At 60.7% G+C, this 91,574-nt stretch carries 69 protein-coding genes; 30 read left to right on the top strand and 39 right to left on the bottom strand.

The window, feature by feature from the left end; genetic code table 11:
* On the top strand, nucleotides 1-161 hold a 161-nt coding region (locus VHX65_01055), incomplete at its 5' end, for an IS4 family transposase (protein HEX3997121.1).
* A gap of 384 nt (nucleotides 162-545) precedes the next feature.
* Here VHX65_01055 and VHX65_01050 read toward each other — a convergent pair.
* The 6 genes from VHX65_01050 to VHX65_01025 all read right to left on the bottom strand — a co-directional run bounded on the left by VHX65_01050 (nucleotide 546) and on the right by VHX65_01025 (nucleotide 8,731).
* Nucleotides 546-4,517: an FtsK/SpoIIIE domain-containing protein gene (locus VHX65_01050; GenBank protein HEX3997120.1), complete on the bottom strand. Its 3,972-nt coding sequence runs from the start codon at nucleotides 4,515-4,517 to the stop codon at nucleotides 546-548.
* 237 nt (nucleotides 4,518-4,754) lie between these two features.
* Complete coding sequence (locus VHX65_01045; protein ID HEX3997119.1) at nucleotides 4,755-4,976, bottom strand: hypothetical protein; 222 nt, start codon at nucleotides 4,974-4,976, stop codon at nucleotides 4,755-4,757.
* Nucleotides 4,973-5,728, bottom strand: coding sequence for a hypothetical protein (locus VHX65_01040; GenBank protein ID HEX3997118.1), 756 nt, complete (start codon nucleotides 5,726-5,728; stop codon nucleotides 4,973-4,975). The genes VHX65_01045 and VHX65_01040 overlap by 4 nt, the downstream gene beginning before the upstream one ends.
* Before the next feature lie 4 nt (nucleotides 5,729-5,732).
* A complete protein-coding gene (locus VHX65_01035; protein HEX3997117.1) occupies nucleotides 5,733-6,005 on the bottom strand; it encodes a WXG100 family type VII secretion target in 273 nt (90 codons plus the stop codon).
* 223 nt (nucleotides 6,006-6,228) lie between these two features.
* Entirely contained in the window at nucleotides 6,229-6,780 is a 552-nt protein-coding gene (locus VHX65_01030; protein ID HEX3997116.1) for a hypothetical protein, read from the bottom strand.
* Between the two features lie 406 nt (nucleotides 6,781-7,186).
* Nucleotides 7,187-8,731, bottom strand: coding sequence for a hypothetical protein (locus tag VHX65_01025; GenBank protein ID HEX3997115.1), 1,545 nt, complete (start codon nucleotides 8,729-8,731; stop codon nucleotides 7,187-7,189).
* A 379-nt stretch (nucleotides 8,732-9,110) separates the two neighbouring features.
* Here VHX65_01025 and VHX65_01020 point away from each other — a divergent pair, with 379 nt between their 5' ends.
* Both VHX65_01020 and ilvA read left to right on the top strand, forming a co-directional pair.
* Nucleotides 9,111-10,133 (top strand): fatty acid desaturase, encoded by a 1,023-nt coding sequence (locus tag VHX65_01020; GenBank protein HEX3997114.1) that lies wholly within the window; start codon nucleotides 9,111-9,113, stop codon nucleotides 10,131-10,133.
* Nucleotides 10,134-10,247: 114 nt separating this feature from the next.
* The gene (ilvA, locus tag VHX65_01015) at nucleotides 10,248-11,462 is read left to right on the top strand and encodes a threonine ammonia-lyase (GenBank protein HEX3997113.1); all 1,215 of its coding nucleotides are present in this window, start codon (nucleotides 10,248-10,250) and stop codon (nucleotides 11,460-11,462) included.
* Here the strand turns inward: ilvA and VHX65_01010 are convergent.
* From VHX65_01010 to VHX65_00980, 7 genes are all read right to left on the bottom strand, one after another.
* Nucleotides 11,457-12,188 carry an endonuclease/exonuclease/phosphatase family protein gene (locus VHX65_01010; GenBank protein ID HEX3997112.1) on the bottom strand — a complete coding sequence of 244 codons (732 nt, stop codon included), beginning with the start codon at nucleotides 12,186-12,188 and terminating at the stop codon, nucleotides 11,457-11,459. The two genes, ilvA and VHX65_01010, sit on opposite strands and share 6 nt — an antisense overlap.
* A gap of 93 nt (nucleotides 12,189-12,281) precedes the next feature.
* Nucleotides 12,282-13,310: a sugar phosphate isomerase/epimerase family protein gene (locus tag VHX65_01005; GenBank protein HEX3997111.1), complete on the bottom strand. Its 1,029-nt coding sequence runs from the start codon at nucleotides 13,308-13,310 to the stop codon at nucleotides 12,282-12,284.
* A gap of 136 nt (nucleotides 13,311-13,446) precedes the next feature.
* Entirely contained in the window at nucleotides 13,447-13,959 is a 513-nt protein-coding gene (locus VHX65_01000; protein ID HEX3997110.1) for a hypothetical protein, read from the bottom strand.
* A 168-nt stretch (nucleotides 13,960-14,127) separates the two neighbouring features.
* Nucleotides 14,128-15,876, bottom strand: coding sequence for a response regulator (locus VHX65_00995; protein ID HEX3997109.1), 1,749 nt, complete (start codon nucleotides 15,874-15,876; stop codon nucleotides 14,128-14,130).
* A gap of 3 nt (nucleotides 15,877-15,879) precedes the next feature.
* Entirely contained in the window at nucleotides 15,880-21,792 is a 5,913-nt protein-coding gene (locus VHX65_00990) for a HAMP domain-containing protein (protein ID HEX3997108.1), read from the bottom strand.
* A 246-nt stretch (nucleotides 21,793-22,038) separates the two neighbouring features.
* Nucleotides 22,039-22,413, bottom strand: a complete 375-nt coding sequence (locus tag VHX65_00985; protein ID HEX3997107.1) for a response regulator — start codon at nucleotides 22,411-22,413, stop codon at nucleotides 22,039-22,041.
* A gap of 273 nt (nucleotides 22,414-22,686) precedes the next feature.
* Nucleotides 22,687-23,868: a hypothetical protein gene (locus VHX65_00980; GenBank protein HEX3997106.1), complete on the bottom strand. Its 1,182-nt coding sequence runs from the start codon at nucleotides 23,866-23,868 to the stop codon at nucleotides 22,687-22,689.
* Nucleotides 23,869-24,416: 548 nt separating this feature from the next.
* On the opposite strand from VHX65_00980, the gene VHX65_00975 reads away from it, so the two are divergent.
* From VHX65_00975 to VHX65_00965, 3 genes are all read left to right on the top strand, one after another.
* A complete protein-coding gene (locus tag VHX65_00975) occupies nucleotides 24,417-24,983 on the top strand; it encodes a PRC-barrel domain-containing protein (GenBank protein ID HEX3997105.1) in 567 nt (188 codons plus the stop codon).
* A gap of 385 nt (nucleotides 24,984-25,368) precedes the next feature.
* Nucleotides 25,369-26,031, top strand: a complete 663-nt coding sequence (locus VHX65_00970) for a hypothetical protein (GenBank protein ID HEX3997104.1) — start codon at nucleotides 25,369-25,371, stop codon at nucleotides 26,029-26,031.
* Nucleotides 26,032-26,160: 129 nt separating this feature from the next.
* The gene (locus tag VHX65_00965; protein HEX3997103.1) at nucleotides 26,161-26,541 is read left to right on the top strand and encodes an Hpt domain-containing protein; all 381 of its coding nucleotides are present in this window, start codon (nucleotides 26,161-26,163) and stop codon (nucleotides 26,539-26,541) included.
* Nucleotides 26,542-26,649: 108 nt separating this feature from the next.
* Here VHX65_00965 and VHX65_00960 read toward each other — a convergent pair whose 3' ends face one another.
* Nucleotides 26,650-27,978: a PP2C family serine/threonine-protein phosphatase gene (locus VHX65_00960; GenBank protein HEX3997102.1), complete on the bottom strand. Its 1,329-nt coding sequence runs from the start codon at nucleotides 27,976-27,978 to the stop codon at nucleotides 26,650-26,652.
* Between the two features lie 339 nt (nucleotides 27,979-28,317).
* On the opposite strand from VHX65_00960, the gene VHX65_00955 reads away from it, so the two are divergent.
* Nucleotides 28,318-29,088 carry a PEGA domain-containing protein gene (locus VHX65_00955; protein HEX3997101.1) on the top strand — a complete coding sequence of 257 codons (771 nt, stop codon included), beginning with the start codon at nucleotides 28,318-28,320 and terminating at the stop codon, nucleotides 29,086-29,088.
* Nucleotides 29,089-29,112: 24 nt separating this feature from the next.
* Here VHX65_00955 and VHX65_00950 read toward each other — a convergent pair whose 3' ends face one another.
* The 3 genes from VHX65_00950 to VHX65_00940 form a co-directional block, all read right to left on the bottom strand.
* The gene (locus VHX65_00950) at nucleotides 29,113-29,853 is read right to left on the bottom strand and encodes a carbonic anhydrase (protein ID HEX3997100.1); all 741 of its coding nucleotides are present in this window, start codon (nucleotides 29,851-29,853) and stop codon (nucleotides 29,113-29,115) included.
* 988 nt (nucleotides 29,854-30,841) lie between these two features.
* A complete protein-coding gene (locus tag VHX65_00945) occupies nucleotides 30,842-32,410 on the bottom strand; it encodes a DnaA/Hda family protein (protein HEX3997099.1) in 1,569 nt (522 codons plus the stop codon).
* Between the two features lie 688 nt (nucleotides 32,411-33,098).
* Nucleotides 33,099-34,400, bottom strand: a complete 1,302-nt coding sequence (locus tag VHX65_00940; protein HEX3997098.1) for a hypothetical protein — start codon at nucleotides 34,398-34,400, stop codon at nucleotides 33,099-33,101.
* A 21-nt stretch (nucleotides 34,401-34,421) separates the two neighbouring features.
* Here VHX65_00940 and VHX65_00935 point away from each other — a divergent pair, with 21 nt between their 5' ends.
* From VHX65_00935 to VHX65_00915, 5 genes are all read left to right on the top strand, one after another.
* Nucleotides 34,422-34,796: a hypothetical protein gene (locus VHX65_00935; protein HEX3997097.1), complete on the top strand. Its 375-nt coding sequence runs from the start codon at nucleotides 34,422-34,424 to the stop codon at nucleotides 34,794-34,796.
* Between the two features lie 622 nt (nucleotides 34,797-35,418).
* Nucleotides 35,419-36,582 carry a hypothetical protein gene (locus tag VHX65_00930; protein ID HEX3997096.1) on the top strand — a complete coding sequence of 388 codons (1,164 nt, stop codon included), beginning with the start codon at nucleotides 35,419-35,421 and terminating at the stop codon, nucleotides 36,580-36,582.
* Nucleotides 36,583-36,611: 29 nt separating this feature from the next.
* Nucleotides 36,612-37,880, top strand: coding sequence for a hypothetical protein (locus VHX65_00925; protein ID HEX3997095.1), 1,269 nt, complete (start codon nucleotides 36,612-36,614; stop codon nucleotides 37,878-37,880).
* A gap of 127 nt (nucleotides 37,881-38,007) precedes the next feature.
* Nucleotides 38,008-38,691, top strand: coding sequence for a metal-dependent hydrolase (locus VHX65_00920; GenBank protein ID HEX3997094.1), 684 nt, complete (start codon nucleotides 38,008-38,010; stop codon nucleotides 38,689-38,691).
* 299 nt (nucleotides 38,692-38,990) lie between these two features.
* Nucleotides 38,991-40,169, top strand: coding sequence for a GNAT family N-acetyltransferase (locus VHX65_00915; protein ID HEX3997093.1), 1,179 nt, complete (start codon nucleotides 38,991-38,993; stop codon nucleotides 40,167-40,169).
* Nucleotides 40,170-40,275: 106 nt separating this feature from the next.
* Here the strand turns inward: VHX65_00915 and VHX65_00910 are convergent, their stop codons facing one another.
* On the bottom strand, nucleotides 40,276-41,043 hold the full coding sequence (locus VHX65_00910; GenBank protein HEX3997092.1) for an alpha/beta hydrolase-fold protein: 768 nt from the start codon (nucleotides 41,041-41,043) through the stop codon (nucleotides 40,276-40,278).
* A 177-nt stretch (nucleotides 41,044-41,220) separates the two neighbouring features.
* Here VHX65_00910 and hpt point away from each other — a divergent pair, with 177 nt between their 5' ends.
* The 5 genes from hpt (at nucleotide 41,221) to glgC (ending at nucleotide 47,774) form a co-directional block, all read left to right on the top strand.
* Nucleotides 41,221-41,739, top strand: coding sequence for a hypoxanthine phosphoribosyltransferase (hpt, locus tag VHX65_00905; protein HEX3997091.1), 519 nt, complete (start codon nucleotides 41,221-41,223; stop codon nucleotides 41,737-41,739).
* A complete protein-coding gene (locus tag VHX65_00900) occupies nucleotides 41,736-42,962 on the top strand; it encodes a glycosyltransferase family 4 protein (GenBank protein ID HEX3997090.1) in 1,227 nt (408 codons plus the stop codon). The genes hpt and VHX65_00900 overlap by 4 nt, the downstream gene beginning before the upstream one ends.
* On the top strand, nucleotides 42,959-44,074 hold the full coding sequence (locus tag VHX65_00895) for a glycosyltransferase (protein HEX3997089.1): 1,116 nt from the start codon (nucleotides 42,959-42,961) through the stop codon (nucleotides 44,072-44,074). The genes VHX65_00900 and VHX65_00895 overlap by 4 nt, the downstream gene beginning before the upstream one ends.
* 109 nt (nucleotides 44,075-44,183) lie before the next feature.
* Complete coding sequence (asnB, locus tag VHX65_00890) at nucleotides 44,184-46,202, top strand: asparagine synthase (glutamine-hydrolyzing) (protein ID HEX3997088.1); 2,019 nt, start codon at nucleotides 44,184-44,186, stop codon at nucleotides 46,200-46,202.
* Between the two features lie 282 nt (nucleotides 46,203-46,484).
* On the top strand, nucleotides 46,485-47,774 hold the full coding sequence (gene glgC, locus VHX65_00885; protein ID HEX3997087.1) for a glucose-1-phosphate adenylyltransferase: 1,290 nt from the start codon (nucleotides 46,485-46,487) through the stop codon (nucleotides 47,772-47,774).
* A 143-nt stretch (nucleotides 47,775-47,917) separates the two neighbouring features.
* Here the strand turns inward: glgC and VHX65_00880 are convergent, their stop codons facing one another.
* Nucleotides 47,918-48,349: a PilZ domain-containing protein gene (locus VHX65_00880; protein ID HEX3997086.1), complete on the bottom strand. Its 432-nt coding sequence runs from the start codon at nucleotides 48,347-48,349 to the stop codon at nucleotides 47,918-47,920.
* Between the two features lie 412 nt (nucleotides 48,350-48,761).
* Between VHX65_00880 and VHX65_00875 the strand changes: the two genes are divergently transcribed.
* On the top strand, nucleotides 48,762-50,300 hold the full coding sequence (locus VHX65_00875) for a diguanylate cyclase (GenBank protein HEX3997085.1): 1,539 nt from the start codon (nucleotides 48,762-48,764) through the stop codon (nucleotides 50,298-50,300).
* A 33-nt stretch (nucleotides 50,301-50,333) separates the two neighbouring features.
* Nucleotides 50,334-51,302 (top strand): GNAT family N-acetyltransferase, encoded by a 969-nt coding sequence (locus VHX65_00870; GenBank protein HEX3997084.1) that lies wholly within the window; start codon nucleotides 50,334-50,336, stop codon nucleotides 51,300-51,302.
* Nucleotides 51,303-51,319: 17 nt separating this feature from the next.
* Here VHX65_00870 and VHX65_00865 read toward each other — a convergent pair whose 3' ends face one another.
* On the bottom strand, nucleotides 51,320-52,063 hold the full coding sequence (locus VHX65_00865; GenBank protein ID HEX3997083.1) for a hypothetical protein: 744 nt from the start codon (nucleotides 52,061-52,063) through the stop codon (nucleotides 51,320-51,322).
* 266 nt (nucleotides 52,064-52,329) lie between these two features.
* Here VHX65_00865 and VHX65_00860 point away from each other — a divergent pair, with 266 nt between their 5' ends.
* From VHX65_00860 to VHX65_00840, 5 genes are all read left to right on the top strand, one after another.
* A complete protein-coding gene (locus VHX65_00860) occupies nucleotides 52,330-52,938 on the top strand; it encodes a methylated-DNA--[protein]-cysteine S-methyltransferase (GenBank protein ID HEX3997082.1) in 609 nt (202 codons plus the stop codon).
* 242 nt (nucleotides 52,939-53,180) lie between these two features.
* The gene (locus VHX65_00855; protein HEX3997081.1) at nucleotides 53,181-53,381 is read left to right on the top strand and encodes a hypothetical protein; all 201 of its coding nucleotides are present in this window, start codon (nucleotides 53,181-53,183) and stop codon (nucleotides 53,379-53,381) included.
* A gap of 302 nt (nucleotides 53,382-53,683) precedes the next feature.
* Nucleotides 53,684-55,327 (top strand): diguanylate cyclase, encoded by a 1,644-nt coding sequence (locus VHX65_00850; GenBank protein ID HEX3997080.1) that lies wholly within the window; start codon nucleotides 53,684-53,686, stop codon nucleotides 55,325-55,327.
* 252 nt (nucleotides 55,328-55,579) lie between these two features.
* Nucleotides 55,580-56,281 carry a PEP-CTERM sorting domain-containing protein gene (locus tag VHX65_00845; protein ID HEX3997079.1) on the top strand — a complete coding sequence of 234 codons (702 nt, stop codon included), beginning with the start codon at nucleotides 55,580-55,582 and terminating at the stop codon, nucleotides 56,279-56,281.
* Nucleotides 56,282-56,359: 78 nt separating this feature from the next.
* Nucleotides 56,360-56,518, top strand: coding sequence for a hypothetical protein (locus VHX65_00840; protein ID HEX3997078.1), 159 nt, complete (start codon nucleotides 56,360-56,362; stop codon nucleotides 56,516-56,518).
* 71 nt (nucleotides 56,519-56,589) lie between these two features.
* Here the strand turns inward: VHX65_00840 and VHX65_00835 are convergent, their stop codons facing one another.
* Nucleotides 56,590-58,176, bottom strand: a complete 1,587-nt coding sequence (locus tag VHX65_00835; protein HEX3997077.1) for an efflux RND transporter periplasmic adaptor subunit — start codon at nucleotides 58,174-58,176, stop codon at nucleotides 56,590-56,592.
* A gap of 123 nt (nucleotides 58,177-58,299) precedes the next feature.
* Between VHX65_00835 and VHX65_00830 the strand changes: the two genes are divergently transcribed.
* The gene (locus VHX65_00830; protein ID HEX3997076.1) at nucleotides 58,300-58,752 is read left to right on the top strand and encodes a universal stress protein; all 453 of its coding nucleotides are present in this window, start codon (nucleotides 58,300-58,302) and stop codon (nucleotides 58,750-58,752) included.
* A gap of 43 nt (nucleotides 58,753-58,795) precedes the next feature.
* Here VHX65_00830 and VHX65_00825 read toward each other — a convergent pair whose 3' ends face one another.
* Both VHX65_00825 and VHX65_00820 read right to left on the bottom strand, forming a co-directional pair.
* The gene (locus VHX65_00825) at nucleotides 58,796-62,083 is read right to left on the bottom strand and encodes an efflux RND transporter permease subunit (protein ID HEX3997075.1); all 3,288 of its coding nucleotides are present in this window, start codon (nucleotides 62,081-62,083) and stop codon (nucleotides 58,796-58,798) included.
* Nucleotides 62,084-62,182: 99 nt separating this feature from the next.
* On the bottom strand, nucleotides 62,183-62,746 hold the full coding sequence (locus VHX65_00820; GenBank protein ID HEX3997074.1) for a response regulator: 564 nt from the start codon (nucleotides 62,744-62,746) through the stop codon (nucleotides 62,183-62,185).
* Between the two features lie 349 nt (nucleotides 62,747-63,095).
* Between VHX65_00820 and VHX65_00815 the strand changes: the two genes are divergently transcribed.
* On the top strand, nucleotides 63,096-63,221 hold the full coding sequence (locus VHX65_00815; GenBank protein HEX3997073.1) for a hypothetical protein: 126 nt from the start codon (nucleotides 63,096-63,098) through the stop codon (nucleotides 63,219-63,221).
* On the opposite strand, the gene VHX65_00810 is transcribed toward VHX65_00815, so the two are convergent.
* The 5 genes from VHX65_00810 to VHX65_00790 all read right to left on the bottom strand — a co-directional run bounded on the left by VHX65_00810 (nucleotide 63,218) and on the right by VHX65_00790 (nucleotide 69,355).
* Nucleotides 63,218-64,633 carry a sigma-54 dependent transcriptional regulator gene (locus VHX65_00810; GenBank protein ID HEX3997072.1) on the bottom strand — a complete coding sequence of 472 codons (1,416 nt, stop codon included), beginning with the start codon at nucleotides 64,631-64,633 and terminating at the stop codon, nucleotides 63,218-63,220. The genes VHX65_00815 and VHX65_00810 overlap by 4 nt on opposite strands.
* Nucleotides 64,611-66,122 (bottom strand): ATP-binding protein, encoded by a 1,512-nt coding sequence (locus VHX65_00805; GenBank protein ID HEX3997071.1) that lies wholly within the window; start codon nucleotides 66,120-66,122, stop codon nucleotides 64,611-64,613. Before VHX65_00805 ends, VHX65_00810 begins: the two co-directional genes overlap by 23 nt.
* A 310-nt stretch (nucleotides 66,123-66,432) precedes the next feature.
* Entirely contained in the window at nucleotides 66,433-67,095 is a 663-nt protein-coding gene (locus VHX65_00800; protein ID HEX3997070.1) for a hypothetical protein, read from the bottom strand.
* A 37-nt stretch (nucleotides 67,096-67,132) separates the two neighbouring features.
* Complete coding sequence (locus VHX65_00795) at nucleotides 67,133-68,902, bottom strand: porin (GenBank protein ID HEX3997069.1); 1,770 nt, start codon at nucleotides 68,900-68,902, stop codon at nucleotides 67,133-67,135.
* 147 nt (nucleotides 68,903-69,049) lie between these two features.
* Complete coding sequence (locus VHX65_00790; protein ID HEX3997068.1) at nucleotides 69,050-69,355, bottom strand: hypothetical protein; 306 nt, start codon at nucleotides 69,353-69,355, stop codon at nucleotides 69,050-69,052.
* Between the two features lie 97 nt (nucleotides 69,356-69,452).
* Between VHX65_00790 and VHX65_00785 the strand changes: the two genes are divergently transcribed.
* Nucleotides 69,453-71,048 carry a porin gene (locus VHX65_00785; GenBank protein ID HEX3997067.1) on the top strand — a complete coding sequence of 532 codons (1,596 nt, stop codon included), beginning with the start codon at nucleotides 69,453-69,455 and terminating at the stop codon, nucleotides 71,046-71,048.
* Between the two features lie 131 nt (nucleotides 71,049-71,179).
* On the opposite strand, the gene VHX65_00780 is transcribed toward VHX65_00785, so the two are convergent.
* Nucleotides 71,180-72,499: a PQQ-binding-like beta-propeller repeat protein gene (locus VHX65_00780; GenBank protein HEX3997066.1), complete on the bottom strand. Its 1,320-nt coding sequence runs from the start codon at nucleotides 72,497-72,499 to the stop codon at nucleotides 71,180-71,182.
* Nucleotides 72,500-72,813: 314 nt separating this feature from the next.
* Between VHX65_00780 and VHX65_00775 the strand changes: the two genes are divergently transcribed.
* A complete protein-coding gene (locus VHX65_00775) occupies nucleotides 72,814-73,197 on the top strand; it encodes a DUF983 domain-containing protein (protein ID HEX3997065.1) in 384 nt (127 codons plus the stop codon).
* 73 nt (nucleotides 73,198-73,270) lie between these two features.
* Here VHX65_00775 and VHX65_00770 read toward each other — a convergent pair whose 3' ends face one another.
* The 8 genes from VHX65_00770 to VHX65_00735 all read right to left on the bottom strand — a co-directional run bounded on the left by VHX65_00770 (nucleotide 73,271) and on the right by VHX65_00735 (nucleotide 82,485).
* The gene (locus VHX65_00770) at nucleotides 73,271-73,573 is read right to left on the bottom strand and encodes a hypothetical protein (protein HEX3997064.1); all 303 of its coding nucleotides are present in this window, start codon (nucleotides 73,571-73,573) and stop codon (nucleotides 73,271-73,273) included.
* A gap of 97 nt (nucleotides 73,574-73,670) precedes the next feature.
* Entirely contained in the window at nucleotides 73,671-74,384 is a 714-nt protein-coding gene (locus VHX65_00765; protein HEX3997063.1) for a hypothetical protein, read from the bottom strand.
* A 74-nt stretch (nucleotides 74,385-74,458) separates the two neighbouring features.
* On the bottom strand, nucleotides 74,459-75,334 hold the full coding sequence (locus VHX65_00760; protein HEX3997062.1) for a hypothetical protein: 876 nt from the start codon (nucleotides 75,332-75,334) through the stop codon (nucleotides 74,459-74,461).
* 16 nt (nucleotides 75,335-75,350) lie between these two features.
* Nucleotides 75,351-77,312 carry a C2 family cysteine protease gene (locus VHX65_00755; protein HEX3997061.1) on the bottom strand — a complete coding sequence of 654 codons (1,962 nt, stop codon included), beginning with the start codon at nucleotides 77,310-77,312 and terminating at the stop codon, nucleotides 75,351-75,353.
* Between the two features lie 321 nt (nucleotides 77,313-77,633).
* Entirely contained in the window at nucleotides 77,634-78,104 is a 471-nt protein-coding gene (locus tag VHX65_00750) for a DUF488 domain-containing protein (protein HEX3997060.1), read from the bottom strand.
* A 72-nt stretch (nucleotides 78,105-78,176) separates the two neighbouring features.
* Nucleotides 78,177-79,724 (bottom strand): 2-isopropylmalate synthase, encoded by a 1,548-nt coding sequence (locus tag VHX65_00745; protein HEX3997059.1) that lies wholly within the window; start codon nucleotides 79,722-79,724, stop codon nucleotides 78,177-78,179.
* A gap of 475 nt (nucleotides 79,725-80,199) precedes the next feature.
* Complete coding sequence (locus VHX65_00740; GenBank protein HEX3997058.1) at nucleotides 80,200-81,411, bottom strand: serpin family protein; 1,212 nt, start codon at nucleotides 81,409-81,411, stop codon at nucleotides 80,200-80,202.
* A 369-nt stretch (nucleotides 81,412-81,780) separates the two neighbouring features.
* Nucleotides 81,781-82,485: a hypothetical protein gene (locus tag VHX65_00735; GenBank protein HEX3997057.1), complete on the bottom strand. Its 705-nt coding sequence runs from the start codon at nucleotides 82,483-82,485 to the stop codon at nucleotides 81,781-81,783.
* Nucleotides 82,486-82,827: 342 nt separating this feature from the next.
* Between VHX65_00735 and VHX65_00730 the strand changes: the two genes are divergently transcribed.
* Complete coding sequence (locus VHX65_00730; GenBank protein ID HEX3997056.1) at nucleotides 82,828-84,246, top strand: PQQ-binding-like beta-propeller repeat protein; 1,419 nt, start codon at nucleotides 82,828-82,830, stop codon at nucleotides 84,244-84,246.
* A 257-nt stretch (nucleotides 84,247-84,503) separates the two neighbouring features.
* On the opposite strand, the gene VHX65_00725 is transcribed toward VHX65_00730, so the two are convergent.
* Nucleotides 84,504-85,253, bottom strand: a complete 750-nt coding sequence (locus tag VHX65_00725; GenBank protein HEX3997055.1) for an amino acid ABC transporter ATP-binding protein — start codon at nucleotides 85,251-85,253, stop codon at nucleotides 84,504-84,506.
* A 151-nt stretch (nucleotides 85,254-85,404) separates the two neighbouring features.
* Complete coding sequence (locus VHX65_00720) at nucleotides 85,405-86,967, bottom strand: ABC transporter substrate-binding protein/permease (GenBank protein ID HEX3997054.1); 1,563 nt, start codon at nucleotides 86,965-86,967, stop codon at nucleotides 85,405-85,407.
* Nucleotides 86,968-87,480: 513 nt separating this feature from the next.
* Between VHX65_00720 and VHX65_00715 the strand changes: the two genes are divergently transcribed.
* Nucleotides 87,481-91,574 (top strand): MG2 domain-containing protein (locus VHX65_00715; GenBank protein HEX3997053.1); only part of this gene is annotated, 4,094 nt, incomplete at its 3' end.

Raw genomic sequence — 91,574 nt, 5'->3', positions numbered from 1 at the left:
TTTCGCACTGCCAGGCGCTGTTGAAACGGATCGCCGAATGCAACGTCGGCGATCGTCCCGGCCGCATCGAGCCGCGCGAACTCAAACGACGTCGCCACGGCTACAAGCTCATGCAAGAGCCTCGCGAAAAGCTTCGCGCGCATCTCGCGCGACGCAACTAGCGATTGACAAATCGGTTACAATGCCGACAGTGCCATTCGTGTCAGGAACCGAATTAAGAATCGGTTCCTGACACCTTTTCCGCCTTTTTTCCGCCTTCTTTTCCGCGGCCTGGAATTTGTGCTCGTCTATCAGATTAAACCGTCGCCGAATCGGCTTGTTCCGAGAGGAGCGAAGAGCAAATGCTTGGTTAGTGGTTAGTTGTTAGTGGTTCGGACGCAAGCGTCCGCCACGCCTCCGCTGCCAATCACTGACCACTAGCCACGATCGCTTCCGTTCCGCGAGGCGAGGCCATAACATTGGACGCGCCGAGCGGCTAACGCCGGCATCGGGAAGCCCCGTGAAACGGGGCTAGGAATGACAACGCGTACACCTACCCAACTCCCTCACGACGCCAATTTGTCTGTCGGCGCGGCGGCGCGGCGGGATTGGAGCTGGGCGATTGTGAAGGCGATAAACTCGGGCGTGGGCCAGGCGTAGGGGCGGAATTTTTCCAGGCGGCCTTCTTCTTCGTTGTAGAAATACGCCAGGTTCGCGCCCAGCTTGCTTGCCGCTGGGCTGTCGATCAGGTTGCTCGAATCGGCGTTGCTCATCTGGAACAGCACCCGCAGATCGAATTCGCGGATGCCTTGCCGATCGACGGCCCGGTTCAGGTTATTCAGCGTGTCGCACCAGACGATCGTGTGGATGCCGACCGCGGGGCCTTCGCGCAAGATGTCGCAGAATTGCGCGCCCACGCTCGGCGGCCGTGGCTCGCCGCTGAACGAATGGCTCATGAAGTCGTCTTCGCGCCGCAAATCGCGGAATCGGGCCAGATCGTAGACGAACAAAAACAGCGCGGGAGCATCGTGCTTTTCCGACGTCTGGCGGCGCTGCAATTCCTCGGCAATCTCGGCGATGATCCCGTCCAACTCGCGCCGCCCACCGGCGCGGGCCCCATGGGGCAGCATGCCGGCCAGATTCGCCAGCGACCCCGACACGGTGCGCTCGGCCCGGCTGGCTTCGACGACATAGAACCTCGCGCTTGCAGAGGCGGGATGGCCGTTGGAATTTTCCGCGCCCGCCGGCGACAGTTGGGCCGCCAAGCTCAGCAAAGACGTGGCCATGATGCCGAGCGCCGCTTCATCGCGCTGGCCGATCAGCAGAAGATTGCAGCCATTTTGCGGTCGAAAGGGGGCGGCAGTCGGATCTTTGATCGCGATCGCTTCGCCAAGCCACGCTTGCGGGCCACCGGCGGGTGGTTCGCTCCAATTCGGCGCGTGGAGCAGTTCTTGCAAGCGCGGATTGCGGCTCACCACGGCCGGCACATTCCCCTCGAACACGATCTGCCAATTCCGCCAGCGCTCGGTTTGCCGATCGGCCACGGCGCGGATGCGCTTCAGATAATCTTCGCGCTTCTGGTCCGAGAGCCACACGACCTGGAACGGGTTGTTGCCTTCCATGCGGCCGTTGGCGTCGTTGTAGATCGCTTCGCCGGGGCGATTGAGCAGCCGGGCGGCCGAGTTTTCCTCGCTGAGAATCAAGTGCGCGTCGGTCTCGCTGCATTGCAGGGCGATGCGCACGGCCATTTGGCCGAGCGTGCTGCGCGCGAGGCTATAGGCTCCGCCGAGCGTTTGCGAACCCAAGAGCACATGGATCCCGAACGCACGGCCTTGCCGCACGAGCCGATCCATCAGCAGGCCCGAGTCTTGCGCGATCTTGTCGTCTTCGACGAACAGTTCGTGGAATTCGTCGATGATCAGCAGCACGCGCGGCATGGTCATGTCGGGCTTGGCTTTGCGGAAGCCGTTCAAATCCTGCACGCCCAGGGCCCGATACAAATCGCCGCGGCGCTTCAACTCGGCATCCAGCTTTTGCAACACGCTCAGCCCGAACTCGCGCTCGCTTTCGATCGCAATCACGCGGGCATGCGGCAGCTCTTGCGTGGCGTAGGTCTTGAACTCCACGCCTTTTTTGAAGTCGATCAGGTACAGTTCGATCTCGGCCGGGCTGAACGTGAGGGCGAGATTCGTGATCAATGCATGCAAGAGGGTCGATTTGCCCGAGCCCGTTTTGCCGGCCACGAGCACGTGTTGCGACGTGCCTTGGCCGAGCCGTAGATGTTGCAGCTTGGTGGCGCCGGCCCGGCCGAGCGGAACGTCGATTCCCTTGGCCGTGCTGCCGCTCCACCAGGCGTCTTCCTTGGGAGCGATGTATTCGAACGGCACCTCGACGCGCCGCGAGTCCTTGGCATTTTCGCCGACGAGCTGCACGATTTGCGTGAAGCGTTCGTCGGGCGGCGGCTGCTCGACCGCGAGCGGGAATTTCTCGAACTCGGGATCTTTCCAAACGAATTTGTCCCCCTGCCAAAGCAGATTCGTCGCGTGCCGCTGAATGTCTTTGATGTCGAACTTCATCGGCAGCGCTTGCGCCGAGTCGTAGGTCATCAGCACATGCACGCCGCAGCGGGCCCCGTGCGTCGCAATGCTCGCCAACCGCGCGGCCGCGGCCTCGGTGAAGCTGTTCGGGAAATCGGCCACGACAAGGATGCGAAACGCCTCGGCCACTTCGCCGGCGAATTCGTTGTAGTCGACGATCGTTTCGAAATCGTTCCGCAAATATTTCTGAATGACGATCTCCATCTGCTCGGTGAGATCGACAAGCCGGGCTTCGATGTCGGGCCGCTCGGTCCAGATGCGATTGGTGACCAAGATGTCGTCGAAATCGGCCAGATGCATGAACCCGGCGAAATTTTCACCGCGACCCACCGGATCGACGATCGTAAACCGCACCTTTCCCGGCGGCACGGTGGCCAGCAGCCGCAGCATTTCCGATTGCAATACTTGCACGCCGCGGGTCCGCCCTTCGCCGGTCGTTTCGATCAGCATCGAAGCGGTGCGCGGAAACGGCAGCAGGGCCGGCAAATGCAACACGTCGGGTCCGATGCCGTTCAGCCGCGGATCGGCCGACATGCCGCCGGGCACTTCGTCGAGCCGCACGTCGTATTGGCCGAATCGAAGCGTCGGGGGCGGGCTCGTCGGCGGTCGCCACGTTTTCCACGCCGGATCGTGCCACTCGGGAAACAGTTCGCGGCAACGCTCGTTCATCGCGTCGATCGAGCCGTAGATGCAGGCCATGCCATCGCGCCACGCGGCGGCCATCGCGTTCCAATCAGCTTCGTGCCGCGAGCGGGTTTCTTCCACCCGCCGCTCGTGCTCCGCTTGCGAGGTGATCTGGTCTTGCTCGAATTGCCGGCGCACCTGCGCGATCAGATCGGGATGTTTGGCGTGCGCTTCGGCGAGCAAACGATCGCGGCGCTCGACCAATTCTTTTTCGATGCGCTCGTAGTCGATATCGGTCTCGGTCAGGCGCCCATCGCGATCGGCGATGACTTGCGTCATGGTGGTGAAATGGCGTTCGGTGGCCTCGCGGATTTCGCGCTTGTGGCGTTCGGCCATTTTGGCCCGCTGGCTGTCGTAATACGCTTTGGCGTCGACGCGGCAGCGCTGCTGATAGCGCTCGGCGTCGGCCAGCGCTTGCCGCAGCGCGGTGCAAAGCGCGGTGGAATGGCTGCGAGCGCGTTGATAAAGGGTCAACAGCGTGCCCACGCCGCCCGCGACGGCCAAGGCCGCGCCGATTCCGAGCCAGCGCCAGATCGTGTCCGACGAAATTCCATGCACCAACACGGCCGACGTGACCATTGCCACCAGCAGAATGGCGACGCTTAAAATCTGCGGCCGAACGCCGATGAAAAACCGCGGCGCGATTTGGGCCCGCAAATCGTTCAAGCGGTTTTGCGCCGTTACGACGCACTCGGGCAACAGTGCGAACGGATCGCCGCCGGGATCGGTCGTGTCGGGCAGGGCCGTGTCGCGCCAGGCCACGCCCATGCGGCAAAGCTCGAGCCACTGCCACACCTGATCGACGATGGCGACCATCGCATCGCCGTGCGAATTCACTTTCGCTTCGACGCGATAAAACTGCTCCAGCAGCCCGGGGTGCGAGGCTTCGAACACCGTCGTGGCTTGCCACGTATCGAGTTCTTGTTGCTTGGTGGCGGCCTTTTCGGCAGCTTCGAAGTCGTCGAGGGCCTGTCGGCGGCGCGATTCGTGTTCGGCAGCCGCGGCGGCGTGAGCCGATTCGTAATCGGATTTCGGGCCGTCGACGGCTCGCTCGTATTGCTGCTGCGTGGAGCGGCCGTCGGCCTTGAAGCGATCGGCGATTTGCTGGCGGGTGCGGCGAAAATCTTCTTCGGCCGCCTTATTGCGGGCCACGAATTCCGCCTGCACGCGCACTTCGGCAGCCTGCCGCTCGGCGGCGAGCCGATAGAGTTCGGCGATCAGCGTGCGCTCGACTTCGGACGACAACGGTTGGGTCATACCAGCCGGCCTAAGGGCCTCATGGCGAGGCGAATGAATTCTTCTGTTCCGTTTCCCAAACGCCGAATCAACTGCCCTGCACTTGCCATAAGGCGGCGGAGCCGCAACCAAAGTAGCCGGCACACTCCGTGTGCCGTCTGCGCCGTTCTGTGCGTTTCGCGCCGCGTTGCGCCGACGGCACACGGAGTGTGCCTACTACGTTAGGAGCGCTTCGCCGCTCCTCGCAACGCCACGTACTCAACTACATTCGCGCTGCGCTCGGTCCAGCGTCTCGGCCAAACGGCTGACCGCGTCGAACGTCATTCGTACGAGCGGTTCCAGTTCGACGAGGTGCTCCTCTTCGAATCGACGCGCAGCGATGTCGCGCCACTGTTCCTGTGTTTCGGTCCAATGCAACCGCAAATCTTTCATCGCCCCCGCCAATTTGGCCGCTCCCGATACCAGATCGCCGACGATCATGGGCGCGCCTCCGTGTCCCCGGCGGCCGGTTCGGCCGAGGGGCGAGGGGCGAGGGACGAGGGGCGAGGAAGAGCAGCCGCGTCGCCGGAGTCGGCCACCGTCGCAGCCGATGAATGGCCGTTCGGTTGCGACTCCAGCTCGGCGGCGGCAGGCGGTTGCTCGGGCTCGTCAAGCGGTTGCGCCATGCTCGCGGAATCGTTGGCGTCGTCGGGCTGATTCAACGCGCCGGGCCGAACCATCGCCGATTCGCTCATCGGCCGCGGCGCGGTGGTGTGTACATAGCGATCGAGCGTGTCGAGAATTCGCTTCAGCGTGAGCATCGATTTGGGGATATCGCCTTCCAGGGCCGCATTGAATTGCACGATCCGGCCGGCGTATTCGTTGAGTTCGTGCTGCATAGCCCGAGTCCAACGGCGGACGGCTTCGGCCTTTTGCTCGGCGTTTTTCAAGCGCTCCTGGGCCCGCTGCAGGTTCTTGCGTTCGTCGACGCACGAGGGCGTGTAGTTATCCATGCTTTTGAAGCTGATGCAGCGGTGCAAATCGTCTTTGGCCCGATTGACGGCGTCGCCGGCACGGCGGATCTCGTGTTTCCAATGTTCGGCCCGATCGATGCGCACCCAATCGACGGCGCGGCGAATCTCGAGATCGATCATCACCAGGGCCTGCTTCGACTCTTCGATGTAGTTGGCCAGCGCGACTTGAAACGCTTCGATGGCCGCGACCGAACCGACTTGGGCGCCTTGAGTCGACATCGGTTCACCGCTGTTGGAGATATTCTTCGGCGCGTTCGGCTTTGCGCACCAGATACGGCACGTACATCGTCGTCGATTCGGCGAAGCGGCGGAGCACTTGCATCTGCTGCTCGAAATCCTCCGAAAACTTTTTATGCTCCTGATCGCGCCATGTGCCGCCGAGGGCGGCCAATTGGCGCTGGATCATTGACATTTGATTGAGCAGTTCGCCGGAGAATTGTTTGAGCTGTTGAGCAAAGCGGCGCACTTCGCCTGGATCGACAATTGCTTGAGGCATGAGGAGAACTCGATTGGAAAAGGATCGCTCGACTTCCCGCGGCCCGCAGTTCGCCGAAGGGTTGGCGAGTTGCCACGCGTGTTGGCGGCGCTTCCTGGCGAACGCTTCCGGCTGGTGTGGCTGATTCGTCGCAAGCGACGGGCTAGGCAAGCTTTATCATAACCGAAGCGAGGGGCTGCGGCGAGTAGCGGCGGCAGGCGCTAGAGCACCCGAGCATTTGCCGCTACAGCATAATTGGCCCGCGGGGGGCTTCGCCGTTTTCGTCGCGGCGTTCCCATTGGCGGCGGACTTCGCCGAGGCCGTACACGCACAGCTCGAAGTCGTGGCTCAAACGTTCTAGCAGAGCGTTTTCTTTTTTCGCGTCATTATCGCGGGCCGGAAGCGTGCTGGCGATGTAATAGGCCCGTTTGCCATGCTCGCAATAGTCCAAGAAGAAATCTTTTTGCGGGCCGCGTTGCAAATGCGATAGGGCCTCTGGATAGACGCCCGACCAGAAGAGCGTGAAATCGCCGATATGGCGATGAACTTGCCGCTTGGCCTCGCCGACTCGGGCGTCGGCTTCCACCAGCATATCGGCCACGGCATCGAGCCTCCGCCCCGATGGATTGCGCACGGCGAAGATCGTGTCGGTTCGGAAGAAACGGGCAAGCAGTTGGCCCAGATATTCCACCAGCGGTGGGTCGGCAACGCCCAAACGCGTTTGGAAGGCATACTCGGTCAGGCCGGAAAAGAAATGCCGCAATTCCTCGCTAGAAACGGGTTTGACTGGATGCATGGCGACCGAAGCCCTTTTTTGGGGCAGGGGAAAATCGGTGGCCGGCAAGGGTAGCGACTTTTGCTCAGCCGCTCCAGATCAAGCCGGCCAATTTCAATAATAGCCGGCAGATTTCGCCAGTCAACGCAGACCGCCCCGGCCGCCAATCGTGAGGCGTGGCCGCTGAGTGAACCAAGAGCGAGAGGGCCGCAGCACCGCCCCCTCGATGATGGAGTCGCGGGCTAAGACCCAGCCGAAAAATAACGTCACAGTGCGGCGGAGCCGCAACCAAAGTAGGAGGCATTCTCCGAATGCCGTTGGCGCTGGGAAACGCAATCCAATTCAAAAAGAGTTGGAAGGCTGGACGACCGTGGCGGCCCGACTTACGTGGTGGACGGCAAAACGAGTGTGTGCCTATTGGGTCCGATCAATCCGGAACGAAACTTTCCTCGATCGTCGCCTCGCGCACTTGCTTCGTGCTGAATTCGTACGTTCGGATCTTGATCTGGACGCCCCGGATGGGAACCGGATAGGGGGGCGAAGTAAGGCGCTCGTTCGGGCTATCGACGCCGCCGGAAGCGCCAGAACCGATACTATCCATGCCATCGAACGCTTGGTTCGACGAGATTGGAGTTCCCGAGTTTGCCGCATTGTAGAGCCAAGCCTCGTAGCCGGCCGGCCATGTGTCGTAAGTTGCCGAACCTTGCATCGGAAACTGCGTCTGCGAATTCATTTGGACCGGCGTGCCGGACGGGGCCAGATACGATTTCTGCCCCGCGCCGTAATAGCCCAATGCAAAATAAGGCGCAGACACGCCCGACGGATTCGTATACGCGGTCGTCGGCAGCCCGGCGCCCCAATTCAAGTCTACATACGCGCCATACACGCCATTGCCGATCTTCGTGCCGCTGCCGTAACCGGGATCGCTTGGCACCAGCGGATTGCCATTGGCATCCTGCAACACCTGGGCCCAGGGGTCCCACACTTTCACGTCAAAGCTCAATACGTTTGTCAGCACGACGTCTTCGCCATAGCGCAGGTTTGGATCGGTCGCGGGCGTCGAGGGGAACGGCTGCACTTGGCTAATCACGACCGGGAAGGGCGAACTCCCCGACCCAAACGAGCTGTTGCCCCACAGGTTACTGTTGCTGCACGACGGAGGGTAGAAATGTGCAAACCGATTTTCTCGATACGACAGATCGGCCAAGGAATTCAGCACCATGTTCATGCTCTGCCAGCCGGCGCCAACCGTAGTGCCATCGGGATGGGCAGAAATGTCGGAGAGCGGCACCCAAGCGCTTGGAGCGACATTGGTGTCGTAATAATTACCCGCAGTGATGACGGCCGGACTGCCGGTGGCGACGGTCGTTCCGATCCCCGGCAGCACCAACAACTGTCGGCGATAGAGCGTATAGGTCGGCGGAACTGTCGGAGTGAAGCCGGTCGATGGCGGCGTCAGCGAAGTTGGTTGCAGGAACCACGCCACTTCGGCCACTTGCGATTCGATGTTGATCGCTTGGTTCGACGTGGTAACGGCTCGACCGGTGAACGGAGCGCCGCTACTGCGCGTGGTAAAGAACAGGCCGTCCTTCGTGTAGCCGGTGAGGGTTGCTCCGTTGGTTGTCGAGGAGGTCGTCGGCGAGACGTTTTTGTCCCAACTGGTCGACGGCCCCTTGACGAGCTCGAAATAACCGCTGGCGTCTTCCGCGCGGTTCCAGCTTCGCATATCGACGGTGGCGCCGCGAATATCAGTGCGCAAGCGGTTGAGAACCGATCGAAGGCGATCGTTGGCTTCGATGTTGGATCGGCCGTTGGTGATCTGGCCCCCGACGGTGCCGAATAGCTGCACGGTCGCACCCATTACGATCAGGCTGATCACCGTGGCGGCGAGAAGCTCGACGACCGTCAGACCGCGGCGCGATCGCGCGCGCGGCGAGCGGCGAAAGCGGAATGGAAAAAGGAGCGCGGGCATGAGATGCCTTTCCGTCGGGGGAAACCCCAGTTATGCCCCGACCGCTCGATTCGTCGTTTTGGCCCGCGTCGAGTTGCGGCGGTCGTTTAGGTATCATTGCACAGCGCGGAATCGCGGTTGTCAAGTGAGGCGGGGCTGCATAAGGCCGGCCGACGCTAGGTTCGCCAAGTTCGCTTTTTGGCTGGTGGAAGCGGTCCGGCTGCACGATCAGCCACCTTTTACAAGGATTTTACTCGGCGTATGCGCATGGATGACATTCGCTTGTCGAGAAATCGCTAGAATTTCGACGACTAAAGAAAGGTCCGGCCCGCGAATTCGGTTTGCCGTAGCGCATCCAATCGCCGGACAAATTTTTCGATTCATCAGGACAGAGAACCCCATGGCCACCCACGTCAGCGATCTCGATACGATTCCGTCTCCTCGTTCTCCATTAGCGGCATCTCCGGCATTACTCACCCGGAGCGAAGGGGCCCATTGCAGCGTTACGGAAGAAACCTCCGCTTCGGCCGCAGCCGCTTCCACCACGTCTGTCGTGGCCGGCGATTCCGACAACGATAGCCCTTGGGCCAACGGTCTCGACTGGACCGTCGTGACCTGGATGGCCTTGGTGCATATTATGGCGCTCGGCGCTCCGCTGTTTTTCACCTGGAAGGCACTGGCGTTGGCGGCGGTGTTGAGTTGGGCTTGCGGCGGCCTGGGCATTTGCCTCTGCTTCCACCGCCTGTTGACTCATGGCAGCTTTCAAACGTATCGACCGCTGAAATGGTTGCTAGCGCTGATCGGCACATTCTCTGGCGAAGGCTCGGCGCTCACCTGGGTGGCCAACCACCGCAAGCATCATGCCTTTAGCGACAAGCCCGGCGATCCGCATTCGCCGCACGACGGACCGTGGTGGAGCCATATGCTTTGGTTCACGCCCTATTTCGGGCAGGATTGGCAAAAGAACCTAACGGCCAAATATTGCCCCGATCTGCTGAAAGACCCAGTGCTGCGAGTCTTGCACATGTTTTTTCTGCCGCTGCAGATCGGCCTCGGCCTTGCCTTGTTCGCGGTCGGCTATTTGGGATGGGATGCATACACGGCTTGGTCGTTCGTATTTTGGGGCGTGTTTGTGCGAATGGTGTACGTATGGCATGTCACTTGGTTTGTCAATTCGGCGTCGCACATGTGGGGTTATCGCAACTACGAGACCAGCGACGACAGCCGAAATCTGTGGTGGGTCGGCCTCCTGGCCTTTGGCGAAGGGTGGCACAATAACCATCACGCATTCCAGCGGATGGCCAAGCACGGACATCGCTGGTGGGAAATCGACGTCACTTACTGGGCGATCTGTGCCATGGAAAAGATCGGGCTAGTCTGGAACGTCGTCCACAAAGTGCCGGCTTACCAAAAGCCCGAGTAGTGCGAGCGGTGCCGGCGCACGGTGTGTAGGTCAGGCTTTCCAGCCTGACATGCGTTGGACGTGCCGGAGCACCAAACAGCGGCAGTCAGGCTAGAAAGCCTGGCCTACGGGGTCATGAGCATTTCGCTTGACGACGTTTTGGCCGCTCGCAGCCGGATTGCCGGCGGGGTGGCTTTGTCGCCGTGTCCGGAATCGATTCAGCTTTCGGAACTATGCGGCGCGCGCATTTTCTGCAAGCTCGATTATCTGCAGCGCACCGGCAGCTTCAAGGAACGCGGTGCTCGCAACGCTCTGCTGCTCTTGGACGACCATCAGCGGCAGCGCGGCGTCATTGCCGCATCGGCCGGCAACCATGCCCTGGGGCTGGCCTATCACGGCAAGCTGCTCTCGATCGGCGTGACCGTGGTCATGCCGAAGTTTGCGCCGCTCATTAAGCTCGCCACCTGCCGGCGGCTAGGGGCGAATGTCGTGCTGCATGGCGAGACATTCCGCGAGGCGGTCGAGCATGCCCATGCGCTCGAGCGCGAGCGCGGCCTGAGCTACATCCACGGCTTCGACAATCCGGCAATCATCGCGGGGCAGGGAACGCTTGGGCTCGAAATCCTCGACCAGGTGCCCGACGTCGAGACGATCGTATTGCCGATCGGCGGCGGCGGATTGGCTGCGGGCGTCGCGGTGGCCGTGAAAGCGCTGCGCCCGGCGGTGCAAATCTTCGGCGTCGAACCAGAGCAAATGCCGACGTTCAGCGCTGCCCTGGCAGCCGGTCATCCGGTCGATATTCCTCTGCGGCCGACGTTGGCCGACGGCCTGGCCGTTGGCCGGGTCGGCGAACGAGCGTTTGCCTTGGCTGCGCCGTTGATCGAACGGGTTGTAACGGTCGGCGAAGAACAATTTTCGCTGGCAATTCTGCGGCTGGCGGAACTGGAAAAAAGCGTCGTCGAGGGTGCGGGCGGAGCGGCGCTGGCCGCGTGCCTCGCGGGAAAATTGCCCGAACTCGCTGGCCGCCGCACCGTGCTGGTGCTCACCGGCGGAAATATCGACCTGGCCGTGCTCGGCCGGGTGATCGAGCATGGCTTGGTGGTCGATGGCCGGCTGTGCCGATTCACGGTCACGATCAGCGATCGGCCTGGTGGATTGGCGCGGCTGGCGGAGCAAATTGCCGCCGCCGGAGCGAGCGTCAAGGAGATTGCGCACGACCGCGCTTTTTGCGGGCCGGATGTCTCGGCGGTGAGCGTTCTCTGCACCGTGGAAACCGCCGATCGCCAGCACATCGTCGAACTCTATCGCCAGCTTCGAAAAGCCGGCTTCGAGCCGACCGCCGCATCATGAATCGAGCGCCATGCGGTGCAGATGCAGGTCGGCCACTAGCGGCAAATGGTCTGACGCGCTGCGCGCCAACCGCGAGCGCACGAACCGCGCATGCCGCACGTTCACGCCCCCGCGAACAAACAATTTATCCAGGGAGCCGAGCGGCAGCCACGCCGGAAAACTTCGAAACCGCGAAATCGGTGCGGTGATCAGCCGGAAGCCGCTCAGGCCCAGCAATCCGCCGGCAAGCGTGTTGCGCCAGTCGTTGGTATCGCCAATGAGCAACGTCGGCAAATGCGCCGACGCTTGAAATAGATGATGCCCCAGCAAATGTTCGATTTGCCAATGGCGCTCGCGCTCGTTGAGCCCTAAGTGCACGTGGACCACATGCAGCGGGCCCTCGGGCGTTTCGACGACGGCGAGCTGCCCGCCGCGCGGCTTCTTCCGATTTAGCCGCAGAGAAATCTGATGCCGGCTGGTCAGCTTCCACCGCGAAAGAAGCAAATTGCCATACGCGCCGGCTCGAAGGTGAACGTTCGGCTGAAACAAATGTCCGGCCGCTTTGAAGTAATCGGCCAGAATTCGCGGCTGATCGTCGAACTTCGAGCGTGCGACGTGCCGATCGACCTCTTGGAGGAGAATTAAATCGGGATTTTCGGTCTCGATAACATCCAAAATCCGCTCGAGCCGATATCGCCGATCCCGGCCGCCGATCCCCTTGTGCATGTTGTAGCTGAGGACGCGCATCGCGGGAAGGGTGAGGGTGAGGGGCAGAAGGCGATGGACGAAGAGCGGCAGGCTAATCGCTTGCGGTTTCGCGCGTCGGCGCTCGGCGAAGCGCTATCGCGCGGCCAGCGCGTCGGCCACGATGGCGCGGGTCTTCGCCAGCGCCGTCCGCGCCACCGTTTGCGGGTCTTGCTGCCAATAGGTCGGATTGAAAAGCTCGATCGATAGCGTGCCGCGGAAACCGGCGTCGCGCAGGTCGCGAAAAATCGTCGCCAAGGGGGCCACGCCGTCGCCAGGAAACACGCGGTCGGAATCCTTGATCGCCGCGCGTGGCGGGTTGGCGGGATAATCGTTGGTGTGGATCACGTGCACTGCCTGTCCGCTCAAAAGCCGCAGGCCGGCAAATGGCGAACCACCTTTGTAAAGATGGTAGATGTCGGGCAGGATGCAGGCTTTTGGATGTCCGGTGTTTAGAGCCACTTCGGCGGCGTCGCTGAGGCGCGTGAGCGTTTTCGAGAATCCCCAGACTTCAACTTCCGGAACCACGCCGATCTGATCCCCCAATTCCAGCAGCTTGCGATATCGATCGGAGATCTTTTGCGAATCGATTTGCGGCCCATTCGTCGCGCCGATGGGGGGCGCCGCCATCCGCAGGCCACCGATTTCGGCCACCATGGCCATGTTTCTGCGGGCCTGCTCCAATCCCTTGGCCCGCCGGGCGTCGTCGTCGACGATCCATTCGGGAAATGCGATCGAGCTCTCGACGGCCAGCCCGAGGTCGCGAACCTGCTTGCCGAGATCTTTGAGCGAGCCTCCGCGGCGCACGTGGTCTTCGAGTTCGCTGATCCAAGGTTCGATCGCCTGGAAACCGGCTTTAGCGACCACTTCGACAAGCTGCGCGATCGGCAATTTCTGTCCGCGAAGCGTGCTCGTGTTCATGCCGAAGCGAAAGGGATTCGCCTCGCTTGAAGCGGCAACCGGCGAACCGACGCCGGCCCCTTGGGCACTCGCCTGCGGCAACACGGCCACAGGCGCTGCCAACGCACAAGCAGCCGCCGAGATCCCCGCGCGGGAAAGAATCGCGCGGCGGGAAATGTGATCTTTGTGTGGCTTGTCGGGCCGGCCGTTACCGTTTGTTTGCATGAGGACACATAAATCGATGGAGATGGAACGGGAATCGAACGAACGTGCGAATCGGCGAGCTTCCGAGGCGGGCAAGCGGGACAGTTGATGCTATGGATCGACCGTCGCGACAACATCAATCAGGCGGGTAATGCGATTATTTCAGCGAACTTGCCGAGGGTCTTGGCGCCTCGCTTGAAAGCGGAGGGCAGGGAGCGGCCAAATATCCGCCGACCAGCGCGCACGGGACGACGATCGCCAGATCGATCGCGGCCAATCCAAGCGGCCAAGGATTCCCCAACAGCAGCCATGTCATGCATTTCAACACGATTGTTCCGCCGGCTGCCGAAAATGCATGCGCCGTCTGACGCCGACAGGCAGCCACCCGCACCGCCGCATAGCCACCCGCCACGGCGGTGATCCATTCGGCAGCGACCACAAAACCGCGGAACGCGATGCCGTGTTCCAAAGTTGCACGCATTGTCTCCGGCGAAAGGCCTTGCAAGTTCATTCCGACGACGGCCGCGACGCCGATCAACGTCGTCATGACCACCGCGCCGCCGGCCCCGACGGCCGATCCCTGGAGGATCGCGGAAGCGGACATAGCGCGGTGGGCGGCGTCGTCGCCGGTCCAAGTCGCCGTGGGCACGATTTTCGGTCGCCGTTGCATCGGCACAGTATGATCGGAGGGCGTGGCAACGTCAAAAGGGGACGCGAGGGAGCGATCGGAGGTTTGGGCGGCTATCCAGAGAAGGCTGCGTTCGCGGACGCCAGGTGGCGAGATTGCCGACAGCCTTCGCTGGGCTTGCAGCGAAGTGGAAGAATTCGGGACGGTCCGCTAGGATGGCGGGCTGCGCGTCGCGCCGGTGGTCACGCCGCGATGGGCATTCGCTTCGACCACTTCGACCAATTGCCGAATATCCAGTGGCTTTGCAAGATAGTCGTCCATTCCGGCGGCAAGACATCGATCCCGGTCGGCCGGCAGCGCATGAGCCGTGAGGGCCACGATCGGCATTTGCCCGCCCTGCGGCAACGCTCGGATCGCCGCCGTGGCCTCGAACCCGTCCATGTCGGGCATTTGCAAATCCATTAGCACCAAGTCGAACGGATGTTGCGACGCGAGCTCGACGGCTTGAATGCCATTCTTGGCGACTTCGACTTCATGTCCGCGCCGTTTGAGCACGTGAACCACAAGCATCTGGTTGGCCGGCAAATCTTCGACGAGCAGCACGCGCAATTTGCCGGACGGCGAATCGGCCGCGGAGGCCGATTTGGTTGGACGATCGTAATCCGGTTTTGTGGCTGTGTCCTTCCCAGCAGCCCCTTTCGCCTCCGGTTCGTGCTGTGCGGTCGGCGGAAGATCGCGGCTCGATTCGACGGATTGCGCGGCGGCAGGCTGGCCATTGGGCGCAGCCGATTGTGGTTCGTGGCGGATGGGCACGACAAAGAAAAACGTGCTTCCTTTTCCCAACTCGCTGTGCAAATCGAGCCTTCCGCCCATGGCGCGGATCAAATCGGAGGCGATTGAGAGGCCCAATCCGGTCCCGCCATGCTGCCGGGTGGTTGATGAATCCACCTGAGCGAACGGCGCGAACACGTGCTGCTGATCCGTCGCCGAAATGCCGATCCCCGTATCGACGACGGCAAAGCGGAGATTCGCTTCCTCGGGCGTGTCGGATTCAAGGCCGATTTCGATCGTGACCGTGCCTTGGTGCGTGAATTTTACCGCGTTCGAGAGCAGATTCATCAGCACCTGCCGCAGCCGTAGCGAATCGCCGAGGAATCGATTGGGCACCTCCGGCGCGATACTGGCCGAGAGCTGCAGACCTTTTTCCGAGGCGCGATAGTCGAACGTCTGGACCAGTTCGAAAATGATTTCTCGCAGGCCGAACGGAATGCTCCGCAAATCGAATTTGCCCGAGCGATATTTCGAGAAATCCAGAATATCGTTCAACAAATCCAACAGCAGCCGGGCATTCGACTTCACCATTCCGAGATATTTGTCCACCAGCGGGGGCAACGGCTCTTCCAGCGCCAGATCGGTCATGCCGATAATGGCGTTCATCGGAGTGCGCAACTCGTGGCTGACATTGGCGAGGAATTCATCTTTGGCGCGGTTGGCCCTTTCGGCGGCAACGCGAGCGGCGCGTTCCTCGACCAGTGCGATATGCTCGGCGGCCTGCCGCTTGACTTGCAGCGTCATGCGATAGAGATCGACGAATACCGACACTTTGGCCCGCAGAATTTCGGGCACCACCGGCGTCAGCACGAAATCGACGGCTCCGAGCTGGTAACCGCGCACCGCGAAGCGATCGTCGGGGAAGGCGGTGAGAAAGATGATCGGCGTGTGCTCGCTGCTTTTCCGCTGGCGGATCAAGGCCGCGGTTTCGAAACCATCGAGCTCCGGCATGTTTACATCGAGCAAGATGACCGCGAATTCCTGGTGCAGCAGTTGGCGCAGCGCGTCGGTTCCCGAGCGAACGGAGACCAGCGGCTGTTGCAATTCTTCAAGAACGGCGCCGATCGCCAAAAGCTTGTCCGGCACATCGTCGACCAGCAGAATCGGGGCCTTATCGAGAGCGGGCATGCATCACTCCGTCAACCACGCATTCAACGCCGAGAGCATCTGATCCGGATCGACTGGTTTGGAAAGGTAGTCCCAGGCTCCTGCTTCGATGCATTTATCGCGGTCCCCTTTCATGGCCTTGGCCGTTACGGCGATGATTGGCAGCCGCTTGAAGCGGCTAATTTGCCGGATCGCACGGATTGTATCAATCCCGTCCATTTCCGGCATCATGATGTCCATTAGCACGATGTCGACGTCGGTAGCGGCTTGCAGCAGATTGATCGCATCGCGGCCCGTTTCGGCCGAAACCGTGACGATATCATACCGTTCGAGCACGCTGGTGAGGGCGAAAATATTGCGAATGTCGTCGTCGACGATCAACACCTTTTTCCGGGCCAATTTTGGCGCCGGATTGCACGCGTCTTGCACCATGTTGCGATGCAATTCGGGCAGCTTCGCAACCGGTCGGCACAGCGCGAATGCCACTTGGTCTACCACGCCGGGAAGCGAGTCGACGTGCCGCATGTTAAACTCTTGCGCCAAACGCTTCCAGCGATCGGCTTCGTCGGCCGGCAAATCGGGGCGCGTGTGCAAGATCATCGTCAGGCCACCCAACGCCGACTGCTCGGCCGAAGCAATTTCCGCCGCCAGCGTGGCCAATCGCATATCGGGAAGCTGCGGTGTCAGCACGACGCAATCCACCGCGCGGTTATGCACGATGTCGAGCACCGCAGCGCCGCTCGCCGCGACGACGATTTTCACCTCGGCCGCATCGAGCGGGGCCAGCAATTCCACGAGTTCTTCCGCGCGTTTCTGATCCGGTTCAACGACCAGCACGAGGCGTTCGGAGCGGTTGACGAATTCGAGAATCTGCTCGAGAAATTGATCGAGCCGCTGCGCGGTCTGGATCGGCTTGGGCAAGAAACCTTGCGCCCCGAGTTGCAAACCCCGTTCGGGATGATCGACCGTCGACACGACGAACACCGGAATATGCCGCACGGAGAGGTCGTGCTTGAGCCGCTTGAGCACGCGCCAACCGTCGATATCCGGAAGGGAAATATCGAGGATCACGGCATGCGGCGAATACTCGCAAACCAAGGCCATTGCCGTCGCCCCGGCAGCCGTGATGAGCCCCTTGAATCCGGCCTGACGTGCCCGCTCGAGCACGAACTTGGAAAACTGCACATCGTTGTCGACGATCAGAAGCACGGTGTCGCCGGTTTGGATCGACCGGCGATCGTCGATGATGTTTTCCGCGGCCGCGGACGGATCTTCTGCCGGCGGCGCCGCAGCCGCGAGGTTGAATCCTGCGACATTGAACCCTGCGGGTGGCATCGCGGTCGCGGGCCGAGCGGTTTCGCTGCGCGGCGCATCGCTACGTAGCGGCTCGCCGCGGTTCGCTGGACCGGCCGTCTCGTGGCTTGCGCCGGCCGGAGCCGCCGGCTGGGCAGGACTGTTGCGGGCCGCGTCGGCTCGCCGGGCCGACGCGCGGCGCACGGTTTTTTGCGGCGCGAAGCTTTGCGGCAAATACAGCGTGAAGGTGCTTCCGACGGTCGGCACGCTGACCAACCCGATCTCGCCACCAAGCAGCCGGGCGATTTCGCGGCTGATGGCCAATCCCAAACCGGTGCCGCCGTATTTCCGGCTCGTGCTGCCATCGGCCTGTTGGAATGCCTCGAAAATGATTTGCTGCTTCTCGACCGGGATGCCGATGCCCGTGTCGCGGACGGAGAAGGCCAGCACGCAATCCGCTGCATTCAAGCTTTCGTTGTCGGGATGCCATCCTTCTTGCGCTTCCTGCACGTTCAAACACACCTCGCCGTGATGGGTGAATTTGAACGCGTTCGAAAGCAGATTCTTGATGACTTGTTGCAAGCGCTTGCTGTCGGTCGTCAGGCTGCGCGGCAGGTTCGGATCGAGCGCGACGCTGAAATCGACCTCCTTCGATTCGGCAACGTGGCGGAACGTGCGATCGACATAGCTATACAAATCGGCGAACCGCAGCTCACCAATATCGAGCACCACGGTGCCCGATTCGATCTTCGACAGATCGAGAATATCGTTGATGAGCATCAGCAGGTCGTTGCCCGAGGAGTGGATCGTCTTGGCATATTCGGTTTGCTTCGAGGTCAGATTGCCGTCGGGATTTTTGGAGAGTTGATCGGAAAGGATCAGCAGGCTATTGAGCGGCGTGCGCAGCTCGTGCGACATGTTCGCCAGAAATTCCGATTTGTATTTCGAAGTGAGCGCCAGTTGTTCGGCCTTTTCTTCCAGCGCTTGCCGGGCTTGCTCGACTTCGGCGTTTTTCTGCTCGACCTCGACGTTCTGATGCGCCAATAGCCGCGCCTTTTCCTGAAGCTGATCGTTGGTTTGCTGCAATTCTTCCTGCCGGCTTTGCAACTCTTTGGCCAGCGATTGCGATTGCGTGAGCAGATCTTCGGTGCGCATGTTGGCTTCGATCGTGTTGAGCACGATGCCGATGCTTTCGGTCAACTGATCGAGAAATGCCTGATGCGTCGGATTGAATCGCTCGAACGAGGCCAATTCCAAAACGGCCTTCACTTGCCCTTCGAACACGATCGGCAGCACGATGATATTCACCGGCGCCGCGCCCCCCAGGCCGGACGAAATCCGCACATATTCGGCCGGCACATTCGAGAGCAGAATTTTTTGCTTTTCCATCGCGCATTGGCCGACCAAGCCTTGGCCGATCGCCAGTTGCTTGCCGACTTCGGTCGGCTCTTCGCAGGCGTAGCTGGCCAGGAGCCTGAGACGATGCGCCTCGCCGCCGCTATCGTAGGTGTAGAACACGGCCCGCTGGGCGGTGACAACCGGGGCGAGCTCGGAAAGGATCAACCGACCGACGGTGAGCAGGTCCTTTTGCCCCTGCAACATGCGGCTGAACTTGGCGAGGTTCGTTTTGAGCCAATCCTGTTCGGCATTCTTGAGCGTCGTGTCCTTCAGGTTCACGATCATCTCGTTGATGTTGTCCTTGAGTGCCGCGACTTCACCTTGAGCCTCGACCTTGATCGACCGCGTGAGATCCCCCTTGGTGACCGCCGTGGCCACTTCAGCGATGGCCCGCACCTGCGTCGTGAGATTGGCGGCGAGCTGATTGACGTTGTCGGTGAGATCTTTCCACGTGCCGGCGGCGCCGGGGACACTCGCCTGGCCGCCCAATTTCCCTTCGACGCCGACTTCGCGGGCCACGGTGGTCACCTGGTCGGCAAACGTGGCCAGTGTGTCGATCATGCCGTTGATCGTGTCGGCCAAGGCGGCGATTTCGCCCTTCGCTTCCACGGTCAGCTTTTGGTTCAAGTCGCCGTTGGCCACGGCCGTAACCACGCGGGCGATGCCGCGCACCTGACTCGTCAGATTGCCGGCCATGAAGTTGACATTGTCGGTGAGATCCTTCCAAGTGCCCGACACGCCCTTCACTTGTGCCTGCCCGCCGAGCTTTCCTTCCGTGCCGACTTCGCGGGCCACGCGGGTCACTTCCGCCGCGAACGAGCGGAGCTGATCGACCATCGTGTTGATCGTGTTTTTCAGCTCGAGAATTTCGCCGCGCACATCGACCGTGATCTTCTTCGACAAGTCGCCGTTGGCCACGGCCGTGGTCACTTCGGCGATGTTGCGCACCTGAGCGGTGAGATTGCCGCCCATGGAGTTCACGCTGTCGGTCAAATCGCGCCAGGTGCCTTCGACGCCGCGCACGTCGGCCTGCCCGCCGAGCTTTCCTTCCGTGCCGACTTCGCGGGCCACGCGGGTCACTTCCGCCGCGAACGAGCGGAGCTGATCGACCATCGTGTTGATCGTGTTTTTCAATTCCAGAATTTCGCCGCGCACGTCGACCGTGATCTTCTTCGACAAGTCGCCGCGGGCGACGGCCGTCGTCACATCCGCGATGTTGCGCACCTGGCCGGTGAGATTGCTGGCCATGAAGTTGACGCTATCGGTGAGGTCTTTCCACGTGCCGGCGACATCTTTCACGTCGGCCTGCCCGCCGAGTTTTCCTTCGGTGCCGACTTCGCGGGCCACGCGGGTCACTTCCGCGGCGAACGAACTGAGCTGATCGACCATCGTGTTGATCGTGTTTTTCAATTCGAGAATTTCGCCCTTTACGTCGACCGTAATTTTCTTGGCCAGATTGCCGCTGGCGACGGCTTTGGTCACCTCGGCGATATTGCGGACTTGGGCCGTGAGATTGCCGGCCATGAAATTCACGCTATCGGTGAGGTCTTTCCAGGTGCCGGCGACGTCGCGCACTTCGGCCTGCCCGCCCAGCTTTCCTTCGGTGCCGACTTCGCGGGCCACGCGCGTCACTTCCGAAGCGAAGGCCCGGAGCTGATCGACCATCGTGTTGATCGTGTTTTTCAATTCGAGAATTTCGCCGCGCACGTCGACTTCGATCTTCTTCGACAAGTCGCCGTTGGCCACGGCCGTGGTCACTTCGGCGATATTGCGCACTTGGGCCGTGAGATTGCTGGCCATGAAGTTGACGCTGTCGGTAAGGTCTTTCCAGGTGCCGGCGACGCCTTTCACGTCGGCCTGCCCGCCGAGCTTGCCTTCCGTGCCGACTTCGCGGGCCACGCGCGTCACTTCCGCGGCAAACGAACTGAGTTGATCGACCATCGTATTGATCGTGTTCTTCAACTCGAGAATTTCGCCTTTCACGTCGACCGTGATTTTCTTCGACAAGTCGCCCGTGGCGACCGCCGTGGTGACCGCCGCGATGTTGCGCACCTGGGCCGTGAGATTGCTGGCCATGAAGTTGACGCTGTCGGTGAGGTCTTTCCACGTGCCGGCGACGCCCTTCACGTCGGCCTGCCCGCCAAGCTTCCCTTCCGTGCCGACTTCGCGAGACACGCGCGTCACTTCCGCGGCGAACGAGCTGAGCTGATCGACCATTGTGTTGATCGTGTTCTTCAACTCGAGAATTTCGCCTTTCACGTCGACCGTGATTTTCTTCGACAAGTCGCCGGTGGCCACGGCCGTCGTTACTGCGGCGATATTGCGCACTTGGGCCGTGAGATTGCCGGCCATGAAATTCACGCTGTCGGTGAGATCTTTCCACGTGCCCGATGCGCCTTCGACGCGTGCCTGCCCGCCGAGCTTGCCTTCGGTGCCGACTTCGCGGGCCACGCGCGTCACTTCGGAGGCGAAGGAGCGAAGTTGATCGACCATCGTGTTGATCGTGTCTTTCAGTTCGAGAAATTCGCCGCGCACGTCGACGGTGATTTTCTTCGACAAGTCGCCGGTGGCCACGGCCGTGGTCACTTCGGCGATGTTGCGCACTTGGGCGGTTAGGTTGCCGGCCATCGAATTGACGCTGTCGGTGAGATCTTTCCACGTGCCGGCGACGCCTTTTACCGCTGCCTGCCCGCCGAGCTTCCCATCGGTGCCAACCTCGCGGGCCACGCGCGTCACTTCGGAGGCGAAAGAGCCAAGTTGATCGACCATCCGGTTCACGGTTTCGGCCGTGCGCAAAAATTCGCCTTCCAGCGGGCGGCCGTCGAGATCGAGGGCCATCGACTGAGAAAGATCCCCCTTTGCCACGGCGCCGATCACGCGGGCCATTTCGCTCGTCGGATGCACCAAGTCGCTGATCAGCGCATTCACCGAGTCGATCGAGGCAAACCACGAACCCGATAGACCGCTGACGGCCGCGCGCTGCTTGATCTTTCCTTCCTTGCCGACGACGCGACTGATGCGGTCGAGCTCGTTGGTCATCCCTTCGAGATGGTCCATCACTTCGTTGAAGATGTCGCCGACCTTGCCGCTCAGCCCGACCCACGTGGTGGGCAAGCGAGTCGAGAAATCTCCTTTCCGCAGTGCCGTTAGAGCGCCGATCAGAGTTTTAATGTCAAGTTCTTCGGAACCATTGGAGCCGCCATTCGATCCGCTTGGAAGCGACAACGATTCTGGAGCGATGGACATGCGGGATTCCCTTGATGGGTAGTGCTAAACGAAAGAGGATTCGAAGGCGGAAATCTCGGGCCACCGGAAGCGGAGACGTGGGACCGCTTTAGGACAGGCTTGGAAGCTGAATGGAGGCACCAATATAAACCCAAGATCCACGTGGGCAAGTTTTGGTCTCTAAACGACCAGACTGGTCGTTCACCGGCCGCTAGCGGCAGGCCACCCCATCTCTTGCCAACGATAGTTGCTTGCAAGAACCTCAACTCAGGCCCTGCTCGGTCCGAGAAGCTCCTCGATCGCCGGTATCAATTCGCCGCTCGACGGCGGCTTAGACAAGACTCGCTCGATCCCCGCGTCAATCGCGGGAAAAACAGTGTTCAAATTGGCATACGCCGTTAGAAAGATGCCCAACAGTTCGGGTTGTAGCTCCCGAGCTTTTTGAAAAACCTCGACCCCGTCCATTCCTGGCATTTGATAGTCGAGAACTGCAAGAAGGTAGTGATTTTGCGCTACCAGATCGAGCGCCGACTTGCCGTCATCGGCAACGTCGACCGTGTAGCCGCGGTCCTTCAAGATGGAGGCGACGACGCGGCTGACGCTCCGATCGTCATCGACCACCAACACCCTGATTTCCGCCATCATTTTTTCCTTTTCTCTCGCATCAGGCAGCGAATTTCAAGGATGTTTACGACATAAACCGAGTCCTGATACGCAAATCTTGGACCGGTCCGGCCAGCTCGAAAGAATGGCATCCTAACACGTCGAAAGTCTACCTCACTGGTGCTTTGTAGCCGGCCAGCCGGCGCAAGAAAAAAGGGCTGGCTTCTGGCCGCCGGAAATTTGGCTCATGAGGAACCAAATTTGACTCCGGACGCGCCAGAAGACAACCCAGGATTTCTCCTTCGCCAGGACCTATTTGGTCTCGGGACCCTCTGGCCGGTTCGCGGTCGACGGCGCCTGGCCACTCGGACCTTTCATAAGTTGCTGAGCGATCTGGTCTTTCGGCGTCAGCCTGCCGGCATCGGCCAGATGGTCATGAGCCTCAGCAGAGTAGCCCGTCGTCAGATACATCGTCCCCAAGAGAAACTGTCCTTCGGCCGACTTCGGATGCGCCTTGACATAGTCTTCCAGCGACCGGAGTTGCGAGGTGAAGGTATCGACATTCTGATAGAGGGCATACACCTGATCCCAGCTCGGCACTCCTCCTAGCGCGATTACTGCATGGGCTTCGCTGGCCGCGGTGCGATAATCCTTCAAGGCAAATGCCGACAGCGAAATCAACTCGTGTGCCTCGGCATCGCGAGGCGAATCGATTACAGCATGCTCGGCCATACGCATTGAATTCTTGAAATCACCGCTTTGGAAGCTTTGCACTGCTTCGTCGAGGTATTGGTTGCCCTGACCTTCGTCGGCCGTCATTTGATTCGGCTGAGCTTGCGAAGCGGCATACTGTTGCGGGACCGCGCCGTTGTCGTAATCGTCTCCGTAGTAATCGTAGTAGGGACCGTTGTCATAACCATAATAGTATCCCGGATACCCATACCCATAACCCAAAAGCCACGGCCAGCCCCATCCCAAACCGTAGCCGCCCCAACCCCATCCGCCCCGATAAGCCCAATTGCCATTGTTCCATCCTCCGCGACCATAACCGTCATAGCCGCCGTTGCCGCGGTAAAAGGATGAACGATTTCCGTTAGCAAAATTGCCGGCATTGCCGGTGAAGGCGCGGTTTTCGGTTCCGCTAAACGTGCGTGCGTTATTGCCGGAAACGGAAGGGCTCGCGAACGAGCGGGCTCCGCCGGCATTCGCGCCGAAGCTGCGCCCGCCGCCGGAGAAACCGCTACCTCCGAAACCGCCTCGCCCACCACCTCCGAAACCTCCCCGGCCGCCACCTCCGCCACCTCCACCGCCTCCCCCGCCACCCCCTCGAACCAGCACGATATGAGATGAGCCGCCATAGGACGCCGCCGTGGCGGGAACAGCACTAAATGCCGCGATCGCCGCAATAGCCAGCCCCCAAACGCCGCCTGAAAGTATGCGTGACATCGTTCCTGTCCTCCCAATACTGCGAAGAATCCCCGATGCACCCCACAACGGCGTGGGGGCACAATCGACTTCTTTAGCACAACGCGGTCCGATCCGAGCAAAAACCTTGAATCCGCTGTAATGTTATCCAACACCGACAAGGCGGAGAGCCCCACGCCGTCGAAAATCCGCACGAAAGTCCATGAACTCATTCCACTTAGTTACAACCCGCAAATCCCGCTTTTTGCGGAGACTCTTCAATGAATCGGGTCTGCGTGTGACGAATGGTTGCAATCTTGCAGAGTTCTCAAGCAAGAGGCCGCCTGACTTGCGCACAACCACAGTGGCAAGCAGCAATACATTCATGCCGTTGCGACCGGCAAAATGCGACCGGCTTCATAATCTCCATTGTCGCACGTTCCGAAACGAATTGAATGGCGGCTGGGCGCTCTACCCGGCTTCTTCACTTGCGTGCGTAAAGACCGGAGTCGCCGCGGCATTCAGCGGCATTCGATTTGCTTTTGCACTCTCGGAGTCTCAGACCATTGACTCGGCTGTTCGAGCCTGTGTCGGGCTCACGAGTCGAGAGATGTTTCTTCAAGCCCGGGAGGAATAGTATGTCACGATTATTGTTTGCGGCCGCACTCGTTGCGGTGGGTCTGTTTAGTTTGGCCACGACGGCCCGCGCGGCGAATGATGCAGCAGCGAGCCCGACGGCCCAGCCCGCGACCCATGCCGTCGCCAATCCGTCCTCGACTGCCGCTGAACACACCGCCGTGGCGATGCGGCCTTGGCGGGCTTCGGAGACCATCGGTCTGAAGGTCGAGGATCCGCAAGGCAGGTCGCTTGGAAAAATTGAAGACATCGTCTTCAATCCCACGAACGGGCACATTCGTTATGCCGTTCTTTCATTCGGCGGCGTAGCCGGAATGGGCGACAAGTATTTCGCGATTCCCTGGACGCACCTGCGCTCGGAAGAGATGGCGACCAAGGGCGGCAATCAAAAATTTGCCCTCGTGCTCGACGTCAGTGAAACCAAGTTGAAGAACGCTCCGGGTTTCGATTCGAAGAATTGGCCCGACTTCGGTAACTCGGCTTACGGCACGAGTGTGCGGCAATTCTACGGCGAAAACACGAATACGAGTTCCGCCCATCGCACATCCCCCACAACCAACACGAAGTAAAACGCTCGAAGCAGCGCGACCCTCTTGATCCGCCGATGCTTCGGCCTGTGTTCCGAAACGCCACCGAGGTGCAACGCCTCGAGTGATGGGAACATGGCCGAGGCATCGGCTTTTTTCATTTTGGGCGCGGGCATGGCTTTGGCACCGCCAAACCCAACCTGGAACCCGCGGACTCAGCCGTCGCATACAGGTTGCTCTGCTGTCGAGATTTTTCTTCGCGAATCGTCGCGGTGGGCTGCGGGTTTTTTTCCGGTTAGTGAATTTGTGGCGGCTCCCGGCACGGCGTCTGCTTTTTCCCCCGCGCAACCGTCAACCGTGAGCCACTGCTTTATCGGCTCCGGGCCTAGACAGGAGGCGGATCCTGTATTTCAAGGGAGGAAATAAGATGAAAGTCAGATTGTTTTTGAGCTTTTGGGCTGGTGCGATCGCAATTGCCATGTTCGCTGCCGGTGCGGCGCAGGCCCAAGGTCGCGGCGGTCACAACGGCGGACCGGGCGGTCCGGGCGTGGGAGGACCCGCGGCAGGCCCGGGAGCCAGAGCCGCCGCACCCAATGCTCCGGCGGCGGGCATTCGCAACGAAGCGGGCCCAAATCAGCCGGGAAATGTAAACGTTCCGCAAGGACGCGAATTGCAAAATGGCCGCCGCGAAGGTGAAATCGGGCCCGGCGAAATAGGCCGCAACGAAGACTGGCGCACTCGCTGGTCGGATGGCCGCTGGTGGTATTGGGGACCCGATAACCGCTGGTCGTATTGGAACGACGGCCAATGGACGAACTACGAAGAAGCCGGTCCGGGCTATGCAGGCGGAGAAACCGCTCAGACCGCTCCGCAGGGCTATGGCGGCGATGGTTCCGGCTGCGCCGGCGCCGCGGCCCCCAGTTGCGGATGCGCCGCGGCCCCGAGCTGCGGATGCGCCGCCGCCGCCCCAAGTTGCGGATGCGCCGCTCCAAGCTGTGGTTGCGCGGCCAGCAGTTGTGGCTGCGAAAGCGAATGCGGCGGTTGTCGGCATCGCCACCATCATCGGCATCGCCGTTGCTGTGGGTGCTAGCCGTTTCCGCAACGCTCGTTGCGGACGCTCATCGAAGGTCTAAAATGTCCGTCGCGCCCTTGCCTGCCCGATTTGCGGGCAGGCAAGGGGCGCGGTCGTTTGCGGAAGCCAACCGGCAGAGAGCAATCCATGCATGCCACCGATTCGTTCAACTTGGAGGCCACGCTGAAACGGCTGGATGGCGACCGTGAATTGTTCCGTGAACTGATCGGATTCTTTTTCGAAGACAGCCCTACGGTCTATGAGCAATTGCAAGCCAGCATGCGAGACGGCAATCCCGCGGCAGTCGAGCGGGCCGCCCACAGCCTGAAAGGATTGGCAGCCAATGTGGGATCGGGTCCTGCTTCGCTCGTGGCGGCGCGGATCGAAGACAACGCGCGGAATAAAGATTTGAAGGGCGCGGGCGAGTCGTTGCCCGAATTGCACTGCGAACTCGCTCGCCTCAAGGCCGCGCTCGAGCAATTTCGAGCAACACCCGACCCGTCAACACCCGGCCGCAGACCGGTTTGACGAGCGTGTGTGCTGGCCCGGCTGGCCGTGTGCATCATAGCGCGACGCGTTAGCCCAGGGGCACCCGCCAATTCGGAAGCCATTCCGCTGCAACCGGTAATGGGCCGGCTACGCCGTTAGTACGTCGCTGTCGTCGGACGGCTTGCGACGGTTTTGATTGCGAAGTTCGTTCATCATGAACCGCAGGGCACGCGCATATTCGCGCACCGCTTGGGCATAATCGCGGCGATCGATGGCCGCCTTGCCTTGAGCACTATAGGCGTTGAACTTCGTCCAATCGACCGACCATTTGCCGTCGCGGGCCGCTTCGCGAAGCTGATCGATCAACAGGCCCAGATTGCGAACGATCGCGTCGTTCGGCGGACAATCCCAGGCGCGATACGGAGCGCGGCCCAAGCGGGCGCCGGGGGCCAAATAATTCACCGGCTTTTCGGGTGCCAGCCGTTGCAAGAATGCCCAGGTGCCGAGCACAACGGCCAGGATCACGGCTGCCACCGCCAAGATGTTGAACAGCGTCGAGCCAATCGCTGCCAGCCCGACCGCCGCCGCGAGACAAAGGGCTGCCGCCCACCAGAACTTTGCGGTCGATGGCGGTGGCGCCGCCTGCGCTGCCCGCTCGTCGGCCAACGCCAGCGGCGCGGCTTGCGAATTGGCGCGAGCCGTCATCGCCTGGCCGGTAATGCGAATGATCAGCACGGTGATATTGTCGGGGCCGCCGCGCAAATTGGCCAAATCGATGAGCACCTGCGCAGCTTCCGCCGGCGGCAGCGTGCCCATGATGACACCCATCTCCTCGTCTTTCACCAAGCCCGACAATCCATCGCTGCACAATAAAAATGTGTCGCCGACCTCCAGAGGAAACGGCCCCTCGAGATCGACCTGCACATTTTTGTGCGGTCCGAGCGAGCGCGTGATGATATTCTTGGGAACCAGATTGGGCATGCTCGGATTGTATTGCCCGCTGGCGGTCATCTCCCACACGAGGCTATGGTCGAACGTAAGCTGTTCGATCCGAGCGCCGCGGAGCCGATAGACGCGGCTATCGCCGACATGGGCCACGAGCGCCCCTTGCGGCACCAGCACGAGCACGCTGGCCGTGGTGCCCATTCCGTGGAACTCGGCATTTGCCTGGCCGCGGCGATGGATTTCTTCGTTGACTTGCTTGATCGTCTTGCGGATCGCGTCGGGCGAAGATTCTTCGCGGAGCTTGTAGTAATTGTGCGGAATGCCGTCGGCCGCCATCTTGCTGGCCAACTCGCCCGCCGCATGTGCCCCCATGCCGTCGGCCACGAGAAAGACATGCCCACGACGCTGCCAACTATCGGCATCGCTTGCCAATAGCACGGCGTACGAATCCTGGTTATTGGACCGCCGCATGCCGACATCGGTGGCCTCGACGTGCGCAAGGCAGTCGTTCCAATTCAGCCCTTGTTCCATCGTGGACCTGTTTGCAAAGAATCGCCTGCGGCATTTCGTCCGCCGGCGGCACGCTTATCGTAGCCCCGGGGCCAGGGCGAATACATCCGAATCGGCTTGCTAAATTTACCATTTTAGTTGACCTCGCAGCGACGGAATAGATGATAGCGCCGGGTGGGTTTATTCCGCCGAAGGCCGGTGGGATGGGCAAAACCCGGTTTTCGGAAGCACCACGAGTTCCGCTCGGCGGCTTGAGCACCATTTCGGTCTGGCTGCTTGGGACAGCCGGCACTATACTCCCGCCGCCTCAAATAGGCGAATTCAGCTTCTTCCGGTCGTTCGACCTCGGCTCGCTCAGCAATGCGTATCCTACACCGTTTGCATAGCGCGATCGGATGGCGCACCGGCCTTGCCGCGGCGATGGCGATCGTCTTCACCGCCTCGCAGGCCGGCTGCGTCGAACGCCGATTGATCGTCCGCAGCAATCCGCCGGGAGCGCTGCTGTATGTCGACGACTACGAGATCGGCATCACTCCCTGTGCGACGTCGTTCATCTACTACGGAACCCGCAAGATCCGATTGGTGAAAGACGGCTACGAAACCTTGGTCATCAACCAACCGATCCCCGCGCCGTGGTATGAATACTTCCCTGCCGATTTTGTGTCGGAGAATCTCATACCGGGGCATATCCGAGATCTGCGGGTGGTGACCTACGATCTGCGGCCCGCGATACCAGTTCCGAACGAGCAGCTTACCGGTCGAGCCGATGCGCTGCGAGCAGCGGTGAAGGCCGAACAGGCCGCCGAGGGGATCGTGCCGAAGCCACCGCGCAGCTTGCAACCGGCGCCGCTGGTTCCACCGCCGGGAAGCGCCGCCGGGGCGTTGCCCTCGCCCGGCTATTATCCGCAACCTGGGATGCCGAACTATTCTGGAGCGCCGAATTATTCCGGCGCGCCGAACTACACGATGCCGCTCGGCCAGCCGAACTACATTTTTCCGCCAAGCCAACCGAGCATCACGGCCCCGATCGGCCCGCCAAACAGTCGCGCGCCCGCAGGCGGAAATGTCTATCCCCAACCGACCATCGGTACGCCCGGCTCCGCGATCCCGCCGAATACGCCATCGAGCTGATCTCGTGCGGCCAATCGAAGCCGCTTATTTCGCGGACGGTTCGCCGAGCAATTCCACTTTTCCGGTGTCGAGCGAGATGTAGGCTCCGGAAATTTTGAGCTGCCCGCGCTTCACGCGCTCGGCGAGGACCGCGTCGGACGTTTTCAGCCGCTGGACGACATCGCCGACATTCGCGCGGATCGCGTTGTCGACTGGATCGCCCGGTTGGCCTTTCGTTTCTGCCACGGCCGGCTGAATCGCCTTGATCACGTCGCCGATATGGCCCGGTTCTTTGGCGTCGGCGACGGCGGCCGCAACCGCGCCGCAGCGCTCGTGGCCCAGCACGACGATAAGCGGCGTGCCCAAATGGAGGACCGCATACTCGATGCTGCCGAGTGCGGCATTGTCGACCACTTCGCCGGCCGTGCGCACCACGAAGATATCGCCAAGCCCCTGGTCGAACACGATTTCAGGTCCCACCCGTGAATCGGAACAGCTGACAATGACCGCGAACGGCTTTTGTCCGTGGGCGACCTCGGCGCGGCGTTCCTTAAGCTCTTCGGTGCTGACCGAGTGCAACTTCCCGGCCACAAATCGCGCGTTGCCTTTAAGCAGCTTTGCAAGTGCGTCGTCGGCAGTGATGGCTGCCGGCTCCGCCGATCGAGCGGTTTTCGCGGCAGAGACCAGCGCAACGGCAAGAAGCGCTGTGAAAAGAAGTGCGACACACGGCGCGGCGTTACAACATTTCGCCGAGCGCAGCAAATTTGACGAGAGCATTGATCGCATGTTTCTACTCCAAGAGGGAGCCGCAACCAAAGTAGTAGCCACACTCCGTGTGCCGTCAGCGGAACGACCGCGGACGACATTGTGAGAGGGTACAGCGAACCGGCAAAGCGAACGGCACACGGAGTGAGCCTGCTACGATTTGCGTTTCCACACGCCTCGCAAACGATCTCCATCACGAAGTCGGTGAGAAACCATACCTTGAAACCGTGCGATGAGCCGACATAGCGATCGTCTTTGCGGCGGTTCGCCGCGGGCACGATTATGGCCCCGCGCAGCCGCATTCGCCAGTGGCGAATGGCGCCGGCGAATCGACATTCCTTCGCGAAGAAAGCGGCGACGCCGCGACGCCGCGATGGACTATTCGCAATGCGGACAACCTGGCCGCAGTCGGACGGCCGGCCGAGCAGTCGCCGAATTTCCACGTCAGCCCCCAGCCCGACATAATAGAGAACCAACGAAGCGGAAGTCTCCGGACCGAAGTTTTCGCTTCCCTTGAAGAGCAGTCCGGCGAACAGGTCGGCATCCAGATTGGAAACCAAAAACCGTTCGCGGCCGATGCCGAACGTGAGCCGATTTTGGTAAACCAGCGGCGTGCCTCCGGCCTGGAACAATAGCACGTTGGCCTGGCCGACCGGATATCCGTCGAGATTGGCGCCGCCATTGTGATTGATCGGATCGGTGTTGGATGCGTAGCCGAGGCGATATTTGTACAGGCCGCAGGTGTATTGCGTGCCCACGGCGAACACCCATTGATTGACCAACACATCCTTCCACAGCGCGGCGTCGTCCCACAGCTGGTCGTAGACATCGGCGGCGATCAACGACTTGCCATCCGTGAAGGGACCAAGTTTTCGATGCGGTTTTCGCCGCGAAGTACGGCGATTGCTTCTCCCGCGGAATGAGCGAATTTTCGGGGCGGGTGCGGCCGAGCATTCGGTGCGCGCGGCGACGATTTCGGGCGGTTACGGACACGGCGGCGCGCTTCCGTTCACGCCTGCCGCAGTCGCTCTTCGATGCGGCGGATCGTTTCTTCGACGTTCCAGCGCCGGCCGCAAAGATCCAGCGTCGATTGGTTTGCCACCCAGCCGCCGACGGTCTTCTGCGCCGACACGACCGTGCTGTGGCTCCGGCGGCCGAAATGGCGGCCGATCTCCGCCAACGCGGCCCGCGTGTGCTTGCGGGCCAGCCACATCGCGAGCATGCGCGGATGGGCCGACTCCTTGCTTTTCCCGCCCGATTGCAACGCTTCGGCATCCAATCCCAGCACTTCGCAAACGGCCTTGTCGATGTCGCCAAGCCGCACCGCCCGCACGTTGTGGCGGATCATCTCGGCCAGCGCTTCCTCCGCCAGCGAACGCGTGATCGGCTCTTGCAGCATCCGCGCCGCGGCGTCCAATCGGTTCAGCGCTCCGGACAGTTCCCTGGCATGACTGGTCAAATGCGTGACGACAAAGTCGGCCACATCGTCGCTCAGCGCCAATCCGCGCGATTCCGCTAATCGGCGCAGAATACCGAGCCGTGTCGGATAATCGGGCGGGTCGATTTCGCAGGCCATGCCCGACGACAGTCGAGCCACGAGTTCGTCGCTCAATCCGCGTAGCTCGGTCGCGGAGCGGTCGGCTGCGAACACCAGTTGCCGCCCCTCGCGCAACAGCGTGTCGGAGGTGAACAGCAATTCGTTTGCGGTGGCCTCTTTGCCCGCGAAGAATTGCAATCCGTCGATGATCAGCAACTCGACGCCGCGATATTTTCGGCGGAAGCTCGGCAATCCGCTGCCGCCGCGCAGCGCTTCGAGAAAGTAGATCGTAAATTGCTCGGCCGAGAGATACACGGCTTGAATGCCCGGACGCGTTCGCCGTGCCGCGCTCCAAATGCCTTCGAGCAAATGCGTCTTGCCGACGCCCGTCGGCCCGTACATCAACAGCGGCGATACCCGTCCCGGCTGCTCGGCCGCCATTTGCGCCGATGCGTATGCAAATCGGTTTGACGCACCGACGACAAACTCATCGAGCGTGGAGAACCTTCGCCGATGCGCGCCGCCGGCCGATCCGTTCATCGGAAGCGTCGCGGGGCGCCGAGAGTGGGTGGCGTGGTTGTTGCGAGCATCCGGCGACTGGGGAATTTTCGGCAAGGCGTCTGCGGTGCGGGTTCCGGCCGCGGGCGAGACCGGAGCCGCGCCGTCTTCCGCCACACCATTCGCCGCGTGGCCTGCCGCACTGGCGCCGGCACTTGGCTCGGAGAAGTCATGGCCTGCCGCTGCCCGATGGGAGCCGCCCTTGGCGTTTCGCGAAGGGGCAGCGGATCGCCCCAGCGCCGCATCGACGCGAAACTCGACGGTTATCGGCTTGCCAAGCGTTTCGGCACAAGCCGCCTCGATCTCGACGCGGAATGTCGACCGCACCCAGTTCTGCAAAAACCGGTTTGGCAATTCCACCAACAGCTTGTCGCCGTGCATCGACAGACGGCATGCCGTGCCAAGCCAAAGATCGAACCGATCCTGACCCACCTTCTCGGCCAACGAAGCGCGTATGGCCGATACGACTTCCTTATCGTGCATGGTCTCTTCCTGACCGAGTAGTGTAGACAGTCTATCCGCGCGCACCCCGAACGCAGATGCAACCAACTGGCAAACCGGCTTGGCGTCAGCGACGCGCGACCCGAACGAGAGACAAACCCGATTGATCCCCCGCTGCCCAACGGGAACTTTCCTCAACCAACGAGATGCCGATTGTACGTCTGCTAGCATCGCTGTCAAACGGTCCTCTGGGAGGTGCGCGAGCATCCCGCGAGGCGGCTTGCGGCGGGCTTGCAAAATCCTCGCAAAACGGGGTGCGACAAGTCGGCGGAAAGGTGAATTTTTTTTTTCGCGAGATGCGTCCGGCCGTGGAAAATCTGTTTACCAATCGCCGGGCCGGCTGCGGATGGAAAAACTCCCAAGTCGCAAGTCATATAATTGCAACGACTTGGGATTGACGCGGCGGGCTGGTTCTCCTCCGGGAGTTCAAAAGCGTCGATGCGATCGGGAATCTTAGACCGGAAAAAACGGAACCCACGATGGCGCTGAGAAAGTCGCCGCGACAAGACGTCGCAGCCCTACCGAAAAGGGGTGTTTCCGTCTTGAATGAGGCCGCGCCGTCACGGCTCGGGCTGGCCGTTGCGCGCCCGCTTTTGGCGCCATCCCACACTCTCCAGCAACCACCGGTAAAGCGGCGCTAACGAATCGTTCACAGAAGCCGCATGCGGCCTTATTGTGGCGCCGCCTCGCCACCGAAGGGCTCGGGATCGCGCGCCGGCTGCGAAGCTTGCTTGCCGCCGACAGCGGAACTCGAGCTTTGCGGAGCGCTTTCGCTGGGCGTGTGAGCCGGACGCGGCGGCACCAAATTGCTGCTAGGAAAGCTAATTCCCATGATGGCCGCTACGCTCGCCGCGGGATTGCTTGGCAGGGGACTGCTTGGCAGGGGACTTTCCGGCGCCGCATCGCTGGGCACTGCGTTAGCTGACGCCGAAGCAGGCGCTGGGCTGCTGGCTTCGGCGCCGCCTGGCGCGCTCTCGCCAAACGCCGCGGTGCCTTGCGGATGATTGGTAACCGGCGGATTGATCACTGGCGGCATCGGCTGCGAGCTGGGCTCCGGCGACCTGCTCCGGCCGCCACCGTACGGACGGGCTGACCGCTCCTCCGGCCGGCGGCCTTCGTCACGGTCTCGCGAACGGCCATAATTCGGTCCTGCCGAGCGGCCCCGGCCCGACTGCCCGCCGCGTGGCGAGCGGGCGCGCGATTCCATGTTGCCGGAAATGATCATCCCGACGACTTCGCCCCAATTCGGAATGTCGCGTCCCGAGGTTTTTCCAGCATGCGATTCATCATCGTCCTCAGCCGAACCATACGGCAACGCGGCGAGTTGATCGTCGTCGCGCATCTCTTCGTCGGAATCGTCATCATCGCCGCGCGAGGCCGCGTGCCGCGAAGGCTTTTCGGTTCCTGACGACTGCGCCGATTCTCCGCCACGCGATTCTCCGCCACGCGATTCCCCAGCTTCACGGGAACCCCGGCGGCCGCGACGGCGACGGTGCCGCCGACCGTCCGACGATTGCTCTTGCTCACTGCGAGACTCCCGCTCCTGCTCCGTCTCGCCGCCGGCATGGTCGAAATCGAGCGATTCGCGTTGATCTTCCCGACTTTCCGTTTCGGCGGTTCTCTCGGCCTCGCGTTCACCCAATTCATCGGACGGTTCGGCCGGCCTCAATGCGACTTCCGAATCACGATCCGCAGGTAGTTTGCGATCTTCCGACGATGAGCGAGATTCCTCGCGGCCGCCTCGTCGCCCACGCCTCCGACGGCGTCGGCCGCCGCGGCGCGGCTCGTCGGAATCGCTATGTTGCCGATCTCGCGGCGCCCGCTCGTCGAGCGAGCTTTGGGGTTCGCCTCCCGCGACATCCAATTCCAAGCGATCTACCTCGATGGTCTCGATTGTCTCTTCGACAAACCCGAAATGATCGTCGGTTTCCGGAAGAGGTTGCTCGCCGCTGCGAGCGGCAGCAGGTTCCAAATTGGTTTCGGTGGGCCGCTCATGGCGGCCGCCGTGCCGGCCGCGATCACGGTCGCCATGGTCCCGACCGCCGCGATCACGTCCACCGCGGTCACGTCCACCGCGGTTTCGACCGCCACGTTCGTGTCGGCCGCGTTCATGGCTTGTTCGCTCGGCATTGCCGAGCCCCGCGACGGTGCGCTCTTCGCCAGTCGCGCTGTTTTCGCTGTGCGATGTTGCGCGCTCGGCAGTCGACTCCATACCGCTTCCGAGCGCTTCGGCGGCCGCCGAAGCGGAATGCGTCGCGCGATGCGGAACGGCATTGGGTTGTGGAACAACCGCCCGCGCAACTGGAGTCGACGGACGAGCAACCGCCGGCTGCGGCTGGTGCTCGGGCGGAATCTCGATTCCCAGTGAAGCAGCTAATTCGTTCCAATCGCCGCCGCCCGGTTGAGGGCTAGCCAGCGATGCCGGGGCGGGCTTTGGCGGAGCGGGCTGGCGTGGGCGGCGCGGCGGTGCTTGCAGTGGCGGCGCTTGCAGTGGCGGTGCTGGGTGCGGCGGCGTTTGCTGCGGCACTTCGGTGGCAGGTTTCGCACCAATTTCGGCAGCCAAAAGATTCCAATGGTCGGCGGAATTCGGATCGGTCATAGTTTGTCCAGACGAGTGTGGCAACGGGTCGTGCCGTGCCAATTGCAAAAATGGGCATGGGCCGGAAAATCAGTGTTCGACGCGCGGTCGCGCTCCCGCGCTGAGCCGTCGTCATGCATGAGCTTACGCTCGGCCGAAAAATAACGTCCGTTTTTTGAACCTCCCATGCTGCCCTCTCCCGCAAGGGAGAGGAGGCTGTGGTGAAGTTATTTTTCGGCCGAGCCTTACGCCGATCGAGCCAAGGACCGATCGCATGCACGGTTGTTCATTCTTCCTATCGCTTCAATTACTATAAAAACTAGCGACACGGCTGGGAAGCCGGTCGGCATGGCCGAATCCGGTGAATTCCATACTTTCGCGACTGTGCAATCGATCGGATGCTTGGTCCACCATGAGCGTTAGCGAGAATTCCTACGAGAAATGGCGGCTCGGGACGACGGCGTTCTTCTTCCGCGGCTACAACACGACAAATCTCGGCCGCAGCGACGAACTTCTGGCTCAAGCCGCGTATGGCCCGGTTGTCGAAGCTTTTCTCAAGGAAGCCGGCGAGATCTGCGCCGATTCGATTGGTCGAGGGGTCGATTTGGTAGGCCGCGTTCGTCGGCGCGAAGCGACCGATTTGAATTGTTATGCCGAGGCGGTGTCGCTGATCGTCGCCATGGAATTGGCGCAAATCCGCCTGCTGCGAGATTTTTTTGGTATCGATTATTCGCAGGCCCGGATGGGCTATGGCTACAGCCTGGGTGAGATCTCGGCCCTGGTGGCCGGCGGAGCGATGAATCTAGCCGACGCCCTGCGCGTGCCATTGGCAGTGTCGGCCGATTGCGTCGAGCTGGCGGCGGGCACGACCTTGGGAGTGCTCTTTTCGCGCGGCCCCGCCGTCGATGGCCATGCGGTCGAACGCTTATGCTTGCGGATCAACCAGGCGGGCCAAGGCGTGATCGGCATCTCAGCTTTTTTGTCGCCGAATTCGCTGCTTTTGCATGGCCAAGGCAAAACGATCGATCGATTTGCCGAGTTGATGCCGGAGTGGTTGCCGCAACGATTGCATTTGCGAAAGAACGATCATCTCTGGCCGCCGTTGCACACGCCGATCGTCTGGCAGCGGAATATCCCGAACCGCGCCGCGGTGATGATGCACACGATCCATGCCGGGATGAAGGCGCCGATGCCGCCGGTTCTTTCGCTGGTCACCGGTAAGTTCAGCTACGACGACGCCAACTGCCGGCAACTCATGGCCGAATGGATCGACCATCCGCAACGGCTTTGGGACGCGGTCTATGAGACGCTGGCGCAGGGCGTCGAAGTGGTCGTGCACGTCGGACCGGAGCCGAACCTGGGGCCGGCCACGTTCACGCGCGTCAGCGAGAATGTGCGCGGGCTGTTGGCGGATCGCTCTATTTCGGGGCTCGGGATGCGGGCGATGTCGCGCGCGGTGCGCCGGCCTTGGCTCGCCCGGCTGCTGCCGCAGCGCAGTGCGCTGCTGCGGGCGCCGCTCATTCGACAAATCGTGCTGGAAGACTGGCTGCTCGCGCACGCGCCTATCGTCGCCTGAATCGAAATTCGTAACGTCGGATTGCCGGGATGACATCCAACCGATTCGGTCCACGATTCGCACCGTTGCGATATGATCCGGCGCGACGCTTCGTTCCGTTCACAGCGATTAGCCGCACGGAAGTGATCGCGGTCCACGATCGATTCGAGGCGGCGCGCAGCGAATTGTTCGGCGACTTGGAAGGTCAGCCCGGCGAGAATTTGTCTTTGGTCGATTCGCCGCAACGGATGCTCGCCGATTATCAGCGGTCGCGGCGCGAAAGTGAGCTTGGCAGAATGCTCGCTCTCGGCAAGCGGCTGCGCGAGGCGGTCGATCGCGTCGTCATTCTTTCGGCACACGGCAGTCTCTTGGGTGTGCGAGCATTGTTCGCCGCCGCTTGCCATCCTTATCACAACGAACTTTCGCGCGGCGACCGCGGCGGCCGACCACGGATTTATTTTGTCGGCGGCGGCCCCAATAGGAGTGACTTCGACAACGATGCTTTGCAGGCACTGCTCGATTTGCTGTGCCACACGCGACGCGCCACCACGGTTGAAGAACGCTGGGCGCTGATCGCGATCGATTGCGACGGCAATGGAACCGCCAAGCCAGACGCTCCCACGGCACTACCGTGCTTGCTCGCGGCGCTAGAGCGCTCTTGCGGCGGCGATCGCGAAGCCGCGGCCGAATTACTGGTTCCGATCGCGGTGGCCCAAAGCAGCGTGGTAGAATTGGTCGCTGCCATCGGATGCCACGACCGGTTTTCGCCGCCTACCGCTTTGATGGCGCCAGCGTCGGTGTTGATGGCTCCCGGGCTGGTGCCAGCGGCCGCGATGGGCATCGATATCGTGGCGTTGCTCAAAGGGGCCGCGATGATCGGCGAACAATTTCGTACCGCGCCGCCCGGCGATAATCCGGCGCTCGATTTCGCCGCTGTATCGCATGTGGCTGAGCGCTGGGACAGCTCGGTCGGCGGCGGGATCGTGGCCCAAAGTAGCGCCTTGGCAGCAACGGCAACGTGGTGCACCGAATCCCAGTTGCAACGCGGCAGGCAATTGGAACATGAGTTGCAATACCATGGCGATCCATTACGAGGAGGGTTCGCCACCCAGATTATCGTAGATGCGCTTCGCCGCGACCGGCTTTTGGTTCCGGAAAGTCCTCAAAAGCCCGACGGCGGATGGCTCACGAGGTGTGGCGTGATTCACCTCCCCTCGCACGAGGAAAGCTCGTTGGGTCAGTTGCTCCAGATGATGCTGCTTGCCGCGGAAATTCGCCGCCGGCTGGGTGTGAGTTCTGCCGCGGAAAAGATCGATTGATGTGCTGCGGCGAGACCGAATTCCAAAAACTTGGCGGACGGCGCCCCTAGGGTCGTCTGTCCGGCGCGGCGTATAAAACGATTGGATTGAGCACACGCGCGAAACAGTTCTCGACAGGAGATCATCCATGGCCATCGAATTGACTTGGCTCGGGCATGCCACGTGGTCGGTCGCGGCCGGCAATCATCGCTTTCTCGTCGATCCGTATCTCGACGACAATCCGGCCGCCGCGGCGAAATCCGGTGATGTCGAGGCGGAATTTATTTTTCTCACCCACGGCCATTTCGATCACATGAACGACGCGGTGAAAATCGCCAAACGCACCGGCGCCGCCGTGGTCGCGAATTTCGAAATCTGCCAGTGGCTTGGCAACCAGGGCGTGTCCAAAACGCTACCGATGAATATCGGCGGATCGATGCCGATGCCGTTTGGCCGGGCAAAGATGACGATCGCCCATCACAGTTCGGTGTTGCCGGACGGCACTCCTGGGGGCACTCCCGGCGGATATGTTCTGACCGTGGGCGACCAGCGGCTTTATTTCGCCGGCGACACGGCCCTCTTTTCCGACATGAAGATGATCGGGGCCGCAGGCTTGGATTTGGCGGTGCTGCCGATCGGCGATTTGTTCACGATGGGCCCTGACGACTCGCTGGAAGCCGTCAAGCTATTGAATCCGCGACACGTCGCGCCCAGTCATTACAACACTTGGCCGGTGATCAAACAGGACGCCCAGCAATGGGCCGAGCGCGTCCGCGGCCATACGCAATCGATCCCGCACGCCGTCGAACCTGGCGGGAATTTTACGGTCTAATCAAGTTGGTCTCTACCAGGGTGTGCCACTGGCAAGCGAAGTCTGCCAATGAGAACCGCCGCGGGACGCTCGACTGTGTATCGATCGTCGCCGTCCGGACGTGTGATTAGGTTTGGCCCTCCCTGGTAGTGTGACGGTCGTCTCGCGGCGCCGCACTGGCAGACTGCGATTGCCAGTGGCACACGTGAATGATCTGACGGACCCTGGTCTGTTGCCTTCGGCGGAGGAACTTCGTATGGTTCAATGAAGAGGTTCTTTCTGGCTGGCACAAGGCCGGCCGTTTTATGAGGTGCATGGACGTGAGTATTGAGACCGTCCAACGCCCTCAAAGGCTTGGCCGAACGATTGTCGTGCGGCCGGCCAATTCCCGGCGGGATCGACGCCAGTTTCTCGCATTGCCGGCACGAATTTACGCGGCCGACGCTTGTTGGGTGCCGCCGCTTCGGATCGAGCGGAAAGAATTTCTCGATCCGCGCAAGCATCCCTTCTACCTCCACGGCGCCGCGACAAAACTGTTGGCTTGGCGCGGTAGCGAACCGGTCGGGCGAATTCTCGTAAGCGACGATCCCCTTTACAACGCCAAGCACGCAGACAATGTTGGCTGCTTCGGCATGTTCGAATCAGCCGATGATCCCCACGTCGCGCATGCGCTTCTGGATGCGGCGGCCGCGTGGCTAGCCGCCCGCGGCCGGACGCGAATCATGGGCCCCATCAACTACTCGACAAACTATGAGTGCGGCCTGTTGATCGACGGATTCGATACGCCGCCACGGCTGATGATGAACCACAATCCGGCCTATTATCGCGGACTGCTCGAATCGTGCGGACTGACGAAGGCCGAAGATCTCTTCGCATGGTGGTTCGACCGCGTGGACAACGAAATTGATGCGGGTTGGCGGGCGCGGGTCGAGCGGGTCGCGGCCCGCGGCGGCGTCAGCGTTCGGCCGTTGCGGCGCGACGACCTGCCGGCGGAATTGCAGCGGTTGCGGACGATCTTCAACGAGGCCTGGAAAGACAATTGGGGCGGCGTGCCGATGACGGAAGCCGAGTTTCAGTATATGGCCCGCGAGTTGGTTCGCTTCGCCAAGCCGGAGTTGATGCTGTTCTCGGAGGTGGAAGGGCGGCCGGTGGGATTTTCGCTTTCATTGCCGGATATCAACGAAGCGCTGCGGGACATCGATGGCCGCCTGTTCCATTATGGATTGCCGATTGGGTTGTGGAAGCTGCTGCGCGGACTGAAGCGGATCAAGACATGCCGGCTGCTTGCCCTGGGGGTCATTGAGGGATATCGCCGCCGCGGCGTCGCCGAACTCTTGATCTTGCGCACGTTCGACCAGGGCCGCTCACTGGGCTACACCGGGGCCGAGCTAAGCTGGACACTCGAAGACAACGCCTTGGTGAATCGCACGATCGAAGCCGTCGGCGGGCGAAAATACAAAACCTATCGCATTTTTGATCGCGACATCGCGGGCGTGTGAAAGTGCCATCATCGGAGCCCGCATCGCTGGCAAGCGGGAATCCGAACCATCTTTGCTTGCAATGCGGGCTCCGGGCTTGTGGGAGAAATTATTTTTCGGCCAAGCCTTAATTGACGCGGCGGCGTTCGCGATCCAGGCTATCAGCCAAAAACGCAACGGCCCGGGGGGCCATATGCTGGTAGTATTCCCAGCCGTGGCCGCCGGCGCTCGTGGACAGATCGGTTTCGTGTGGAATTCCCAGTGCCGCGAGTTTCATCCGCAGCCGGTCGGCGCTATCGTGCCATCGCGCGTCGGCCGGGTCGCAGCAAAACCAGAGATGCCGTGGCCAGTGCAAGGGATGAACGTGCAGCGTTGCCGTATCTTGCCGAGCGGTCTCGGCATCGTCGTACAGTTGCCGCAGCACTGGATCACCCTCGCGCCAGCGGATCTGGTAGTCGATCGCTGGAGAGATCGCGGCAACGACTGGGAACTTGTCGGCATTCTTGAAGGCCAGCCGCAGCGCCCCCTGGCCTCCCATGCTTGTGCCCAAAAGTGCGAGCTGCGGGGGCCGAATCCCCCATCGCTCCGCCGCATAAGGGAGCACCTGATCGAGCACCTGCCGGACCGGCGTAATTTGCAGATCGAAGCCCGGCGTGATTCGATCGGTCCACCAGCTCGGCCCGCTGTGGGGCGCGAGCACTGCCAAGTTATGTCGAGCGAATTCTTCGGTAAACACCGGATAATCGGCCAGCCGCGCCAGCCGAACGCCATGCAGATAGATCACCGCTCCCCGCCGCTCGGCTTGCGGCGTGGAAACAAACCGCGGCGGCTCATAGACATCACATGCGTGGCCCCGCAGCTCGATTTGCGTCCATGTGCCGTCGGATGTTGTCATAGGTGTTCTGGTGAGCTGGGGCAGCGATTCGCGGAAGCTCCGCCGGCCTGTTCGGCCAATCCTTGTCTTACGGACTATCGGCCTCAATGTCCACTATTTAGAATTGGACGACCGTGAGTAATGCAAGAAATGCTCGGGCAATTGTTGACTGAAATCGACCCGCCGGCGCACCCTGCCATGCGAAAATTGCTTAGTGCCGAACAGATCGACGAAGGCGTTGGCCGGCTGGCGGATGAAATTCTGCTGGTTTACGCTGGCAAGCCGCTGACAATCTTAGGCGTGCTCAACGGCAGTATCGTGCTGTTGGCCGATTTGATTCGCCGGCTCGACATTTCGTTGCAAGTCGGACTGGTGCAGGCCAGCAGTTATCGCGTGAGCGGTTCGGAGCCCGGGCCGCTGAAAATCGACCTTACGATGTTGCCCGAGATTGGCGGCCGGCATGTGCTCCTGGTTGACGATATTTTCGACACCGGCAACACACTTTCGGCATTGGTCGAACAATTGCGGCAAGTGGGGCCTGAGAGCGTGCGCACGGCCGTGTTGCTGCGGAAGCATGGCCGCAAGGCGGTGTCGATGGAACCGGACCACGTGGGGTTCGAAATTCCGAATCAATTCGTCGTCGGCTACGGGCTGGATTATCGCGATGCATTTCGGAATTTGCCGTATGTTGCCATCATGGAGGATGGCGACGCGTGAGCAGCGGCCAGGGATCAGCGGCCGGGGATCGACGTGCCAGCGCGGCCATCTCGCCACGAGTGGTGTTCATCACGCGGCGATTTTGGCCCTTGGTGGGCGGAGCCGAGACGATGGTGGCGAATCTCTCGGCGGCGCTCGTCGCACGGGGAGCGCGTGCGACCATCGTCACCGCACGGTGGCAATCGAACTGGCCCGCCACGTTTAGCCACTGCGGAGTTCCCGTCGCACGGCTCCTGCATCCGCCGCTGCGAATCTGGGGCACGCTGCGATACATGCGCGAGTTGGCCGCTTGGCTCCGCGGTCATCGCGGCGAGTTCGACCTGGCCTACGTTTCGCAATTGAAGCACGATGCGTACGTCGCGGTTCGAACCGGACGCCGGATGGGGTTCCCGGTCGTGTTGCGAGCCAGCGGCGGCGGCGAAAGGGGCGACTGCCATTGGCACACCACCGGTCGCTGCGGCATGCGAATTCGACGCGAAGTGCATCGGGCGGCGGCTGTTGTGGCCCCCTCGGCAGCGATTCGCGATGAACTCTTGGCCGCGGGGTTCTCGTCGTCGATCGTGAAGCTGATTCCGAGCGGTGTGCGGATTGGAGTGCGAGCGAGCCCGATCCGTCGCCGGCAAGCCCGATCGACGATCGGAACTGCGAACGCGGCGATGTCGCTTGGGCCGGACACGCGTTTGGCCGTTTACCTTGGCCGCCTGCATCCTGGGAAAGGTTTGGCCAATTTGATTTCCGCTTGGGCGCAGGTCGCCGCACGACAGGCCGACACACGGCTTTGGCTGGTCGGCGAGGGGATCGAGCATGCGGCGCTTGTTGGCCAGATCGATGCGCTCGGGCTGTCGGGTCGGGTCGTGCTTCCCGGCGCGTTCGATAATGTCGAAGATGTTTTGGCCGCGGCGGATCTTTTCGTCTTGCCGTCGGAGTCGGAGGGGTTGTCGCATGCGCTGTTGGAAGCGATGGCGGCCGGCTTGCCGGTCGTGGCCAGCGATATTCCGGGTAATGCTCAAGCGATTCGCGACGGCGTCGAAGGGCTACTGGTTTCGCCTGGCGATACAACGGCTCTAGCGGCGGCCATCGAGAAGATGTTTGCGGAGCCGGCTCGGGCCGCGGAATTCGGGACGGTCGCACGGCGGCGCGTCGAGGAGCACTTTTCGCTCGATCGCATGGTCCACAGCCATCTGGCCTTATTCGAACGATTGTTGGGAGCGGGCCAACCGTGAGCAAACGCATTTTGCACATCATTCCGACGCTCGATCCGCACGGCTCGGAAAAGCAGTTGACGCTGTTGGCTAGCCATTTGCCGCGCGATCGGTTCGACGTGCATGTCTGTGCTTTGACTCGCGGCGGACCGTTCGAAGAATCGCTGGCCAAGGCAGATATTCCAGTGACTGTTTTGCACAAGCGTTGGAAGGTCGATCCGGGAGCTTGGTGGCGGCTGAAACGGCACATCGCGCGGTTGCGGCCCGATCTGGTTCACACGTGGCTCTTCGCCGCGAATTGCTATGGCCGAACGGCGGCTCGGCAAGCGGGCGTGCGGCGGCTGGCGGCAAGCGAGCGATGCGTCGATCGGTGGAAGATGTGGCACGAATTGGCGATCGATCGCCGCTTGGCCGCGTCGACCGATCGCATTGTCGCCAATAGCTCGGCGGTCCGCGATTTTTATGTTTCGCGCGGAATCGCTGCCGATAAATTCGTCGTAATCGCCAACGGGATACCGCCTGCGGAGCAGGGCGCCGAACCCCGCTCGCCGGGCCACGCCGATTTGCTCGCGGAGTTGAATTTGCCCGCGGGATTGAGGCTGATCGCAACGGTTGGCCGACTCTCGCCGCAGAAACGGGTCAAAGAACTGATCTGGGGAATGCATCAGTTGAGCAAGCTTTTTGACAATGTGTATCTGCTCGTCATCGGCGACGGGCCATTGCGATCGGCGCTTGAGCGGTATGCGCGGCTGACGGGAGTGGAAGACCGCGTGCGGTTTCTTGGCACACGGCTGGATGTCGCCCGCTTGATGGCCCACGCCGAAGTGTTTTGGCTGGCGAGCGGCTACGAAGGACAATCGAATGCCATCATGGAAGCAATGGCGGCTGGCGTGCCCGTCGTGGCCTGCGATATTCCGGCGAACCGAGAATTGGTGGTGCCGGGCCAGACGGGTTTTTTGGTTCGGCCCAGCTCGCGTAACGCCTTCGCGAGGCACACCCTGCCAATTCTGGAAGACGCCGAATTGGCTCGGCGATTCGGAGCAGCCGGCAGAGCGAGAATGCTCAGCGAGTTCACCGTGGAACGGATGGTGGAGCGTCACGCCGCGTTGTATGGTGAATTGCTCGATTGCTGATGGACGCGCGAAACCGCAAGCGCACCACGGATGCCGCTTGAGTTGCTAGCTCGCGTGCGGTTTCGCGTCTAGCTTCCTCGCCCCTCGCCCCTCACCCTCACCCTGCCTGATGTGCGGCATCGCCGGAGCCATCTGGAATAATCCATCCGCCGCGATCGATAGCGCCACGCTGGATCAAATGATCGAGCTCGTGGCGCATCGCGGGCCGGACGATCGCGGCCGCTATTGCCGGCCGTGCCGCATCGAAGGCGGCAGCGAGCCGACGCCAGGGATCGCGTTGGGGCATCGCCGGCTTTCGATCATCGATCTCGCCGGGAGCCGGCAACCGCTCGCTAACGAAGACGAGACGATTTGGGCAGTTTTCAACGGCGAAATTTACAATTTTCGTGAGCTGCGGCGGCGGCTGGAAGGATCGGGCCACCGCTTCCGCACCGCCGGCGACACGGAAACAATCGTCCATCTCTACGAAGACGAAGGGCCCGATTTTGCCCGGCGTCTTTGGGGCATGTTTGCCATCGCTCTTTGGGATTCGCGGCAGCGGCAATTGGTGCTGGTTCGCGATCGGCTCGGCAAGAAACCGCTCGTATATCGATTCGAAACCGATCGCTTGCTTTTTGCGAGCGAGTTGAAATGTTTGCTCGCCGTGCCGGGCGTCCCGCGGGATGTCGATCCGGAAGCGATCGACGAATATCTCACCTATCAATACGTTCCGCATCCGAACACGATTTTCCGCGGCATCCGAAAGCTGCCCCCCGGCCACTACGCCGTCTGGCGCGACGGCCAGATGCGAATCGACGCTTATTGGCAGCCCGATTTCAGCCGGCAAGTGGATCGGCCATGGCGCGAGTGCGTCGCCGAGCTGCGCGAGCTGCTGACCGATGCGGTGCGTTTGCGAATGCAGAGCGATGTGCCGCTCGGAGCATTCTTGTCGGGCGGGGTCGATTCATCGATTGTCGTAGGACTGATGAGCCAATTGGCTGGCGGCGGCGAAAAAAGTGCGACGCGCGAAACCGCAAGCGAGATGCCGGGCCGAGACGGCGGAAACGGCGGGATCACCGGGAGCGGCGGCGGGAGAATCAAGACCTTTTCGATCGGGTTTGCCGACGCGCAATTCGATGAAACGGTGTTTGCCCGGCAAGTGGCGGAACGATTTGGCACGCAGCACCATGTGCTGCGCGTGGAGGCAAGCGGTATCGATCTGCTGACAAAATTGGCTTGGCACTACGACGAACCGATGGCCGATAGCTCGGCAATTCCGACGTGGTATGTCTCCGAGTTGGCGCGCCGCGATGTCAAGGTCGCGCTCACAGGCGACGGCGGCGACGAACTGTTCGCCGGTTACGACCGCTATCGGGCCGTCTGGCTCTCCGGAATGCTCGATCGCCTGCCCATATCATTGCGTCGCCTGTTGGCGAGCCAATTCTGGCGGCGATTGCCTGCCAACCCCGGAAGGCGGTCGATTGTGCGGCGCTTGCGGCGGCTTTCGGCCGTGCTGAATTTGCCGATGCAACAGCGCTATTTGGATTGGATCGGAATCTTCAACGAAGCCGGCCGCGCGGCACTTTATACCGACGGTTTACTTTCGCGGTTGAAGGATGTCGACCCGGCGGAATTCTTGCAGCGAGCTTGGCGGCGATCCGGCCGGCGCGACCCGGTTACGGCGGCCTCGCTCGCCGATCTCACGACCTATCTGCCGTGCGATTTGCTGGTCAAAGTCGATATTGCTTCGATGGCTCACGGTTTGGAATGCCGGCAGCCGTTTCTGGACCATCGGCTCGTCGAATGGGCCGCGGCGCTGCCGGTGCGGTATAAACAGCGACTCGGGCGGAGCAAGCGAATTCTCCGCGAAGCGTTTCGAGATTTGCTGCCCACCGAGATCCGCCGGCGGCCAAAAATGGGATTCGGCGTTCCGATGGATTCTTGGCTCCGCGGCAAACTGCGAGATTTCGCCAGGCAAACACTGTTGGATCCCCGAGCGACGGCCCGCGGATATTTTCGCCCGGAGGCCGTTTTGCAATTGCTTGAAGAGCACCAATCGGGCCGCATCAATCACGGCCATCGAATCTGGTCGCTATTAGTGCTCGAGCTATGGCATCGCCAGTGGGTCGATGCCCCGACGATCGTGTAGCAGGCAAACTACGTGTGCCGTCTGCGCCGCTCTGCGGGCCGCCCGCTGTGTCGCGCGGACGGCACAGGGAGCGTGCCTGCTCCGTTGGTTGCGGTTGCGGGTCAAAACGCCGGCGAGCCTCGCTGGCGCTTCGAGCTGGTGTGGCGGAAAGCCCTATTGTTTATGCAGATTCCGCCGTCCTTTCGCAAAATCCGCGGGCTTCCCAGCGATTAGTCTTGACCGGTAGAATGGTGGGGCTCGTATTCGAAATCTGATCAGCTTGCATGCATGGAGCCGCACCCGATGCTGAACGACGACGATCGAATGAGGAGGATGCACAACACGCTTGCCGTGGTGTTGGCAGGGGGCAAGGGATCGCGGCTCGAACCGCTGACGCGCGATCGAGCCAAGCCGGCGGTTCCCTTCGGCGGCGCCTATCGGATCGTCGATTTCGCACTTTCCAATTGCATCAACAGCGGGCTGCGCAAGATGCTGGTGCTGACGCAATACAAGGCCATGAGCCTTGATCGGCATATCAACCTTGGCTGGCGGCCGCTTTTATCGCGCGAGCTTGGTGAGTTCGTCGATCTCGTGCCGCCGCAGCAGCGGATCGACATGCATTGGTATCAAGGCACGGCCGACGCCGTCTATCAGAATATCTATACGTTGGAAAAGGAGCGGCCCACTTACGTTCTGATCCTCGCCGGCGATCATATCTACAAGATGAACTACCGCACGCTGTTGGAGTTTCACCAGCAAAAGGAAGCGGATCTGACGATCGCCGCCCTGCGCGTCGGAGTGGACGAGGCGCGGGAATTCGGCGTGATGCAAGTCGATGCCGATGGCCGGTTGATCGGGTTCGAAGAGAAGAAACCCAATCCGAAAACCATTCCCGGCGACCCGCGGCATTGCCTGGCGTCGATGGGCGTGTATGTCTTCAACGCACGCTTTTTGTTCGAGCAATTGTGCCTCGATGCGACGCGGCCCGGCAGCGCGCACGATTTCGGCCATAATATCATCCCCTCGCTGATCGATTCGCATCGGCTATATGCATTTCCGTTCCGCGATGAAAACCGGAAGCAAGACGCCTATTGGCGCGACGTGGGCACGCTCGACGCTTATTTCGCCGCGAGCATGGACCTGATTTCGGTCGATCCGCTGTTGAATATGTACGACGACCGCTGGCCGATCCGCACGTATCATCCGAATTATCCGCCGCCGAAATTCGTGTTTGCCGAGCAAGGCGACGGGGCCCGCCGCGGCGAAGCGCTCGACAGCATTGTTTGCCAGGGTTCGATTGTTTCCGGCGGGCAAGTGCGGCGATCGATTCTCGGATTCAACGTGCGGATCAACAGTTTCGCGCAGGTTGAAGATTCGATCCTGCTCGATGGCGTGGATATCGGCAGGCACGCGCGCGTGCGCCGGGCGATCATCGACAAGTGGGTGCGGATTCCTCCCGGCACGCAAATCGGCTTCGATCCGGAACAAGACCGCGCTCGCGGCTTCACGGTCAGCGAAGGGGGCGTGACGGTGATTGCCAAGGCCGACGGCGCCGAGCATTTCCACGAAGAACTTGAATCCGCCGAGCGCTAACGGCGCGGAATTCCCGTTCAAGGTGAATCGCAGCAAGCTTTCTCGGAAAGCGCAAACCGGGAACTACGCGCGGTGCAAATCGCCACGTCTGTCAACGAGTTCCTCGCTAACGCCGCGGGCTAGTGTGCCGATCGCAGACTCGGCTAGCGAACCGAGTGCAATCTCGCTGCGGTTGTTGCCTCCGGCTGATTCGCGGGCGGCTGATTCGCGGGCGGAAGCTCGATGCGCTCGATGAATTCGCATCCGACTCGAAAGGCCCCGCTCGCTTGATCGACCCTCACGCAGTTGGCCACCCGGCACTTGAGATAGATCATCTCGGCAGCCGCTGCGAGGCCGACGATCAAGAATTCGTCGAGCAGCGGCCGATCTGAAAAATACGAAATGCCGCCACGCGAAATATCGTGGCAGCGGATCTGTCGGAACGCTTCTGGCTGGGGTGGGCTGCCGTCGGACCACGGGGCCGCCCATTGCAAGACATGGTAGGGCCGTCGCTCGCGCTTGCGGCGATTACCTTCCCGCCCGGTCAACTGGTCCAATGTTTCCTTCGTCAATTCGGCGGCAACCGGGCTAATCATCGGTTGACACCCCAACAACGTGCGGGCCGGCTAAACCAGTTCTGTCACTTCAATTCATAGGTCGCGTGGCCGGAATTGCAAGCGTGGCCCGAAGAATCAAAGCTAGGAAACACCCCTCTGCTGGGCTATTTCGTGGCCCTGCGGATGAATTATTGCGCGGACACAAATCAGCGTTGCCGGCGACGGGACAAAAGGCGCAAAAAACGCCAAATTTCTACGCGAAAATCCTTACTATCGCGAATTTGACTTTGAATACGCATGTCCTAAGTTCTCTTGAGAACCAAACCGCCCGCTCGCGGGAACTTTGTTCTTCAATTGGCCGAGGCCCAAGAGGGGCAAGCGTGGCGCTCTCGGCGACAACCGTATTCATCCTTATGGCTCGATCCCCGTCCGATTTCGAAATGGGTGCCCCTTGACTTCAACTTCATTGATTTTGCTGGCGGTGGTGATGGCGCTGGTTGAGCTGTTGGCCGGTGTCGGTATCGGCTGGTGGCTCCGCGGCGCCGGCGACAGCCCACCGAGCCCGCAGTCCGACCAGGAAGTCGAGCGGGCGAGGAACGCGTTGGCCCGGCTGCACGAATTGGCCAGCCGCGTTGCCGCCGACGTGGGCGAACATTCCACGCGCGTCCAAGAAATAAGTGACGAATTGACGAGCCACACGCCCGAAAGCGGCGAAATCGAAACGGTCGTAATCGATTCCGTCGCCGAAATCGTCAAAGCCAATAGCCGGCTACAAGAGCAACTGAAGTCGGCCGAAGTGAAACTGCAGGAGCAGGCCCACCAGATCGAGGTCCATGCGGCGGATGCGCTGACCGACGCTCTGACGGGCGGGGCCAACCGCCGTGCCTTCGATGCGGAATTGGGCCGCCGCGCGGCCGAGTTCCAACGCCGCGGCACCCCCTTCTGCTTGCTAATGCTCGACGTCGATCATTTCAAGAAATTCAACGACACCCACGGCCACCCGGCCGGCGACGAAGTGTTGCGCGGCGTCGCTCGGGTGCTCCGCGAAACTTGCCGCGGAATGGATATCGTGGCCCGCTACGGCGGCGAAGAATTCGCCGTCATCATGCCAACGTCGACGATTCGCGACGCCCAAACCGGGGTGCTGCGAATCTGTTCGCGCATCGCCGATAGCCAATTCGAATTCGAGGGAAAAACGCTCAAAGTAACCGTTAGCGGCGGACTCGCCGAATTCTTGTGCAAAGACAACGAGGCGCAGCTGGTGAAGCGGGCCGACGAAGCGCTCTACGCTGCGAAGAACGCCGGCCGAAATCGGGGCTATTTGCACGACGGCGAGACCAGCTCGCTGATCAGCCCCAAGCCGGCCTCCCCTCCGGCTCCGGAACCCAAACCGGTTCCCGCCCCGGCGAAACCCGTCGAAGCGCCTGCGCTCGACGCGTCGAACGATCCGTTCCGCACCGATGTGCAAACCGGACTGCCGAATCGGACATCATTCTGCGAAGAAGTCCGCCGCCGCGCTGCGGAATCGAATCGCTACGATACCAAGCTCTCGCTGATGTTGGTGAAAGTCAACACGCTGCAGAAATTCGTCGATCGGCCAACCGACCCGCAAGCCGAATTGGTGCTCCGCACCGTCTCGCAATTCCTGACCGCCGGAATGCGAGAAATGGACATGGTCGCCCGCTATCAAAGCGACACCTTCGCAGTGCTTCTGCCGGGCACTCCGCTGAGCCAGTCGATTGCCGTCGCCGAGCGGCTGCGTGCGGCCGTCGCCCGCTGCCCGCTGCGGGGCAAGGATTTCGAATTGCAGATTTCCGTGAGCACCGGCTTGGCCGAAGTAGTCCGCAACGACGACTCGGCTTCGTTGATGAAACGGGCCGAAGCTGCCGTGCAGGCTTCTGCCGCCGCAGGCAGGGATGGCACGTATTTCGACTCCGGCAAGGGGATCGAACTCTACGTGCCGAACCAGATTCCCGCGTTGACGGCCTAGCACGGGTCGTTTGAAACGGGTTATCCTGCCGGGATGAAACCGTCCGACGCAGTGCCGTTTTACATCGCCCAGGTCGCCCCAGAACGCTGGCCGCGGATTCGCCGAATAGTCGACGCCCTGGCAGACAACGCGCAACGCGCTCCGTGGCAGTCGATCTTGGACGGGCTGCTGGAAGGCCGGCTCGACGCCGCCGGTTTGCTCGAAGCGCGCGGTGCGACGCAGGCCGCAGAAGTAGATCCGCCGTTTGGAGTTGTCTGGATCCAACGGCAAGATGGCCGGGTCGCCAATCTGCTCCCTCCGATCGTGTCGCTTCCGCCATCGTTCGCAACGCATCCGCTCGAAGCGCTGGCTCGCGAACTTTTGGAAGCCGCGGTGCGCATCGCTGCCGCCGGCGGCGCACGGCTGGTGCAAGCGCTTTTGGAACCACACGCCAGCGACCTTGTCAAAGACTTTCAACAGGCCGGTTTCCAGCAGGTCGCCGAGTTGCTCTATTTGGTCAGTTCGGCCGAAGTTTTTCCGACCGCGCCGCCGGCCGAGCAATTGCAATTCGAGCCATGGTCGATCACCGCCGGCGCGCGGCTGGAATCCATGGTCGAGCGCACCTATTTGGCCACGCGCGATTGCCCGCAACTAAACGGCATCCGGCTCACCGCGGAAGTCTTGGCCGGATATCGCAGCGCCGGGCCATTCGATCCGCGACGATGGCTTCTGGTTCGTCATGCCGGTGAAGACGTGGGGTGCCTGATCCTGGTCGCACACCCGCAAAAAATCTGGGAACTCGCCTACATGGGCCTTACTCCCGAAGCTCGCGGCCATGGTTGGGGGCTCGACATCACGCGGCATGGCCAATGGCTCGCCGGACAAGCCGGGGCAAATCGATTCGTGCTGGCCGTCGATGCCACCAACGCACCGGCGTTGCGCGCCTATGCAGCCGCTGGACTTACTGCCTGGGATCGCCGTGGTGCATGGCTAAGAATTCTCGAGCCCGCCAATACGAGTTGAGCCGAACGAGCCGGACTTTATTTCATGGCGATCGTTCGCGCCAGCGGCTTCAGCACCTGGTCGACGACATAGTTGTCGACCATTTCCCGGCAGATCTGCGCCAAGTTTTCCAGCGATTGAACGAATGTCGTATCGGCATCGAGGCTGCCGTATTGCCGAGCCGTGACGTAAACGCTGAGTTGATCTTCGGGATATTCGCCGGTGCGAACCTGATAGGCATTCGTCCGCGTCTCGATGCTCAAGCGAACCTGAGTTCGGCAATCTTCGTCCAGAGCCAGGGTGACCGAGGGCTCGTAGTTGATGACGGTCGCCCCGGGGACATCGATTATTCGTTCCAATCCGGGGCTCACGCCCAGAGCTTCCGCAACCAGCTGATTGTGGTTCCCCCGGTAAGTGAAATCGAACCCGAAGAGCAGATCGAGGGCTTCGCAATCCAACGGGCTGACCGAAAGCATGAACGGAGCCAACTCGAGCACAAGCTTGTGCTGCTCCATGGCCGTGTCGATCGAGGCAGGATTCACCTGTCCGGAACAAACGCGGCGCGATTCGACCGTCGCCCAACGATAATGACCTCGGTCTTTGTCTTCCTCGAGCACGAAGTCGCGTTTGTCGCGACAATAGAATTTCCGCATCAACGGATACTTCTTTTGGATCCGCTCGAAGAAATGCAACACCGTTTCGCGACTTTCCGGCAACTCCATCTCCGTGCTGAGATTCATGTTGACGTAGAAATCGTCGGAAACGGAGGCGTAGCGATTCATAGACTGTATCCCTCCAGACTCAAGCTGCCGCGTGAAGCCGAACCGGCCGCACGGGAAAACGCATTCCGAGCAAGCAATCTGGGCAAAAGCGGCTGATGGGCCGAATGGCAATGAGCATTGCCCCACTAACCATTCATGCCGAGTCGCCGGCGACTTGTGGCTGCAAGTTCTCAGTATAAAATGTAGCGCTGCGAAGTGTCAAAGCCAGCCGGCCAATGTCCTCGCATCCGTGAGGAACACAGCCGTCGAACGACTTAGGTGAATCCATGTCCGCTTTGCTGTCTGTCGATCCGCAAAATTCCGATTCGGCCGCTCGGTCACTCGAAATTGCTGTTTTCCCCACGCAACTTGGGTGGATCGCGTTTGCGATGCGCCAGCAGTCGCTCGTTCGGCTCGTATTTGGCTATTCCGACGCCGAGACTGCGAGCAACGGTCTGGCAAAGTCGAGCGGATTTGGTCCCGGCTATTCGAGCGAATTGTGCGACGCAAAAGCAGCGAACTTCATTAGTTGTGTCGAATCCGTGCAGAAACGCTTGGTTCGCTTCGCAGATGGTGAGGCCGATGATTTCGCCGACCTGCAGGTTTGGAGCAGCGGTTGGACGTCCTTTCAACGGCAGGTGTTGAACCGCTGCCGCCAAATTTCTTATGGCGAGACTCGGACCTATGCCGAATTGGCTGCCGCGGCCGGCCGTCCTGGGGCGGCGCGTGCCGTCGGCCGAGCGATGGCGACTAATCCGATTCCGCTCGTGATTCCCTGCCACCGGGTCGTCGGGAGTGCCGGTGAATTGCGGGGCTTTTCGGCAATCGGCGGCCTGGATGCAAAACGCCGCTTGCTTGCGCTTGAGCGTGGCGAGAGCGCGCCTGCGCTTCGGTAGACGCCTGCCGCAGTCGTTCGCTCGCGAAAAATCCAAGCTGCTCTTCCGGCGGCGCCGAATAGCGGCCAGGAAATAATGCTGTTTTGCGGTCTTTCGCATCGGCGTTCTCTTTTTTCCCGCGGAAATCGACCTAGAATTAATTCGGCGATTCGACGAAAATCGCGCGCGGTTGGCAGCCCGGCTGGGCCCATTTAAATTGGTGGATCGGTGGGAGCGCCGCTCGAACTTCGCGGCACAATAAGATGAATAATCGCGGATCCGATGCGGCTGGCAACGATGTCGATGAAGTCGATCAATGGATTTTGGAAGGCCGCGACAACGGTGTAATTCTGGTTCGCATTCCGTCGCGGCCCGGCCCGGAACGGTTGCCCGACGCTGTGTTCACGTTCCGTCCCGGCGACCCCCAATATGGCCGCTGGGAAAGGCGTCTATCGCAACGCTGATCGCGCGCACTGTTCCCCTCCCATCGCGCGTGTAAAGCCCAGGGAAGCTCCCCCGCCTTCCATCTGACTCAGTCCCCCTGGCCTTCCCTGGATCCCCGAATCCCACCCTTACCCGATTCCGGCTTCCACTCCCCAGCCGGGAGCTATATTTTCCAGTCTGGCTATCGAACGCGGAGACTTGACAACGCATTTCGCGCGGCTTCGGGACTGGGCTGCGAATCGTTTCATCGTTTCGACAACCGGTTCGACAATCGACTCGAGAATGGTTCGATCGCGGTCGCCTATCATCGGGGCAAAGGATGGTGCACATCAATCTTCTCAATCGAGTGCTGGTCGCCGACGACGATCCTGCGATCCTGCGGCTGCTCGAATCGTTGCTCCAGGCGAGTGGTTACGAGGTATTCTCAGCTTCCGACGGACGGCAAGCGCTGGAAATGATCGAACGGCATCAGCCGTCGTATTTGATCACCGACTGGAACATGCCGGAGATGAACGGCATCGAACTCTGCTGCCGAGTTCGGCATTTGGACCTGCCAAGCTATATCTACATCGTGTTCTTGACCGTTCGCAGCGCCGAAGATGATCTGACGGCCGCCATGGATGCCGGCGCCGACGATTTTCTGATCAAGCCGTTGCGTCGGGACGAGCTGATGGCTCGGCTGGGGGCTGGAGCGCGGATCTTGCGGCTCGAATCGCGGCTTTCGCAACTCGCGGCCCTCGACGCGCTCACCGAGCTCCCAACTCGCCGCACGTTTCACGAGTTGCTCGCGAAAGAATGGCAACGATCGCACCGATATCAACTCGCGCTCTCGGCGGTGATGATCGACATCGACTTTTTCAAGCCGATCAATGACACCCATGGTCATCCGGCCGGCGATGAAGTGATTCGCGGCGTGGTGCGTTTGCTGCGGCGAAATTGCCGTCGTAGCGATTTGATCTGCCGCTACGGCGGCGAAGAGTTCGTCGCCCTGTTGCCCGAAACCGACGAGGCTTCGGCGATGATTTGGGCCGAGCGATTCCGCCGCCACGTCGCTGAAATGGTTACGGTCGTAGGCAATGCCGAGATTCGCGCGACCGTCAGTCTCGGCGTGGCCCAGATGCTTGCCGACATGGAGGAAAAATCCGAATTGCTGAGCCTCGCCGATCAGTGCCTTCTGGCCGCCAAACAGCGGGGCCGCAACCGCGTCGAATCGGCAAAGTCGCTCACCGCCGGCGGAAGCCTTTCGCCGACAGGCGGCTCTTTCGGTGGTTCGGTGCTCGATGGCGTCGCCGCGCGCGAAGCCATGATTCCGATGGTTTGCTGCGCCGCTGCCGATTGGACAATCCAGCGCGTAACGGCCCACCTATTGCAATATCAGGTTTCATCGGTGCCCGTCACCGACCCGAAAGGCAATCTCCTCGGTATCATCTCGGAGAAGGACATCCTCGTCGTCGCCCACACTCCCGAGGCGCCGAACCGCCGCGTCGACGAAATCATGCGGGCAAATGTGATCACGTTCGATCTCGATGTCCCGTTGGCCCGTGTTCTCAGTTGTTTCATTCGCTCGCCGATCCGTAGCGTCGTCGTTACATCGCAAGGCAAGCCATGCGGCATGATCAGCCGGGCCTCGATCGTCCGCTGGTTTCTGGACAACCGCTGGGCGGTGCGACTAATCCAGCGCGGCTTGCAAAAAACTGCGACTGCAACAGAAACGGCCCACGCCGAAGCAAACTCTCCCACGAACCTGCCCGACAAAAACTGGATTGCCGCCGAAGCCCTGGCTCGACCAAACGGCCAAGATCCCTCTTTGGAATCGTTGGCCCGCGAACTGGCACAAATGGCCAGCGACCTTCAGAGCCAGTTGTCGAGCAATTCGACGACGCCCGACATGCAGCCAATCGCCGGAAGCGCATCGCGAATGCAAGCGTTGCTCGATGAACTGCTCGCTGGCGCTCCGACGCGATAGGCCGACAGTCGCATCAAAGGGGCCCACCGTCTCATCGGCGGCCCCGATACGCGGCGGGACTCCCAGGAGTCGGGGACACTCGCGAGACGCTCAAGTACCGTTGCCCGGCCAAGCACGAAGGCGGGGGACGCTCGCAAATCCTTGAATTCGCCCGAGCACGCTGCTAAACTCAGGTCACGGGGAATTTCTCGGTCCGACCGTTGCGCGGGCATTTTCGCAATCGTGATGTGAAAGCTGATTATGCAGCCCATTGTGAACTGGCGCATCGTAGCGGCTTTGGTGTTTGGGTGTTTCGCGGCAAGCGGCGCCGGCCAAGCTCAGGCCACGGCACTTACGCTCTACAACACGGGCGTCACGGGGCCCAACAACCCGGACGGCACGAACGGCACTCAGATCACGTCGAACGACACCGTCGATTCGCACTACACGGTGGCGGGCCCCAATGCCGGTTCCACCGTCTATGTCGTGACCGACCAACCGGCTTACAGCGCCAACAGCGACAGTTCGTCGTTCGTCAACGACACTGGGTCGGGACAGAACGGCGAGCCAGTCGGCGATTATCTTTACAGCACGACCTTCAATATCCCGGCGAATCTCAATCCGGCCACCGCCACCATTTCGGGCGAGTTCTCGGTCGACAATGAGATGGACAACATCTTGCTGAACGGCGCTTCCATCGGCGACGGATATCCGTATGCAATCGGCACGGGCCCCGGGGGGTTCTCAAGCTTCACCACCTTCACGATTCCGGCCGGCTCGAACTTTGTCACTGGAACCAACACATTGACCTTCGAAGTCTATAACGCCGGAACTGCGGCGAACCCGACCGCCGTGAATATCAGCTTGCTCGAAGGCACCGTGGCGGCGGCCGTCCCAGAACCGTCTACGCTGGCTCTTTTCGGCATGAGCGTGCTGGGCATGTTCTATTTTGCCCGACCCCGCCGCGGCCGCTGAGCCGAAATCGCAACTTCTTGATGGTCTTTTCGTCGTGCGAGAAAACGGGTCGGAACGTAGACGGGCTTTAACCGTCCGATGACAGTTGATCGAGGCGAAATGCGCCACTTTCGCCGCGATCTGGCGATCGGTCATTGTTTCGGCCGTTTCCAACTCGACGATGCCGACCCGAAGTCTTCCGGTCTTGATGCGATTGCTGAACTCGCCTTTGGCTTCGCCGGAACGACGGCTTGGTGATGGTCAATCCATTGCCGCGCTAGGGCTGCGGGGGCCGGCGCTGCGGGAAGCGGGCGGTTTACAATTCTCGCTCACCAGCCCTTGAGCGTGGGGGTGACGGTCTCGCCTTCCTTAAGCTCCCTGCCGTCGAGCGCGATTTGTTCGTTGCCGGTGAGATCGGTGAAGATCGGTTCGTCGCCGTTGGGGGTGGATTTGTAGTTCACCAGCAGCACTTTGGAAAGCATCGTGTCGTCGGCTTGAACTTGCACCTCGGTGATCTTCACCTTGCCATCCACCACTTGGGCGATGAATGTGCGGCCGGCGCGAATAAACACCGACTGGCTGGGGACCAGGAATACGTTGTCGAATTTTTGCAGAAACAATCGCATCGTGCCGACCATTCCGGGCAGCAAAGGATAATGTCCGCCGCCGACCAATTTGCCGGTGAATTCCGGCCGGATGGGAAAGGGATCGTCGGCCCCCTTTCGCTCCTGTGGCCAAGTCGCCTTGTGTTCTTGCACGAATCGGTCGTATTCGGCTTGCGTGGTGCCGTTGAACAGATCGACTTCGACGTGCATCGTGCGGTCTTTGCTTTCGATCGACGGCGAATAGCGCGTCACTTTCCCGCGGGCAAACAAATCTCCCACACGAAATTCCGCCTCCGCGCCGCGGCTGACATAGGGGGCAAAGCCGTCGGGCACCTCCATCGAAATCGTCACCAGATCGACCCGGGCGACGGAAATCAACGGCGGCGTTTGGGCCGTCGTGGCGTTCTGAATAAAATCGCCGGGATTGGTGTTTCGTTCGACGATCACGCCATCGAACGGCGCGTCGATGGTCGCATAGCCGAGCATGGCTTCCGCCATTTTCTTGTCGCGGTCGGCGACGTCGTACATCGCCTTTTGCAGATCGATCTCGGATTTGGCAGCGTCGGAGTTGACCTTGGACTGAGCGTAGTCGGCCTCGGCCTTGTTGACCGCTTCGGCAGCGCCGTCGGCGGCGGCCTGAGCTGCGAGGTAATCCCGTTCCTCTTCCTCGACCACCGATTCGACCACCCCGCCGCTCTTGGCCAACTGCGTGAACCGATCGAGGCGGAGCTTGCGATACGAGGCCGTGGCTTCTGCCGATCGCTGGTCGGCCTGGCGTTGGCCGACAGTGGCCTGGGCGACTTTTTCGGCGGCGACGGCGATTTGCCATTGTTTTTGGGCCAACTCGATCTCGCGGCTCCGCTGCTGGATCACCGCTTGTTTGGCTTTGACTTCAGCGACCAGATCCGGGACCTCGATCTCGACAAGGCGTTCGTCTTTCTTCACTTGATCGTTGATGTTCTTTTGGATATAGCCGACGTCGCCGGCGACGCGGGCACGAAGATCGGCCCGGTAATACGGCCGGACTGTGGCGATTTCCTCGACTGAGATCACGAAATGGTCATTTTTTCGAGGCTGCACGACCTCGACCGCTCGCAGTTCTCGTGCTTCTTGTGCGGCAGGACGCGCCTGTGATTCAGCGATTTCGTTCTTGGCGTCGGCCGGCGAGGCATCGCTTGCGGCGCTTCTTTGGGCAGGCGGAACGGCCTTCTCGCCGGATAGCAAGATCGCGGCGAAGATCAGGCCGATCACGACGACGGATCCGGCCGCACCGCCATAGATCATTCTCTTCCCGAGAATTGCTCTAGCCATTTGGAGTCGATTTCCTTTCATCGGCAGTCGCGCAGGTATAATAGCGTTAGCGGCAATTTTTCAGGCCGATCTGCAGGGCTGGTTTCTGGGCGATCGGTTTTGTGTACTGATGGGAGCTGCACCATGTTTGCCCCGCGGCGAATCTTGCATCCGACCGACTTTTCCGAATGCTCGGCATTAGCTTTTGCAGTGGCCATCGATTTGGCGAAGCAGAATTCCGCCACACTCATTGTACTGCACGCGGTCGAGACGCTCGGACCGGAAAACGTTTCCTTTGGCGAAGTCCGGACAGAACTCGAACCCGATTCCTATCGCCAGCGGCTGATGGACGAACTCAAGCAAGTCGTGCCGCCCGAGGATTCGAAGATCATGACCGAGCATATTCTGGTTGAAGGCGACACGGCGGAGCAAATCGACCGATATGCCTCGGAAAACAAGATCGATTTGATCGTGATGGGCACGCATGGCCGCACCGGCTTGGCGCGGCTTCTGACGGGAAGCGTGACCGAGGAAGCCCTGCGGCGGTCGCCTTGTCCGATGCTGATCGTGCGGCTGCCTCACGCCGGCGCGCGATAATCGCGCGCAGCCGTTGCCGACGCCGGCGAAATCGGCGGAGTCGTCATGCATGGGAGTGCCCCCTTTCTGGCTGCGGATGACTGCGCCAACTATCATCCTCCAATATCTTGTCCAGGTCGGGCTCTTGATACGATTTTTCGCTAATAAAAATCGTGTACATGATTGGCAGCACGAAAAGCGTCAGGCTGGTCGAAGTAAACATTCCGCCGACGACGGCCCGCGCCAAGGGGATATTCGCCTCGCTCCCGCGGCCGAAGCCGATGGCCATTGGCAGTAGGTCGAGAAATGTTGCCAGAAAGGTCATGATGATCGGGCGAAAGCGGATCGCGGCGGCCGTGCGGATTGCGTTGGGAACCGAAGCGCCGAGTTTGCGCTGCTGGTTGGCGAAATCGACCATCAGCACGCCGTTGTTCACGGCGATCCCGACCAGAAAGATCACGCCCATTTCGGATTGCACATTCAAGGTCGTGTGCGTCAAAAACAGCAGCATAAGCACGCCGATCAGCCCGAGCGGCACCGTGAACATGATGACGAATGGCCCGGCGAATGAGCGGAAAAGCGCGACTTGCAGCAAATACACCAGCAGCGCCGCTCCCGCCAATCCGCCCAAGAGCTTTTGAAACGAATCGTTCATCTGCTGATATTGGCCCTTGAAATCGATGTGCATGCCATGGCTCGCCGCGGCCGGACGCAGGTCGGCGATCGACTTGTCGACATCTCCTGCGACTCCCGCCAGATCGCGATTCTCCGTGTTCACTTGCACACTGAAAATCCGATAGAGGGCGACGTGATTCACTTCCACGGCCCCGGTCGTGGGATGCAAATGCACGAGGCTGCTGAGCCGGACCTCGCTGTGGTTGGCGGTGCGGGCCGGAATGTTCAGCAGATCGTCGATGTTGCGGTGCGGGTCCTCGGGATATTGCACGGCGACGAAATACTGATTGCCGGATTTGTTGTCGATCCAGAAATTGCGGTCGATGGAGATGCTCGAATTGATCGCGGCGACGACCTGCGTCATCACGTCGTAGGTGGTCAAGCCGACCAGATCGGCGGCTGCCCGGTCCACTTCGATTACGATGTACGGGGCGTCGACGCGCTGGACGACGTGGGCATCCACCGCGCCGCGGACCTTTTTCACCCGGTCGCGGATTTGCCCGGCCAGTGCGTAAGCATCGGTCCGGCTTCCCCCTTCGATCTGGATTTCCATCGGGGCATTGGCGCCGTAGTTCAAGGCCGTGGAAATCATGCCGCCGGTGTCGAAGCTGACTTCCAAGGGCTCTTCCGCGCCGCGCCGATTCTTGTATTGGCAGCGCGGATCAGCGGCCCAATTATGGCGCAGCTTGATCGCATATTCCTGCGCGCTGTGCGAGCGGTTTTCATTCAACTGCACGCGGATGACCGTGTCTTCCTGGCCCGAGTTGGCGCTATAGGCCGCCGACCAATCGGGATCGAGCCCCATTTCCGAGACGATCATCTCGCGCTCATCGGCAGGAATGTTGGCCTTGATGAATTCTTCCACCTCGGCAATCCGCTGCTCTGTCGCGCTCAGCCGGTAGTACGACGGACAGCGGACGTACATGGTGATCTGCCCGGCATCGACCTCGGGGAAAAACTCGCGGCCGATCAGCAATCCAAGCCCCAGCGAGCCGATGAACAACACCCCGACCACGGTCAGCACGAGCGGCCGATGCGCGAGAGACCAATTCAGCAATCGCGAATAACCGTGCGTCAGCCGCTCCAAGAACGCTTCGATGCGGTGGTGAACCCGGCTGAAGACGCCACGATCGGGATGCTCATGCCCCGAATGAGGATCGTTGCCCCGACCGTGCTCCTCCGGCAAGAACTTGGCGCACATCATCGGCACGAAGCTGCGTGAAAGGAGAAACGAAGTCCACATGGCAAAGGCCACGGCGATGGCCAGCGGACGGAACAAGAATCCGCCCATGCCCGGCATCAGCGCGAGCGGAGCGAGCACGATGCAGGTCGTGCAAGTCGCCACCATCACCGGCACCATGACTTCGATGGCCCCGTCGAGCGCGGCGCGGACGCGCGATTTGCCGAGGCTATAGTTGCGGTGCGTGTTCTCCAGCGCGACGATGGCATCGTCCACCAGGGGGCCGATTGCCAATGCAAGCCCGCCAAGCGTCATCACGTTGATTGTGTTGCCGGTGACGTAAATTCCGATAATGGCCCCGAGAATCGAGACGGGGATCGAAATCGTGGCGATCACCGTCATTCGCCAATTGCCCAAGAAAATCAGGATCATAATTGCGACAAGGATCGCCCCGATCACGCCCTCATGAATCAGGCTCTCGATCGCTTCGCGGACATAAACGGCCTGATCCATTACGAATTTGAGCGTGGTTTTGCCGGCAAGACCCGTGGCCTTGGCGATTCGGGCGAGCTTTTCTTCCATGACGGGGATCTGCTTTTGCACATCGTTGCTCACCGCCAGGCTGCTCGCGCCGCCCTGGCGATAGATCGGCACATAGACCTGTGCCTTGCCGTTGATGCGCACTCGCGAAGTCTGGATCGACGCACCGTCTTCGACGTTGGCGATATCTTCGAGATAAACCTGCCCCTGCTTGGTAACAATCGGGAACCGTTTGAACGCTTCCACATCCGGCGCCATCGAATTCGAGTCGAGCAGGATTTGCTCGTCGCCCAGGTAGAGTGTGCCGGGAGTGGTCATCAGATTGCCGCGTCTTAGGGCCTCGATCACGTCGAGGGCCTCCAAGCCGCGAGCTTCCATCTCCTTCGGCTTCAGATAGACCATGATCGTCCGGTCCTTGCCGCCGACCACGACCGGGGCCACGGCACCTTTCACCGCCCCCAACATATTGCGCACATCGACGCGAGCGATATCCTTCACATGTGCTTCATTGAGATAGTCGTTCTTCACCGTAAGCAGGCCGAGCGGAAGAGTGCCGGTCGGATCGAAGGGCAGAACGACCGGCGGGAGCGTGTTGGGCGGAAGCGTGGGCAAGGTGCCCAATGCAAGCGAATTGGAGAGCGTCAGGGCGCCATTCGGATCGACGTCGTCGCGAAAATAGGCCTTGATGATGCTCACGCCCGGCACCGATTTCGATTCGAGCCGTTCGGCCCCCGGCGCTTGCACCACCCAGCGCTCGATGCGCGTCGTAATCGTCTTTTCAATCGAAGTGGCGGGCATCCCGGAGTAGTAAGTTAGCACCTGCACGGCGGGCGCTTTGAAAACCGGCAAAATATCCACCGGCACGCGCTGGAGCACGACGAGCCCCAACACCAGGATCATGAAAACAAGCGCCGCAACCATATACGGATTACGGACGGATGCTTTGATCAACCACATGTCGGAGGCCTTCGAGTGTTACGGGCAGAAGGTAACGTAGGAATTCGCCGTCGGGAGCCTGCCGTGTCACTCGATCGCATGGACTGTCTCTTGAATTGTTCAGCCATCGGACTCTTGTTCGGCTTGCGGGATCGAAAGCAGACGCGTGATTTCCCGCTTTAATTCGGTGAGATCGTCGCTCTTTATCACTCGAGCCATCGCCAAGCCACTCCGGCCGTCTTTCGTTGAACTGTCATGTTGAGCCGTGAAGAACATGATGGGCGTCGAAGGGGCGATGGCCTTGATTCGCGCGGCGGCTTCCAGGCCATCCATGACGGGCATGTTGATATCCAAGATTGCGAGGTCAAGGCGTCCCGTTTCGGCAAGGCGAGTGGCCTCCTTGCCGTCGCGCGCCAGCACGACACGGTATCCCGCCTCCTCAAGCTCGCACTTGCAAAACTCACGGATGTGCTTGTTGTCATCGGCGACAAGAATCTGTTTCATCGCTTTCATCGCCGCTGCACTCCTCGCGAATAAGGCTCGGCCGAAAAATAACTTCCGTTGATTGAACCCGTCACCTCTGCCCCTCTCCGCGCAAGGGAACAGGGGGCTGCGGAGAAATTGTTTTTCGGCCGAGCCTACGCTACTCATGAGCGTCGATTCTATAGCAATCGCGATGCCCAAAACGGCTAAGCCCCCCAAGCGACGGGCCCGGAGGCGTTTTGGTGCTGGGAATCGTCACTAAACTGCTTTGGCAATGCCGGGCCAAATGCCCGTCGCCGTCAGGAAGCTGACACGAACCGTCGGAAACCTGACAGAGTAACGGGCCGGAGCGGCTCAACATTTGGTCGTTGACGTTGAACGTGGATGGCCGGTCTTCGCTGCAAATTCCGCGGTTGCATTCGACCACAATGAAAACGAACAAGCATTGCATCTGGGACGAACAGTGCATCTCTTCTCGTCTCAAGTTTGCCTATCAAGCGCAGCCGTCGCGCCGTGCTTTAGCAGCGTCTTTTCTGAAGGGGGAATTTCTATGAGACGCATTCTCTTGGGCGCGCTATTGGCCGTCGGACTCATGTTCGCCACAAGCTCGAGCGCTTGCGGCATGGCAACGGCGCCGACGGTGGAGGAGCTTGGTTCTGCTGGCAGCACGCCTTAAAGGAACTCGTTTTCGCCGCGCCCGAGGATGCCGAGTTTCTGCATTTTGGCGTGTAGCGTGGGGCGGGGAAGGTGCAATCGTTGTGCGGCATGCGTCTGATTTCCCTCGCTACGTCGCAATGCCTCGACGATCAACAACCGCTCGATTGTTTCCATTAAATCGGCGTGAGCCCGTTCGCCGCTGTAAGAATCGAGATAGGCCCGGACGAGTTGTCGATACGGCTTCTCATCTCCTGCCGCAGTCGAGCGAGTGGTCTGCGCCCACGGCAGGTCGAGCCGCTGAATCGTGTAGCCGCCGCTAAAGATGATCAATCGTTGGACCAAGTGCTCCAACTCACGAACATTGCCGGGCCACGCATAGTTCACGAGCGATTCGAGCGCATCGGCGGCGAGCGGCGGCTTCTCGCCCCCGGCCGCTCGCGCACATCGGTTCAGAAAATAGTCGACCAGCAGCGGAATGTCTTCGCGGCGATCACGCAGCGGTGGCAGTTGCACGGTCACCACGTTCAAGCGATGGTACAGGTCCTCGCGGAATTGTCCTTCAGAGATCGCTTTTTCCAAATCGCGATTGGTGGCGCAAAGCACGCGCACATCGGCGCGAATCGTTTCGTTGCCGCCGAGCGGTTGAAACGTTTGCTCTTGCAACACCCGCAAGATCTTCGCCTGCACCATGAGCGGAATATCGCCGATCTCATCGAGAAAGATCGTCCCACGGTGGGCTTGCTCGAATTTTCCGATCCGCCGCGAAGTGGCTCCGGTAAAAGCCCCCTGCTCATAGCCGAATAGCTCGCTCTCCAAGAGTGTTTCGGGAATAGCGGCACAATTGATCACAATCAGCGGCTGCTGGCTGCGCCGGCTGTGTTCGTAGATGGCCCGCGCGACCAGTTCCTTTCCCGTCCCCGATTCGCCGCGGATGAGCACGGTCACATCGGTGGGAGCGACATGGCCGATCGCCTTGTAGAGTTGCCGCATGGCCGGGCTTTGGCCGACGATTGCGTCGGTCGATGCCTCCGCCGGCTGCGGCCCCAGCGCGACGTGGCCCTTCATCAGCCGGGAGGCCTCGAGGGCAGCGGAAATTGTCTTGAGCATTTCGCTCGGCTCGAATGGCTTCAATTGGTAATCGAAGGCGCCGCGCTTCGTTGCTTCGATCGCGGTGTGGGTCGTGCTTCGGCCGGTCATGACGATCACGGGAAGCGCCGGATGCATTTCTTTGATGCGGGCAAGCGCGTCGAGCCCATTCATTCCGGGCAGGCGGATGTCCATGAGCACGAGGTCGCAAGCGGCATCTTTCAAACTTCGCATCGCTTCTTCGGCCCCGCGCACGGCGACGACCTCGTGTCCGCGAGTGGGTAGAATTTCTTCGAAAGCGCGAAGCACGGTGCGCTCATCGTCAACGACGAGTATTTTTGCCATGGTCATTCTCCAGTACGATCGGGATCCAGATGGCGAAGGTGGTGCCGCGATCGGTCGATGATTCTAGCGCGAGGGCGCCGCCGTGCCGAGCCATCACCTGCGCGGCGATGCATAGGCCAAGGCCGGTGCCGGTTTCCTTGGTCGTAAAGAACGGCTCGAACACGCGGCGTTGAATCTCCGGTGGCATGCCGCATCCCGTGTCGGCAATTCGCATCACCACCATCGGAAGGCCTTCGGGATCTTTTTCGGACGCCGATTGGATGCGAAGCACGCCGCCGTCGGGCATGGCGTCGATAGCATTGCCAATCAGATTGATCAGCACCTGGCGGAATTGAGCGGCGTCGGCCAAGACCGGCGGCAGATTGCCGTCGGGCGCCCGCTCGAGCCTCACCCGCGCTTCCGCGAGCCGCGGAGCGAGAAACTCCAACGTCTGGCCGACGAGCACCGTGGTGTCTTGCGGCCGCGGTTGGACCGCTGGCGGACGTGAAAATTCGAGAAAATGGCGGACGATGCTTTCCAGCCGCTCGATCTCTTCGGAAACGATGCCGAGCTTCCGATTCAACTCGCCGTTGCCCTCGGCCGATTCGCGGATGGAAAACAGCCACATCTTGATCGCCGTCAGCGGATTGCGGATTTCATGGGCAACGCTGGCGGCGAGCCTTCCGACGGACGCCAATTTTTCGGCCGCCAACAACCGATCCCGACTCCGTTCAAGCCGCGACCGCGTGTCGTTTACGTCCGACATCAGATTTCGAAGATAGTTGGCCATCCGATGCAATTCATCGTCGTCGGAAAGTTTGCCCTGCTCCTCGCGCTCGCCGCGAAAGAGCTGCGCGTCGGCGACAAAGCCGCGCAGCGGGTACAAGATTCGGTAGAAGAGCAACCACAGCAGCAGCCCACCCAGCACGAGCGACAGCACTGCCGAGACAACCACAACCCAGGTCGCCAGTCGAATCCGCCAATCGGCTCGTGCGATCGCGCCGCGAAGATTGGCGTCGTTGGCGGCAATCAGTTGGTCGCCGAGGGAGTCGATTTCTCGTGTCAGCCGGCCATTGATCTCGGTCAGCAAGAGCGTCTTGGCCGCCGCCGGTTTTCCTTGCTTGGAGAGCGCAATGACATCATTCTGCCGTGCGTCGAGATCCTCCCAGGCGCGTTGAAGCTGAGCAATCAACGTCTTTTGTTCCGGTGCGTTGGCCCCGGCGTGGACGGCTGTGAGCCAACGGTCGAAACGCGACTGCAACTCGTGGAGCCTTGTTTCCCACTTCGGACTGTCCGAATCTAGAAGATACGCGGCGATCAAGTTGTTTCGCTCGTGAACCAGCATCGCCAATTCTTCAACGCGAGCGTCCGGAAGTGCCTGCTTGGAATTCAGGTCCAGCCGCCGGTTGACCCGCCAGGCCGCATACCAGGCGACACCGCTGCTGATGATCGAGAGCGCAACGATTCCCAAGATCGCCCAGGATAACTTGGTTGCCAATCGTAAACGCATCCGGTTTCTCCCTTTCTCCATCATACGTAGTAGACCGGCTTGAGGCATTCAAGGCCGTTTTCTGGTAGGTCAGGCTTTCCAGCCTGACATTCATGGGGCCGCGTCAGCCCAGAAAGGCGGACCGACGGCAAACCATGCCACCACCGGCCGGCAGATCGCCGACCCAATCCAAGTCAGTTTGTGGCCGAATAAAAAAAGCCGGTCCGCAAGCCACACGTTTCCGTGCGACCTGCGGACCGGCCAGAGATTGCCGATCGCAGTTTTGCGGCCAAACCGCGATCCATGGAGGATGGAAACGATCCCTTCTTGGTTAGTACGAGTAAGCGGTGTCGCCGACGGGCAGATGAGCGGCCGAGGTTTGCGGAACGCCGAGGTCGGTGGCGGTCGTCTTGCCGGCAGCCGGCGGAGACGGAGGCGACGGAGGCGACGGGCCGCTGGTCGGCGCACCCAACGACGGCATTTCCGTTTCCGTGCAGCCGCAATCACAATGACAGTGCGGGCAAACCCATTCGATCTTGCACTTGCGAACGCATACTTCGACGGTGTACGGGCACTTCACGAGGTGGTGCACTTCGCGATATCGGCAGTGGCAGCAATCACCGCAACCGGTGCCCGAGCCGCAAGACTCTTTCGAGCCGCAGCCTTCTTGGCAACCGCAACCCTCTTTGCAGCCGAGGTGGCCGAGAAATCCGTCGTTCACCGCGCCGCAGGGGCCCGGCAGGCAGATTTCTTCGCAGGTGCACTTGTAGCAATACTTCACGACTTTCTTGGTCGTCCAGTATTGATGGCAGACCGGAACCAGGCCTTCGTGGCAGCCGCATTGCGGGCAGCAAACGTTGCCGCAGGCATTGCAGTTCGGGCAGGCGCCGCACTGCGCCTCGCCGCCGCACGAGGGCTCTCCGCCTTGCGACGATGGCATGCTGAATGCAGCTGCCAGCGCCAGGGCGATCGTAAGAGTTGTCATCTTCAACATCGCAATATCCTCCAAGCAAAAAGTTCGGTTGATGTTATTAGAAGTCGAGGCACATGCGGGTGCCGAAGCCGTTGATCCAGCCGTTCGACGCCGAGCCGGCTGCCACAGTTTCCTCATCGCGGTAGGTGGCGTCGTAGTTAAACTGGAACTTCAGGTTCGGGTTCAAGAACCAGTTCAGACCCAACGTGAATTCACTTTCCTGGCCACCGTGCACCGCTTTGTCGTTCAAATCGACATACGAATAGCGGGCACCGATTTGCCAGGCACCATGACCGCAAGCGCGGCCATATTCGCCCGGCACGCGGACCCAGTCTTCATACGGCACGACGCGTTCCCAGTTGGCTCGCTGGCGGTTGTAATTGCGGTTTTCGCCGGTGAGGAAGTACATGACTTCCGCGTAGCAGCCCTTGAAACCCAACGCTTCGGTGCCGACGCCGCCGGCGCCGTTGTCGTCGGTGACCTGCGAGGCATAGAACTCGGATTGGAATGAGACCGGACCATACTGCCCGACCACTTCCGCGCCTTCCGTATATTGCTCTTTGCCGTCGATCGTACCGGTGTTGGTGATCGACGGAGTCAACGGGCTGAGGTATTCACGCGTCGCCAGGCGAGACCGCAACTGAGTGGCATCCGGAGCGCCCGCGGCGAGCGGATCCGCTTGGCAATGAAAGGCGTTGCCGCTCAAACCGACTTCGAGCATGTAGCGACCCGCGGTCGAGGCATCGTAATACGGCAGGGCCGTTACGCGACCGGTGAACATCGGATCATTGCCGTAGTCGAAGCCTGACGCGCCGTCCCAAAAGTTGTTCATGGATGCCGACGCCGCATACGTGAACGTCTCGGCTTCGTTCCAACCGAAGGTCCGCGCACCGAGGGTATAGTTCGCGAAATTGGTGGCGGGCACGAAGGAATCGAATGCCGCCGATCGCTCGATGAAGTCCATCCATCGATCGCTTGTGGCCAATTCGAAGCTGAACGGCACCAGGAAGCTACCGACGCTGACGTTCTGAATGTACGGGATGTACTTCAGCGTGACGTTCATGTCGGTGATGCCCGTGCCGGTGAACACGCTGCTGCCTTGAGCGGCAACCAACGTCGTTCCTTGCACAGCCTGGAAGTTCTTCGGATTCATGGCCGTGGCGAAATCGTATTCCCACACGAAGTCGACACTGTCGTAGATCGTGCCTTCCATACGCACGCGATCTCGGCGGAAGCCTTGCGATTCGTCAAAATACGGGATGCCGAAACCGGCGCTGCCGCCGCTGATGCCGGCCCGGACCCGCGCGCTGACGTCGAAAGCGTCGAACGCATCGAACTGAATACGTCCGCCGAAGTGCACCTTGAAATCATCGTCGGTGCTCGCAAGCCACACGCCGCTCGACCAATAGGCCTTCATCGGCGTCTTGTCATTGTTCACTTCGACGCAGCAAGGAGGGCCGGCCGGGTCCGGCTTGCACATCGGAATGCCATCCGGGCCGCACGGGCAGGCTGTGTTGCCGGAGGGGCCGCTCGCGAAACCGGCCGCGGTTGCCGGGGTGCCGCTCGGAGTGCCGCCGTTCAGTTGCGTCTGCAACTGCTGAATTTGGCGCGACTGCTCGTCGAGCCGGCGCTCGAGATCCTCGATCGGCGACGGACCGGTCTGTTGCGGAGCGGTTGCCGCGGCCACCGGCTGAACCGGCGGATAATCAACTTGTTGACCCTGGGCGCTCGAGGCCAGGCCGAGGCCGGCGACGCCGAGCAAGCTCATCGTCCCAATGGCAGCATTGCGCCATGCCGCGCAACACCGTCGGAAAAATCGGAATCGCATCGAAAGATCCTCCGTGAATCAAGAATGGCAAAAGCCAACCGCGGCGTTCCGTCTCGGCCTGTCTTTCCGGTCTGGGTCTCCAATTGAGCGAATGGAACAATAGTGCGGGATAGCACGTTCATCGGACCGTTTGCGCCGAGGATTTTATTAGGATTCGTCGCAGTGGATCGCCGTGAGCCCCGCGATTCTTGCGTCACCGCTGGCAGGAACGGCGATTGGCTTCGGCAGCCCTTCGCTGATCGATAAAGTCGAACGGCGCGCATGACATTCGGATGGTAGGCGGGCACGGAAAGTTTGTCCGACCGCTACGCTTTGCCAGGTCGAGCAGCTGGCGAACGGCAACTGGTATTTTTCTACCGCCGAAAAAAAATAACGGGGCCGATGCCCAAAATGAAAATCAACCGCTCGCCGCCGCTGGTTTTTCCGAATTTTCCGGTGAATATGGCCGATCAATGTTGATAATGATTGTCGCGATTCGGGAACTGTATCATTTATCCGGCTCTCAACGGTCGAGCCTAATTTAAGGCGCTCTTCCAGGAAGGGAATGAATATGTCGGCGACTCAATCGAAGCGTTGGACCGTGGTGTTGAGCATGGCGCTCGTGGGGTTTGCGGCAACCGCGTCAGCCCAGCAGGACGTCGGCACGCCGCCAGGGCCGCCGCCTGTCGCCGCAATCGCACTCGCCCCGCCGCCTGCCCAAGTGGATCAAACCCAGGAGGATCCGCGCAGGGAAATCGAAGAGCTCCGCGAGCGATTGGAACGCTGTGAAGCGCAGTTGCAAGCCGGCGGAATGATTCAGCCACCCGCGAATTCCCCGGCCGGAGCGCCGGAGGCGGTCGCAGGTTATCTGCCCGCCGCCGGACCGGCGAATTTCGGCGGCTACGCGCAACTGCCGCCGGAAGACGGCGAACGTCTTGCCGGCACGGTACCCATCATCACTGGCCCGACGCTCCACGTCGGCGGCAAGGCGCTATTGGACAACGTGATGATCAGTCAAAGCCCGCAGAACCACAAACAACTTGGCACGGAAGACGACTACACCGGCTTCCGTTACATGCGATTGCAGTTTTACGGCGATCTATACGAGAACATCGACTATCGCGTGGAAATCGACTTGGCCCAAAATTTGACGGTCTTGAGTTCCACCGAGCCGCACACGGCGTTTCAAGACGTTTGGACGGCGTTTCACCAACTTCCGGTGGCGGGCAACATTCGGCTTGGCTATTTCAAGGAGCCGTTCAGTCTGGAAGAGCAGCCAGGCGAAGAGTATTTGCTTTTCATGGAGCGTTCCCTCGTGAACACATTCGTGCCGGCCCGGCGCATCGGCGTCATGGCGTACAACGACGTCGCCGACGACAAGAATGCGACATGGTTTGTCGGCACCTTCCGCGAAGGCTTCACGAACCTATCGACGGTGGAATACAGCAACGAGGGCGACTATGGCATCACTTGCCGTCTTGCCGAGCTACCCTATTACGATGAATCGACGAACGGCCGCTATCTGCTGCACCTCGGCGCCGCCTATGAATACACCGGCGCGAACACCAGTTCGATCGTCTCCAGCGCCGACAGCAAAACCTTCAAAGCCGTTCCGGAAGCGAACGTCGAAACGCCGTTCGCCACCGCGGTCATCCCGTGCAACGATTTTCAACTCTTTGGACTCGAAGCCGCGATGATCGACGGGCCCTGGCTCGTGCAGTCGGAATATGTCAGCACGCTGCTTAGCCCGCTCGTGGGCAAGGAAATCTATATGCCCAGCGCATATCTCGAAACCACGTATATACTCACCGGCGAAAACCACAACTACGATCGCGGCGGCAAATTCGTGGCCGGCGTCACGCCCTACGAACCGTTCTTCCGCGTGCGGGCACAAGACGGCAAGATTTGCCAAGGCTGGGGCGCCTGGGAACTCGCCGCCCGTGTCTCGTACATCGATCTCAACAACGACCTGATGGGCACGCCGGGCAATACGAGCGACACCGGCGGCCGGCTGCTGGATTACACGGTCGGTGGCACGTGGTATCTAACGTCGAATTGCAGTTTCAAGTTCAACTACATCCACAGCGATCTGGCGCTGGCGACCGGCGCCAACAAAGGCAAGAGCGTCGCCGACATCTTCGGCACCCGCTTCGAAATGCACTTCTAAGGGCTGTGCGAACAGCAATCGCAAACACCAGCCCGAAGCGTCGGCGAGCGAGCCGAGGCGAGGAACGCAGCCGACGCACCTTCGTCATTCATGCTTCGTCTTTCCTTCGTCACTCGGCATTCGTCATTTCATTATTCCCCCTTGGCCGTCTTCAAGCCTGCTGCCGGAAGCTTTTCGATTCGGTACAGGCTGGTGGTGGTGCGGATGAAGAGGGCGCGGCCGGCCACGGCGGGGGTCGACATGATCGCGTCGTCGAGATGATTGACCGCCAGCTCTTTGTATTCCTTGGCCGGCGCGATTACGGTCGTCGCTCCGGATTCGCTGAAGAAATAGATTCGGCCGTCGGCCACGATTGGCGAAGCCCAATAATCGCCGCCAAGCCGATGCCGCCACCGCTGATGGCCACTTTCAGCATCCAGGCAGGTCGCCACTCCGCGATCGCTGACGATATACACCGCGTCGCCCACCAACACGGGGCTTGGATTCAGCGGCGCCTGCGCGGTAAGCTTCCAGACGACGTTGGTCGACGTAAGATCGCCGCGATCGCCCGGCCGAATCGCCCAGAATTGCGGAACGTCGAAGCCGGTGCTGAAGAAGATCAGCCCGTGGCCGAAAACGGGCCGCGGCACGACCGAATAGCCGTCGAATCGCACCTTCCACAGTTCTTCGCCCGTCGTGGGGGCGTAGGCAAGAATCTGGCCCGCCGCGGGGCTGATGAGCTGGTCGCGGCCTTGAAAATGAATCAAGATCGGCGTGCAAAACGACTTTCGCCGATCGGGCCGAACGTCTGGCTTGCCGGTGCGATCGGTTTTCCAGACGATCTTGCCGGTCAGCTTATCGAGGGCCACGATGTATTGCACGTCGGCCCCATCGCAATGCACGATCAATAGACTGCCATACAAGATCGGCGAGCTGCCGGGGCCTTCCATGTGATTGAGCTTGAGATTCTGATTCGTCCACAAGATTTTGGCACTGTCGGTCGCCAGGCAGGCCGTCCCCATCGTGCCGAAATGAACGTAAACCCTGCCCGGCTCGACGACCGGCGACGGCGATGCGTGGCTGTTTTTCGCATTGACGTGAACGGGCCTTTCGATATGGAACACTTCGACATCGTGCTCGACCTTGCCCGATTCGCGATCGACGCAAATCGCCCGCAGCGAATGCCCGTCGTCGCGCGCCGCGGTGAGCCAAATTTGCCCGCCGAGCACCGCGGGCGACGACCAGCCCTTGCCGGCCAGCGGTGTTTTCCAAACGATATTTTGGGATTCGCTCCATTCCAAGGGCAAATCCTTGGCGTTGGAAATGCCCTGGCCCGTCGGACCGCGGAATTGCGGCCAGTCGCCGCCGTCGGCCTTTGGCAGGGCGGCTGTCTTGCCGCTTGCCACCGATCCCAAACAGGCCAACAGAACGATTCCGACCGCAGCGCGAAACGAAGTGACGCGATATCGCAAAGCAATCCTCCCAATAGGCGTTTGCCGCACAAGCCGGCCGGGAAATCGAACATGCAAAGCTACCGCAGTATTCCCCACGACCGATGTGAAATCAAGGGCAAGCCTCGGCGGCCGCGATTGGAAAACCAGGAATCACGCGAATGACACGAGTAAGAATAAGTGGTTGCCGTTGGCGAAGGTATGTGGTCTCAATATGCCAGATTTCGCGATTGCCCATTCTTTCTTCGTCATCCACGTTATCCGTGTGATCGGTGGTTTCCTGTCTTCGTCCGTCTTCGTCCGTCGTCGTGGTCCTGAGTATCGTCGAGTTGCCCATGAAGCTACGAACGATTCTGTGGCGGAGCTGGCGGTTGCGTTGCCCGGCGTGCGGCGAGGAGAAGCTGTTTCGCGATTGGCTCCGCCTTCGGCCCGCTTGCGAGCAATGCGGATTGTCATTCGACCGCGAGCCGGGATTCTACCTCGGCTCGATCTATGTCAACTACGGCCTGACGGCAATCCTCGTGACGATCGGCTATTTCTCGCTTTATTTCACCGAAGCGGTGTCGCCCGACGAGGCGTTGTGGATCTGCCTCGCCTTTTGCCTCGTGTTTCCGCTTTGTTTTTTTCGCTATGCGCGCAGCCTATGGCTCGGCCTCGACTACTATTTCGACCCAAAAGCCGCCCGCCGCGAACCGCCGCAGGGCGGCCGAAGGCTCTGAACCAGCACGGCTCCGCCTTCGCAGGCCCCTGCGCGTTACGGTTCCGGCGGCGTGCCGCTCAACAGGCTGTAGCTCAGATCGCCGCTGGGGCGTCGGGATCGGTCGCGCCGAGTCGAATGCTCGCGTCGTCCTCCGCTGTCGTGGTCTGGTCGGTCACCGGCTCGAACACCGGCGGCTCGGTGACATGCACCGCGACGATGCGGATGCCGCCCGCCACGACCGTGCCGTTCGCATTGTCCGACAAATCGATTTCCGTCGCGCCGCTCATGGTCGTGAAATTGCCGAGGCTCGACCAACTGATTCCGCCGACCGTTTCGCTCGCGGGAGCCGCGGTTTGATCGACCGAAACCGTCCCGAAGACATTATGTGGTTTCATTGATTAGTTCTCTCATCATGCCGACGAAATTCAACAGCTTACCCAGATATGCTAGCTGTCGCCTTAGCCGACTTTTCAACCGCCCAAATCGGACCAATCACGGCGATTCGGGCACTCCATTGCGATGCTGCGGGCCGTGGTAGCCGATCTCGATTTTGTCGCTGATTCGCGTGATGCTTACGGAGGCGGCGTCTGAGCTGCGCGGCCATGTGTGTCGCTCCGCGCCGTTTTCCTCATGCGGCAGCCAGACGTGCGTGGTTCGGTCCGACTCCCTGAAACCCAGTTTGAGGAGCAGCGCCTCGAGATCCGGCCGTACTTTGGCGGGCGTCTCGATCCGCCAGCCTGCCACTGCCGGATCGTCGGAAAACAATGTTGAATAGCTCCACGCGGGCTTGTCATCCATGAACGCTTCGAGCGATTTTTGCGAGCCGGGCGGCTTGAGCATCGGGCAGGCATCGAGCAACTGCCGCAACGTCGGCGGTTCGACGCTCCAGTCGCCTATGGCGGCCCAGATGACATTTTGCCGGTACACGCGAACGTTTCCACCGGAGAGTTGCTCGGGCGACGTCACAGACACTAAATCAGAAACGCCGCCAAATACCGTCGATGTGCCGGGAATGGTGTGCGACCGTATCGCCTGAAGATCCACGAAGCGATTTGAGAAGTACCGATCGGTCTCCCGGTAGCCGGCAAGCTGCTCGCGGGCTTTTGGCATGCCGTCGTCGCCGTCCCCGCGGAAGTCGGCATCGAAGGTCCAGACCAGCAGTGAGTTGTAGCCGTCGATACACGCCTCCACAACGGACCCCGGCAACGCGGTAAAGGTCCTTGCGAGAAGTGAGGAACTCCCGCATTCGCCGCGGGGCAAGCAGGCCCCTGCGGACGCGGTTATCGGCCATCAGCTTCTCGAAGGCCGGATCGGTCCCCACGTCGTCGTTCAAGAGAATTGGGTGAAGCAAAATGCTTGCAGATAGCGGATTCTTGGCCGCGCGGGGTCGGATCGAATTCGACCCAGCCCAGGATCGCGCGTTTCTCATCCGGCGGAACGATTTTTTTCACCGCGAGCTGGCAACTCATGGCGAGCGGGATGGTGTCGCCGACCGCAACTTCAGGCTTCGCCGGTTTGCCGCCCGTAGCGAATTCACGGGGCGTAGTCGCGGTCCTAACGGTGATGCGCGCGCGGCGCGGGCTGCCCGCGGTGTCGTCGCCGGTGAGTTGGACAACCTCAATGCTACTCCTCTCGTCCAGCTGCCCGCCGCGGCCGAAGAACACGAACCGCAGTGATGTTCCCACCGGCACGATGACGAGATTCCTATCGTCCGGGAGGTTCTTCACGGAGACATCGTCGGTCAGGCGTTTGAAGTGAATCCCGTTTCCGGGATTTCCGCTGGAGCGATACATCGCGTCCAACATCGGCGCTGCTTGGCCAATGTGGAATTTGTATGAAAACCATAAATTCGCGTAGGTTACACTACAATCGGTCGCCGCCAAATAGCGGCCATAGTACGTGCGCAGCGTTTCGACCGGAAGGAGTACAGTGGTCCCTTCCATGGATGAATCAGCACCGGCCAATTGAAACCGCCCTGTGTCCACATGCGGCGACGAACCCCGAACGCCACCATGGTTCATGGGGGCGGACCACTGCACTGTGTCGGGCGGTAGAATGCGCGTTGGCGGCTCGTCGCCGATAAGGCGCGAGTCGGGCAGCGCGATTCCGATCGCGATTGCAACCAATGCGAAGGTGCGCCTGACGATGCCGCGCATGAGTGACTCCGATCCGTTAAGGCAAGTAATAGAAAATGTCCGCAAATAGCGCGCTGAATTCGTCGATCGGGACGGTGACGCGGTAGTCATCGCTCGACACGCCCCACGGGTTGATCAGCACGACCGACAGCACATTGTCGAATTCGTCGGTATTGATGCTGTTGACATAGTAGGCGTGGTTGTAGTGGACGTTGCCGTTCTCCGGACCAAGCGAAAACGCCCCGTTTTTGCCTTGCGCGTCGCCGTACGTCCCAAGCGAAACCGGCTCGCCCGTGTTGATCGCCTGCTGCAGCAGCGCTCCGATCTCCTGGTTCGACATCCGGGCCAGGCCGGTGTAACCGAATTTGAGCCCGGTCAGCGCCGTGAGCGCGTCGGAGGGAGAGCCGCTCCAGACGGCCTGGTAACTGCCACACCCCGCCAACTGAACCCAGGCCCATTTCAGCAATTGGGGCCAGACTTCGACCGCGCCATAGTTTGGCGCGGTGCGGCTATCCACGTAGTCGCCGCTCAGGCCGGCCATGCTATAGCCGTTCGAGAGAAAGTCGCCGCCCGAGGTGGTGAACGTCACCCAGCCCGCGATTTCATTGCCATCCGCATCCTTGCCGCCCGGCCAGTTCTTCGACCGATCGTTGTAGAGCTTGACGGTGAACGTGCCATCCGCGTTCGAAGTGATGAGGCTGACGATCGCCATGGGGCTGGATTGAGCGAGTGCCGCCTCGGCCGTCATGAAATAACAATCGCCAAGGCCTTGCTGGAGGACATCGTTTGGACTTATGCCCGGATTCGGCGATGACACCTTATCCAACAGGGCCGAACTCGGATTGTAGGCCGCGAACGCGGTCAAGCCGTCAAGGACATACAAGGTCTCGCGTGGTAGCACGCTGTCGGCATTTGCGTCGAGAAGGTGCGTGTTCGCTTCCGTTTCCAGGTCTGGGTCGTACTCCGTCGCATACGTCGCGTTTGCGTCGCTCGAGGGCTGCAGAGCGATGTAAAATTTGCCGATGGGCGGGTCGCCGGTCACGAAGGCCGGCGCGTAGAGCACCATCGACACAGTCGCTTGGTTCGCGGGGATCACGATTTGGCCCGACGTTAGGGCGTTGTAGCTGACCTCGTCGCCGTACAGATCGCTCGCGCTCAGATTACCCCAATTAATTGTAAAGTTCACAGTGAGTGGCAAGTCGTCGTTCGTCGTGAACCGGTCGAACGTGAGATCGATCGCGTCGCTCGTTCCCCGAACCGCGATCGTGCTGCCGTAGACGCCGATTTCCGGGCCGATCGTGACGTCCTCCTCACACGTACTGGTGTTCGTATGAGTGCCATCGGCGAAGGTACCGATGGCCTGGATTTGGATGGCGTACACGGTGGGCGAAGTTGCCTGCGAGGCATCCTTGGTAAGCTCCAAGGTACCGTTCGATGTGAGCACGAACATGCCCGCGCTGTTGCCGCCGGTGATCGTGTATGCAATCGTAACGCCCGGCGGCGCCTTCGCCAGGATAGCCTCCGCTGGGATGATCGTGTTGTGATCGGCCGCAAGCTCCTCGTTGCCTATGGTTGCACTTGCGTTCTTGAGCGCGAGCGAGTCGCGGATTACCGGGGTTGCGGTCGAGGGGGTGCCGACGTTGTAGGTGGTGCTGATGATGCCAACGTCGGGGAGGGCGGCGCCGGGGATCGCAAAGCTTTCGGGCAGAAGCTCGAAATTCACCGTCGGATTTTGGGCATTGTCGGTGCCGGCGCTGGCGTCGATCGTGTTGTCGCCCGCGACGAACGTCGCTTCGCCATACAAGATGCCATCGACACTCGCGTTAATATCGGGGCCGATGTATTCCAGGCCGCTGCCGTATTGGGCGGCGTTGCTCACCGTTTCATCGATCTGGAACTGCAGCATGAGCGCACCGGTCTGGTCGCCGGTGCGCAGCAGGCGGATGTCGCCCGGGGTGCCACCTTCGTTGGCGTCGACGCCCCTTGCGGGGCGCGGCACAAGTGGCTGCTTCTGTACTCAAGAGCCTTTCGGCTCAGGTTGGTCGTTTTCTCTGGAAGCAGAAACCTGACGCACACGCGTCGTCCGAATTGTGTTGATGGCCGTCGTCGCGGCCTTTCATTTACTCCGCTGTCAATCGGGCTTTGTCTCGCTCCATCCTGTTCGGCGTCGCAATCGATGCCGGAGAGCCCCCACATCGTTGCGATGAGCTACGGCGCAATCAACCATTGGGTGCCGGAAATGCGACGGATTGCGAGTAGCTTGCCGACATCGACCGAGCAGCATAGCCAACTCGAAATCCGCCCGCTGCCGCGGCCTCGGCTAGAGATGCTCGATTTCGACGTTCTTCCACCGGGCTTGCAGATATTCGGCGACGAGGCGGCGGTGGCAATGGGCTGGGGTTGGTTCGCTGCACAGCAGGCATGCGCGATCGACGGCCATCGGGGCGAGCCACTTGTCTGGGCGGCGAGCTTTCAGCAGTTCCAAAAAGCGGCGTTCGTATTCAGACCAATCGATCCGCTTGGATCTGAAATCGGCCAACATCTCTTTCGTCGGGGCAAGTCGCAGATCGTGAATGTAATCAATCCCGGCGATGACGTGCAGAAAATATTCGAGATCGCTGCGCTTGGTGAAGCCCGCCAACTGCGAAACGTTGTTGAGCCGCGTATCGACTAACTTGCGCACGCCCGCGCCGATCAGCGTTTGGAAGAACTGCTCGGCCGATTTGCCGGCAAAGCCGATCGTAAAAAGCTGGATCGCCCGTCCGCCATCCGCTGTCGCCGAATCGGTCATTGGATCGCTCACGAAATGCTGGTCTGCGTGTGACACAACCGTCAGCGATCCTGTTTGCGTGTCAAACTGAATTCAGTGTGCGTGCTGGGGGTGCAGCCGCGGGTCGGGGTGGGCGGCGATGCGGTTGATCGCGTTGACGAACGCCTTGGCACTGGCCTCGACGCTGTCGGTCGACACGCCGCGGCCGCGATAGATCTGGCCGTTGTATTCCACTTCCACGTTCACTTCTCCCTGCGCATCCTTGCCGACCGTCACCGCCTGCACGCGAAAATCGTGGCAGACGACGTCGTAGCCGGTGATCTTCTCCGTGGCCAGAAAGATCGCATCGACCGGCCCATCGCCGCAGATCATCTGCTCGCGAAGTTCCTGCTCGCCGTTGCGCAGGCGAAGCGTCACCGTCGGCTTCATGCCGGTGCCGGTCGTGAGGTTGTACGACACGAATTGCCACGACTCGGGCACGTCGATTACCTGCTGTTCGCAGAGGGCCGCGATATCGCCGTCGTAGATTTCCTTTTTCTTGTCGGCAAGAATCTTGAACTGCTCGAAGACGGTTTGCAGTTGCTCGCCGGTGAGATGGTAGCCGAGCGCTTTGGCTCGATCGGCGAGCGCCGCCCGGCCGCTGTGTTTGCCGAGCACGAGGTCGGTCTTGGCAAAGCCGACATCTTCGGGCCGCATGATTTCGTAGGTGCGAGGCTCCTTGAGCATGCCATCTTGATGGATGCCGGCCTCGTGGGCGAAGGCATTTCGGCCGACGATGGCCTTGTTGCGCTGCACCTGGATGCCGGTGATCGAAGAGACGAGCCGGCTCACGGGCACGAGCCGCTGGCTCTTGATCCGCGTGTCGGCGTGATAATAGTCGTTGCGCACGCGCAGGGCCATCACGACCTCTTCGAGCGAGCAATTGCCGGCACGTTCGCCGATGCCGTTGATCGTACACTCGACCTGCCCGGCCCCGGCTTCGATGCCGGCGAGGCTGTTGGCCACGGCCAGGCCCAGATCGTCGTGGCAATGCATGCTCACCGTCGCACGGTCGATATTCGGCACGCGATGGATCAGGTTGCGGATCACTCCGGCCATGTGTGCCGGGGTGGCGTAGCCGACGGTGTCGGGGATGTTGACCGTGGTGGCGCCGGCGCCGATCGCGGCTTCGACCACCTGGCAGAGAAAATCGGGCTCGGTGCGAGCGGCATCTTCGGGCGAGAATTCGATGTCGTCGCAATAGTGGATCGCGCGTTCGACGGCGGCCACGGCGCGGCGAAGAATTTCTTCCTTGTCCATCTTCAGCTTGAATTCGCGATGGATGGCGCTGGTCGCAAGAAAGATATGAATCCGCGGATTCGGCGCCGCCTTGAGCGCTTCCCAGGCGCGATCGATATCGGCGTCGTTCGACCGGGCAAGACCGCAGATCGTGCTGCCGCGGATGTTGGCCGCGATTTCGTGCACCGCCTGAAAATCGCCGGGCGAGGCGATTGGAAAGCCGGCCTCGATCACATCGACGCCCAAATCGACGAGCGCCTGGGCGATCTCCATTTTTTCGGCGAGGTTCATGCTTGCGCCGGGCGATTGCTCGCCGTCGCGGAGCGTGGTGTCGAAGATTTTGATGATTCGCCGGTCAGACATGATCGTCTCCTGGGAATGGGAATCGCAACAGTGGGATGTTGGTTGGCTGGCGCACCGAGTTGAAGCGCGGGCGAGGAAAACAGTCTGTCGGCGCGCGTCCCTCGCTTACGCTTCGGGCTAGTGTTTGTTTCAGGTCGTGGTGCAGAAACAAAAAAACCCCGCGGCCTGGCGTTGCCAGACCTCGGGGTTTCGTATTCATCGAACGTCGTACGAATGAACCCTAAGGCCTGGGCCCCGATAGGGCCAAAAGCAACAAGGGCAACAGGCTGGACAGGTTCTTATTCATGCAAAGCGACGGTTATTTCGAGCAAGTTCGCGGCGGAATTATCAAACCGCCACTGTTTGAACTTTAGCTGAGCGGTATGGACCGGTCAAGCGGCAATTCGACGATGCATTTCGCGCGCAGAACGGGAGGAAAAGAGTTCTTCTTCTTTCGTCTCCGCATCCTCCGCGACTCCGCGTGAGCCTGGTTGCTTCAGATCGGGCCCAAATAGCGGCCGAGGAACAGGATCACGCCGCTGCGCGTGTCGCGGAGCAGGAAGATGAACGGATGATCGGCTTTGAATTCTTCCGGCGGTTGCCGACGGAGGATGGCTCCGGCATGCATTACGATGCCGGTCGCGGCAGCCGCCTCGGTCCCCTTTTCGTCGACATCGACAAAGGCCTTGTGGATCACCGACGAAATGAACAGATCGCGCTTGCCATCCATGCCCGAGAAATCGGCGGTTTTGGCGGAGAATGCCGCCGGCATTCCCATTGCCCCGAGCGTCGGTCCGAGTTCGAAATCCTGCGTGGCCTTGAATTTCGGCAGCCACACGTGGACGGTCTGGCTGCGCAACTGCGCAATCCATTTGCCATACGCTTCCGCGGTGAACAATTTCTCGACGGCCGGCAAGCCATCGACTTTCGTCGGCAGCACCACGACCATCGACAGATCGCCGCTCTTATAGGGCATTTCCAAGAGCAATGCGTCGTCGGTGCGAGCAAAATTGAAGTGCTTTTGCTGGCTCATCATGTCGACATCGGCCGTTTTGTCCGCAGTCAGGTGGAACGGGGCCTTTTGCGTCGAATCCTTGTCGAACGGCAGTTGCCAATCGCCTTTGAAATAAATGGCGTTGGTCAACACGAGCCGAGTGTCGGCATTCAAGGCTCCGGCGGGAATGAGATCTTTGATCTTGTCGTTGGTTTCCTTCTCGACCCAGGCATTGATGGTGCCACGGGACTGTTCGGCCTGATGGACAAAATCAAGTTGGGCCAACTCCGCGCCATAATCGTCGCGGGTGATTTTGAAAAACGAATCGAGAAATTTGTAGCCCTCTTGTCCCCACAGCCGATTGGCGATGCGGAATTGATAGCCATGATTGGGAGCGGCGGCCGTCAGTTGCTTCAGAGCGGCGCCGTAGTCGGCGTGCAGTTGGTCGGGCGGGAGGGTGAAATGCAAGGTCTTGGCCATTTCCGTGGCCGTGTCGCTGCGAGCGCCGGCGTAGGTCATCGCCAAGGCGGTCGAGATGCTATAGGGCGAAAAGAACAGCGGCTTGCCCGCTTCGACGCTCAACTGATGGTAGAGATCGATTGCGAATTGATTGTTGCCCGACACCAATTCGGCGGGCCAGCGATACACGGTTTTCACGGCCGTCGCTCCTTGGGCTTCGCCGATCGTTGCCGAGACAACCGCCGCGGACAGCATAAGAGCCAACGATGTTGCAGAAAGTGATTTCGTAGGGCACCTGCATGGATGAGTCGTGACAGACGGATTGCGACCCCGAGCTTAAACTCGGTCGAAAGATAACTTCCGCTTTTCGAACCCCTCACCCTGCCCTCTCCCACAAGGGGAGAGGGGCCTGTGGAAAAGCTATTTTTCGGCCGAGCCTTAGACGCGACAATGACGGCCGGAGTTCCGGTGACAAATTTTCTTCATCGCCATCGCCGATTCAATCCGATTTCGTCCGACCCGGAATAAACCCATGTGAGAATAATGGGCGCCCGGGCCGGTGGAACGGTAATGCGGCGTTCTCTGCCGCAATCTGCGTGGCACTCGCACCGTGAACGAATTCGATTATTTTGATTCAGCGGGCCGGCGGCCGAGCGAACCAATCGCGGCATCGCCCAGGTCGAGTTTCTTGCCCTTCATCTTGTCGAATTCCTCGGTTTGCTCCGGCGTGAGCACTTTTTGCATTTTTTCGTTCGCGTCCTTGACGATCGGTCCGATCTTCGCGCGTGCAGCGGTACGATCTCCGCCGGCGTCTTGGATCGCAGTTCGCACGGCGTCGCGCCGCTCCTTCGCCAAATCCATCAGCTTTTGCTTTTGTTCGTCGGTCAATTTGAGTGCATCGGCGATCGAGGGGTCGGAGAGCGCGCCGGCGCCGCGAACTTGAAGCCTGATTTCCTTCAGACGGGCGCGTTGTTTTTCGTTGAGAACGGAGTCGACCTTCTCGGTGATTTCCTTTTCTGCAGCGACAAGCTTCGGCATGCGTTCTTCGCGAGAAGCATCTTTCAACGAATCGCGAAGGTCCTTCATTTTGGTCCGTGCTTCGTCGTCGACTTTCTTCAGCGACTCTTTCTGCTCATCGCTAAGCTCCAAATCCTTGGCGACGGCATCCAGCCGCAACAATGCCAACCCGCTCCCGCCGCGCGCCATGCCTTGACCACGGGATTGCTCCGCTGGCTTTGCCGGCTCATCGGCCGCCATAGTGCACATTGCCGCCATGCCGGCCACAACCATTGCGACGCAACCGATGCCAATCCAGCGCATGCGTACCATGTGAAGCTCCTTCGAAAAAAGGAAAAGAAAAATCTTTGCAGCGCCCGTTAGCATAGCTCTGCTGGGGGCCGCGGGCTAGCAGCGTGCTGAAGTATTTCGCCACCAGCATAACTTCGTATGCCGCTGGCTCTGCCAGTGCAGATATTACCGGCGATTTCGGGCAATGGCAGACGAACCGGTGGCAAACAAGCGATCGCCCGTCGGCACGACTTCGGCGGCCTGCCAAAACTTGCGGTTTCGGCGAGTGACCGCTAGACTCGGAACTGTCGTGGGCTACGCTTTCAAACCCAACTCGCGCTGCCTACCGCCCGCCAAATCCCGCCCGTGTCGAAGGAGATTCCCATGGTTTTTGTCATTCGTGGCCGCGCTGCTTTGGCAACGTGTCTGACGGCCTCATTGTTTGTTTGCCTGGCCGTGGCATCGCAATCCAGTGGTTCGACCGAGGGGAATTGGCCTCAATGGCGCGGCCCGAATCGCGACAATGTTTCCACGGAAACCGGGCTGCTGAAGAAATGGCCCGTCGATGGGCCACCGTTGGCTTGGACCGCGAAAGATTTGGGCATCGGCTTTTCCGGCGTCTCGGTTCAAAACGGCCGTATCTACACGATGGGCGAGCGAGACACCGGCGAAACGCCGAAGCCGAAGGAAACCGCCGCGGCCAAGGATCAGGATACCAAGGGAAAACATAAGAAGGGGCGCAAAGCAGATCGCGGCGGCAAACGGCAATTCGTCGTCGCTTTGAACGAAGCCGACGGCAAGCAACTCTGGGCCACGCCGATCGGCACGGCCGAGAACAACGGCGGCGGTTATTCCGGGCCGCGTTGCACCCCCGCCGCCGACGGCGCGCACGTCTACGCCCTCGGCATTGACGGCGATCTGGCCTGCCTCGATTCCGCCACGGGCGAAATCGTGTGGAAGAAAAGCTACACCAAAGATTTCGATGGCCGGATGATGACCGGCTGGGGATATGCCGAATCGCCGCTGGTCGACGGCGACCGCCTGATCTGCACCCCCGGCGGAAAGAAAGACACAATGGTCGCCCTCGACAAACTCACCGGCAAAACGATCTGGACCTGCGCCGCCGCCGATTTTGGCCACAAGGGAAAAGACGGGGCCGCCTATTCGTCGATCGTCATCAGCCACGGCGCCGGCGTAAAGCAATATGTTCAACTGATCGGCCATGGGTTGATCGGCGTTCGGGCCGACGACGGCCAATTCCTCTGGGGCTACGACAAAGTGGCCAACGGCACGGCCAACATTCCCACGCCCATCGTCCGCGGCGATTATGTGTTCGATTCGACCGGCTATCAAACCGGCGCTGCATTGTTGAAACTGACGGCCGAAGGAAGCGGCGTGAAGGCCGAAGAAGTTTACTTCCTCGACCACACGAAGCTGCAAATCCACCACGGCGGCATGGTGCTGGTGGGCGGCTATCTCTACGGCGGCCATGGCCACAACGCCGGCGCCCCGGTATGCGTCGATTTCCTCACCGGCAAAATCGAATGGAAAGAGAACCATGGGCCGGGAAGCGGTTCGGCCGCCGTGGCCTGCGCCGATGGCCGGCTCTATTTCCGCTATCAAGACGGCACGATGGCCCTGATCGATTGCACGCCGAAAGAATACAAGCTGGTAAGCAGCTTCAAAATCCCCGATGTTTCCACGCCAAGCTGGCCGCACCCCGTCATCGCCGGCGGCCGAATGTATATCCGCGATCAGCAGCGTTTGCTCTGCTACGACTTGAAAGCGTCGGACGCGAAATAGCTCCGCGGCAGAGAGAATACCAGCCCGAAGCGTAAGCGAAGCAGGCAACACCAGCCCGAAGCGTAAGCGAGGAAGACACAACACCAGCCCGAAGCGTAAGCGAGGAAGGCCGGCCGCGCGACTGTCGCTACGCTGCGGCCTAGACTCAAAAGACCGACCAGCGATGCAAGCCACGCGGGGCCCGCATCGCCTGTCAGAGATTCCTCGCTTACGCTTCGGGCCAGTGTGCTTTGCGTGAAGCGCCGCCCGGCCCCGTTTCAATCCTGGTTCCGCAAAAATTCGGCGGTCGCGGGCTGGTTCGGGTTTTCGAAAATCTGTGCCGGCGGGCCGGATTCGAGAACCAATCCGTCTTGAAACACGTGCACCTGATGCGCCGCCCGGCGGGCGAAGTGCATCGCATGCGTCACCACCACCATCGTCTGGCCCGATGCCGCCAGGTCGGCCAACACCGCCAGCACCTCGGCCGTCATGCGCGGATCGAGCGCGCTCGTGGGTTCATCGAAAAGCATCGCCCGCGGTTCCATCGCCAACGCCCGGGCAATCGCCACCCGCTGCTGCTGCCCGCCTGAGAGCCGATCGGGCCGCTGATTCAACTTGTCGCCCAGCCCGACACGGTCGAGCAGTGCCTTCGCGCGAGTGGCGGCTTGGTCTCGCGGCAGCCGCAACACCCGCACGGGCGCTTCCATCACGTTTTGCAGCACGCTCAGGTGCGGAAACAAATTGAACTGCTGAAAGACCATCCCCACCTGCCGGCGAATCTGCTGCAAAAGCGCCGCTTGCTGCCGGCCGTTGAGGCCGGGCGTCAGTTGGTGTGGCCCGACGCGCACTTCACCGGCCTCGAACGTGTCGAGCCCATTCAAGCAGCGAAGAAACGTGCTCTTGCCGCCGCCCGATGGCCCGACAATCACAGCCACCTCCCCCTCGGCCACGGAGAGCGACACGCCGCGCAACACCTCGAGCAGGCCGTGCCGCTTGCACAACGCGCGAGTTTCAATCATCGGGACCATTGAATACCTAATGGCTAAGCACGAATATCTAAAGAATGGCGAATGCCGAAGCACGAATGTCTAAAAAGCACAAATCGTTGATCATTCGGTTTCGTCATTTGTGCTTCGTCATTCTTTAGACATTCGTGCTTCGACATTCGTCATTCTTACATTAGGCATTTGCCAATCGTCGTTCGCTCCAGCGGGCGAAAACCGACAGCGGGTAGCTCATCAGCATGTACAGCGTCGCGGTGACGATCGCGAGCTGCACGATCGCGCCGGTGCTCATCGCCAGGATGTCGTATTCCTTCGTCAGCTCGACCACCGTGACCACCGAACACACCGACGTGTCTTTGAACAGCGCGATGAAATCGTTGGTCACCGGCGGAATGACGATCCGAAAGGCCTGCGGCAGGATGATTCGCCAGATCGCCAACGGCCGGCTCATGCCCAGCGATAGCGCCGCCTCCATTTGCCCGCGCGGCACGGCTTGCAGGCCGGCCCGATAAATTTCCGCTTCATACGCCGAATAGTTGATCGCCAGCCCCGCGATGGCGGCGGCCAATGCCGGCAGGGCAACGCCGATCTTCGGCAACAAAAAGAAAATCGCATACAACTGCAGCATCAGCGGCGTACCGCGGAGCAGTTCGACATACAAACCGAGCGGCTTGGCGACCAGCCACGGGCCATACATCCGCCCGCAGGCAACCGAAATTCCGATCAGCACTGCTAGCGGCATCGACAGGACCGAGAGAATGACGGTCATGCCCGCCGCTTCCAACAGAATTCGCCAATTGTTGCGCAAAATATCGGCGAACGACGGGTAAGCGGTCGGCGCGGCCACGCCGCGCAGATCGCCGAGCGCCAGCATTTGGGCTTTGCCCGACAGGTTCCAGTGGTCGTAGAGCGATTTGAGTTGTCCGTCATGGATAAACTGTTCGAGCGCGTTGTCGATCGCTTGCTTGAGCTTGGTTTCCTGTTTGCCCATCAAGACGACGTAGTAGCCCTCGCTCACCGGCCGGCCGACGCGGCGCAGCTCGGGAAACTGGTCGGCGTAGTAAATTGCCGTGGGATCGTCTTGCAGCGTGCCATCATCGACGCCACCGACCACCTGGTTCATCGAATCGGTGGTGCCGTCGTAGCTAATTGCCTGGATGTTCGGAATCGTTCGCAGATAAGCGAGCGCAGCCGAGCCGACGAGGGCCCCGATTTTTGGCCGCCGTTTTTTATCGCCTTCAAGGTCTGCCCAAGAATGATAGGGGCTGTTGGCACGCACCAAGAGTTGAAACCCATAGACGTAGTAGGGCACACTGCAGAGATACCGCCGCTGGCGATCGGGCGTCAATTCGTAGCCGTTCATCGCGATATCGATCCGCCCGGAATCGATTAGCTCCGGCACCTTTTCCCAATCGCCCTGGATGAACGTGGCTTTGCCCCCCAGACTTTTGGCGAGCATGTCGGCCAATTCGACTTCGAAGCCACGAATCGTGTTCGGATCCTTTTCATCGGGAAAGACGTAGGGCCCGCCGCCGTTCTCGTCGCCGCCCCAACGGAGTTCGCCCTGCTTCTGAATCTGGTCGAGCACATCGGCCCGTGCCGGCTTGGCAGCCGACAGGGTAAGGCCGCCGAAGACGGACACGCAAAGAAACGCTGCAAAGGAAAACCGCTTCGGCATGGCGTTGTTGTTGGTACCGCGGACCATCTTGTCGGGATGCGGGCCGGTTGCCGCTGTCAAGCTAGGCCGGATTATTCATCGCACCACACTAGCCAGAAGCGTAAGCGAGGGAGCGACCGAGGCTTACCATCGCTAACGCTTCGGGCTACTATTTCGCAGCGTCTCGCGAATTCCTGGCACTATGAATAATCCGGCCAAGCTTTGTCGTAAAACGGTAGCCCGCGGCACAAGCAACGCGGTTCAGGGTCCGGACTGTCAACAATTTCCTCGCTAACGCTTCGGGTTAGTGTTGCGATCGGCGAGTTTTAAGACAAAGCGTTGTTGGCCGCGGCCGCGAGCCACGGGTTTGCCGCCCGGGCCATTGTGGTATTTGTACAGTTTTGCGGGTATTGTCAAGCAACATCGGCGTTTGCGGCCAAACTTTGATTGGAAAATAGACCAAATTATCGCCACGCCGGTTCGCGGAACTTTTTCCGCCGCCCGAGCGTCCAATCACCGGCTCGTCGTTCCGATCGCTGCGGACGAAGTCGCCAGATCCCGCCCGCTCTTCCGATTCGTCATCACGAGAACCGTATGAACAAGTCTCGCAATCTCGTCGTTTCGCTCGTCGGCCTCGGGCTGCTCTCGGCATTGGCCCTGGTGGCATGGTCGGCAGCTCCCGAAGCGGCTCCGACACAGCAAGACCGCGATGCGGCGAGCAAGAAAATGACCAACGGCAATTTCAAGGACGCCTACGACGAGTTTCGCCGGATGGCGCTCGACAAGAAAGACGAACCGCGGAAAGCGGGCGAAGACCTGAAAAATGCCATCGTTTGCCTCGAACGGCTAGGCCGGGCCGACGAAATCGACGACTTCCGCGAGAAGGCGATCGACGTGCATAAGGAAAATTGGCGGCTTCTGTGGGCGGCCGCCGATTCGTATCTCTACGTCGAACACAACGGTTTTCTCATCGCCGGCAAATTCTCGCGCGGCTACCACCGCGGCGGCGGGCAATGGGCCAACGCATTTGCCCACGACCGCGTGCGGGCGTTGCAGCTCATGCAGCAAACCTTTCCCCTTGTCGATGCCGACAACGACGATGGTGCGGCCAAGGCCGATTTCTACTTCGACTTGGCCACCATGCTGGTCAACGGCAGAAACTACAACGAGGCCTGGCGGCTGCAAGTGCTCACCGACATCGCCAAGGTGCCCGACTACAGCGAAATCTGGAACAACGGCGGCGGCGCCACCCGCGGCGCTCCGGTCGACGACGCCGGCAATCCGATTTACTACTCGGCCGTCAAACGCTGGAAAGACGCGGCAAACGATGGCCAGCGCTGGCGGTGGGCGCTTGCCGAGGCGGTCGAGATGTCGCACGACAAGTTGAACGAAGCCCGAATCGAATTCGCCGATTTCTTGCATAGCCAATTCGGCGTGCAAACGATGGCCCAATACGGCTCGTTCGGCCGCGGCGGCGAAGACGCATCCTCGGACAAGGATCGCACTGGCCCGTTCGCGGTCCATTCCCTCGGCGAAGCTGAAACGATCGCCCGCCTCGCCAACGGCATCAAGCGATTCAAGCTTCCCGATGAATTCAACTTCATCAAGATCTACCAGACGATCGCCGACAATCCCAAAACCGGCCAAGGCGAGGCCGCGCTCGGCGCGCTGGCGCAAATCTTCGAAAACCGCCAGCAATATCCCAAAGCGGCCGATTACTGGCGCCGCAGCATCAAGGAATACGGCCCGGGCCCCAACAACTATAAGCAGCAGCAGCTCGATCAGATCGTCGGCAATTGGGGCCGCTTCGATTCGGGCGTCGTGCAGCCTGCCGGGCACGGGGCCAGCGTCCAATTCACATTCCGCAACGGCAAGCACGTCAGCTTCGAAGCCCACGCGATCAAAATCGAAAAACTGCTCGACGACGTCAAAACGTATCTGAAGTCGCGGCCATCTCCGCCGGATTGGCAAAAATTCAACCTGCAAGACATCGGCTACCGGCTCGTCACGCAAAACCAAGAGCAATACGTCGGCCCCAAAATCGCCTCGTGGGAGCTCGATCTCGATCCGCCGGCCGAACATTTCAATCGCCAGTTCACCGTCGCCACGCCGCTGCAAAAGGCCGGCGCTTATCTCCTCTCGGCAAAAATGGCCGACGGCAACACCTGCCGCATTATCGTTTGGCTCGCCGACACCGCATTGGTGCAAAAGAACCTCAATAACGGCGTGCTGTATGTCGTCGCCGACGCGGTCACGGGCAAGCCGATTCCGAAGATGAACGTCGAACTATTCGGCTATCGCCAGCGATTCGAGCAGCCGAATCACTGGGCGCTCGACACCAAAAATCTCGCCGAATTCAGCAACGCCGATGGCGAAGTGATTCTCGATCAGCAGCGAGCCCCAGCCGATTTCAATTGGATCGCGATTGCCCGCGGCGACGGCGACCGGCTGGCCTACGTCGGGTTCAGCAATGTCTGGTATGGCAACCAATACGATTATGCCTACAACCAAATCAAGGTGTTCACGATCACCGATCGGCCTGTCTATCGCCCGGGCCAGCAGGTGAAGTTCAAATTCTGGATCGAGCACGCCCAATACGACAAGGAAGGAAAATCCGACTTCGCCAACCAAAATTTCAAGGTTGAACTGCACGATCCGAAGGGAAGCAAGCTGCTTGAAAAGACATTCAAGAGCGATTCCTACGGCGGCATCAAGGGCGAATACGAACTGTCGTCGACCGCGACGCTCGGCATGTATCAGCTGTATGTCGTCAACCGCGGCGGCGGCAATTTCCGCGTCGAGGAATACAAGAAGCCGGAATTCGAAGTCTCGGTCGATGCCCCCACCGAACCGGTGATGCTCGGCGAAAAGATCAAGGCCACGATCAAGGCGAAATACTACTTCGGCTCGCCGGTCGTGAACGCCAAGGTGAAATACAAGATTGTCCGCAGCAACTACGCCGAAACATGGTTTCCACCCGGCCGATGGGATTGGCTCTACGGGCCGGGCTATTGGTGGTTCGGCTACAACTACGAATGGTTCCCCGGCTGGAGCGATTGGGGCTGCCGCCGGCCGATCCCGTGGTGGTGGGGCGCCAGCTATCAGCCGCCGGAAGTCGTCGCCGATGCCGAAGCACCCATCGGCCCCGACGGCACGCTCTCGGTCGATATCGATACGGCCTTGGCCAAAGCCGTGCATCCCGACCAAGACCAGCGCTACGAGATCACCGCTGAAGTCGTCGATGCCACCCGGCGAACGATTGTCGGCGCGGGCACGGTGCTCGTGGCCCGCAAGCCGTTCAAGGTCACGGCCTGGCTCGAGCGCGGTTACTACCACACCGGCGATGAAATTGTCGCCCATGTCGCCGGCCGCACGCTCGATGGCAAGCCAGTCAAAGGAACCGGTCATCTGGTCCTCTACAAAGTCAGTTATCCCGAACCCGTGAAGGCCGGCAAAGAGGCGCCGGTCGAAAAGGCCGTCGAAGAATGGAACATCGACACCGATGCTGAAGGCATGGCGCGGCAAACCATGAAAGCCGCCGCCCCGGGCCAATATCGGCTGTCCTACAAGCTCAGCGACGCCAAAGGCCATACGATCGAAGGGGGCTATGTATTCACGATCACCGGCCCCGATTTCACCGGCGCCAGCTACCGGTTCAACGATCTCGAATTGATTCCCGACAAACGGGATTACGCCCCGGGAGAGACCGTCAAGTTGATGGTCAACACCAACCGCACCGATGCGTTCGTATGGCTGTTTCTCCGGCCGGCGAACGGCGTGTATCTTCCGCCGAAGCTGCTGCGGCTCGACGGCAAAAGCACGATCTTCGAAATCGGCGTTACGAAGCACGACATGCCGAATTTCTTTGTCGAAGCGCTGACGATCTCCGGCGGCAAGGCATTCAACGAGTTGAAAGATATCGTCGTTCCGCCCGAGCAGCGGATTCTCAACATCGCCGTCAAGCCGTCGAAAACGGATTATCGTCCGGGCGATAAGGCCAAGGTCGGCATTACGCTGACCGATCTGGCCGGCAAGGCTTTCGTCGGCTCGACGGTGGTGGCGATTTACGACAAGGCCGTCGAATACATATCGGGCGGCTCGAATGTCGCCGATATCAAGGCCTACTTCTGGCAATGGCGCCGCTCCCACAATCTGCGGCAGGAAACCAATCTCGATTTGGTTTTCCACAACTTGCTTCGCCAAGGAGAAACCGGCATGAGCGATCTCGGCGCGTTCGGCTACATGACGGGTCGAATGTACTCAAGACACGGCGCGGCCGCCGGCGACTGGGGTGGCGAAAATCGTCGCCAAAGTTTGCGTGGTCTCGGAGGGGAACAGCTTGAAAAGGATGCGGCGTTTGGTGCCGATGCGGCTGCCGCCGCTCCGATGGCTTTGGCGGCCGGCAATGCAAATATGGCCATGGATGGCCTGCAAGCGCGGGCAAAGGGCGAGAACGGCGACCGAGCCGCGGAGGGCGACAAACGAGCCCCCGGGGTGGGCGGCGGCGGTGGCCAGCCCGCCATGATCCAGCCCTCGATTCGTTCGAATTTCGCCGATACGGCCCTGTGGGTCGGGGCGCTCGAGACGAACGACAAGGGGGAGGCCGAGGTGGCCCTCACCATGCCCGAGAATCTTACCACCTGGAAAGTCAAAGTCTGGGCGATGGGCCAAGGCACCAAGGTCGGCGA

Source organism: Pirellulales bacterium (assembly GCA_036267355.1).
Taxonomy (GTDB): Bacteria; Planctomycetota; Planctomycetia; order Pirellulales; family DATAWG01; genus DATAWG01.
This window is presented reverse-complemented; position numbering and strand designations above follow the sequence as displayed.

Bases quoted from the DNA above. Each gene is read 5' to 3' on its own strand.
- VHX65_00840 (HEX3997078.1), top strand. From the start codon at position 56,360: ATGACAGTTGATCGAGGCGAAATGCGCCACTTTCGCCGCGATCTGGCG.
- VHX65_00910 (HEX3997092.1), bottom strand. From the start codon at position 41,043: ATGACAACATCCGACGGCACATGGACGCAAATCGAGCTGCGGGGCCAC.
- VHX65_01005 (HEX3997111.1), bottom strand. From the start codon at position 13,310: ATGCAAACAAACGGTAACGGCCGGCCCGACAAGCCACACAAAGATCAC.
- VHX65_00740 (HEX3997058.1), bottom strand. From the start codon at position 81,411: ATGCTGTCCGCGGCGGTTGTCTCGGCAACGATCGGCGAAGCCCAAGGA.
- VHX65_00870 (HEX3997084.1), top strand. From the start codon at position 50,334: ATGAAACCGTCCGACGCAGTGCCGTTTTACATCGCCCAGGTCGCCCCA.
- VHX65_00990 (HEX3997108.1), bottom strand. From the start codon at position 21,792: ATGTCCATCGCTCCAGAATCGTTGTCGCTTCCAAGCGGATCGAATGGC.
- VHX65_00960 (HEX3997102.1), bottom strand. From the start codon at position 27,978: ATGGAACAAGGGCTGAATTGGAACGACTGCCTTGCGCACGTCGAGGCC.
- VHX65_01040 (HEX3997118.1), bottom strand. From the start codon at position 5,728: ATGTCGACTCAAGGCGCCCAAGTCGGTTCGGTCGCGGCCATCGAAGCG.
- VHX65_00950 (HEX3997100.1), bottom strand. From the start codon at position 29,853: ATGCGATCAATGCTCTCGTCAAATTTGCTGCGCTCGGCGAAATGTTGT.
- VHX65_00955 (HEX3997101.1), top strand. From the start codon at position 28,318: ATGCGTATCCTACACCGTTTGCATAGCGCGATCGGATGGCGCACCGGC.
- VHX65_00830 (HEX3997076.1), top strand. From the start codon at position 58,300: ATGTTTGCCCCGCGGCGAATCTTGCATCCGACCGACTTTTCCGAATGC.
- VHX65_00880 (HEX3997086.1), bottom strand. From the start codon at position 48,349: ATGATTAGCCCGGTTGCCGCCGAATTGACGAAGGAAACATTGGACCAG.
- VHX65_00725 (HEX3997055.1), bottom strand. From the start codon at position 85,253: ATGGTCCCGATGATTGAAACTCGCGCGTTGTGCAAGCGGCACGGCCTG.
- VHX65_01050 (HEX3997120.1), bottom strand. From the start codon at position 4,517: ATGACCCAACCGTTGTCGTCCGAAGTCGAGCGCACGCTGATCGCCGAA.
- VHX65_00735 (HEX3997057.1), bottom strand. From the start codon at position 82,485: ATGGTACGCATGCGCTGGATTGGCATCGGTTGCGTCGCAATGGTTGTG.
- VHX65_00945 (HEX3997099.1), bottom strand. From the start codon at position 32,410: ATGCACGATAAGGAAGTCGTATCGGCCATACGCGCTTCGTTGGCCGAG.
- ilvA (HEX3997113.1), top strand. From the start codon at position 10,248: ATGAGCATTTCGCTTGACGACGTTTTGGCCGCTCGCAGCCGGATTGCC.
- VHX65_01045 (HEX3997119.1), bottom strand. From the start codon at position 4,976: ATGATCGTCGGCGATCTGGTATCGGGAGCGGCCAAATTGGCGGGGGCG.
- VHX65_01035 (HEX3997117.1), bottom strand. From the start codon at position 6,005: ATGCCTCAAGCAATTGTCGATCCAGGCGAAGTGCGCCGCTTTGCTCAA.
- asnB (HEX3997088.1), top strand. From the start codon at position 44,184: ATGTGCGGCATCGCCGGAGCCATCTGGAATAATCCATCCGCCGCGATC.
- VHX65_00745 (HEX3997059.1), bottom strand. From the start codon at position 79,724: ATGTCTGACCGGCGAATCATCAAAATCTTCGACACCACGCTCCGCGAC.
- VHX65_00985 (HEX3997107.1), bottom strand. From the start codon at position 22,413: ATGGCGGAAATCAGGGTGTTGGTGGTCGATGACGATCGGAGCGTCAGC.
- hpt (HEX3997091.1), top strand. From the start codon at position 41,221: ATGCGAAAATTGCTTAGTGCCGAACAGATCGACGAAGGCGTTGGCCGG.
- VHX65_01025 (HEX3997115.1), bottom strand. From the start codon at position 8,731: ATGCCCGCGCTCCTTTTTCCATTCCGCTTTCGCCGCTCGCCGCGCGCG.
- VHX65_00935 (HEX3997097.1), top strand. From the start codon at position 34,422: ATGGCGGCCGCCGTGCCGGCCGCGATCACGGTCGCCATGGTCCCGACC.
- VHX65_00825 (HEX3997075.1), bottom strand. From the start codon at position 62,083: ATGTGGTTGATCAAAGCATCCGTCCGTAATCCGTATATGGTTGCGGCG.
- VHX65_01020 (HEX3997114.1), top strand. From the start codon at position 9,111: ATGGCCACCCACGTCAGCGATCTCGATACGATTCCGTCTCCTCGTTCT.
- VHX65_00865 (HEX3997083.1), bottom strand. From the start codon at position 52,063: ATGAATCGCTACGCCTCCGTTTCCGACGATTTCTACGTCAACATGAAT.
- VHX65_00750 (HEX3997060.1), bottom strand. From the start codon at position 78,104: ATGACCGATTCGGCGACAGCGGATGGCGGACGGGCGATCCAGCTTTTT.
- VHX65_00770 (HEX3997064.1), bottom strand. From the start codon at position 73,573: ATGAAACCACATAATGTCTTCGGGACGGTTTCGGTCGATCAAACCGCG.
- VHX65_00730 (HEX3997056.1), top strand. From the start codon at position 82,828: ATGGTTTTTGTCATTCGTGGCCGCGCTGCTTTGGCAACGTGTCTGACG.
- VHX65_00855 (HEX3997081.1), top strand. From the start codon at position 53,181: ATGAATAATCGCGGATCCGATGCGGCTGGCAACGATGTCGATGAAGTC.
- VHX65_00965 (HEX3997103.1), top strand. From the start codon at position 26,161: ATGCATGCCACCGATTCGTTCAACTTGGAGGCCACGCTGAAACGGCTG.
- VHX65_00920 (HEX3997094.1), top strand. From the start codon at position 38,008: ATGGCCATCGAATTGACTTGGCTCGGGCATGCCACGTGGTCGGTCGCG.
- VHX65_00785 (HEX3997067.1), top strand. From the start codon at position 69,453: ATGTCGGCGACTCAATCGAAGCGTTGGACCGTGGTGTTGAGCATGGCG.
- VHX65_01030 (HEX3997116.1), bottom strand. From the start codon at position 6,780: ATGCATCCAGTCAAACCCGTTTCTAGCGAGGAATTGCGGCATTTCTTT.
- VHX65_01010 (HEX3997112.1), bottom strand. From the start codon at position 12,188: ATGCGCGTCCTCAGCTACAACATGCACAAGGGGATCGGCGGCCGGGAT.
- VHX65_00795 (HEX3997069.1), bottom strand. From the start codon at position 68,902: ATGCGATTCCGATTTTTCCGACGGTGTTGCGCGGCATGGCGCAATGCT.
- VHX65_00810 (HEX3997072.1), bottom strand. From the start codon at position 64,633: ATGGCAAAAATACTCGTCGTTGACGATGAGCGCACCGTGCTTCGCGCT.
- VHX65_01000 (HEX3997110.1), bottom strand. From the start codon at position 13,959: ATGCAACGGCGACCGAAAATCGTGCCCACGGCGACTTGGACCGGCGAC.
- VHX65_00925 (HEX3997095.1), top strand. From the start codon at position 36,612: ATGACATCCAACCGATTCGGTCCACGATTCGCACCGTTGCGATATGAT.
- VHX65_00975 (HEX3997105.1), top strand. From the start codon at position 24,417: ATGTCACGATTATTGTTTGCGGCCGCACTCGTTGCGGTGGGTCTGTTT.
- VHX65_00835 (HEX3997077.1), bottom strand. From the start codon at position 58,176: ATGGCTAGAGCAATTCTCGGGAAGAGAATGATCTATGGCGGTGCGGCC.
- VHX65_00995 (HEX3997109.1), bottom strand. From the start codon at position 15,876: ATGCCCGCTCTCGATAAGGCCCCGATTCTGCTGGTCGACGATGTGCCG.
- VHX65_00860 (HEX3997082.1), top strand. From the start codon at position 52,330: ATGTCCGCTTTGCTGTCTGTCGATCCGCAAAATTCCGATTCGGCCGCT.
- VHX65_00800 (HEX3997070.1), bottom strand. From the start codon at position 67,095: ATGTTGAAGATGACAACTCTTACGATCGCCCTGGCGCTGGCAGCTGCA.
- VHX65_00970 (HEX3997104.1), top strand. From the start codon at position 25,369: ATGAAAGTCAGATTGTTTTTGAGCTTTTGGGCTGGTGCGATCGCAATT.
- VHX65_00775 (HEX3997065.1), top strand. From the start codon at position 72,814: ATGAAGCTACGAACGATTCTGTGGCGGAGCTGGCGGTTGCGTTGCCCG.
- VHX65_00760 (HEX3997062.1), bottom strand. From the start codon at position 75,334: ATGCGCGGCATCGTCAGGCGCACCTTCGCATTGGTTGCAATCGCGATC.
- VHX65_00930 (HEX3997096.1), top strand. From the start codon at position 35,419: ATGAGCGTTAGCGAGAATTCCTACGAGAAATGGCGGCTCGGGACGACG.
- glgC (HEX3997087.1), top strand. From the start codon at position 46,485: ATGCTGAACGACGACGATCGAATGAGGAGGATGCACAACACGCTTGCC.
- VHX65_00815 (HEX3997073.1), top strand. From the start codon at position 63,096: ATGAGACGCATTCTCTTGGGCGCGCTATTGGCCGTCGGACTCATGTTC.
- VHX65_00805 (HEX3997071.1), bottom strand. From the start codon at position 66,122: ATGCGTTTACGATTGGCAACCAAGTTATCCTGGGCGATCTTGGGAATC.